Genomic DNA, 115,343 nt, shown 5'->3' on the forward strand with positions numbered 1-115,343 from the left:
AACCAATCAAGTAAAACTTAACAAGCTGTCACATTTTTCATAATTCAGCCATAACTTCCATTAATCGCTAATAACCCAGACTCCAGACATAAAAAAAGCAGCATAAATGCTGCTTTTTGTTGAAAATAGTAAACGGTTATTGCGTGACAGGCTCTGCATCTGGCACAACACGCTCAGAAACCGTAGCCGGAACGACGGGTAAGGCTTCTTGTGCAGCCGCATCCTCTTGCAGTGGTGTCATCGTTGCTTCCACCACCACGGCAGACAATTGCGATTGTAAATCGGCAATCTTGTCATTCTGCTGACGAATCAACGCTTGTAAGCCTTCCAGCTGATCTTGCGTCTGATCTTTTGAACCCAACTTTTTCGTCAATGCGTACTCTTGACGCGCCGCACTCACCTGTTGGCGAATCAAGGTACCTTGCTCTGCCAAAGAACGGTCTCGCAAATCCGTGTCATTCAGGGCTTGTGAAATCGCCAGCATCTGCGCTTCGACATCGAGTAAATAACTTTCGTATTCATCGCGGCTACGATCACGCAACGCTTTAACCGCCGCTGCCATGTGTTCCGCATGGGCTAACTCAAACGTGATCTGCGTGACAACCTGACTGATCGCATCAAACGCACGTGGCGATTGATCAATAAGGGATTTACCCGTATTGATTTCCGCTTCAACTTTGGCATAGCTCAATGGCGCTAAATATCGAACATCCTGACGACGCAGTTCACGCAATGCACGTTCCTGCGGCGCAATATAAATGCGCTTTATCACCCGCACTTCTAAGCTCTGGGCGCGCGATAAGAATTCCACCTGTTCATCTTTGGCTTTACTGACATCCCCTTTCGCGATCGCGCTAAACAAGCTGGCATAAAAGCGGTCCAAACGGGCAAACTCACTGTGGTAATGATCACTCGCATCAATCGACGTGAGGTAATCCATTTGGGTCATGGCCGGTTTCAGCACATCATTGGCCACGCGCTGCAAGTACTCGAGTTCTTGATAGTTGTGATCAACAATCGCAATCTCAGCATTGAAACGGTCTAGGTACGTTTCCGAAGAAAACAGCGAATAGCTTTGTTGTGCGGTCTCCGGTGTCATTTCCATGTCGCGATACAGACTGTCGGCACGTAACCAACTTTCCATCATCGCAACGTATTTATCCGGTGCATAAAGACGAAAGACCTCCGCATTGATCAAGATATCCCGCCAAAAGCGATGAGTGTGTTGCGCCGCTTGTAATACATCTTCCGTATTAAACGTGGTTTCTGCGCTCTGTTGTCCTTCAGGGGTTGTACTGCAGCCCCCGAGCAAAGCCGCTAGCACTAAAAGGCCTGCCGCTTGCTTGCAATAAGTCATATCCGTGTTCCGATTCGGCGCCCTCGCCTGATCCAATGTGACTCAGCGAAGTATTCTTGTCTAATTATTGGCGTTTATTCATTGTATATGACTGACCTTAACAGAAAAAGTTCATACTGTGATTTTCGACACGACGACAACATGATTGCGCCAGAGACAGCATTTCATCGTAAATTACCGCTTATTTGCGACAAAAATGGCCGCTATAACAGAAAAGCGAACAGCACATGACATGCTGTTCGCCCTTCATCAACGCGTTTTCTACTGAGTACTGACGTAAAAAACCTCACGTCATACGGGTCACTGACTACAACTCGGTATCATCCTGCGTTTGTGCCAACTCATCGTTTTGATGACACGTACAGATTTGATTGAGAATACTCAATAAACGTTCTTTATTCAGTGGCAATGGGTTGCCTTTGATCGCATTTGACAATAATGCATCTTCTGCAACCTCTTCAAACATCATGTCACATAATCCATATTCCGAGACCCGAGGCAAATTCAACCGCTTGAGGGTACGCTTCGTCCACTGGATCCCGTCACTGATTTCCGCATTCGTACTGCCCGTCAGAATGCAGGCCAATTGGCGATAGCGGTTAAGTACATCCGCTCGGCCGGCTTCACGGGCAGCAAGCACGTTTTCGTGCATCACGTAAGGAGCCAATTGTGCAGTGATCAAACCGTGTGGCGCATCTAATCGTCCTCCTAACGAGGAAGCCAATCCGTGCGCCGCCCCGAGCTTGGCATTGGCTGACGCCATGCCCCCTAACAAGGCAGCAAACGACATATCAGATCGCGCACGGGGATCATCATCTTCGCACGCAGCGATAATCGCCCCTGATAAACGACGTAACCCTTCTTCACACACCATATCGGTCAGGGGATTCGGGTCCCCACATACATAGGCTTCCATTAGATGGGCGAAGGCATCCATCCCGCAGTAACCTGACATCGTCGGATCCATGCCATAGGTGAGCGTGGGATCTATAATAGACAGATCCGGCAGCATCTCAGGACAACGCAGGCTGACTTTGACATTTTCTTGCGCTGAACGCAGCACGGCATTCTTACTCACTTCTGAACCGGTGCCAGCGGTGGTCGGTACGGCAATATACGGCAGCGGCTTGGCTTGCAATGGCACATTACGCCCCACCACTTCCACATAATCGTAAACGCTACCCTGATTGGGAATTAACGCTGCCAGCGCTTTACCGGTATCCAATACGCTGCCCCCACCAATGCCTAGCACCATATCAGGGCGAAACTTACGTCCCATGGCGGCCATTTCTTCCACCATCGCAATCAAGGGCTCACCGTGAATCGCCACCTGCTGATAACGCATCCCCTGCTGCTTCAAGTAGCTCACGACCGGCTCTGCGCGGGTACCGTCCTTACCTGTAACCAGCAATACGCTATACCCGAACTGGTTTAACGACGACAAGGAATTGATTAGCGCACCTTCACCAAAAATAATTCGTGATGAGGTCATGAACTGGAACATAAGCACTCCGTTACGCAGGTAGATTGAGTTAATTATTAATGAGTGTGCCCCGTTACGAAATCCTGTTTTTGATTCTGAGCAAGCTTTTACCAGTGATATCCATCGCTTACCCCAGAATCAGTCCATTGTCACATTTTGTTGTTATTTGTTGCGTCACAAATATGAAATGATAACGAAACGTTACTATCATTTTAAGGTTCTAGTCTTACCACAGCAAAAAACGGCAATGAAGCCATAAAAAAACACTTGCAGGGGACATAAAATGAAAAAGACAGTTTTGGCATCCACGCTCACCACACTTCTTTTCGCTGGCACGGCAAACGCTGCCATGGTTTATCAGGATGATTCCAGCTCACTCAGTATTGGTGGACGTGCAGAAGCGCGCTTTAACGTTTCTGACAACAATAAAGTGGGTGACAATAGTTCATTCGAAGATATCAGCCGCGCCCGTGTCAACATCAAAGGCAAAACCCAAATCATGGACGGCCTTGGCGCCTTTGGTACCTATGAGCTCGAAGTGGACCCTGGTAAAGATCAAACCATTGATACCCGCTACTTATTCGCCGGTATTGATACCCACTACGGCGCTTTCTCGTACGGCCAACAAGACTCGGCACAGGTCATCCTGACCGACTTCACTGATATTCTGGCCACCTTCGGCGGAGATGCGGCTGACCTTATCAACGGTAACAAAGACAAACGCGAAAACAACTTTGTGTATGCCGGCACCTTTGATGCGCTCACCGTCACCGCCAACTACATAGTGAACGATGAGAAAGATTCAGACAGCTACGGTATTTCATTTGTTTACTCACTGCCTATGGGGCTTGATCTCGGCGTAGGCTATGTTGATGGTCAGGAAAGCGATGAAGATGCTGATCAGATCAACTTAGCGGGTGCCTACACCTACAACGATTTCTACTTTGCTGCGATTTATACCGATGGCTCATTGGGTGATGAAGACTTGAAAGCCTATGAAATTGCAGCGGCGTACAAAATCAACCAACTGACCCTGCAAGGCGTCTACAACTTCCAAGAAGAAGGCAGCACGGATACCGTGGATTACTACGCGCTGGAAGGGGTCTATAAATTTAACGGCAATTTCCGCGCCTATGCCGGTTACCGCTTTGAACAAATCGACGATTTAGATGATCAAGTGCAAGCGGGCGTACGTTACGACTTCTAATAAGCAGCATACTCACAAGCTGCAATGCCCATAACGCTCACACACAACAGTCTTAACATGCATCACGCAACACTGGCGACACCAGAAACCGAGCACGCGCTCGGTTTCTTTTTTCTGCCCAAGCCTACCCCTCACAAGCGCTCATGCATCGGGAAACAGCGAAAAGAATCGGCATCAATCGGTTTTCTCTATCGCACTGAAAGAGAAAACCCGCTTTCTCATCAAGTACAGGCACGCTATAGTAACTGCATCAAATTTAAGGAGAGCTATCATGTTTGTTGTTATTTTTGGTCGCCCAGGCTGCCCATTCTGTGTTCGTGCAAAAGATCTTGCCGACAAACTAAAAGAAGAACGTGAAGACTTTAACTACCGTTATGTCGACATTCATGCAGAAGGGATCAGCAAAGCAGACCTTGAAAAGACCGTCGGTAAACCAGTAGAAACCGTGCCGCAAATCTTCGTCGATCAAGAGCACATCGGTGGTTGCACAGAGTTTGAAGCGTACGCCAAAGAAAACCTGAATCTATTTCAGTAATCGCTATAAAACACACAGTGCGATAACAATTTTATAAAAAGGCTGAAGCATCAGCCTTTTTTCATTTTTAGCTATTAGTAAAACCCACATCTCATAATAGTTTTTTTCTCTCAAAAGCCCGCATTTCCGTTAGGCACCCTCCGGAAAATCAGCTAAAATTTTCGGCACTTTTGTTGTTATCGCCTCTTCTTCGGAAAAATTTGTTGTGAATATCGATGTTGCCGCCCTTCTTCGCCAGAATGATATTCTGTTGCTCTTTGTGGTCTTGGCTGTTGGTCTCTCTGCAGGAAAAATTCGCATTGCGAATATGCAGTTAGGCAACTCTATCGGCGTTTTAATCACCGCCCTGCTGTTCGGTAATGCCGGCTTTACCTTTAATGCGGAAGCCCTCAATATCGGTTTCATGCTCTTCATTTTCTGTGTCGGTATCGAAGCAGGCCCGAACTTCTTCGGGATCTTTTTCCGTGACGGTAAACATTATCTGATGCTCGCTATGGTCGTGGTGGTCTCCGCCGTCGCCATTACGGCGCTCATGAGTAACTACCTCGATTTAGGCCTCGGTATGGCCACCGGTTTAATGGCGGGTTCACTCACCGCCACCCCCGTCTTAGTAGGGGCAAAAGATGCGCTGCTCAGCGGATTAACCGATGTCACCGATCCCACGGCCATTCAGCAAATAGTTGATAGCGTGAGCGTCGGCTACGCCATGTCGTACCTGATTGGCCTTGTCAGCGTGATCATGCTGGCGCGTTTGATGCCCATGCTGCAAAAGCAAAATTTGGCAGAATCCTCACAACAAATTGCTCGCGAACGGGGCATTGGCGAAAGCGCTCAGCGTAAAGTGTATTTGCCTATCATTCGTGCTTACCGTGTCGGCCCTGAGCTGATCAACTGGATTGACGGCCGTAACCTGCGTGAATTGGGTATCTACCGCCAAACCGGCTGTTATATCGAACGTATTCGCCGTAACGGTATTTTGGCTAACCCTGATGGCGACGCTATTTTGCAAGAAGGCGATGAAATTGCCTTGGTGGGCTACCCAGATAGCCACGCCCGTCTTGACCCGAGCTTCCGTAACGGTAAAGAAGTGTTTGACCGCGACTTACTCGACTTGCGTATCGTCGAAGAAGAGATCGTGGTGAAAAACGCCAACATTGCCGGTAAGCGTCTGTCTGAACTTAACTTATCGGAATACGGTTGCTTCCTTAACCGTGTGGTTCGTGCGCAAATCGAAATGCCGATGGACCACAATATTCTGCTGAGCAAAGGGGACATCCTGCAGGTCAGTGGCGAAAAAAGCCGGGTACTTGGCCTTGCTGAGCGTATCGGGTTTATCTCGGTTCACAGCCAAATTGCCGATTTGATTGCCTTCTGCTGCTTCTTTATTCTCGGCTTGCTGGTCGGCTCCATCACCATGACCTTTGGTCATATTGCCTTTGGTTTGGGTAGCGCGGCCGGGTTGTTGATTGCGGGGATTACCTTGGGCTTCCTGCGTGCCAACCACCCAACGTTCGGCTACGTGCCTCAAGGGGCACTGAATATGGCCAAAGATCTCGGCTTAATGGTGTTCATGGTCGGCATTGGCCTGAGCGCGGGTTCTAACCTGTTTGCGTCACTGGAAAACGTCGGGATCATGGTGTTTGTGGTGAGCTTAATGGTCAGCGTAATCCCAGTGGTACTGGCTTACCTGTTTGGGGCTTACGTCCTGAACATGAACCGCGCCCTGTTGTTCGGTGCCATCATCGGTGCCCGTACCTGCGCCCCTGCGATGGACATGATCAACGAACACGCCCGCAGTACGATTCCTGCGCTGGGATATGCCGGTACCTACGCCATTGCTAACGTCTTGTTGACGATCGCCGGCACACTGTTTGTGATCCTCAACTAAGCCGTATCGCAACCAATACAACGCATTGATTTTATCGCCCTCTGATGGACACATCAGGGGGCATTTTTTTGCATGTTATCCTTTTGAGTCAGCCCAGATTCAGTCCCCCTCGACTAAGCTAGTCACAGATAATACCCCGTATAAAGCCCCAAAATTACAACGAATTATTCGCCACCTGTTGCGCTATTCAGTATATTGGATAAATTAAAAACACATTGGTAATCAAAATTATGCGTATCCTTATTGTTGAAGATGACCCCATTTTGAGTCACCACTTAAAATCTCAACTCAGTGAGTTAGGCCACCAAGTGCAGTGCGCAGGCACCGCAGAAGAAGGCTTGTTCTTTGCTCAGGACTACCCCAATGATGTCGCCATTGTCGATATCGGCTTGCCCGATCGTGATGGCATCAGCCTGATTAAAGACATGCGCGATAAAGGCTTACGCTTGCCTATCCTTATTCTAACGGCTCGCTCCAACTGGCAGGACAAAGTCACGGGCCTGGAAGCCGGCGCGGATGATTACTTAGTCAAACCGTTTCAGAAAGAAGAAATGGTGGCACGTTTAAGCGCCCTTGTTCGCCGCAGTGCCGGGTTTGTAAAACCAGAAATGACCGCGGGTGACATTCGTGTTGATCTGCTAGCGAAGCAAGTGTTTATTCACGACACCCAGCTTGAGCTGACGGCCTTTGAATACGATTTACTGGAATATTTAATGCGCCACAGCCGCCAAGTGGTGTCGAAGCAGCGTTTACTCGATGTGCTGTATGAAGATCAAGAAGGTGATCCGAACACCATTGAAGTGATGATCAGTCGCTTACGTAAAAAGTTCACCAGCAACGGGCAAGATAACCCTATCTCCACCATTCGTGGTCAAGGGTATATCTTTGAGTTACAAGCCCAGTGATGAAAAACATTATCCAGCCCAGACTGCGCCGTCGGGTACTCGTCACCTCGGTGGCCATCATTGTATTGATCACCTCCGCCCTTGCCGGTGTGATCAATCAGCTCTACAGCCAAAGCTATATGGCCGCTTACTCATCAGAGCTGGTGGCACAAATGCCTATGGTGGTCGCACAGCTCAACCGCGCGGGTTTGATCAAAGATGTCGATAAATGGATCAACTCTGTTGACCCGTCAAACACGGATTACATGTCGGTGGTCTGCGATAAAAACGATCACACTATCTGGCTGTCAGAAGAAGCGAAAACAGCAACGATTGGCGACATTTGTGGCGAGCTGCCGAATAACATTCCCGTGCCCACGCTGATCGAAACCCTCTCGGGCGACAGTTATATTGCCTACAACATGAGCCAAGAGCGTGAAGGCGGCAAAATCTACCAGCTCGTGGTCTTGCGCTCGGGCGATGCCTACATGTCATCCTTGCAACAACTGCACAAACGCACCACCTTCTATTTGGGTTTGTTTGTACTTATTGCTATCGCCTTTTTGATTGCTGCGTTTCATTGGAGCTTTCAGCCATTACGTAAACTGGCGACCCAGCTGGATCAAATGACGGAAGCCAAACGCGACACGCTCGATGATAACTACCCAATGGAATTGCAAGATGTCACGTTGGCGTTAAACCGCCTGATTGAAATCAGCAATACCCAAAAAGGCCGCTATCGCCAAGCCATGGATGATCTGGCACACAGCCTAAAAACCCGTTTGGCCGCAACGAACGCCTTGCTGGATGACAATGACATTCCACGGGCAGAACTGAATCAACGCATCATGGAGCAAATCAGTCAGATGGATGAATTGGTTCAATACCAGCTCAAGCGCGCCATGATGGGTCAGCAAGGCTTACAGAAAGACAAAACCGACCTCAAGCCCCTGATCGACAGTTTTGGTCGCCTACTTAGCAAGGTGTACGCCGACAAAGACGTTATCTTGAACACCACTTTTGATCCGGCGCTGACGCTACCGGTCAACCGCAGTGATTTGATGGAGCTACTCGGTAATCTGCTGGAAAATGCTTATCGGTTCTGTATTTCTGAAGTGCAGATCAATGCCATTGAAACCCCTGACCATTACCTGATCCGGATTGAAGATGATGGCCCCGGTGTGGCCGAGGCAATGCGGGATGCGATATTCCAACGCGGTGTCAGGGCGGATCAGCGCAACCCAGGGCAAGGTATTGGGCTGTCTGTTTGCCATGAAATTGTGATGAGCTACCGTGGCAGCATTCATGTGGAAGCATCATCCCTTGAAGGTGCCGCTTTTGTCATTGAACTGCCTAAGCGTTAATGGCCGCTCTCTTTCAACCATAAGAAACGCGAATAAAAAAACCGCCTATCAGGCGGTTTTTTTTTTTCGGGCTATTATCGCGAGAGTCTGTCTTCAACCCACGCGATCAGGCGCGATTAGATGTTTTCAACGTCAAATTCAACAGCCGTGTTAACGTCTGCGTCGTAATCTACCGTTGCGATACCAAAGCCAAACAGCTTCAAGAACTCATCTTTGTACTGCTGGTAGTCAGCCACGTCGAACAAATTCTCGTTGGTCACGGTTGGCCATAGCTCACGGCAGTGCTTCTGAATGTCTTCACGCAACTCCCAGTCATCCAAACGTAGGCGGTTTTCGCTGTCTACGTCTGCTACGCTGCCGTCTGTTTTGTACAAACGTTGGGTGAACATGCGGTGAATCTGTTCCATACAGCCTTCGTGAACGCCTTCTTCGCGCATTTTCTTGAAGACCATCGCGATGTAAAGTGGCATCACAGGGATCGCCGAACTGGCTTGTGTCACAACACTTTTCAATACTGCAACGTTGGCAGAACCGCCCGTTACCGCTAACTTGCCGTTAAGCTCAGCCGCTGCACGGTCAAGATCCATCTTCGCTTTACCTAGCGCACCGTGCCAGTAAATTGGCCACGTGATTTCAGTACCGATGTAGCTGTAAGCCACGGTCTTACAACCGTCAGCCAATACACCCGCGTCAGACAGGGTATTGATCCACAATTCCCAATCCTGACCGCCCATCACGGTGACGGTATCTTCAACTTCTTGCGCTGTCGCAGGCTCGATGCTTGCTTCAATCAATACGTCTTTGTTGGTATCAACCGCTGTCGCCGTGTAGGTTTCACCCATCGGTTTTAGCGTTGAACGGATCACTTCGCCGGTGTCTGGCATTTTACGCACAGGAGACGCCAGTGAGTACACCACCATATCAATCTGACCAAGATCGGCTTTGATCAAATCAATCACTTTCTGTTTTGCTTCGTGAGAGAACGCATCACCATTCAAGCTCTTGGAATACAAGCCTTCTGCTTTCGCATGCTTATCGAATGCGGCAGTGTTATACCAGCCTGCTGTACCCGGCTTCTTCTCTGTACCTGGTTTTTCAAAGAAAACACCAATGGTCGCCGCACCGCCACCGAATGCAGCAGCAATGCGTGATGACAGACCGTAACCGCTTGATGAACCCACGACCAGCACGCGCTTTGGTGCATTGGCAATAGGCCCTTGGGCTTTGGTATAAGCAATTTGCTCTTTAACGTTTTCTTCACAACCCACAGGATGCGTCGTTGTACAAATAAATCCACGAATTTTAGGTTTGATGATCATTTTCAACTTCCCTTACACAATTAGCAGTAGGATAAAAGGTAAATGGCAAGTTCGCATTATTTTTATGAGTGAAAACGCTAAATTTGGCAGTGGTTGGAGGTGTTCAACCGTGAACGTGCTGAATTTTGCGCAAAAAAAGTGCCACGCAAAAGCGTGGCACATGGGAGACACCAGGTTATTGTTCTGCGACTTTCGTCTTAGGCAGCCTTTCCCGGTTGCAAACTGCCTTTTTTAAATTTATCTGCAGCAAAATGATCCACTTGAATCGCTTGCTGTCTGAGTTGCTCTGCATTGTGCATCCTATCAACGTCTCCTTCTGTGACGATCCCCGCACTCAAGGCGATGTGTAATTTTTCTGTTAACGAAACCTTGCGCGGGATCTCGCCCGCCCTGATGGCGTTGGCCAATTTTGTCTCAATTTCTTTGACCTCATGCATGGCAATAAACGCCCGTTCGATAATCCCAACCGGATCCGTCGCTTTCTCACCGACATAACATAAGTGGGTTAATCGATCGCGTTGCGCCCCCGGTGTCATTAATACCTTGGCGACTTGTAAGGTCAGGGCATCATTGGGCGCGGCGTAATGCATACCCAGCGGGAACAACAGGCTACGCAATCCTCGTCCCACCCCTTTACGGGGGAAGTTGGCAAACACGCCATCAAACGCTTGCGAACATTGGTGTAAACAATGCTGCACCCCGTAATGTACCAAGGGGAGATCTTCAGCCTTTCGTCCTTCATCTTCATAACGTTTGAGTACTGCCGACGCCAAATACAAATGGCTGAGCACATCCCCAAAACGGGCCGAAATCATTTCATGGCGTTTCAGCTCCCCACCCAAGGTCAACATCGCCACATCCGCGGCCACCGCCAATGCCCGGCTCATACGACCTAACTGGCGATAATGGGTCGCGGTTTCACCACTGACGGGTGAGCGATTAAATCGCGATCGGGTGAACGCATTCAGCAATGATGTAGCGCTATTGCCGAGCGCAAAACGGATGTGTTTGGCTAACAGGCGATCAAAGTCTTCCGCCCCTTTCTGGCTATCGGGATCACTGGCGGCCGCCATTTCTTGTAAGACGTAAGGATGGCAGCGCGTCGCCCCCTGACCAAAGATCATCAAGTTACGAGTAAGAATATTGGCCCCTTCCACGGTGATCGCCACCGGCATCCCAAAATAGTGGTGTCCCAAGTAGTTCATGGGTCCCAACTGAATAGCACGGCCGGCATGCACATCCATCGCGTCATTAAGCAGACTGCGGGCAATTTCCGTCATATGGTATTTCGTTATCGCGGTCACAATGCCAGGGGTTTCCCCCATGTCTAGCGATGTGGTGGTTAGGGTGCGAGCCGCTTCGAGCAAATACGTCATCCCCGCTAAGCGTCCAATGGGTTGCGCGACCCCTTCAAACTGACCAATGGAGAGCCCAAACTGTTTACGTACCGTGGCATACGCACTGGTGGTACGGGCAGACAAATGCCCGACCGCCGCTCCCAGCGCGGGCAATGAGATGCCTCGTCCTGCAGACAAGCATTCCACCAGCATGCGCCAGCCCCGACCGACATAGTCTTGCCCGCCAATCACCCAATCCATCGGAATAAACACGTCTTGTCCACGGGTCGGCCCATTCATAAAGGCTAAGTTCAGCGGGTCATGACGCTCACCCAGCTCAACCCCCTCATGGTCTGCCGGGATCAGTGCACAGGTGATTCCCCGCTCTTCTTCATCCCCGATAAGCCCCTCCGGATCAGACAGTTTAAACGCCAAACCCAGCACGGTCGCCACCGGGGCAAGCGTGATGTAGCGCTTATTCCAACTGACTCGAATACCCAGCACCTCTTTACCTTGATAGTCGCCGTAACACACGACGCCGCGATCAGGGATCCCGCCCGCATCTGAGCCCGCTTCTGGCCCGGTTAATGCGAAACAAGGAATGTCTTTCCCTTGTGCCAAGCGAGGCAACCAATAGTCTTTTTGCGCGTCAGTCCCGTAATGGGTTAACAACTCCCCCGGCCCAAGTGAATTGGGCACCATCACCGAGACTGCGGCACTCAAACTTTTTGTTGCAATGCGCGCCACGATGGTGGAATTGGCGTGTGCCGAAAAATTCAGCCCGCCGTATTCTTCACCGATAATCAGGGAGAAAAATTTCTCGCGACGCAGAAACTCCCACACGGCCGGCGGCAGATCCTTGTCTTCCTGTACGATTTGGTAGTCATCGAGCATATCCAACAGGGTTATTAATTGGGTGTCGATAAAGGCTTGCTCCGACGCGCTTAGGGTCGGTTGTGGGTAGGTCAACAACGTATTCCAATTGGGCGAACCACTAAACAACTCGCCATCCCACCACACACTGCCGGCTTCCATGGCTTCGCGTTCCGTCTCAGACAACGGCGGTAACACTTTCTTAAACAGCTTAAAGGCGGGATCACTGAGGTAGCGCTTTCTTAGGTCGATTAGCATACTCATAGTTCAGGTCCTTTCGTCACGACGTTCGTTATGGGTGTGATGACTCGCAGGTGCTCGGGGTATCTGGGGATTGCTTTTGCGGGCGAAAGCCGCGTTATCCCTCCTTTATTAAGGACAGTGGTGGATCGATAGGTGCCGCTACGCCTGCCGCCAAATACGGCACAAGACGGTCAACCAACGCTTCAGGTGTGACTTGCTGGGAAAAATCGTTATTGGCTATCTCACACAATGCGGTGGATGACGCCATAGTGAACACTGACGCGCCGAGGGTAAAATGCAGTCGCCAAAACAGCGTTTCTTGATCAATAGAAGGATTCGCTCGCCGTATTGCGGTCGTAAATTGTGCCAGTACCCCGTCATAACGCGTCACGATAAACCAACGTAAATGCCCTTGCACATCGGTATATCCACGGCCAATCAACGACATGAACGTCGTCGCGCCCTGCGGACGAAAATCATTGAGCGCCAACAGCGGGGCTTTCAGGCACCGGAAGACGTCTTCCATCGTAAATTCATCTCGGGTTAATAACACCTTCAACTCGGTTTGCAATGCAGGCATGAAGGTTTCTAAATAGCGACTCAGCACGGCCCTCACCAAGGTTTTTTTATCGCCATAGTGATAATTCACCGAAGCCAAATTCACACCCGCTTTACTGGTAATGGTTCTCAGCGAAGTATCATTGAACCCTTGCTCGGCAAAAAGCCGTTCGGCAGCATCCAAGATCCGGGCTTTGGTTTCTCCCTTTCCAGCCATATTCAATCACCTGTATTAAACGGACGTTTAAATTTTACATTTAATTTACAATTTTAACAAGAAGGTTTTCCACAAAGGGGCCTTACCAACCGCTGGGGTCTCCGCTATTTTCTCAGCGGGGTCTCATGACAATGCATTGAGAATGGCAGTCAAAAAAAAGAATGAGAAAAATAGAAAAAAGTGGGAACAAAGGGAAAAAACGCGGGTCATAATTAATGCCACTGCTTTTTCTTAGAAGACATTCTTCGAAGCCCGTCCCCTTATGGAGATGGGTTTTCTTTATTGGGGCGCACACTCCGCGGCCATTATCCGCCGCTTCTCTGCTGTTTTCCGATCGATATCGAGCACGTTACGTCAGCCCCATACGCAGTCACTCCCGCGGCCTAGCAGAATAGGCATTGAAAAAATTAGCTTAAAATCATTAATTTAAAAAAACATCTGCTTTTTTTGAACATTTTTCGGAACCAACGCTGATTTCACGGGTCATAACTAGTGACATTAAGATTAAAGATTTTTGATTTGTTCGCTGGCCGCCAACACGCCTTCTTCTCTTTAGTCCGCTGATGCCACTGCTGCTAAACTCCTAATTGTGTAAATAGAGCTTTGCCCACTGCTTGTCAGTGGGCTTTTTTTTGCCTGCTCTTTTACCAACGTCATATACCCACGCCACACATCCCTTTTTAGAATGCACTGTTTTATAAAATCCCATCGGATACCCCAGTCAAAATCAACCTCCCTTTTTTCTCGGTCAGGAACGACCAATGAAACGTGATATGACACGTAGATATGCAATCAGACTTATAGGTTGGACGAGGATTCGCTTTTTTTACCTTTACCCTCCTTAACCGCCTATTTACTATTCACACAGTGATCAACCATCACGCACAACAATGCTTTATCGGCATGATAAATAAAGTGAATTGTCATCTGCCATCGTTATATTTCCGTTGAGAGAAAGGGATTAAATGGAATATTCAAAAATCTATATGCTTTGTGTCGTTGCCGCCCTAGCCGGATGCTCAACGACGCCAACAACACACATGACCCTTGCCGAAAAAGGCCAATATGTCGCGAATACTGACAACGCGACGGAAGGCAATAACTTGGGCGTCATTTCAAATATCGCGTTTATCGATGAATCCAATATCATCCCAGCGGTAAAAGGCACACGCTTTGGCATGAGTTACGATGTCACCGGTGAAGACACGCAAGTGGTACACAAAATCACGTTCCCGCCGATGAAAGATCCTAAAACCGGCAACATGATTGATTCTGTGAGTTATAACCAAGCCATTACCACGGGCAACACATTCTTTGGTTACTACATTTCAGAAGATTGGGAAGTGGTACCAGGGAAATGGACATTCTCTATCATCCATGATGATGATGTTGTGTTGACAGAAGAATTTACGCTAGAAAAACCGGTTTATTAATCGGCGATCAAACCCAAGCCTCGCTTTATGGGTTTCACTCTACTTGCTTATCTAAACGGCTCTATTTAGGGCCGTTTTCTTTAATTCTTCACCAATACGTCGCCCCAATCCCCCGCTCCTGATCTTCCCTGACACGCATTGAAAAAATAATTTTTTAAAAAAATGCAGTTTGGCGTGAACTTTGTCGAAAAGCCTTGGTCATATTAATAACACTTCAATTTAAAGATGATTATGACGCAGTCACTCTTCTTTAATTATTGATGCCACTGCTGCTAAACTCCTAATTGTGTTTATTTTTCATCCCGCCGCGTTTGCAGCGGGATTTTTTTTATTGGTGCGTTTTCAATGCCTATATTTCTGGCATATAAGCCATCAAGTCAGGGTGCGTCAGCGTCAAGTCCAGTAATTCACACGTCGCCTGTGCATCAATCACTTTACAGCCCCTGGCCTGAACGGCCTCTTCGGTTTCCGGAATAAACTGTGGCAATGGCAAACCGGCTTGTGCTGCCATGTGGCAATAATACCTTGCACGTGAAGGGTGTTCCGGCGCAGCCAAATGCAATACCTGTCCACCCGGCCACTGTTGAATAATGCGTTTAATGGCCTGTATGCAGTCGTGTTGGTGTATCAGGTTTACTCGATCGCCTCCTTGCAGGATACCTTCCCGTCCAGACAAAAAGCGGACAGGATGACGACCCGGGCCAATCAATCCTGCCAACCGTAGCACCACGGCATCCTCTCCCCATTGTTGCAACACGTGCTGTTCCATCTGGGCATGCGCATGGCCAGACGCCGTCTCTGGCTGCACAGGGGTGGATTCAACCACCGTGCCTGTTATCCCACCATACACCGCCGTTGTGCTAATGAAGATAATCCGCTGAGTCCCGTAGTGACGCGCCGCTGCAATGAGTTGCCCCACATTTTTCTGCCAGGCAGGGACAGCCCCGGTTTGGCGCCCAGGCGGCACATTGATCACCAGCACATCGGTAGTAAAGAAGTCAGCAAGACATGAAGAAGAGGCCACATCCAGCGGTAACTGCAACTTGACGCCGTGCACACCCATGGCAGCCAACGCCTCGACGTCTTCTTTTTGTTGTCGACTGCCCCACACCTCGGCCCCTAATGCCACTAATTGCGCCGCCAACGGCGCCCCTAGCCAGCCACAACCACAAATGCTGACTTTCGTATTATTCCATATATCCACCCGTCCTCCCCGTCATAACCAATCAATAAAATGGCGGTAAATAACCACGGCATTTTTTTCAACCTGTAAATTAATTCCCTGCTACTGAAAATAAACAACAAAATAAAGCCAATGTCGCGCACATATCGGTCGTTTTGCATAATTTTCATTTCAATTCTGAAAGGAAAAACTCGATCTTTGTCAAACTATAATAAAAAGACAACGTAATACTCGCCGATTTGCTAGGAGCAGATCTCTGAAAAGTAGTATAGTTTCATCAAAATGGCGCGATAAGAACAACGTAGCCAATAATGAAATTCAGTAACGAGCGGTAACCGCCATGAATACCCTAGAGAAAATTCAAAAGAACCTTGATAATTTCAGCAAATCAGAGCGTAAAGTGGCTGAGGTCATTCTTGCATCACCTCAAACCGCCATTCACTCCAGCATTGCAACTCTGGCGAAAATGGCCGATGTCAGTGAGCCTACCGTCAATCGCTTCTGCCGTCGACTCGATACCAAAGGGTTCCCCGATTTTAAACTGCATCTGGCACAAAGCTTGGCTAACGGTACACCGTATGTGAACCGTAATGTTGAAGAAGACGATGGCCCTGATGCCTATACGTCAAAAATCTTTGAATCAACCATGGCGTGCCTAGACGTCGCCAAAAACAGCCTTGACCCGATGCAGGTAAACCGTGCTGTGGATTTGCTCACTCAAGCAAAGAAAATATCTTTCTTTGGTTTGGGGGCGTCAGCGTCTGTCGCGCACGATGCGCAAAACAAATTCTTCCGCTTTAACATTCCGATTGTTTGCTTTGATGACATCGTGATGCAGCGCATGAGCGTGATTAACTGCTCTGACGGTGATGTCGTTGTGATGATCTCGCACACTGGCCGCACAAAGAGTTTGGTAGAAGTTGCCCGTATGGCCCGTGAAAACGGCGCTACCGTGATCGGTATTACCGCCAAAGACTCGCCGCTGGATCGTGAGTGTTCGCTGTCTATCTGCTTAGATGTGCCGGAAGACACCGACATCTATATGCCAATGGCCAGCCGTGTGGTGCAAATGACCGTGATTGATGTACTGGCAACCGGTTTTACCCTGCGTCGAGGCGCCGGGTTTCGCGAAAACCTTAAACGCGTGAAAGAATCCCTCAAGGATTCACGCTTCACGAAAGAAGGCATTTTATAAAAGAAAAGGCACGGCGCAGGTCGTGCTTTTTTTATGCCGCTACACTTGTCATATCACACCGCACAACCGTCGGTATTACCTCTGTTTTCTACCACTGAGAAAAAGGCTTTATGGTGGCGTGAAAAATCATTTATCAACGGCCATTTGAGGATGCTTTTTCTTACATTTTGTTGATAAAGAACAGCATCTTCTGGCACGTTAGTGTAGTACTATTTCTTGCACATCAATGAAAGTGATGATCATAATGCAATCGTTTTCATTGCACATAATGATACAAATGGAGCTTACAATGTCTGAAAGGCTAAGACGTACTAAAATCGTGACAACTCTGGGTCCTGCAACTGACCGTGATAATAACCTAGAAAAAATTATCGCAGCAGGCGCAAACGTTGTTCGCATGAACTTCTCTCACGGTAGCCCAGAAGATCACATTCAACGTACTAAGACTGTTCGTGAAATTGCAGCCAAACTGGGTAAGCACGTTGCTATCCTCGGCGATCTGCAAGGTCCTAAGATCCGCGTATCAACCTTCAAAGACAACAAAATCCAACTGGCTATCGGTGACGTATTCACCCTTGATAGCGACCTGCCAAAAGGCGAAGGTAATCAGCAATCTGTTGGCCTTGACTATAAAGAGTTACCGAATGACGTGGTCACCGGTGATCTCCTACTACTTGATGACGGTCGCGTACAACTTGAAGTGACGTCTGTAGAGGGCAACAAAGTGCACACTGTTGTGACCGTGGGTGGCCCACTGTCTAACAACAAAGGCATCAATAAAAAAGGTGGCGGCCTGTCTGCAGAAGCACTGACTGAAAAAGACAAAGCTGACATCATTACTGCTGCACAAATGGGCGTTGACTACCTTGCGGTGTCTTTCCCACGTAACGGCGAAGACATGAAGTATGCACGTCGTCTTGCAGTAGAAGCAGGCCTTGACGCTAAGCTTGTCGCAAAAGTAGAGCGCGCAGAAGCCGTTGCAACAACGGAAGCGATGGATGACATCATCATGGCGTCTGACGTTGTCATGGTTGCTCGTGGTGACTTGGGCGTTGAGATTGGCGACCCTGAGCTAGTAGGCGTGCAGAAGAAATTGATCCGTCGTGCGCGTAGCCTAAACCGTACCGTGATCACTGCAACGCAGATGATGGAATCCATGATCACCAGCCCAATGCCAACACGTGCAGAAGTGATGGACGTTGCGAACGCCGTGCTTGATGGTACGGATGCGGTAATGTTATCGGCTGAAACGGCAGCAGGTGACTTCCCTGTTGAGACAGTAACAGCCATGGCTAGCGTGTGTGTGGGGGCAGAGAAAGAGCCTAGCATCAACGTATCTAACCACCGTTTGGCACGTACGTTTGAATCGCCAGAAGAAACCATCGCGATGTCAACCATGTACGCTGCAAACCACATGGAAGGCGTAAAAGCGATGGTCGCAATGACAGAGTCTGGCCGTACACCACTGATGATGTCTCGTATCTCATCGGGTCTGCCAATCTTTGCCATGTCTCGCAATGAAAACACCCTAAACCGCGCATCACTATTCCGCGGTGTGACACCGGTGTTCTTCGACCGTGACAGCGATGCTGGCTTAGAAGCGGCAAAACACGCATTGAGTGTACTTAAAGACAAAGGTTTCCTTGACCAAGGCGATCTTGTGATCATCACTCAGGGTGATGTGATGGATACCGTTGGGTCAACCAACAACATGCGTATTCTGACGGTAGAATAAACCCTACTGCTTTGAGCAAGCATGATCAAAAAAGCGTGAGGCCACTGGCTTTCACGCTTTTTTTTATCGACGGTAATGATCGCTACGGATACGTTTTATCCACCCTGACGCCGTCATAAAAATACAAAATACGTACATCATCACCACGCGAAAAACGCATCGTGTTATCCATATCTTGGATCACATCAATCAAACGCCCATCATCCACCTTGATCAATATTTCGACCAACTGATAATCAACCACATGCTGCGTGGGTTGACGTTCATGAGCGATACCCGCTCCAGCAATCACCCCCACCGCAGTCGCGACTTCCCGTCCGGAGCCATCACCAAATTGGTTGCCGACTAAACCACCAATCACCCCACCTAATAAGGTTTCCCAGCCGTTACGCTGCGAGGTGACGATGTCTTGATAACTGATATACCGCACACTGTCGACGTGACCAAACACCACCTCATTCACCGCGCGCGCCTGATTACGGTTATAGGGCGCGGCCGATATCACCAACGGAAAAATTAGCAATAACAATAACGCTTTTCTCATCATATAATCCCCTTATACCCCGTTGCGTTACCCGTGGCATTGTTCAACAACCTGTATGTAATTATGGCAATCTATCTTCCTGAGCTCGACCCGGTCAACACTGACTTCCCCGCCCCAGAAACCGCACTGGCAGAACCGAATGGCCTGCTCGCATTTGGGGGCGACTTGCGCCCTGCCCGTTTACTGTCTGCGTATCGCCAAGGTATTTTCCCTTGGTTCACAGAAGGCGAACCTCTACTGTGGTGGAGTCCGGCTCCCCGGGCGGTGTTTTTGTCGGCACACTACCGTCCGAGCAAAAGCCTGCGTAAGTTTTACCGCAAATCAGGGTATACCATCACAGTGAACCATGCCTGCAAAAGCGTGATCCAATTATGCGCCGACACGCGGGGGAAAGATGAAACCTGGATCACCCCTGACATGATTCATGCTTACCAGCACATGCATGACCTCGGTTATTGCCATTCTGTTGAAGTGTGGCAGCAGGGTGAACTGGTCGGGGGCTTATATGGGATCAGTATGGGTGGCGTGTTCTGTGGTGAGTCGATGTTTTCAATTGCGGATAACGCTTCTAAAATTGCATTGTGGTCTTTTTGTCAGCATTTCTCCGCGCACGGTGGCCACCTTATCGATTGCCAGATGATGAACGATCACCTGGCGTCATTAGGTGCCGCAGAGATGGATCGCCCACACTTTACACAGGCGCTTCACCAGTTAAGCGATATCACGCTCGACGTGAACTGCTATCAACCTCAGGAGCTAACCCCGGTACTTTCATGAATCCTTTCAATCAGATTTCATTACGGATCGGGCTCACCCCCGAATCTGACTGCAACTACCTGCCAGGGGAAAACGAACAACTGGGCGTGGTGATGGATCATCACTGGTTCACACCCGAAGGCTATAATGTATTAATTGCGTCAGGGTATCGTCGCAGCGGCAGTGCCATTTATCGGCCAATGTGCACACAGTGCCAAGCCTGTACACCATTGCGGGTGGCATGCCAAGCCTTTACGCCAAGCAAAAGTCAGAAGCGCCAGCTCAATCAGATGAAACCGCTGCGTTGGGTGTTCAAGTCGACGTTGGATGAGGAATGGTTTTCACTGTATGAACGCTACATCCACCAGCGCCATCGCAACGGCTCAATGTATCCAGCGAACAAAGATCAGTTCTTTGAATTTTGCACCGCCCCTTGGATGCATACCCAGTTCTTACATGTGTATGATGGCGACACGCTGATCGCGATTGCGGTGACCGATGTGTTTGATGATGCACTCAGTGCGATGTACAGCTTCTTTGATCCGGCCTCCCCGCTGTCGCTGGGAACACTGTGCGTGCTGTACCAAATCCAATACTGCCAACAGACCGGTCGAGATTGGCTGTATCCGGGCTACCAAATTGATGCGTGCCCAGCGATGAATTACAAAATACGCTTCAAGCCCCACCAAAAGCTACGGGATAACCGCTGGCAATCGAGCGACTAACACCGCAAGATGAGAAAGCACCTTGCCAATTTTTCTTTAATGGGCTACGCAAAACCCCGTATTTTAAAGTAACTGAGATGTAGAGCTGCTATTTTCACCGGTAACTGCTTGCAAATTAGATAAAATGCGTTTTAATGCACTACAGTAGCTGACAAAGTACCACGGCAAGGGTAAAATTGCCGCCTGAACTTTACACTCAAACAGATTCAAGGCATTATCCAGCCCGATCAAGACGAATGGCTGGTAGCCTATAGAGGATTCAATGGCAAAAGAAGACGTAATTGAAATGCAAGGCACTGTACTTGATACACTGCCTAACACAATGTTCCGCGTAGAGCTAGAAAACGGTCACGTTGTTACCGCTCACATCTCTGGCAAAATGCGTAAAAACTACATCCGTATTCTTACTGGTGACAAGGTAACTGTGGAACTGACTCCATACGACCTAACCAAAGGCCGCATCGTCTTCCGCGCCCGTTAATCTTACGCAAAGATTACAGAATACAAATAAAACCCGGCGCTTGCCGGGTTTTATTTTTCTCCCTCTTCCTACTTCTCTTTTCATCGTCCCCCTCACGGTTAACACCTGTATATTTACCTGTTTTTTCTCCCGCTAATCACCCACTTTTTGCCTGTTTTTCAATCGTTTTAACCGCGCTATTTACCGGCTTGTTTCGCCTCGAAATTGACAGTGTTGTCATCAAAAAATCTCATTGAAACAAGCAGATTATTTTATTTGCCTCACAAGGATTTCGGTTGTCTAATCGCACAGCACCCAGCTGACATGGTAAGACCATGCAACCGAGGTGTAGACGGGTTCACCCTTGAGCCTCATCTTTCTTCATACCGTGAAATCTGTCTGCAGCACGGCCGTGTAGGAATGACAATGAAACCTCTCGCAATCCATGATGCACTGGTGCAACTTAGCCTAGTGACCGTTTGCGACACCGCAGCCAATCTCTACCCCAAAGACATTACGCTAACGGCAACGAGTCCTCTTGCCCGTCGCAAGAAAAGGATGTCGCTTAGGCGAACCAAAAGAGCACGTTAGCCCATAATCCCTTGGCCTATCGGTTTCACGCAGCCTGCGGAGTGTCTTCTTTCTATCATGACGCTACCCTCCGCATGCTAGATGAGTATTATCAACTTGGTGCTTGCAGTCTTCACGGCTGGGCTTTACCACAGCCGTCTTTAACACCGCTGCCAGCACCCAATCACTGATCGAGGAAAATACATGAGTGATTGGTCTATCAATGATGCACGTGACGTTTACAACACCCCTTACTGGGGTCAGGGCTATTTCGACATTAACTCACAAGGTGAAGTCGTTGTTAAACCTGATAATGTCAATCCGAACCATACTATTCCCCTCTCTCAATTGGCCGATGAGCTGATTGCCAAAGGGGCATCATTACCCGTATTAGTTCGTTTCCCTGATATTTTGCATCATCGGGTGGACAGCCTATGCTCGACCTTTAATCAGGCGATTGAGCATTATGGTTACCAAGGTGAATACCTCGCGGTTTATCCCATTAAAGTCAACCAGCAAGAAGCGGTTGTCAGTGAGATCCTCGCCAGTCAATACGCCAAGCAACAACGTCAGTTGGGCTTAGAAGCCGGCAGTAAGCCTGAGCTGATGGCGGTATTGGCGATGGCACAACAAGCCAGTTCCGTGATCGTCTGTAACGGCTATAAAGATCGCGAGTACATCCGTTTAGCCTTGATCGGTGAAAAGCTCGGCCACGAAGTGTACATCGTGCTTGAGAAGCTCTCTGAGCTGCAGACCGTCATGGAAGAAGCCAACGCGCTGGGTGTGCGCCCTCGCTTGGGCCTGCGGGCGCGTTTATCGTCGCAAGGTAAAGGTAAATGGCAAGCCAGTGGCGGTGAAAAATCCAAATTTGGCCTCTCTGCGTCACAAGTGCTCACCGTCATCAACAAACTGCGTGACAACGATATGCTCGATTGTCTGCAGCTGCTGCATTTCCACTTAGGCTCGCAAATCGCCAACATTCGTGACGTGCGTAATGGCGTGGGCGAAGCCAGCCGTGTTTACGCAGAATTGTGTAAATTGGGTGTCGGCATAACCACGGTTGACGTAGGCGGTGGTTTGGCGGTGGACTATGAAGGTACCCGTAGCCAGAGCAGCTGCTCGATGAACTACAGCTTGCGTGAATACGCAAACAACGTGGTCTACACCCTCGGGGATGTGTGTAAAGAGTATGACATTCACATGCCGCGCATCATCTCTGAATCAGGCCGTAACTTGACTGCACACCACGCCGTGTTGATCACGGATGTGGTCGGGGTAGAAAGCTATCAGGGTGAGTCGGTATATCCGCCAGAAGAAAATGCGCCGCAGATCCTGCATAACATGTGGCACTCTTGGCAGGACTTGAAGGCCCTGACGGATCACCGTTCATTGGTCGAAATTTACCATGACAACCAAAGTGATCTGTCTGAAGTACACACCCAATTTGCCATGGGTATGCTGAATTTCACGGAACGTGCATGGGCTGAGCAAATCAGTCTGCGTCTATGCTATGAATTGGAAAAACGCCTTTCGACGAAGAACCGGGCTCACCGTCCTTTGCTGGACGAGATGCACGAGCGTTTAGCCGACAAGTTCTTCGTGAACTTCTCGCTGTTCCAATCACTGCCTGATGCATGGGGCATTGAACAAGTGTTCCCGGTACTGCCACTGAGCAATTTGGACAAAGCGCCAGAGCGCCGGGCGGTGATCCTGGATATCACCTGTGACTCCGATGGCGCGATTGACCAGTATGTCGAAGGCCAAGGTATAGAGAGTACTCTTGCGGTGCCAGCATGGACCGATGAAGCCCCTTATCGTCTCGGTTTCTTCATGGTCGGCGCATACCAAGAAGTGTTGGGCAATATGCACAACCTGTTTGGGGATACCGATACCGCCACCGTTCGCAGCAAACCAGATGGCAGCTACCACATCGAACAAGTGGATCGCGGTGACAGTGTGGGGGATGTGTTGCGTTATATGCATCTCGATTCAGAGTCATTCCTTCGCCAATACGAAATCATGGTGAAGCAGCACCTGCCAGAAAGCGAACATGCTGACATTCTGGCAGAGCTTGCAGAAGGGCTACAAGGCTATACTTACTTGGAAGATATCCAAGGCAGTCGCTAATTCATTAGAAGATTTATCCCCCTCGCTCACGCCACGCATGAACGAGGTATGAACACGATTTTTGGGAGCTTTATCATGGCAACACTGGCTAACTATCCGGATTATTCACTGTACGCCAATGCGTTCGGTTTCTTGCGTCAACCGCTTGAATTTAACCCAAACGCGTCTGATGCGGATGTGATCATCACGGGCGTACCGTTTGATATGGCGACAACGGGCCGTTCTGGCAGCCGTATGGGCCCAGGGGCTATTCGTCAGATTTCTACAAATTTGGCTTGGGAAGGCAAACGCTGGCCGTGGTCATTCTCACTGGCTGACAAAATCACCATCGCTGACTGTGGCGATTTAGTGTTTGATTGTGGCGATGCCGGTCAAATGTGTGAGCGTCTGGAACAACACGCCACCAGCTTGCTGGCACAAGGTAAAACCCTACTGACATTTGGCGGTGACCACTTCGTCACGCTGCCGCTGCTGCGTGCTCACGCCAAGCAATTCGGCGAAATGGCGCTGATCCACTTCGATGCCCACACTGACACCTATGACATGGGCAGCCAGTACGATCACGGCACCATGTTCTACCATGCGCCGAAAGAAGGCCTGATCGATCCGACACACTCGGTACAGATAGGTATTCGTACAGACTACGACAACACGCTGGGTTTCAATGTGATTGATGCCGGTACCGCCAATGATTGGTCGGTCGATCAGATCGTGGAAAACATCAAGCAAACAGTGGGTGACCGTCCGGTTTACCTGACGTTTGATATCGACTGTTTGGATCCCGCGTTTGCACCAGGTACGGGCACGCCAGTGTGTGGCGGCCTGACGTCAGACAAAGCACTGAAAATCATCCGTGGTTTACAGGGCATTAACCTGATCGGCATGGATGTGGTAGAAGTGGCGCCGGCTTACGATCACGCCGACATGACCGCATTGGCTGCGGCAACGATTGCGACCGATCTGCTTCACCTGTGGGCAAGCCAGCGCTAAGCGCTGAGAATCTCATTTATCAGCAGAATAGCTTGCTGATCTCAAAAAAATAACCGCCTTTCGGCGGTTATTTTATTTCAGCTGTTTTTATCTAAAAGCCGCTATACAGGATCTATGCAGGTTAGTGCGCAGGTTCCATTTCGCTGCTGAATTGGAAATCCAATTCATCATTGACGAGATCGACACGCACCGAACCGCCATTAACAAGGCAACCAAACAACAGTTCATTGGCCATCGGTTTCTTCAAGTTATCTTGAATCACACGCGCCATTGGACGAGCACCCATCGCCTTGTCGTAGCCTTTGTCAGCCATCCATTCGCGAGCAGCCGACGACACTTCCATCGACACGCCACGTGCGTCCAGCTGGGCTTGCAACTCGACAATGAATTTATCAACAACCAGAGAAATCACGTCTTTCTCTAGGTGGTTGAACCAAATAATGCCATCAAGACGGTTACGGAACTCAGGCGCAAACACACGCTTGATTTCCCCCATCGCATCCAAGCTGTGATCCTGCTGGATCAGACCAATCGACTTACGCACGGTTTCCGTCACACCGGCATTGGTGGTCATCACCAAAATCACGTTACGGAAATCGGCTTTACGGCCATTGTTGTCTGTCAGTGTCCCGTTATCCATGACCTGCAGTAGCAGGTTAAAGACATCTGGGTGCGCCTTCTCGATTTCATCAAGCAGTACCACAGAGTGTGGGTTCTTGATCACTGCATCGGTCAGCAAACCACCTTGGTCGTAACCCACGTAACCCGGAGGTGCACCGATCAAACGGCTAACAGTGTGACGCTCCATGTATTCCGACATATCAAAGCGTAACAGCTCAATGCCCAGTGTACGTGCCAGCTGCACGGTCACTTCCGTTTTACCTACCCCTGTCGGGCCAGCAAACAAGAAAGAACCCACGGGTTTGTTATCCGCCCCCAAGCCTGCACGGCTCAGTTTGATCGCTTCTGTCAGTACATCAATCGCCGGATCTTGGCCAAACACCAACATCTTCAGTTTGCTATCGAGCTTCTGCAACACATCACGGTCACTCGACGACACAGACTTCTCTGGAATGCGTGCCATCTTGGCAATCATCGCTTCGATGTCGCTCACGTTCACCGTTTTCTTACGACGACTGGCTGGTGCAAGACGACAACGCGCGCCCGCTTCATCGATCACATCAATCGCCTTATCGGGCAAGTGACGCTCATTGATGTACTTGGCAGAAAGCTCCACCGCCGCACGGATCGCTTTGTTTGTAAAGCGAACCTCGTGGTGCGCTTCATACTTCGGCTTCAAGCCCATCAAGATCTTCGTGGTGTCATCAAGTGATGGTTCAATCACGTCGATTTTCTGGAAACGACGTGCTAGCGCGCGCTCTTTCTCAAAAATATTGCTGTACTCTTGGTACGTGGTTGAACCCATGCAACGCAATTTACCGTTGCTCAGTAGCGGTTTAATCAAATTCGCCGCATCCACCTGACCGCCAGAAGCAGCACCCGCACCAATAATGGTATGGATCTCATCAATGAACAAAATCGCGTGGTCTTCTTTTTCCAGCTGCTTCAAAATGGTTTTGAAACGCTTCTCGAAGTCACCACGGTATTTCGTCCCGGCCAATAGCGAACCAATATCCAGCGAGTAAATCACGCAGTCTTGGATCACCTCCGGCACTTGGCCTTCAACAATACGCCATGCCAGACCTTCAGCAATCGCGGTTTTACCCACGCCCGCCTCACCGACCAGCAACGGGTTGTTCTTACGGCGACGACACAATACCTGCACCGTACGCTCAAGTTCGCTATCGCGGCCAATCAGCGGGTCAACCCCACCGGCACGCGCTAACTGGTTCAGGTTTGTCGCAAAATTTTCCAGCTTATCTTCGCTGTTTTGCTCTGCACGCGGTTCTTCACCGCCCACATCTGGACCATTCAAATCGTCATTGTCGCTGTCTTTCACTGTGCCGTGGGAAATGAAATTCACCACATCCAAACGGCTGATGTCACTCTTCTTGAGCAAATACGCCGCATGCGACTCTTGCTCACTGAAAATAGCCACCAACACATTGGCGCCCGTGACTTCACTGCGACCGGATGATTGCACATGGAAAACGGCACGTTGTAATACACGCTGGAAGCTGAGTGTAGGCTGGGTTTCTCTGCTTTCATCATCGACAGGGATCAGTGGCGTAGTCTGCTCAATGAATGAGTCAAGCTCTTTACGCAACGTCTCTAAATCGGCTCGACAAGCCAATAAGGCTTCTTGAGCTGCCGCGTTTTCTAGCAGCGCCAACAGCAAATGTTCAACCGTCATAAACTCATGGCGCTTTTCTCTTGCCCGTGCGAATGCACCGTTCAAGCTAGCTTCAAGTTCTTTATTTAGCATAAGGCACCTCCCCTAAATACCACTCAATAATGGCGTGCCGAAAAAAGCCTAGGCCTTTTCCATCGTACACAGCAGCGGATGTTCATGCTCTCTCGCATGCATCATCACCTGGGCCACTTTGGTTTCGGCTACTTCAGCAGTGAAGGTTCCACAAACCGCTTTCCCTTCATAATGCACAGCCAGCATTAACTGTGTTGATTTCTCCAAATCCATGGAGAAGAACTTCTGTAACACTTCTATCACAAAATCCATCGGCGTGTAATCGTCATTGTTGAGGATAACCTTATACATCGATGGCGGTTTTACTTGGATCGCCTCTTCTTCCATGACATCGGAATCAGGAATGATCCATTCATATAACTTACTCATAACCTTAACTTACCAGTACAGTAGGAATAGTCCACTAATAAACAATCACTTAACTAAAATTAGTTGTTGAGTGACGAACCTAGTCACAGTTTTCCTACTTCTCTATTCAGACTAATCCACTCATTGTATTCCAGCAAATCAGAGATGACTATGACCTAGCCAGCAATCCGCGCTGATACTAGATGTATCTGCTAATAAAATATGCACTCATAACACAATCCATGAATGAAACGGTGAACTCGCTCTAATCACCACGTAAACCTGCTGTAACACCCTTTTTCCGTCTTATGCATAAAATTCTTTTTAGCAATAGCATTTTATGAAAATGTTATAATATGCACTTGACTGTCTATCTCATTTTACTACAGTGTAACGAGTAGACGGTGTTAACTGCATCAAATTAGCATTACTATGCAAGTCGTGCTAAAAAGGCTGAGCAGCGTAATGCAAAATGGAACTTGAATGCAAAAAAGGATGTAAGCATGGCAACAGGTACAGTTAAATGGTTCAATAACGCAAAAGGTTTTGGTTTTATTTGCCCAGAGGCTGGCGAGGGTGATGTATTCGCACATTATTCCACCATTCAGATGGATGGATACCGTACGCTCAAGGCTGGTCAGCAAGTTAGCTACAGTGTTGAAACGGGACCTAAAGGATTCCATGCGAAGGAAATCGTACCCGTTGTTGATGGCGAAGCGGCAAAATAAGCCCACTTCCCCCCCCTCCTTCTAAAGGCGAGTCTCTGACTCGCCTTTTTCGTCCTGACACCCCAGTGGACTCACCGTATTATCATCCCCTATTCACAAAGTGAATAGTTAATGCATAAACCGCACACATCCCTCGTCGTTGTCTCTATTAACAATACCGTTACCCGCGCTGTCATTCAACTTGCGCCACGGGTATAAAAAAACCCAGCCTAAGCTGGGTCTTGTGACAATACGCTACGTATACACTTACATTTGCTCAATCATGTCATCAGCAAATTCAGAACACTTACGCAAGGTTGCCCCTTCCATCTGGCGTTCAAAGTCATACGTGACGGTCTTATTGCTGATCGCCCCTTCCATCGCGCTGATGATAAGGTCGGCCGCTTCCGTCCAACCCAAATGACGTAACATCATTTCGGCAGACAGGATCAATGAACCTGGGTTCACTTTATCTTGACCAGCGTATTTCGGCGCGGTGCCGTGCGTCGCTTCAAACAGTGCCACACCGTCACCAATGTTGGCACCCGGTGCAATACCGATACCACCGACCTGTGCAGCCAGTGCATCAGACACGTAGTCACCGTTCAAGTTCATGGTCGCAATCACGTCATATTCTGCAGGGCGCAATAGAATTTGCTGCAAGAACGCATCCGCGATGCTGTCCTTAATGATGATCTCTTTGCCCGTGTTTGGGTTTTTCAGCGTCATCCATGGGCCGCCGTCGAGCAGCTGGGCACCAAATTCTTGCGCGGCCACTTCGTAGCCCCAATCTTTGAAGGCACCTTCGGTGAACTTCATGATGTTGCCTTTGTGTACCAACGTCAGTGAATCACGATCGTTATCAATCGTGTACTGAAGGGCTGCGCGGATAAGACGCTTCGTGCCTTCTTCTGATACTGGCTTAATACCAATACCACACTGCTGTGGGAAACGGATCTTTGTCGCGCCCATTTCTTCTTGCAGGAATTTGATCACTTTATCAGCGTCTTCTGTACCGGCTTTAAACTCAACACCGGCGTAGATGTCTTCTGAGTTTTCACGGTAAATGACCATGTCAGTCAGTTCAGGCTGCTTAAGCGGGCTCGGTACGCCATCAAAGTAACGTACTGGTCGAACACAGATATACAGATCAAGCTCTTGACGTAGGGCAACGTTCAGAGAGCGAATACCACCGCCAACAGGCGTGGTCAGTGGGCCTTTGATTGCCACTTTGTATTCACGGATAAAATCGAGGGTTTCTTGCGGTAGCCACGCATCTTCACCGTAGACATGCGTTGATTTCTCACCGGTGTAGATTTCCATCCAAGCGATTTCGCGATCACCGGCATACGCTTTTTTCACCGCCGCATCGACGACTTTGATCATGGCAGGGCTGACATCTACCCCAATACCATCACCTTCGATGTAAGGAATGACAGGGTTGTTAGGAACGACCAGTTTACCTTCAGCGTCCAGAGTGATTTTCTGACCTTCAGCGGGTACAACTACTTTACTATCCATTTAAATCTCCTAGCGTCCATTTGTTATCTTTTTGTAAGATGCGCGCAAATCATACTTGAAATTTTATCGATACGCCACTCACCTGATTTTTCGCGTATAATAGGCGTGTCTATTTCCTATTCCCTTTTACAACACGCTATTTATGAAGCCAAATACCTCTCCACGTCAACCAAAACGTAACAATATTGAGCGCCGACCATCAAGAATGCTCAACAAACCGAAGCGTCCTCGCGGCCCGCAAAAGATCATTTTATTTAACAAACCTTATAACGTTCTGACTCAGTTCACGGGCGAACCGGGCGACCAAACACTGTCTGATTTCATTCCGGTGAAAGATGTGTACCCAGCCGGTCGTCTCGATAAAGACAGTGAAGGATTACTGGTATTAACCAACGATGGGATCTTACAAGCGCGCTTAACCCAGCCGAGTTCTAAGCAACCCAAAACCTATTGGGTGCAGGTTGAAGGCGCACCCAGCGATGCCGACCTTGAGGCACTGCGTCATGGTGTCACGCTAAAAGACGGCCCGACCCTGCCAGCCGGTATCGAGCGTATTGATGCCCCTGATGTCTGGGAACGTACGCCACCGATCCGTGAGCGCAAAAACATTCCGACCACGTGGCTCGCGATTACCCTTAATGAAGGCCGTAACCGTCAGGTACGTCGTATGACGGCTCATATTGGTTTCCCAACGTTGCGTTTAATTCGCTACAAAACGGCAGAATGGACGGTCGCCGATTTGGCGCCCGGAGAATGGCGCGAAGTGACACTAAAATAACCCTCACTGCACCGCACTGACGGCCCATCATTGTTTGACCATACATGATGGGTCGAGTGGTTTAGCGTCCCCCTATTCCTCCTTCCTTTCCGCTTCATATTCACGCCCAGACAGACTCGCCATCACACGTTTTTTTATCATCGGATGACAAAAAGACTACACATTTCGATGTGGCTCCACTATCATAACCATCATGACGCAAACGTTTGCGTCGGTGATGGATAACGTAATTCCTGTTACCAGTGAAATTATTAAAGTGTGATTAGGCTCTCGCTCTGTTTCGGTAAAAAGCTTTCTGTTAGAATTACGCTCTTAACTCCATTATCGACTGAAGAGAAAAATGTCAGATAACAGCCAGAAAAAAGTCATTGTCGGCATGTCCGGCGGCGTTGATTCCTCTGTCTCCGCGTACCTCCTGCTTCAACAGGGCTACCAAGTAGAAGGCCTGTTCATGAAGAACTGGGAAGAGGACGATAACGACGAGTATTGCTCAGCGGCAGAAGATCTAGCTGACGCCCAAGCCGTTTGTGACAAACTGGGTATTACTCTGCACACCATTAACTTTGCAGCGGAATACTGGGACAACGTTTTTGAGTACTTCCTTGCTGAATATAAAGCAGGCCGTACACCTAACCCTGATATTCTTTGTAATAAAGAAATCAAATTCAAAGCCTTCCTCGAATTTGCCGATGAAGTACTGGAAGCCGATTACATTGCCATGGGTCACTACACCCGTCGCAGCTTCCCAACGGCAGAAGGCGACAAGCCAAAAATGCTACGTGGCGTCGATAACAACAAAGATCAGAGCTACTTCCTATACACCCTCAGCCACGAGCAAATTGCCCGTAGCCTATTCCCTGTGGGTGAGCTAGAGAAGCCAGAAGTTCGCCGCATTGCGGAAGAACAAGACCTGATCACGGCAAAGAAGAAAGATTCGACCGGTATCTGCTTTATCGGTGAGCGTAAGTTCACGGAATTTTTGGGCAAATACCTACCGGCACAGCCAGGTAAGATCGAAGTAGCCGATGATGGCACCGTGATCGGTGAGCACCAAGGCTTGATGTACCACACCTTAGGTCAGCGTAAAGGTCTGCATATTGGCGGCCAAAAAGGCGGTAACGGCCACGAAGATGCATGGTACGTGGTTGACAAAGATGTCGAACGCAATGTACTTATCGTAGGTCAAGGTAAAGACCACCCTCGCCTACAATCAGAAGGCCTGATTGCAGCGCAGCTTCACTGGGTGGATCGTCAACCCATCCGTGAACCCCTACAGTGCACGGTGAAAACACGCTACCGCCAACAAGATATCCCTTGCACCATCATTCCGATTAATGATGAGAGCATTAAGGTGATCTTCGACGAGCCGCAAATTGCGGTAACACCGGGTCAATCTGCCGTATTCTATAGCGGTGATATCTGCCTGGGTGGCGGTATTATCGAGAAGCGTATCTAAGGGAGTTAACGCACGTGGCACATTCTGTTTATGACCGTACTATTGCATTCGCTGGTCTCTGCCAGGCGGTAAAACTTGTTCAAAAAGTCGCGAAAGACGGTCACTGCGATCATGACGCACTGGAAACGAGTTTAAACAGCATCATTGTGACGGATTCCGCCAATACGGTAGATATTTTTGGCAGCGAATCACAACTTCGCATGGGCCTAAAAACCCTGACGGAGATTGACGGCAGCCCATCAGGCAACGATATGACCCGTTACCTCATGAGCGTATTGGTGCTAGAGCGTAAACTCGCCAGCCGTCGCGACAGCATGCAACAGCTTGGCGACCGCATTGATACCGCCAAGCGCCAAGTCGGCCATTTTGAATTGATGGACGATCAGATGATCAGCAACCTTGCGAGCATCTACCTCGACATCATCAGCCCGTTAGGGCCACGCATCCAAGTGACGGGCACCCCCGCGCAGCTGCAGCAACAGAATGTGCAACATAAAGTGCGTGCGTTATTACTGGCCGCAATCCGTGCCGCTGTATTGTGGCGTCAGGTGGGTGGCAAGCGCCGTCATCTGATTTTCGGACGTAAACAAATGACTGAGCAGGCGAAGATCCTATTGGCCCGCAGTTAAATCAATATGCCGGCTTAGCCGGCCTATTTTTCAGCCTAGACACCGCTTCGTTCTAGGTACGTAACACCTTTTTTATTATTCTTTAATCAGGAGAGCAACATGGAACTGTCAGCATTGACTGCTGTTTCCCCAGTAGATGGCCGCTACGGAAGCAAAACGAGTGTACTACGCAGCATTTTCAGTGAATTTGGTCTGCTAAAGTACCGTACTATCGTTGAAATCCGCTGGCTACAAAAGCTAGCCGCTACTGATGCTATCGTGGAAGTCCCTGCGTTCAGCGCTGAAGCCAATGCCTTCCTTGATCGCATTGCTGCTGAATTCAGTGAAGAAGATGCGCTACGAATCAAAACGATTGAGCGCACGACAAACCACGACGTTAAAGCTGTTGAATACTTCCTGAAAGAAAAAGTCGCAGAACTCCCTGAACTGCATGCAGTGAATGAGTTCATTCACTTCGCGTGTACATCTGAAGACATTAACAACCTGTCTCACGCTCTGATGCTAACAGAAGCGCGTGAACACGTGATGCTACCAGAAGTACGTAACGTGATTGATGCAATCAAAGGCCTTGCGAACGAATACCGTACCGTGCCGCTACTGACACGTACTCACGGCCAGCCTGCTTCTCCATCAACGATGGGTAAAGAAATGGCGAACGTAGCGTACCGTATGGAGCGTCAATTCAAGCAAATCGAAAACGTGGAAATCTTGGGTAAAATCAACGGTGCAGTCGGTAACTACAACGCCCACATCTCTGCGTACCCAGAGATTGATTGGCACCAGTACAGCGAAGAGTTCGTGACCTCTCTAGGTATCACTTGGAACCCGTACACCACGCAAATCGAACCACACGATTACATCGCTGAATTATTTGATGCGTTCGCACGTTTCAACACCATTCTGTTGGACTTCGACCGTGACGTGTGGGGCTACATCGCACTGGGTCACTTCAAGCAGAAGACTATCGCTGGCGAAATCGGTTCTTCAACCATGCCGCACAAAGTTAACCCAATCGACTTTGAAAACTCAGAAGGTAACCTGGGCCTAGCGAACGCTATCTTCGGCCATTTGGCGCAGAAACTGCCTGTTTCTCGCTGGCAGCGTGACCTAACTGACTCAACGGTACTGCGTAACCTGGGTGTGGGCTGTGGCTACGCGATCATCGCATACACCTCTACGCTAAAAGGCATCAGCAAGCTAGAAGTGAACCAAGCAGCGCTGGAAGCTGAACTGGATCGCAACTGGGAAGTATTGGCAGAGCCTGTACAAACCGTGATGCGTCGTTACGGCATCGAAAAGCCATACGAGAAGCTAAAAGAGCTAACGCGCGGTAAGCGTGTTGATGGCGAAGGCATGCGCCTATTCATCGATGGTCTTGAGCTTCCTGAGCACGAGAAAGCCCGTCTAAAAGAAATGACGCCAGCTAACTACATCGGTGATGCGGTTAACCTGACTGACAAATTGTAATTTATACAATCTGTTAGCGATAAATATTAAGGCCAGCCTCGTGCTGGCCTTTTCTTTATCTGTCGCTGGGCGATGCTTACCCTCATTTTGTACAAAGAAGTAGCACGCCAAACCGCGCACCTTCAGATATAATCGCCTCCCTAAACAGTCAGCAACTAAGCGTATTTTATGTACCAACTTACCTTCTCGTTTGATGAATTCCTCGCCGAATTCTGGCAAAAGAAACCGACCATCCTTAAAGGTGGTTTCAAAAACTTTATCGACCCAATCAGCCCGGATGAACTGGCCGGCTTGGCGATGGAAGAAGAAATCGACTCGCGCTATATTGCCAAGCTCGGCAGTGAGTGGGATGTGCGCCATGGTCCACTGACGTTTGATGACGTACCGGAAGATAACTGGTCGTTCATCGTTCAAGCCGTGAACCATTGGCATGAAGGTGCGGCACGTTTAGTGACCCCTTTCCGTCAACTGCCAAACTGGTTGATGGATGATCTAATGATCAGCTACTCCACGCCAGGTGGTGGCGTGGGTCCGCATATTGACCAATACGATGTATTCATCATTCAAGGTTCCGGTAAGCGCCATTGGCGTGTGGGTCCGAAGAAAGATGACTACGAAGAAGAATTCGGCCACCCAGCACTGCGTCAGATCAAAGGCTTTGATCCGATCATTGATGACATCCTTGAGCCGGGCGACATTCTGTACATCCCGCCAGGTTTCCCGCACGACGGTTACGCGATTGAAACGTCCATGAGCTTCTCTGTGGGCTTCCGTTCACCGAAGAAACAGGAACTGTTGAGCAGCTTTGCCGATTACGTGATCGCCAATGAAATCGGTGATGTGCACTACCACAACCCTGATTTGCCTGCACGTAATACCCCAGGTGCGATTTTGGACGATGAGTTCAACGCGATGGAAAGCATGATGCGTAGCCTGCTGGATCACCCAGAAGCGATGAAAGCGTGGTTAGGTGAGCATCTCAGCAACAGCCGTCACGAACTGGATATCATTGCAGCAGAGCCATCATGGGAAAATGTAGAAGTGCATCAGTTCCTGAAAAGCGGTGAAGCACTGAAGCGTCTGGGTGGCCTGCGTGCCTTCTACTACCCAGAGCAGCCGTCTGTATTGTTCATTAACGGCGAACGTTATGAGCTACCAGAAGAGTGTGGCGCGGCAGCGATTGAACTGTGTGATGCAGAAGCTATCACACAAGCACAAGTGGGTGAGATGATTGACCACCCTGCGTTTATTGACTTAATGACGCAAATGGTTAACCAAGGTTACTGGTTCCCAGCGGAATAATCCTTCGCACGCAAGCATAAAAAAAGCGCGATTTTTAACGCCGCGCTTAAAGCCTGTCACAGGCTTAAATTCATGAGGCTGGCGTATTCGCCAGCCTTTTTTTATTGGTTTTTACTTACATGTCCGTTTCACACAGACCGGTGTGGCATCAACATGATGCCATCAAGCACGACACCGCATGCACTTCATCACCCAGTAATTGCGGCTTGGTCGCGGCACAGCGATCGTTCGCGATAGGGCAGCGGGTTCTGAATACACACCCCGACGGCGGATTCATCGGTGACGGTAACTCCCCTTCCAGCAACTCAATATGCTTGTTGCGCTCCAAATCCGGATCCGGGATCGGCACTGCCGACATCAACGCTTTGGTGTAAGGGTGCTTCGGCGCATCAAACAACGCTTCTGCTTCCCCCATCTCGACCGAATTGCCCAGATACATGACTAACACACGGTCAGAGATATGCTTTACCACCGATAAGTCATGAGCAATAAAAATCAAGCTCAAGCCCATCTCTTTTTGCAGTGATTTTAGTAAATTCACCACCTGCGCCTGAATCGACACGTCCAGTGCAGACACGGGTTCATCACAAATGATCAGCTTCGGCTTCAAAATCAACGCACGTGCGATCCCAATACGTTGACACTGACCACCCGAGAACTCATGCGGATAACGGTTGATCACATTTGGCAGTAAACCTACCTTGGTCATCATCTCACGCACCTGCGCTTTCACGTCTTCCGTTGGCATCTTGGGGAAGTAGGCTTTCAACGGTTCGGCAATGATTTCCCCTACCGTCATACGCGGGTTCAGTGACGCCAGCGGATCCTGAAAAATCATCTGAATGTCTTTACGCTTCTCACGCATCGCCTTGTGATCAAGTGTTGTCAAGTCTTGGCCTAGCCATAACACCTTGCCTTCTGTGGCTGCCACTAGGCCAATCACCGCACGCGCAAAGGTGGATTTACCGCAGCCCGACTCGCCAACCACGCCAAGGGTTTCCCCTTCATACAGACGCACACCGACACCATCCACGGCTTTCAGGGTGATCGGCTTGGTCCATGGCCACGCCGATTTTTGCGCTATGTTGAAGTGCACTTTCAAATCGCTGATATCGAGCAAAAGTTGTTTTTGTACTTCCATTACCACGTCCCCATATCAGAAAAACACGCACGCAAACGGCCTTCGGCAAACGCTTTCAGGGCGGGCGCTTCTTGTGAGCATCGGCTAGTCACACGATGACAACGCTCTTGGTAAGGACACCCAACAGGCAGGCGCAACAAGTTCGGCGGGTTGCCCGGAATGGTCGGTAACTCTTCACTGTCCGTGTCCAAACGTGGGATCGCTTTCAATAAACCTTCGGTGTACGGGTGCGACGGCTGATAGAAAATCTCATTGATTTTGCCGTATTCCATCGTACGCCCCGCATACATCACCAGCACCTTATCACAGCTACCGGCCACCACGCCCAAGTCGTGGGTGATCATAATAATGGCAGTGTTGAAATCGGTTTTCAGATCATTCAACAACTCCATGATCTGCGCCTGTACCGTCACATCCAGTGCTGTCGTCGGTTCATCCGCAATCAACAGTTTCGGACGGCACAACAATGCCATGGCGATCATCACACGCTGGCGCATCCCGCCAGAAAATTCGTGTGGATACATGGTAATGCGCTGGCGGGCTTCCGGAATTTTCACCGCATCCAGCATGCGTACGCTTTCTTCAAACGCTTCTGATTTACTCATGCCTTTGTGCAACATCAACACTTCCATCAGCTGATCACTGACTTTCATGTAGGGATTGAGCGACGTCATCGGATCCTGAAAGATCATCGCGATTTGCTCGGCACGGATACGGTTCAGCTCTTTTTCAGGCAAGTTTAAAATTTCACGGCCTTCAAACTTGGCACTGCCGCCAATCACGCCGTTTTTGGCTAACAAGCCCATAATGGCGAACACGGTCTGGCTCTTACCCGAGCCCGATTCGCCGACGATACCCAGTGTCTCTCCCTGCTGGAGAGAAAAATTCAGATCATTAACCGCGGTGACAATGCCATCTTGTGTTTTAAATTCTACGCGGAGATCTTTGACATCTAATAAACTCATACTACTTCCTTATCATGTCTTCCCATCAGCGTGCTCTCGGCCTTTATTTGACGACCTAAGGCCGGTCTTCGCACGCCCTGTTCCGCCTTGCGGTTATCTGTCTTTTGGATCCAGTGCGTCACGTAAACCGTCACCCACGTAGTTAAAACAGAACAAGGTCACCACCATAAAGGCGGCTGGGAACATTAACTGCCAAATCGCCACTTCCATCGTCTGTGAGCCTTCTTGTAGCAAGGCCCCCCAGCTGGTCATCGGCTCTTGCACACCCAGTCCCAAGAAGCTCAGGAAAGATTCGGTCAGGATCATCGACGGTACCAACAAGGTCGAGTACACCGCCACAATACCCAGTACGTTTGGCACGATATGACGGGTAATGATGCGCCATTGGCTCACCCCTGACACGTGCGCCGCTTCAATGAATTCTTTGTTACGCAGTGACAGGGTTTGCCCCCGCACAATACGCGCCATGTCGAGCCAGGAGATAGCCCCAATAGCGACAAAGATCAGCATGATATTGCGACCAAAAATGGTCACCAATACGATGACAAAGAACATGAACGGAATGGAATACAGGATTTCCAGTATACGCATCATCACACGGTCAGTTCGCCCGCCAATGAAACCGGATGCCGCGCCATACAAGGTGCCGATCACGACAGCAACCAAGGCCCCCATGATCCCGACCATCAAGGAAATACGCCCGCCCACCAATGTACGGGTATAGAGATCGCGCCCCAAGCTATCGGTACCAAAGAGGTGCCCTTCCGCGCCCAAACTGGGTGCGGCATGCAAGGCATACCAGTCAGTATCATCAAAGGCATAACTACTGAACATCGGGCCAAAAATCACCGCGAGTGTGATAAACGTGAGAATGGTTAAGCTGACCATCGCCGCACGGTTGCGCATGAAACGAATGCGGGCATCCTGCCATAAACTGCGGCCTTCGATTTCCAATTGCTCAGAAAACTTCTCTACCGCATCAACGTTTTCTTTTTTCGTTAACATCATGTGATTGGCCCCTTAATAACGGATCTTCGGATCGATATACGCCAACACGATATCGACAATGGCATTGAAGATAATGGTCAATGAACCAATCAAGATGGTGATCCCCAGTACCAACGAGTAATCACGGTTAAACGCGGCATTCACGAACAATTTCCCGATTCCCGGCAGACCAAAGATGGTTTCAATCACCACCGAACCGGTAATGATGCCGACAAATGCAGGGCCCATGTACGACACCACCGGCAACATGGCTGGCTTTAGCGCATGCTTCATGATGATATACGGATAACTCAGGCCTTTCGCTCGGGCAGTACGGATAAAGTTACTGTTTAAGGTTTCAATCATGCTGCCACGGGTGATACGGGCAAAGGTGGCCACGTACAACAAGGACATCCCCATCATCGGTAACAACATGTATTTAATTGACCCATCATGCCAGCCTCCCGCCGGTAACCAGCCCAGATTGATCGAAAAGATGTAGATCAATACCGGTGCTAATATGAAGGAGGGCATGACGACCCCCGCCATGGCGGTCGACATAATGGTGTAATCAATCCAACTGTTCTGTTTCAAGGCGGCAATGGTGCCAACCGTGACCCCCATGATCAGTGCAAATATGAAGGCAAAGACCCCAATCTTGGCCGACACAGGCAACGCTTTACCCACTAATTCATTAACAGTGAAATCTTTGTATTTAAATGAGGGACCAAAATCCCCTTGGACGATATTGCCCAAGTACGTGGTGTATTGTTCAAACACCGGTTTATCGAGGCCGTATTTAGCTTCAATGTTCGCCATCACTTCGGGTGGCAGAGGACGTTCGCTGGAAAACGGGTTTCCGGGAGCGAAACGCATGAGGAAAAAGGAAATTGTGATCAATACCAACAAGGTGGGTATGGCTTCAAAAATCCGTTTTGCGATGAATTTAATCATAAACTACACCGTATTTTATCGTCTGTGACAGTCAATAGCTCACTGGCGTAAAACCAGTAAAAAAGGGCACAGCTCCCATCCTGAGAGCTGCGCTTATAATCATTTTTCTTGCTGTTTATTAATCAGCAATGATGTACAAATCTTTACTAAAGATGTTGTCTTCTGGGTTGTTTACTGGGTAACCGCCCAACTTCGGGTTCACCAAACGCGCATTCACGTAGTGGTAAATCGGCATGATTGGCATGTCTTTCGCCAGTAACGCTTCAGACACTTTATACGCTTGTGCACGCTCAGGGGCTGACGCGGCTAGCAACGCATTATCCAACTGCTGATCGAATTGCTTGTTGGCGTATTTCGGGTAGTTCTGTGAGTGGCCATCACGCATGATACCTAAGAAGGTTGACGCTTCATTGTAGTCACCACACCAACCAGCACGTGATACATCGAAGTTACCCTGACGCTTGCTGTCGAGGTAGCTCTTCCATTCTTGGTTTTCCAGTGTCGCCGTTACACCCAGTGCTTTTTTCCACATAGAGGCAATCGCCACGGCGATTTTCTTGTGGTTTTCACTGGTGTTGTACAACAAATCAAACTGTAGGGGTTTGTCTTTGCCGTAACCCGCCGCTTCCAGCAAGGCTTGTGCTTTCGCCACACGCTCTTTCTGTGACAACTTGGCGTAATCCGGCATTTCTACGTCTAGGCCATTGGTGGCCAACGGCGTGAAATTATAGGCCGGCGTTTCACCTTTACCTACGATGAACTTGGCAATCACGTCACGGTCAATGGCGTAAGACAATGCCTGACGCACACGCTCATCGTTAAATGGCGCTTTGGCTGTATTGAATTCGTAGTAGTAAGAACACAAGTACGGCGTCACTTTTACGGACTCAGCATGCTGCTTCACCAAACGCTTAAAGTGTTCGTTTGGCATTTCATACGTCATGTCGATTTCGCCCGCCAAGAAACGGTTCATGGCCGCCACTTGGTTTTCAATCGGCAAGAAGGAGACTTGAGTCAGTACGGTTTTTTCGTTATCCCAGTAATGGGTGTTTGGCTTCAGTACGATACGCTCGTTCACCACCCACTTGTCGAGTTGGAACGCACCGTTGCCTACGTAAGTTGCAGGGCTTGTCCACTTGTCACCGTACTTTTCAACCACTTTCTGGTTAACGGGTTTCATCGAGGTGTGAACGGTCATTGCATCAAAGTAAGGCAATGGTTTTTCCAGTTCCACTTTCAACGTATGGTTATCAACCGCGATAACACCCAGAGAGTCAGGCGCTTGTTTACCCAGAATGATATCACCCGCGTTTTTCATGGTGGTCATTTCAAGGTAAGAAGCATAAGGCGAGCCGGTTTTCGGATCGGCAAGACGACGCCATGTATAAACGAAATCGCTGGCTAATACAGGATCGCCATTTGACCATTTCGCGTCTTCACGCAGGTGGAAGATCCACGTTTTGTTGTCTTTGCTTTCCCATGATTTCGCGACGCCACCAATCAGGTTACCGTCACCGTCTTGGTTAACCAGGCCTTCTAGCAAATCACGAATAACGTTAGATTCGGGTACACCAGACACTTTCTGTGGATCCAGTGATTCCACTTCCGTGCCGTTACCACGCACTAATTCTTGCGTCGTTGCTAACGTTACGCCGTCGGGAACAGTTGCAGCAAAAGAGGGAGACGCCGTGGCTGCCATCGCTATGCCGAGTAGCACAGCCTGAGATACTTTATTCTTATACATGCATTCACTCCAACACATCATTTTATTACGTCCTTGAAACTCTTCCGTCGGCGCTCAATAGCAGCAATATGCATATTCTTTATCCTAAACAACACACATCAAACCGAAGATTAGCCCGAAACAGTATCAGCCATCGAAGTAATTTGCCACATTTTGGTTACAAAAACAGACATAATCCTTAATAAGAGCCCTATATGAAGCGGAAGTCTCCATTTGAACAACGGCCACTAGAGGGATCTATTGCAAAACCCATGCTAAGAAGAAATATCCGCCATTTCATCCACGATCAAACCCTTTTTCGCATGATTTATCGCCTTTAAAAATCATTCCTCAGCATAAAAAACCACGTCATTTCACACCAAAACAAACCCACTGCAACATACACGCAAAGCTACAGTCACAAAAAAAGCGCCTCTCGGCGCCCTCTTAGTTACTGTTAGATTACTTATTTTCACTGTCGAGATTAATATTGGGAGGCACTTCATGCCCATCGTTAGCGGCGTTCTCATTCAGTGATTGGCTGTTACCCTCTGATAGCGCTTCGTCAAACAAACCATCATGATTAATGTCTTCCATCATCTGCTTGATACGGCGATTCGTTACTCTTTTATGCTTCATAAGCCCTCCGCGGTTAACCACAGTTAAGATTAATAATCAGCAAAACAGGGGTTTGCTAAGTGTGATCTGGTCGCTTCTTCCTGAAGATGGCATCCCACCTAGTGAGAATTTTTTATGATCAGCTACCAGCGTCTATAAAATATGGCACATAACTTGGCCTTTTGCCGTTATGCCCTCGCAACCGTTCTCATTTTTAATAACAAAAGTGTATATAAAAAACAGCACATAGATTAACTTCTCACATAGTGAGATTTTCATTCGCAATACGTTTCTATAACAGAGCAATAACGCTACTATCATCTTGTTGGCGTATACACCTAATAATAATAGGTTTATCGCTGTATCCGTTTTCGTTCCGTTCCATGTTGAGAGTATGACATCCATGAGACCAGCAGGTTGCGTTTCACGTCCAAGCCCCTCCCGTCACCGCCCCGGCTATGTACCGTCATCGTACAAAACCAAAGATGTTGTTAACGGTGCTAAGTGATACTTTCTAGCCCCTCTCTCAGAGGGGCTAATTTCTTTCTCACCTCCCGTTTTTCCCTGTAACACACCCCCTTCCCTGCTTACCCCTTGTTATTTCAACAGCGCTATGAAATCATTTCTGATGGTCAGGGAATGGCCGCTCGACACTGCATCAATGCCCGTCAGGGGCGCTGGCACCCCATGCAGTGAGACACGCAATACAGTTACGACGAAGGGATGACGGATGCAAACCACCACCACACGCCGCAACGATACCTATTCAATCTCGCAATTGGCTGACGAATTTTCAGTGACCTTGCGCAGCATTCGCTTTTATGAAGATCAAGGCCTGCTTAGCCCAACACGCCAAGGGCACCATCGGATTTTTTCGAGCCGTGATCGCGCCAGACTCAAGTTGATTTTGCGAGGGAAACGGCTGGGATTCAGCCTGTTAGACATTCAAGAATTGTTCAATTTGCACGATGCCGATGTGCGCTCAAAAGGCCAGTTGCAAGCCATGCTCAATACCATTCAGCAACGGCAACAAAAGCTACAGCAGCAGCAAACGGACATTAATTTGATCATGATGGAGCTGAACGCCGCAGAGCGTCAATGCTATAAACAGTTGGGAAAAATGACAAGTAAGCGAGTAAGCGAGTAACTCATCCAGCAAGCACTCGACAAAAAATGTACAAAAAAAGACCGGCCATCGGGCCGGTCTTTCAAGTGATCTTTCAACGCGAATCAACGCAAGAATTATTTCTCTGACCAACGGTCAGCGGCAGACGTATCCGTTTCGCGGGCATCAACCCAGCGGGATTCATCTGGTGTTTGTTCTTTTTTCCAGAACGGTGCGCGGGTTTTCAGGTAGTCCATGATGAACTCACACGCTTGGAACGCCGCGCCACGGTGTGCACTGGTCACGCCGACAAACACGATTTGATCGCCCAACGCTAAGTCACCCACACGGTGGATCACGCGCACTTGCAGTAACGGCCAGCGCGTTTTCGATTCTTCAACAATAGCTTCCAACGATTTTTCTGTCATGCCAGGGTAATGCTCAAGCGATAACCCCGTCACGCTGTCACCTTGGTTAAAGTCGCGCACTTTACCGATAAACGTCACTACCGCACCGGCTTCAGTCCCTTGCGATAAAGCCGCATACTCGTCGGCAACAGAAAAGTCGTCAAACTGAACGGAGATCATACTTAGCCCCCCGTCACAGGCGGGAAGAAGGCCACTTCATCACCGTCTTTGATTTCGCTGTCCAATGCACAAATGGTTTGGTTAATCGCCACCAGCAATTTGCCCGGCTCCAACGCCAATGACCACTTGTCACCTTGTGTGACTAGGTGCTGACGCAATGCTTCCGCCGTGATGAACTCAGCCGCCACTTCCAGACGATCCACACCCACAAGCTCTTTTACTTGTGCAAAGAAAAGAACGTTAATCATGCTTCCACCTTAAAATGACCGGATTTACCGCCTGTTTTTTCTAGCAGACGCACGTGGCTAATCACCATGTCTTTTTGCACGGCTTTACACATGTCATAAATGGTCAATGCCGCGACAGAGGCCGCCGTCAGGGCTTCCATTTCAACGCCCGTTTTACCCGCCAGCTTACAGCATGATTCGATGCGGACTTTATTTTCTGCTTCAATCGCTTCTAACTGCACTTCCACTTTTGACAACAACAGTGGGTGGCACAGCGGGATCAAATCCCACGTTTTTTTCGCGGCTTGAATACCGGCAATACGTGCTGTCGCGAACACGTCACCTTTATGGTGCTGGCCAGAGACAATCAGTTGTAGCGTCTCAGGTGCCATGTGGACGAAAGCTTCTGCGCGCGCCTCTCGTACCGTTTCAGCTTTTGCAGAAACGTCCACCATGTTTGCTTCACCCGAAGCATTAATATGCGTAAATTGGTTCATCCGTTTTTGTTCCAACAGAAAATGAGATAGGAAAGGGCGGCTTAGCCGCCAATAGAAGCTAAATTCGGTGTCATACCGGTATTGCCTTGATCAAGAAAGTGGCTGACCGCCTTCTCGTCCAGACCCGCCTGAATGCGCGAGATCAACGCATCACGCTGATCATCTTGCTGCAGCAAATCGCGCAGATCAATACCGTGATCGCCAAACAGACACAGGTGCAACTTGCCCAACGCCGACACACGTAAGCGGTTACAGCTTTTACAAAAGTCTTTTTCGTAAGGCATGATCAGACCGATTTCGCCCTGATAATCAGGGTGACAGAATACCTGAGCCGGACCGTCATTGTTACTCTTGATCTTCAACAACCAGCCATTAGCGATCAGGTGGTTACGGATACTGGTTCCTGATACATGGTGATTGGTGAACAAAGTGTCCATTTCACCGGTTTGCATCAGCTCAATGAAACGCAACTGAATCGGGCGGGTTTTGATCCAATCAAGAAACTGCGGTAATTGCTGGGCATTCAGATCTTTGAGGAGGACGGTGTTCACCTTCACTTGTTCAAAACCAGCATCAAACGCCGCATCGATCCCGTCCATCACTTTATGGAACATGTTCTCACCGGTAATTTGGTGGAACATTTTTGGGTCAAGGCTATCCACACTCACATTAATGTGTGTCAGACCTGCGTCACGCCATTCCGCCACGTGTTTCGCCATGCGGTAACCGTTCGTGGTGGTCGCCACTTTACGGATCCCCGGCTGCTCAGCCACGGTACGGATGATGTCGGTAAAGTCACGGCGCAAACTTGGCTCGCCGCCAGTGATACGTACCTTGGTTGTGCCGCATTGGGCAAACGCCCCCGTTACCCGCTGGATCTCATCCAGTGACAGGAACGACGGTTTCTTTTTCTCGCCTGGGTGGTACCCGTCAGGCAAGCAATAGGTACATTTAAAGTTACAAACGTCAGTAACAGAGAGGCGCAAGTAATAAAACTTGCGATGATAATTATCTTCAAATGGTTTCGCCACGGAACACCTTTCCAAGTATGGGAGGCCGATGCATTTCTAGATCGACCCTGGTGACAGTATCGTCACTGGCTTTACACGCATATCTCCTCTTGGCGACTTAGCGGATAAAGCTCGGAGCTATGGCAGCTGCACAGTCGGTGTGAACCAAACGGCGTACAACAGCGTAATAGTTATAAAGTATCAGATGATTTGCCAAACAGGCAAACCACAGCAAAAAAATCGTGCTGCATTCTACCGTTCAGTGGTTTTCACGACAATACTACTAAAGGGAATACTGTCAGTTTTTCTTACGACTTGTGAGGATATTATGTCCAACATTATCGAATCTGCGACTATTGATGATATTGCGCTCTATCTGCAACGCGAAGAAGGGCTTAATGCGGCAACGGCCCATGAGCAAGCCAAAATCGTGGTGGATGGATTTACCGACATGCAAACAAAAGGGTTAATCAAAGGCTGGTACTTTGACGAACAGAGCCATTTAGAGCTGCTACCGAGTGATAATGCACTGAGAATTATCGCAAACCAAAAATGATTCGCATTTTGCATCACGCTAACGGTTATTCGTTGCAGATTGCTAATCAAAACCAAGCTAACAATGACCATATAAATAGACAAGGGTTACGCATACAGGTTTTAGGTATTTTTTTATCGGTATCGTTTTTAGGCATTACATTTGCAACTCCCTTACATAGACAACGTAAGGAGATAGCAATGAAACAAACGATACCGCTACTTTTTCAAAAACGTCACATTCTTCCCGGCGGTCGCATTCCTATCCGCGTCGCGCCTGGCATGCAAATGGAAGCATTTAAAGCCGCCCTCAAACAAGGTGACAGCTTCGGCATCTGCATGTTTGATAAAGATGATACCGGACATCACTTTTTCAGTGTAGGTACGCGTGTCACTGTCGAAAATTTTGACACTTCCCTCCATGATGGCACCTTGATTGTCACCGTGGCCGGCCATGAAGCTTTCCAGATTGATAATCTGGAAGAAGACGATTACGGCTTTTTCACCGCAGATTGCGACACATTGCCGCAGTGGCCTGAGACCGCCGTTCGACAAGATCAAGAAATCCTCGCTGATAAACTCAAGCAGATGTTCCAAAAGCACCCTGAATTAGATGATCTGCACGAAGATAAACAATTCCATAATTTAAGCTGGCTTTGTCAGCGCTGGCTCGAACTGCTGCCCGTGCCTCCCAGCGAAAAACAAATGCTGATCCAATCACCCAGCTGCCAAGACACCTACGACTACTTGATGAGTATCATGCAAAAACCCCACTGATCGGTTTTCTGTACGCTTTCGATTTTCTTGCTACCGCTGTTGTCTTTTCACCCTCTCCCCACCTTGGGATGAGGGTGTTTTTTGTATCGTCCTTCCGACCGCTATCAATTTTGATGAAAAAGCATTCAATAAAAGCATACCAAACGTGATTAATATACCAGCATGCCGACGGGGGACTGTATTCAGGGCAAGCAAAGCAGTAGACTGCAGATTCTTTTATATTGATCACACCATTTGATGAATCATGTCTAACTCAACAGGGAAAAATCCAACTCAGACCAAAATCGTAGCGATCGGTGGCGGTCATGGACTTGGGCGTATTTTATCGGCATTGTCCGATTACGGGAGCAATGTCACTGGGATTGTGACCACGACCGACAATGGCGGCTCGACGGGTCGTATTCGTGCATGCCAAGGCGGTATTGCATGGGGTGATACGCGTAACTGTATTAACCAGTTAATCACTGAACCTTCCGTCGGTTCGATGATTTTTGAATACCGCTTTCGTGGTAATGGTGAGCTCAATGGGCATAACCTTGGCAACCTGATGCTAAAAGCACTGGATAATTTGTCGATCCGCCCCCTTGAGGCGATCAACTTAATCCGTGACATGCTCAAAGTGGAACCCCATATTCTGCCTATGTCGGAGCATCCTGCGGATCTGTCAGCCATGACTCCTGAGGGGGATATTATCTGCGGGGAAACCAGTGTGGATGAATTGCTGGCCGTGCCACAACGCTTATACGTTGAGCCTGCGGTACCGGCAACGAAAGAAGCGGTAAGCAGTATTCAAGACGCCGATATTATTTTGCTTGGCCCCGGCAGCTTCCTGACCAGCGTGATGCCGCCGTTGCTGCTGGAAGAAATGAAGATTGCGTTGCGTAATTGTCGTGGCAACATCGTCTTTGTGACTAATCTGGACAAAGAAAAAGGGCCAGCGGGCATGATGAGTCTGCAGCAGATGCTGCATTGGTGTGAGCGTGCGATGGGTGGGCGTGCCGTCGACTCCGTACTGACGGACAAACAGCAGGATATTGATGCAAAGTACCACCAACACATTACGGTACTTGCATCATCCAATCATGAATGGCGTCATGATCGCGAGAAACTACGACAAGCAGTTGATCGGATTATCATGGCTCGCTAACTGTCTATATTCCGTTGCCACCTGCTCTACCATCTGCCGATACGTCGGTAGATGGTCTTCCATCCATTGCTCTTGCCCCTGTTTCACGCGAAATTCACATTCCTGCGCCATCATCGACAACTCATCAGCACCAAAACTTGCAGCACTGCTCTTGATTGAGTGGCTAATATCCCTCACCTGAGCCAAAGAGGGTTGTGCTGATAACTGTTGAAAGAACTGATCCAACTCATCACTGAACATATTCAACAAGAGCAATAAGGTATCCTGACCCACTTCATCCGCCATACGCTTAATTGTGTCAGCATTCATTGTTGTTGCCATGCAATCCTCTCCCTACAGTTAACCTTGCGCTTCCTGCCAGGTTTGTAATTTACGGTAAATCGTTGATGGACTGACTTCCAAAAGTCCGGCGGCACGTGGAATATTGCCATCACACGCATCAATCGCCGCCTGAATGGCCCGTTTTTCTACGACCCAAAGTGGCTCTACCTGTGACTTATCCACGCTGTAAGGCATCATCGGTGACTCAATGCTCGGCATATCACTCGATTTATCCCGATGAGCAACAAAAGACGATGCAAGTTTAACGCCACCATTATTAATCGGCGGCGGAACCATCGGCAATGTCACTTCTTCGCCACTATTGAGCACCACAATATTACGGATGACGTTTTGCAATTCCCGTACATTCCCCTGCCAGTGATACTGCTTAAACAAGGCAAGTACCTCTGAGGAGAACCGGCTGAAGTTTTTCCCTTCTTCCAGTGACATCAATGCTAGCAAAGCGTGAGCAATTTCCAGCACATCCTCACCCCGCTCACGCAATGGCGGTAACGTCACCGGGATCACATGCAGGCGATAGTATAAATCTTCACGGAAGCGGCCTTCTTGCACTTCCAGCCACGGATTGCGGTTAGTCGCACAAACAAATCGAACATCGACGGTATGGGTTTTGGAGGCACCGACTTTCTGGTAAGTCCCGGTTTGAATAAAACGCAGCAATTTGCTTTGCAAATCCAAATCCATTTCGCAAAGTTCATCCAGAAACAGGGTGCCTTGATTGGCGAGCTCAACGGCCCCTTGGCGCTCTGTCGACGCCCCGGTGAACGCCCCTTTGACGTGACCAAACAATTCACTTTCAATCAATTCTTTCGGTATCGCCGCACAGTTTAAGGCAACAAACGGTTTGTCATTACGCGGACTGGCAGCATGCACCGCTTCCGCACACACCTCTTTACCGGTCCCACTTTCCCCCGTAATGAAAACCGTGGCTTTACTGGACGCGGCCGATTCAATCACACGGTACACGGCCTGCATCGGCAAACTGTTACCAATGAAACCTTGGTATTGTGCCCCGCCTTGTTTAGAGGATGACGGTGATCCGGTGTCTTTTTGATCGTCTTCTTTCAGCGCATTATTCACGGTGACACGTAAGCGGTCGGCTTCGCATGGCTTGATCAGGAAATCTTTCGCGCCATAACGCATCGCTTCCACCGCCACATCAATCGACCCATGCGCCGTCATGATCACCACGGGAATATCACCATACTCCCGCTTCACCGCTTCAAGCACTTCCATGCCCGTCATGTCCGGTAAACGCAGATCCAAAAGGATCAAATCCGGCGTGGTCTCCTTCACAAATGCCAGGGCGTCAGAGCCTGAACCTACGATTGTGACGGCCACGCCCAATGGATTAAGGTACGATTTATACAGTGCCGCAACAGACACCGTATCTTCCACCATTAACACTTGCCGCTGCCTCGGTTTGCTCTCCATTGCCCCCTCCCAATCCTATTGCTCTTTACTAATTGTAATCAAAAGAAAAAAATGAGTATCACTTTTTTGTCCTGCTCGCCATGTTAGGGTCATGGTCGCTTTTTCATAATGAATCGCATAATGATTCGCATAATGCAAATACACAGTGATTTTTTACACCCGCAAAATGAAAATGTTTGCGCCAAGCCAATAAAAAAGTGCAATTAAATCGGAATAGAAAAGTTGGCACGTAGTCTGCATTACTTATTATGACTCTTCCTAGAGTCAACCTAGCCAACTGACGTTGTTTGTGGATTTTTTCACTAAAACAATGACGCCAACCGAACTGTTTATCGGTTGGCTTTTTTTTGCCTGAAATTTGGTTCGTGCACACGGCAGAAAAGAGGCTCAAAGGCTGGAAGCACCCAGAACAAGCGCCCTAAGTGCTGTATTGTCGACAAGTTAACTGTTGGCGATAAACTGCTCTCGCAGGGTATGGATCTTGTCACGCAACTCTGCGGCTTGCTCAAACTCCAAGTTCTGCGCCGCGTCATACATGGCCTTTTCTAACTGCAAGATTTCCGTTTCAAGCTGCTGTGGTGTCAAGGTGGTATACGTTGCTTTTTGCTCTGCCACTTTATGTAGCTGCGCCGCACGGTTCACTTTTTTGCCTTTCCCTGTCCCGCCCAATTCCATAATGTCTGACACTTTTTTGTTCAAGGCTTTCGGGACAAAACCGTGCTTTTCGTTATAAGCGATTTGTTTGTCGCGACGACGATTTGTTTCACTGATGGCGCGCTCCATCGACCCCGTGATCCGGTCGCCGTATAGAATGGCGCGCCCTTCTAAGTGACGGGCCGCACGACCAATGGTCTGAATCAATGAACGCTCAGAACGCAAGAAGCCTTCTTTGTCTGCATCCAGAATCGCCACCAGAGAGACTTCCGGCATATCCAGGCCCTCACGCAGCAAGTTAATCCCCACCAATACGTCAAAGACCCCCAAGCGCAAATCACGAATGATTTCGACACGCTCAACCGTATCAATATCAGAGTGAAGGTAACGCACTTTCACGTCATGCTCAGCCAAATACTCGGTTAAGTCTTCCGCCATGCGTTTGGTTAAGGTCGTCACCAATACCCGCTCACCTTTCGCTTCTCGAATACGGATTTCAGACAATAAGTCATCCACCTGTGTCGTAACCGGACGCACTTCGATTTGCGGATCCAGCAACCCCGTAGGGCGGATCACCTGCTCAGCAATATCCTCACCGGATTTTTCGATTTCGTATTTGCCCGGCGTCGCAGAGATATACAAGGTTTGCGGCGCCAGTGCCTCAAACTCTTCAAACTTCAACGGACGGTTATCCAAAGCAGACGGCAAGCGGAATCCGTACTCCACCAAGTTTTCTTTACGGGAACGGTCACCACGGAACATGGCGCCAATTTGTGACACCGTTACATGCGACTCATCAATGATGAGCAAGCCATCTGCCGGCAGGTAATCAAACAAGGTCGGTGGCGGCTCACCCTCGGTGCGCCCACTGAGGTAACGGGAGTAGTTCTCAATCCCTGAACAGAAACCCAATTCGTTCATCATTTCGATATCAAATTGCGTACGCTGTGAAATCCGCTGCTCTTCCACCAGCTTATTGTTGGCCAGCAGCTGGGCTTTACGTTGTTCAAGCTCCACTTTGATCCCTTCAACGGCCTCCAACACTTTTTCACGCGGGGTCACGTAGTGGGTTTTCGGATAAATAGTGCAACGCGGCATATCCCGCTGCAAAATCGAACCGGTAAGCGGGTCAAACTGGCTGATGCAGTCTACTTCATCGTCAAACAGCTCAATACGCACCGCTTCTTTTTCCGATTCTGCCGGAAAAATATCAATCACTTCCCCACGCACACGGAACGTACCGCGCTCAAAAGCCATGTCATTGCGGGTGTATTGCAGCTCAGCCAGTCGACGCAGAATATCGCGCTGATCCAGCACGTCGCCGCGTCGAACGTGCAGCATCATCTTTAAATACGAATCCGGATCACCCAAACCATAAATGGCCGATACCGAGGCAATAATGATGACATCACGCCGCTCCATTAAGGCTTTTGTCGCTGACAGGCGCATTTGCTCGATGTGTGCGTTTACCGACGCATCCTTTTCAATAAAAGTATCGGTTGTCGGCACATACGCTTCCGGCTGGTAGTAGTCATAATAAGAGACGAAGTACTCGACAGCATTGTCCGGGAAAAACTCTCGCATTTCGCCATAAAGCTGCGCCGCCAAGGTTTTATTGGGCGCTAAGATCAATGTCGGCCTATCGACGGTCGCAATCACATTGGCGACGGTAAAGGTTTTCCCCGTACCGGTCGCACCCAGCAACGTTTGATGCGCTAAACCTGCATCTAACCCTTTCAGTAACTGGTCGATCGCCGTGGGCTGGTCACCGGATGGCGAATAGGGTGATGAAAGTTTGAACGACTTACTGGCAGGCTTTTCCATAACGGTACCGAACTGGTTGGATAAACAGTGTATCTATTCAAACTACCTCAATATCTGCCTTTGAGCGAGAATTTCTTGATTCAGTACAAACGAAGGCAAAGCAACAAATAAAAAGGCGATTAATGCTTGAATGGTTTTTCATCAAGGCGTATTATCAGCGCCCGCAACATAGCCAATCCCCATCAAATTTGTGCAAAATACACGCATTTATACCCCTTAAAAATACCGTTATACCCTTTTTGCCCACAAGTTATTCAAGGCTTGATATAAATCAATTCACAAGCAAACGATATCCTTTTTTTCCTTTCTGCTATTCTTAAACCTCATTTTTTTGTCTGTAGAAGTATCCCAAGATCCCCCCAATTACAGCGTTTTATTCCTTATTGCTCATTTGTTTGTTTTTTGAACAACTTGCAAGAAGCACGCGCATTTACCCTTGTTCCTCAGTATCCATTAACACACTTATCCACAGTTTCCGTGGATAAGTATGCTAACTCCTTGTGTTATCAGGGCTGGGGAAAAGCAAGCTCTTTGTATGATAAAATTTCTTGTTCTTTATGAGTGATTTTATTTATGGAAATTACTGCCCGCCCGTCTTCTTTTTCCCTTGACCGTATTGTTCAAGCCTCGCTCAACGCTATACACAAAAAGGGATCGCGATATTGAATGTTTACACCGACATTCCGCTCAAACACAATCCATATCATGACTGAAATCTATTGTTGATTTCATCATTTTCTCCGCCATTTGGCTGCCGGGAATGGCCGTTAATGGCAAAAACCCTGCTCCGAGGGAGTTGTTAATGGGGGCACAAAGGAAGATAATGTAAGGATCTTTTGCAAACAGTATTTTGATGGTATGACTGAATACCTACTCCTCCTTGTCGGTACCGTGTTGGTTAACAACTTTGTACTCGTAAAATTTTTAGGCTTATGCCCCTTCATGGGCGTCTCCAAGAAACTGGAAACCGCGATTGGTATGGGGTTAGCCACCACGTTCGTACTGACCTTGGCGTCTGTGTGTGCGTATCTGGTTGAAACCTATATCTTGGTTCCGCTTGGGATCCAATACCTGCGCACCCTGAGCTTCATCTTGGTGATCGCGGTGGTCGTGCAATTTACCGAAATGGTCGTGCACAAAACCAGCCCGACCCTGTACCGCCTGTTAGGGATCTTCTTGCCGTTGATCACCACCAACTGTGCCGTATTGGGTGTTGCCCTACTGAACATCAATGAACGTCATAACTTCATTGAATCCGTGATTTACGGCTTCGGTGCTGCCGTCGGTTTCTCCCTTGTCTTGGTCCTGTTTGCTTCCATGCGCGAACGCATTGCAGCGGCTGATGTACCGGAACCGTTTAAAGGGGCGTCCATTGCGATGGTCACCGCTGGCCTGATGTCGCTGGCGTTCATGGGCTTTACTGGATTGGTGAAATTGTAAGATGAGCGGATTACTTATCGCGGTGATTGCCATTGCAGCACTTGCCGCTATCTTTGGTCTCCTGCTGGGCTTTGCGTCTATTCGCTTTAAAGTCGAGGCTGACCCTATTGTTGAGCAAATCGATGCGATCTTGCCGCAAACCCAATGTGGCCAGTGTGGTTACCCGGGGTGTCGCCCGTATGCCGAAGCCATCGCCAATGGCGATGCCATCAACAAATGTCCGCCGGGCGGTCAACAAGCCATTGAAAAACTCGCTGATCTCATGGGCGTTGAAGTGCAAGATTCTGCCCATGACGCAGAAAAAAGCCTCAAGAAAGTCGCTTTTATTCACGAAGATATGTGCATTGGTTGCACCAAATGTATTCAAGCCTGTCCGGTCGATGCCATTGTCGGCGGCACCAAGGCCCTGCATACCGTGATAAAAGACGAATGCACCGGTTGTGATTTGTGTGTGGCACCTTGCCCGACGGATTGTATTGAGATGATCCCTGTTGAAACCACGCCTGATAACTGGAAGTGGGATTTAAACCAGATCCCAGTGGTGAACCTGCCTGTTGACAATAAAGAAAGCGCGGTGAAGTAAACATGCTGTCAATTATCGAACAAATTAAACAAGGTCAGCTGTGGGACTTCCCGGGCGGTATCCACCCGCCTGAAAACAAAACCTTGTCCAACCATACACCGATTATTCACGCGGGCATTCCTGACGAATTAGTGCTGCCACTGAAGCAGCACATTGGTACCAAGGGCGACATTTTGGTTGCCGTCGGCGATCAGATACTAAAAGGCCAACCGCTGACCCAAAGTGACATGAGCATGTGTGTGCCTATTCACGCGCCGACCTCAGGCACGGTTACCGCGATTGAACCCCGTACTACCGCGCACCCATCCGGTTTGACGGATCTATGTATCGTGATCAAAAGCGATGGTCACGACACGTGGGCACCCCAACAAAAAATCACCGATTACACGGCCATGGCGCCGGGTGATCTGATCGATATTATCCGCTTTAGCGGCATTGCAGGTTTAGGCGGTGCAGGCTTCCCCACTGGGCGTAAGCTACAAGGCAGCTTGGGCTTGACAGACATCATGATCATCAATGCGGCCGAGTGTGAGCCTTACATCACTGCCGATGACCGTTTGATGCAAGATTACGCGCAAGAAGTCATCGAAGGTATTCGTATTCTGCGTCACGTCGTCAGCCCTAAACTGACCTTGATCGGTATCGAAGATAATAAGCCGGCAGCGATCAAAGCGCTTGAGCAGTGTGTCTCGCCAGAAGACAACATTCTGATCCGCGTGATCCCCACCAAATACCCGTCAGGCAGCTCCAAACAGCTGGTGAAATTGCTGACGGGCCGTGAAGTCCCATCCGGTGGCCGCTCTTCAGCGGTTGGCGTAGTTGTGCAAAACGTGGGAACCGCCTTTGCGGTAAAACGCGCGGTGATCGATGGCGAGCCTTTGATTGAACGTGTCGTCACCTTAACAGGTGAAGCCTTTAAAAACCGTGGCAATGTGTTTGCCCGCTTGGGCACGCCCGTGTCCTACCTGCTCGACACCTACGGCTACCAACCAGATAAGAAATACCCACGCGTGATCATTGGGGGATCCTTGATGGGCTTTACCCTCCCCCATGCCAATGTGCCCATCACGAAAATCACCAACTGCATTCTGACCCCTAAGCGCCGTGAACTGCCGCTGCATAATCACGAAATGGCCTGTATTCGCTGTAGTGCCTGTGCCGATGCCTGTCCAAGCTCTCTGTTGCCTCAACAGCTGCAGTGGTACGCCAAAGACCAAGACTACGCCAAGTGCGAAGAGTACAACCTGTTCGACTGCATTGAATGCGGTGCCTGTGCTTACGTGTGCCCAAGCGAAATTCCACTGGTGAATTACTATCGCCAAGCCAAGGCGGAAATCTACGCACGTCGTCAAGATGAAGCCAACGCTGAGCGTGCGAAACAACGCTTTGAAGCCAAGCAAGCCCGCTTTGAACGCGAAAAATCCGCCCGTGAAAACCGCTTCAAGAAAGCCGCTGAAGATCGCCGTAAAGACATGGCTGCCACCGGCGGTGATGATGCCGTGGCTGCAGCGATTGCTCGCGTAAAAGCCAAACAAGCGGCTGCTGCATCAGGCGAAGACAACGATAAGAAACCGGCGGTGGCCGCGGCGATTGCCCGCGCTAAAGCCAAACAAGAACAAGCGGCACAAACCGCCACAACCACATCGGCGCAACCCGATAATGCTGAAATGGCGAAGCTGCGTGAACAACGCAAGCGTGAAGCCCGCGAACGTAAAGCCGCGAAATTCGCTGCCGACCAAGCATTAGCCGCAGAACACGCCGACTCGGGTAAAACCAAAGACGCCGTCGAACCTACGGATCCGAAGAAAGATGCTGTGGCGGCGGCCGTTGCCCGAGCCAAAGCCCGCAAGGCCGCACAAGCAGCTGAATCGCAAACCGAGCCGTCAGCAGAAGCCAAACCGGTTGAAGCAAAAACATCGGCTGATGCGGATCCGAAAAAAGCCGCTGTCACCGCTGCCGTTGCTCGTGCTAAAGCCCGCAAGGCTGCGCAAGCTGCTGAATCGCAAAACAAGCCGTCAGCAGAAGCCAAACCGGTTGAAGCAAAAACATCGGCTGATGTGGATCCGAAGAAAGCGGCTGTGGCGGCGGCCGTTGCCCGAGCCAAAGCCCGCAAGGCCGCGCAAACAGCTGAATCGCAAAACGAGCCGTCAGCAGAAGCCAAACCGGTTGAAGCAAAAACATCGGCTGATGCGGATCCGAAAAAAGCTGCTGTGGCGGCGGCCGTTGCCCGTGCTAAAGCCCGCAAGGCCGCACAAGCCGCTGAGTCGCAAACCGAGCAACCTGCTGAAGCAGAAACATCCGTTGATATGGATCCGAAAAAAGCCGCTGTGGTAGCTGCCGTTGCCCGCGCTAAAGCCCGCAAGGCCGCGCAAGCAGCAGAATCACACACAGAGCTATCAGCGGAAACCAAGCCTGCTAACGTGAAACCCGCTGAAACCGACGCACCCGCTGCTTCGGATCCGAAAAAAGCCGCTGTGGCTGCTGCCGTTGCCCGTGCCAAAGCACGTAAGGCCGCGCAAGCCGCTAAAGCCGCACAAGAAAACAATGAGGAAAACTAACGGTGGCGTTTAATATTACCAGCTCACCCCATGCCCATAACCGCCGCAGCACCAGCAGTTTAATGCGTACGGTCATCCTTTGCACCTCACTGGGCGTTGCTGCCCAGTGGTATTTCTTTGGTTGGGGGGTATTAATCCAAGTGGCTCTGTCAGCCTTGCTGGCCGTGGTTGCTGAAGCGGCCGTTTTGTTGCTGCGTCGTCGCCCATTAGTGCCGTATTTACGTGATAATACCGCCCTGTTAACCGGTGTATTGATCGGCTTGGCTATCCCTCCGTTAGCCCCTTGGTGGATCAGCGTCATTGGTGTGCTTTCTGCCATCATCATTGCCAAACACCTGTACGGCGGATTAGGGCAAAACCTCTTCAACCCCGCTATGGTGGCTTACGTGGTCTTGCTTATCTCCTTCCCACTGCAAATGACAACCTGGCTGCCGCCATCATCCCTGAGTGCCGAGCCCGTCAGCTTTATTGATAGCTTGTCAGCCATCATGACAGGCTTCACGCAAGACGGTTTCAGTGTCTACCAGCTGCGAATGTCAGTAGACGGCGTCACCATGGCTACCCCATTGGATACGCTAAAAACCTCACTGACCACCGGCCACACCACCACAGAGATTCTGGCCGGCCCCGTCTTCGGCACATTGGCCGGTATTGGTTGGGAATGGGTCAACATCGGCTTTTTGATCGGTGGCCTGATCCTGCTAAAAATGCGTGTGATCCAGTGGCACATCCCCGTCGGTATGCTCGGTGCTCTGTTTGTGATGAGCACACTGGCATTTTTGATCAGCCCTGATACCGCCGGTTCTCCTCTGTTCCATTTGTTCTCCGGCGCCACCATGCTCGGTGCGTTCTTTATTGCCACCGATCCGGTGACGGCATCGACCACGGTAAAAGGCCGCTTGGTCTTCGGTGCTCTCATCGGTGTATTAGTATATTTGATCCGTACCTTCGGCGGTTTCCCCGATGGCGTCGCGTTTGGCGTTCTGCTGGCCAATATGTGTGTCCCGATGATCGATTACTACACTCGCCCACGCACCTTTGGCCACTAGAGGAACTACCATGCTGAATGCAATGAGAAAAAACGGTGGCGTATTGGCAATTTTTGCCCTGCTATCGACCAGTTTGGTTGCGGTCACTCACTTAATGACGGCCGATAAAATTGAAGAACAGCAGCAAAAGCAACTGCTGACAATATTGAACCAGGTGATCCCTGCTGCTAATCACGACAACGAGTTATACAAAAGCTGTACCTTGTTGACCGATGAAGCCGCACTGGGTACCACCGTGCCCATGCCCGCTTACATCGCTGAAAAGCAGGGGCAAAAAAGTGGAATGGCGATTGAAGCCATTGCACCAGACGGCTACAGCGGTGCGATTAAACTGATTGTCGGGTTAGACCAACAAGGTGTGGTCACGGGTGTGCGCATTCTCAGCCACAGCGAAACGCCGGGGTTGGGTGACAAAATTGAAACCCGCATCAGCAATTGGATCGACAGCTTCACCGGTAAAAAAGTGAACGGGACGGATGATGCACGCTGGGCTGTACGTAAAGACGGCGGCGACTTTGACCAGTTTACGGGCGCAACCATCACGCCGCGTGCGGTTGTCGGTGCCGTGAAGCGCGTGTCGCTGTACTACCAAGCCAACCAAGATCGTCTTTTCGCACAACCACTGAACTGCCAGGGGGAATGAGTGCCATGAATACTGAATTAATGAAAAACGGGTTATGGAACAATAACCCGGCCATCGTCCAGCTATTGGGCCTGTGTCCCCTACTGGCGGTTTCCGCGACCGTCACGAACGCCTTAGGCCTCGGACTGGCGACCACGGCAGTATTGGTCGGCTCTAACTTGATAGTGTCATTGGTCCGCCAATGGGTGCCGTCTGAAGTGCGTATTCCTGTGTTTGTGATGATCATCGCCGCACTGGTGACCTGCGTCCAGTTACTGATGAATGCCTACACCTTTGGGTTGTACCAGTCCCTCGGCATTTTCATTCCATTGATTGTGACCAACTGTATCATCATCGGCCGCGCGGAAGCCTTTGCATCGAAGAACAGTCCTATTCCGGCAGTGCTTGATGGCCTGTGGATGGGATTGGGCATGACTGCCGCCTTAGTCGTACTGGGGGCATTACGTGAAGTGTTGGGGAACGGTACCCTATTTGACGGCGCTGATCGTCTGCTCGGTGACTGGGCTTCATCACTGCGTATTGAGATCTTTACCTTTGATAGCAGCTTCTTACTGGCCATCTTGCCACCCGGTGCCTTTATTGGTGTTGGCTTTATGATCGCGCTAAAAAATGTTATTGATAAGAAACGCGCGCAAAAAGCGACTCACTCACAAACGAAGCCAGTGATTGAACGTGCCCGCGTAAGCCCGACCGATTAATGCCATGATGACGCTTCAACGATTGAGCGCGAATCATTGATCGGCATGCCGTGGCTGATGGACTAGCCACGGCACCTGACACCACAAGGTGCAGGTAACTATAACAATAATGGCTTGACTGGAAGTATCTATGAACAATGAAAAGCGCGTTCAGATCCTTGAACGTTTACGCGCAGAAAATCCCCATCCGGAAACGGAACTGCACTGGAGCAGCCCCTTTGAGTTACTCATTGCGGTTCTCTTGTCGGCGCAAGCCACGGATGTCAGCGTCAATAAAGCCACTGACAAACTGTATCCGGTCGCGAACACCCCACAAGCTCTCTTTGATTTGGGTGTTGACGGGGTAAAATCGTACATCAAGACGATTGGCCTGTTTAATTCTAAAGCCGAAAACGTCATCAAAACCTGCCAAATTTTGCTCGAAAAACACGGCGGTGAAGTGCCAGAAGATCGTGAAGCCCTTGAAGCCCTACCGGGCGTAGGCCGTAAAACGGCAAACGTGGTGCTCAATACCGCGTTTGGTTGGCCGACCATTGCCGTCGATACCCATATTTTCCGCGTGTCGAACCGTACCAAGTTTGCGGTGGGCAAAAATGTCGATCAGGTTGAGCAGAAACTGCTGAAAGTGGTGCCGAAAGAATTCAAAGTGGATGTGCATCATTGGCTGATTTTGCACGGTCGCTACACCTGCATCGCGCGTAAACCCCGTTGCGGCAGCTGTACCATCGAAGACCTTTGCGAGTACAAAGACAAGGTCGATCCTGTCGACTAATCACCGATACCCCGCTTAATTCCTTCACACTAAGACACGCCGCCCCCTCGGGTACGGCGTGTTTTTTTATGGAAATCGGGAACAGGTCTTATTTACGGGGATCACATGCACGGTATCGTGTCACGCGGCGGACTTATTCTGCGTCCACTTTCCCGAAGTACTCCGTCACCATGGCACGATAAGCATTATCGTCACTGGTTGGGTCATTATATTCAAGGGAGTAATACGGCATGATGCTTTCCTTTAGCTTTTCGGCAATTTGCAGCTCCAAATTTTCCACGCTAACGGTGCTCGTCACTTCATAGGTTTCAGCACGATTGAGCCCCATTTCTTTCGCTTGATCGACCGTGATTTTCTTGGCCTTCACTTGTGCCGCCAGCTCAGTCTCCACTTTTGTGACATCACTGTTAAGCACAACATCATCACCCGCCACTGCCGCGCCCATCCCGACGCCGACACTGACACCGATCCCCACCAGACTCCAGAGTAATCGCTTCATATTCCACCGCCTCTCTTTTTGTATAGTCATTGTTATGCCACTGTGTACTTACAAACCAACACAAAATAACTGTAGTGCGATCTCTTACCCACGCCGTTGCAAAAATAAGAAAGGCAACTGAAATCACAGCACTATCAGGCATAAAAAAAGAGGCCAATGGCCTCTTTCTCATGCAGTAATGTATACCGTCATCCCACGGCATAAAGACGACATCAGGACTACATCAGGGTACGCCCCAGCGAAATCACGACACGGCGGTTTTTATTACGCCCAATCGGAGTCGCGTTATCAGCCACCGGACGGCGCTTGCCATAAGCTTCAACCTGAATACGGTTTTTCGGTAGCCCCATCGCCATAAAGTATTGCTCCAACTTAGTGGCGCGGCGTTCAGATAAGGCTTGGTTCACCTGTTTCCCGCCTTGTGAATCGGTATAGGTCGCCACCAGCACCAAATCCACGTCATCGCTGTAACGCACAAAATCGGCAATTTGCGCCAAACGTTGCTGCGAGGCTTTATTGAGCTCTTCGCTGTCTTGGGCATAGTGCAACACGGTAAACGCAATGTCTTCAAAACTGTAAGGCAACAAATTTTCCAAGCAGACACTGAACTGGTTATACGCCGTCTGGAATGCCACGGCAGACAATGACACCTCAATACGCTTATTACGGTGCTGCCAGTCTTGATAGCTAAAGGTCGGGTAACGCCCCGTTTCTAACTCCGCCAACATCGCCCACGCCATTTGACCACCAATGTAGCCATCGAACTGCTTAAAAAAGGTCAGCGTGGTAATGGATTCCGCCGCTTCACCCGGCATCCAGCGAGGAGGCATCGAGACCAGATTGACATTGCGGGTTTCCCCCATCGGACGCCGCATCTTCAATTCAAAGTCCAAATTGATTTTTTTACTGGCACGAGACGTAAACTGCGCTTCGCCATAATGAGGGATCGCATGCAGCATACGGCACTCCAGCGGCGTATCGACCGCCACTTTCCATGACGACTGCGCTGGCTCTGCCACGTAAAGCTGCCGCGCAACAACGCCACAGCTCAATACCAAACTAATTGCGGCTATACCGCATGCGGTCAATGATGTTTTCGCCATTCTCTTGCCGGCCGAAGCCATTCTTAGGGTCGCGGCCGAAGCGGGCGACGTACTTTGTGGGGGTATTATTGTATCGGAAGTGACAGAAAAATCTTTAGCTAATCGTTATCAGCTAAAGGTTTAGCTCTGCCGTCGAATCTGACATAATGTCCCCTTCACTTTTTTTGCCCGCAGTGCTATGAGCCAAGATAACGAACTAAATACGCTGAAAAGTCGCTTTCGCGGCTACTTCCCTGTCGTCATTGATGTTGAAACTGCCGGTTTCAATGCCAACACCGACGCCTTGCTGGAAATCTGTGCGGTAACGTTACAGATGGATGAAGACGGTTGGTTAAAACCGGCCACGACGTTGCATTACCATGTCACGCCATTTGAAGGCGCCGTCATCCATAAAGAAGCCTTAGAATTTAACGGTATTCGTGACCCGTTCAGCCCATTGCGTGGCGCCGTGTCTGAAGAAGCCGCCCTGAAAGACATTTATAAGCAGATCCGCAAAGAGCAAAAAGCCACAGGCTGCTCCCGTGCGATCATGGTGGCGCACAATGCCAACTTTGATCACAGCTTTGTCATGGCGGCCTCTGAGCGTGCGAAGCTCAAACGCAACCCGTTCCATCCGTTTGCTACCTTTGATACGGCCGCCCTCAGCGGATTGGCATTTGGTCAAACGGTATTGGCCAAAGCGTGCGCAACGGCAGAGATCCCGTTTGATAACAAAGAAGCCCACTCAGCACTGTATGACACCGAGCGTACCGCTGAGTTATTCTGCAAAATTGTCAACAAGTGGAAAGCCTTAGGTGGCTGGCCATTAGTGGCGCCTCAAACAGAAGAGGCTGATGTCGCGTCATAATTCAAACACGACGGTTCCACGCAGTCACACACAAGCCCTGTTATGCAGGGCTTGTGTGCATTTGGACTGAAACACACAAGACAATATCACAGCATGTTTTAAACACCCCTCTCCCCCTTTCCGTCCCTTTCTAGCCGCAACACTTCAAAAAACAAACCGTTACACATGGTTAACATTTCACCTTTCTGCCTCTATACTGTCTGAGCGACTTGGCATATTCCACGCAAATACAAGGCATTAGCGTTTCATTGTCTCCCTTTACCCAATGCTCTGCGATTTGTGCCGCAATACGCCCTCTCAGCGAAACTCACTGGTTTCCATTCAAGGATCGGATCTGCACGGTCACCGTTAAAGAGGCGAACAGAATAATGAAAAATACGCGTACTTACATTGCACTCTCGGCAGCTCTCATGGTTATCACAGGCAGTGGTAGCGTCTATGCCGCGGGGTTTCAAGTGAATGAGCACTCCGCCTCAGGCCTTGGCCGTGCCTTTGCGGGGGATGCCGCCATCGCTGATAACGCGGCCGTTTTAGCCCGAAACCCAGCAGCAATGGCCTTGTTTGATACGATGCAACTGTCGGGCAGCCTGTCTGTCATTGAGCCGTCAATTGATGTGTCTACCGTCGGTTCCTCCCCCGCACAAACCTATAATGATATTGCGCCCGCAGCCGTGGTACCAGCCGGCTATTTCATTCAGCCTCTCAGTGATCGCGTCGCATGGGGGATCGGCCTTTTCTCCAACTACGGCTTTTCCACCGACTACCCAACCGATGCCAATTTTGGTGCACTCGCAGGGAAAACCGACCTTCTCACTCTGAACATTAATCCCAGTGTGTCATGGCGTATCAACCCACAATTGAGCGTGGGTGCCGGTGTGTCATTGGTCTATGCCGATGCCGAACTCAACCGTCACTTTGGCGGATTGGGCACGGCCTTCGGTATTCCACCGAGCCAGACGCTGCTGAACTTACAAGGGGACACATGGGAATGGGGCTGGAATATTGGGGCCTTATGGGAACTCAATGATGACCATCGCTTTGGTCTGAGCTACCGCTCGCAAGTGGATCTCGAGTTTGACGGCAAGTTCACCGACTACCAAGGCAGCGGTGTCGCCGGTGCGACCCCGAGTAACCCGATCACGGTCGATGGCGCGTTAAGCGTTCCCCTGCCTGCTATTGTCGAATTTGGCGGTTTCCACCAAGTGACATCACAGTGGGCGGTGCATTACGGCATTCAATGGACGCAATGGAGTGAATTCAAAGAACTGCGGGCCACCAGCGAATCGTGCAATAACAACACCTGCTTCCTTAAAGAAGAAGAATACGATGACAACGTCCGCTACTCTCTGGGTGCGACGTATAACCTCAACCCGGATTGGGTTGTGCGCGCGGGTTTTGCGTTTGATGAACAAGCCGGGCTCGCCACCCTCAGCATTCCAGATACCGATCGTTACTGGTATTCCGCCGGTGCCACCTACACCTATCACCGCCACTTAACGGTCGATATCGGGCTGACCTATCTCTATGGGAAAAGCAGCACCTTCACCGAAGAATATGTGGATGGCCTCGACTACACCTTTAGCGGCAAAAACCACGCATGGCTTGGCGCCATCCAGCTCAATTACTTGTTTTAAGCGCACCGGCACACCACTGGAGCAACACGCAAACCATAAAGGATTATTGGTATGAACAAAACGTTACTCGCCCTCGCGATTTCTGCGACCGTGACATTGACCGCCTGCGGGGATGACGCCAGCTTGTCCGGCGATCCCACTGTCGATGCCACGATAACGGACAGCTTAAACGCTGAGACACAAATCGCCTTTGACTTGCTGTCAGATCCGAGTAACCCCGTGCTCATCACGCCGTCTTATTTAGTGGTCGATGCCGTTGATGGCACCCTCAAAAGCGACGGGGAGGTGAATAGCGCCGCGTATGCGACCGATCTGTCAGATCCCGCTGTTGCGTTAGGGAAAACCGATGGCTGGAGCCTCAACCAACCCATTACTATCGCGTTTACCGGGGTCGATCTGGATCCCGCGACGGCTGAAGACGGCTTTTTCCTATTGGAAACCGGCGATCCACAGGCGGATGATTACGCTAACACCACACCGATACCGTTAACAGCCGCCAATGGCGATTTCCGCGTGACCGTCAGTGAAACCACCTTGACCATCGTACCGCTTAAACCGTTCAACGCAGCGAGCCACTATCAATTTGCCGTCACGTCTGCGCTGAAAGACAACAAGGGTAATCCGGTCGGCATGAGCCCCTCTTACGCGGTACTGAAATCCACTAACCCAACACCGAATGTGGCTCTAGCGCCCGCACAACAACTGGCTCAACGTAGTGAAGCCACGTTTGCCGCCACGGGTGTCGACAAAGACAGTATTATTTTCACCAACTGGTTTACCACAGCCTCCGTTGGCAGCGTCCTCAGCACCACCAAAGCCGTGATTGCTCACACCTTCGACGTCGTCCGGCAAGGCGGTACGGCCAACCAAATTTGGAAAGGCAGTGCTAACCCGAACAATGTGGATCTCTCCACCCTGTACCACATCACCCTTTCGCCCGTCGAAGACATTGCCACTTTCTTCAACAATAACGCCCAACTCAACAGGTTGGTCGGGCAAGATCAAACCACCCTCAATGGCCTGACGGCGGCGTATACCGCGCTGGGGGCAACCTTGTACACTGGCACCATTGATCTGCCTTATTTCTTGCAGACCGACACGGCAGATAACGCATGGCAAACCACCCCATGGCAAAGTGCCACACCGAGCCTGGCCAAGATCCGTCATGTCATGACAAACGGTACAGACGCAGACAAAGCAGCCGTACAAACGTCACTCAATGGGATTGATATTGCCAAGCTGTTAACTGGCGATACAACGGAATTCATCAAACTGATTGGCTCCTCGGTGACCCTCGCCGATGGCAGCCCACTGGATAACGAGCGCGTGATGACCCAATTCAGCCCCGTGCCGCAAATTCAGTCGATTCAGCGCGTACCGCTGCTGCTGATTGTCCCCAATCAGCCATCATCGGGTGTCGTGGTGTATCAGCATGGCTTGGCCTATACGAAAGAAACCGCTTACCTGTTCGGGGCTAACCACCTCAGCAGCACCCTGGGCAAGGGGAATGCGATTATTGCCATTGACCACCCGCTGCATGGGGCGCGTGCATTGGCTGATGGGACGGTCACAACGGAAAGCCACGCCGATGTGTACATGAACCTTGCCTACCTGAATGTCGCACGAGACAACCTTCGCCAAAGCATGATCGATACACTCGGTGTACGTGCTTCACTCGCGCTGATGCAAGTGGCCAATGCGCCGGTATTTACCGAACTTGATCTCAACAAAACGGGGATCTTTGGCCATTCACTCGGCGCCATCACAGGGTTAGGTGCGTATCACTTAGGGACAACGTCATTAGGCCAACCCACTGCCGATGCCCTGTTTAATTTCAATGCCGGTGCATTCGCCAACCCGGGCGGTGGCATTGCCTCGTTACTGTTAGAATCGGAGACGTTTGGCCCCACGATCAAACACACTCTACTGCTTGGCGCAGATAATGCCGCCTATCAAGCCATCTGTGGTAGCGCTCCCGATGGCGGCGCCTGTTATTCTGCCTTCTTTGCCAGTGTAGATGCTGCCAGCCAAGCCGCGATCAATCACACCGTTGGCACTTTTACCTATGGAGCCCAAACGGTACTCGATACCGTCGACCCGTATAACTTTGCTCGAGATATTAACGGGCCGGTGTATGTGATGCAGGCAGAGAATGACCCCATTATTCCTAACCAAACCACGCAGTTTAGTCTCATGGGTGGCACCGAGCCGCTGGTGGCAGAGCTTGGGCTCAGCCCATTAACGCAAACCCTGTCTGGCGAAGCCGTTAAGCATGTAGCCCGCTTTGATGCGATCACCTCACAGGTTCAACACAGCTCCGTGATCGCCCCTGCGCAAGTGGATAAGCAAGGCAATGTCATTGATCCCGCCGTTGCCCTCGCGACCAGCGCTGAAGCACAATTACAGGTCGCCAGTTATTTAGCCGCGCAAGGGCAAGGGATCGCGGTGGGTGATGCCACGCTGCTAAAAGCAAATCACGAATAATCTCCGTTATCACTCCCCACCCTTCAACCACCGCCGCCACGCGATATTGGCGGCGGTGGTCGTTCGTTAGCATGTTCCTCTTTTCTGCTTCCCGCTTTGACTGATAATTCAGTACGTTGCCCTCTAACACCCCGATCGATAAGGAATATAATTCCCATTTCGTATGATTTTTTCCTCGACATGTTGTCATTTTTAAGCAAACTGAATGTTTTTGAGCAAAACCGCCAAAATAAATTAAAAAGAATTACACATTTAGTGTAAAAATCATGCAAATTATATCGACATAACACAACGGACGGATCTTAGTTTATGAACCCTGTAGTAATATCGGTATGCGTCATGCTTTTACTCGCGTTGTTGCGGGTAAATGTTGTTGTTGCGCTTACCTTCAGTGCCATTGTCGGTGGCCTGTTCGGCGGCCTGTCCTTAACAGAGACTGTGGCATCCTTTGAAAGTGGCTTGGGTGGTGGTGCGACCACTGCATTGAGTTATGCGATGCTTGGTACGTTCGCGGTCGCGATTTCGCGCTCGGGTATTACCGATGTGTTGGCACAAAAAGTGATTAAACGTCTTAGCGGCACAGAGAACGCAGCAGCGGCAACAGGCGTAAAGTATTCTGTTATCACCATTCTTGCGCTACTGGCTATTTCTTCTCAAAACGTCATTCCGGTACACATCGCGTTTATCCCGATTGTGATCCCGCCGCTACTGCATGTTTTTGCCAAGCTAAAACTGGATCGCCGTCTGATTGCCTGTGTACTGACATTTGGTCTCGTTACCCCATACATGCTCTTACCCATCGGTTTTGGTGGTATCTTCCTAAATAACATTCTGCTGAAAAACCTGCATGACAATGGGCTGGATGTCACCGCGGCACAAGTGCCCTACGCGATGATGATCCCCGCCATGGGCATGCTGTTTGGTTTGCTGATGGCTGTCTTTTTCACTTACCGTAAACCACGCGAATACTCAGTCGAAAAAATTCTGGCCAATGAACCAGAGCACAAAAAAATCAACATGCGTCACGTCTACATCGCCATGCTGGCAATCGTGTCGGCATTGGGTGCACAGATTTACAGTGGTTCGATGATCATTGGTGGTTTGATGGGCTTCATGGTGTTTACGTTTGGTGGCGTGATCAAGTGGAAAGAAACCCACGATGTCTTCACCAAAGGCGTACACATGATGGCGATGATCGGTTTCATCATGATCGCCGCAGCCGGTTTTGCGTCGGTAATGAAAGCGACCGGTGGTGTCGAAACACTGGTTAGCTCGCTGGCGGATGTGATTGGCAACAACAAGCCACTGGCCGCACTATTGATGCTTGTCGTGGGTTTGTTGGTCACCATGGGGATCGGTTCATCGTTCTCGACCATTCCAATCCTGGCAACAATTTATGTGCCTTTATGTATCACGTTCGGCTTCTCCCCGATGGCAACCATTGCCCTTGTGGGTACCGCTGCCGCACTGGGTGATGCCGGTTCACCGGCTTCTGATTCCACCTTGGGGCCAACGTCTGGCTTGAATGCGGATGGTCAGCATGAGCACATTTGGGAAACCGTGGTGCCGACATTCATTCACTACAACCTGCCGTTGATTGCCTTCGGCTGGTTAGCGTCGATGGTGCTGTAACTCGTCATCAGTAACGGCAACAACTATAAACATAAAAAGACCGCTTCGGCGGTCTTTTTTGATCTCGACACAAGACATCATCGCCAGCCAGCGCCAACAGACAGGCAAAAAAATACCCTAACCAAGGTCAGGGTATTTTTCACACGGTGTGCACACCGCCAACAGCAGCATGAACACGGCAATGACGATTACTCAGCCGGTGTCGCGCGCTCAATCGCTTCTTTCACCAATGGCTGCAATTCACCTTTCTGGAACATCTCAATGATGATGTCACAACCGCCGATCAACTCACCTTCAATCCATAGCTGAGGGAACGTTGGCCACTGTGCGTAAGCCGGTAGTTCAGCACGAATGTCTGGGTTTTGAAGGATATCGACATAGGCAAATTTCTCACCACATGCCATCAGCGCTTGTGCAGCCTGAGATGAAAAACCACAGCTTGGTAGTTTTGGGGAGCCTTTCATGTACAACAGAATGGTATTTTCTTCGATCTGTTGCTTAATTTTGTCGATAGTTTCCATAGCTTCCTCTTTACGACTTTACTTATAAGTTGGATCTTACAGGCATCATTCTACTGTTTCCCGCAGCGGAAAAAAATGCCTAATCGTTTTAGGGGTATTCTTTCGGCTGCACACTAAGCAGATAGCCACGTTATCATGCCGCGCCCCGCATTTCGCCTATCTTTTTTTACGCTAGCTCTTTTAATAAAGAAAAAACTTGCTAAAATGGTTTCACCGTCACAAATTCATCATCTTACACAGGTATCGTGGCAGAGATGAGAAGACGAGTCAGTTTCAAATAATAAGTTAGCTAAAGCTAACTGGAAGCAATGTTGAGGGGCACTCCCCCAAACCAACCCGGAGAATCGAGCAATGGCTTTTGAATTACCCGCTCTACCATACGCAATCAACGCACTTGAGCCACACATTTCTCAAGAAACCCTTGAGTACCACCACGGTAAGCACCACAACACGTACGTTGTTAAGCTAAACGGCCTTGTTGAAGGCACTGAGCTTGCTGAGAAATCTCTAGAAGAGATCATCAAAACATCGACGGGTGGCGTATTTAACAATGCGGCTCAAATCTGGAACCACACGTTCTACTGGCACTGCCTAAGCCCAAATGCTGGCGGCGAGCCAACAGGTGCGGTTGCTGACGCGATTGTTGCTTCATTCGGTTCTTTCGACGCATTCAAAGCACAATTCACTGATTCTGCAATCAACAACTTCGGTTCTTCTTGGACGTGGTTGGTAAAAAATGCAGACGGCTCTCTTGCTATCGTGAACACGTCTAACGCAGGCACACCACTTACAGAAGAAGGCGTTACACCGCTTCTAACTGTTGACCTGTGGGAACACGCTTACTACATCGATTTCCGCAACGTACGTCCAGATTACATGGGCGCGTTCTGGGCATTGGTAAACTGGGAATTCGTTGCACAGAACCTAGCGGCGTAATCGCCTCTACATCTGGCAATTCTGCCCATAAAAAAACGCCTGCATTGCTGCAGGCGTTTTTGTTTGTGTTTTTCTTGGTGTTAATGTCAGTCTAGCCCGTCACTTTCCAGCTACGGGCTATCTTTCATTTTATCCTGCGTATTTTTCTGACAGGATAATGCGCAGTGTACGACGTAGTGGCTCTGCAGCCCCCCACAGTAGCTGATCACCCACGGTGAAGGCATTGAGGTATTCCTCACCCATTGCCAGCTTACGCAAACGACCCACTGGCACTGACAAAGTCCCCGTCACTTTCGTTGGGGTAAGTTCTTGTGCCGTGATATCACGGTCATTCGGGATCACTTTCACCCAGTCATTGTGTGACGCGATGATCGCTTCCACTTCATCCAGCGGAACGTTCTTCTTCAGTTTCAACGTCAACGCCTGACTGTGACAGCGCATTGCACCGATACGTACACACGTGCCATCGATTGGGATTGGGTTATTGTCGAGACCAAGGATCTTGTTCGTCTCAACCGAGGCTTTCCACTCTTCTTTGCTCTGGCCGTTTTCACGCTTCACATCAATCCATGGGATCAATGAACCGGCAAGCGGTGCACCGAACTCTTGTGATGGGAAATCAGCAGAACGCATTGCATCTGCAACTTTACGATCGATATCCAAAATAGAGGTCGCAGGGTTAGCCAACTCGCTAGAAACCGCGTCGTTGATCACGCCCATCTGGCTGATCAATTCACGCATGTTCTTCGCACCCGCCCCTGATGCGGCCTGATACGTTTGAGAGGTCATCCACTCAACAAGACCCGCTTTATACAGACCCCCTACGGCCATCAGCATCAAGCTAACCGTACAGTTACCGCCTGCAAACGTTGATACACCACGGTGGATGCCTTGTTGCATTTGGTCAAAGTTAACCGGATCCAATGCGATGATCGTGTCATCTTTCATGCGCAACGTCGATGCGGCATCAATCCAGTACCCTTTCCAGCCCGCTTGGCGCAGCGCAGGGTAGACTTGTTCTGTGTAGCTGCCACCTTGACAGGTAATAATGGCGTCGAGCTTTTTCAGGCTCTCGATATCAAAGGCATCCTGAAGCATGCCTGCGTCTTTCCCCAAATTGGGCGCGGGGATGCCAATTTGAGATGTCGAAAAGAAAACAGGCTCAATGACATTGAAATCGCCTTCTTCAACCATACGCTGCATGAGGACAGAGCCCACCATGCCACGCCAACCCACTAAACCTACTTTCATCATGTGCACAACACTCCCTGATCATTATCTATCGGTATAACTATTGGCAATGCATCCCATGCCCCCTTTGGATCACAGGTCTTGCCGATAGTTATAACGACAGGCCGCCTTACTTAGCGTCAGTCCAGCATACAAACATAAGGATAATATGCAATAAATCTGAAAAAAAAGTCATCAAAACACAAACGAAACGTGTAAAAAAAGCACGTTCACATCAAGAAGGCAACCCACTTTATTCACTCAGGCACACAGCAAACACGCGCAAAATCCGTACAACAAAGCAGATAAGCGGCGCAATTACCCCCATAAAAATCCGACAACATTAGCAATAAAATAGCGGTTACCCATAAACAACCTCAAATAGGCAAAAATTTATACCTTCAATTTTTTGATCATTTATCCACATATTGATAACCTAGCCACCTTTCAAAAAAAGCAAAATATTATACTGCTTAAATCAGGATTATATGGAGTAAAAATCCAAACAATATCACTTGTTTATAAATGGACACATTTAAAGCCAACAGACACAACACAACAAAAACACAACGCATGAACGTAAATTTAACAAAAACCCAAATTATAACTATGGTTTTTACGCGTTCCGTAATGATGATTGAATGAAGTCACAGAAATAAACATTATCTATCGCTGCTCTGACCACATTCGGCTAGATTAGCTCCGACTAGCATATGTTTTGGTTTCATTCATTAGCCTCGCACGGATTGCGTGTGAAGGCTTGTTCTCTATAACAGGCTCGAACTGACAAGGTTAGAAGTATGAACACACAGACTGTAAAACTGCCGTCGATCACCCAGGTCGTGATTGCACTGGGTATTTTTCTTGCGCTGGCATTCTCTTTCACCGCACAACTGAATTTGCCGATCCAATTAGCGTTGTACATTGGCTGGTTTATCATCATGGCGCTGGGTATCAAACTCGGTCATGACTATAAATCGTTAGAAAAAGCGGCCACAACCGGGATTGCAAACGGCTTAGGCGCAGTATTGATCCTATTGGCTGTCGGCGCATTGGTCGGCACGTGGATTGCCGGCGGCATTGTTCCCACTATCATTTACTACGGTCTACAAGCCATCCACCCTTCTATCTTCCTTTTGGCGACCATGTTGATCTGTTCAATGACAGCACTGGCAACCGGTACCTCTTGGGGTGCAGCCGGTACAGCAGGCATTGCGATGATGGGGATCGGTCAAGGATTGGGTATCCCAGCGCCAATGACGGCGGGTGCCGTACTATCAGGCTGTTACTTCGGTGATAAAATGTCACCACTGTCTGATTCTGTGATCTTGGCGTCTTCTATGTCTAACGTTGAAATCGTTGAGCACATTAAAGGCATGTTGCCTATCGCCCTGATCAGCTACGTGATCACCGGTATTCTGTTCACCGCCGTAGGCTTCCACTACGCCGGTAACGTTGACATGTCACAGGTTGAATCTGTGATTGTGGCAATGGACCAGCAATTTGTGATTTCACCGTTCTCATTTGTTCCAGTGATCATCGTACTGGCACTGTTGGCCATGCGTCTGCCTTCATTCCCTGTGATCTCATTGGGTTCACTGCTGGGTATTATCTGGGCCGTGATGGTTCAGGACATGGATCCACTACAAGCGTTCAACACCGCGTGGGCACCGTTCTCCATTAACTCTGGCGTTGATTTCATTGATGCCATTCTTAACCGTGGCGGCATGTCGTCCATGCTAAGTTCTGTGGCCGTGATCATCTTTGGTCTGGGCTTTGGTGGCTTGCTGGATAAAGTCGGCGTACTGCAAACCGTCGCACAATTGTTTGAAAAGCGTGTGAACTCAGCAGGTAGCCTGTCTGTTTCCACCATTGCAACGGCGTTTTTAGGCAACGTCTTTGGCTCAGCGATGTATGTATCACTGATCCTGACCCCTAAAATCTGTGCGAAGAACTATGACCGCTTGGGCTACCAGCGTAAGAACCTGTCCCGTAACGCCGAATTTGGTGGTACGTTGACATCCGGTATGGTGCCGTGGAGTGATAACGGTATCTACATGGCAAGTATCCTTGGCGTGGCGACCTTCTCGTACGCACCTTTCATGTGGTTAAGCTTCGTGTGTATTCTGGTGACCATTGTCACCTCTTACATGGGTTGGTTCGTTGACCGCTGCCCACCGGTTGCAGAAGCCGCTGAAACCGAAGAAGCCGCAACAGCCCAAGTGGCCACGCAGCAGCAAACCGCATAAGGTTTCCTTTCTTCCCCTTTCTGACATCAAGAGCACCTTTCGAGGTGCTCTTTTTTTATGCGTGTTCTCCGCCTTATACTTTTCATCTTATTCTCTGCTCACGCTGTGTGGCACCATAAAAAAGTCCTTAAATAGCGACTTACCGAAATCACAACGCAATAACACATAAAGATAGTCACTTACATGCATAAAAACAAAGCTTATACGTCATTCCATTACTGAAAACATTGTTTTTACCAAAGCAAACCATTTAATTAATAAAGAAAAAACAACTACTCATGTATTTTTATTCCGCTTTTTCATGTTAATGGTTGTGAATGAGATATTAATGTAGATCGTGATCACAATTTTGCGTCTATCTGTCCTTTATAGGACTTTTCAGTGGCACATATTGACCCCGATCAAATTTTTCTCTTACTAATAAGCGAAAATACGCGTGTTTTCTTATTTTCTGCAACATTTTACGTCTTACACGATATGAAAGATTGTGAATTGCTGCCGATGGCCAGTTTGGCGTTTTTGATTCCTAAGAGGTTACATATGAGCAATCCCGCAGAGCAGGGTCGCAAAGTTACGATAGGCAGTTACATTGCCCTCGCCTTTGCTATCATCTTTTTCTCAGGCGCACTACAGTCCAATCAGTGGTACGGTGTGTTTGACTTTACAACCCTAAACGGTTCATTCGGTAGCCTTGTGCATTCCGTGAATGAAACGGCTGATGGCGTACAAACAGCCAGCACCAGCATGCGTGGTAAAGGCGGTAGCGGTGCACGTGACGGTTTCATGTTTGCCCTAACCCTTATCCCTACGGTGATGTTCGCTCTAGGTATGATCAACGTACTTGAGCACTACGGTGCACTTGACGCGGCGCGTAAACTTCTTACTCCTCTTCTGCGTCCGCTAATGGGTATTCCAGGCAGCACAGGTCTTGCATTGATCGCATCACTACAAAGTACCGATGCCGGCGCCGCGATGACCCGCCAGCTCAAAGATGAAGGCCACCTCACCAAGCGTGAAGCGGATGTCTTCACTATGTTCCAGTTCTCTGCCGGTGCCACCATTGTTAACTTCTTCTCTTCAGGTGCTGTGCTATTTACCCTTTCCAACATGGACGGTACCCCTGCGGTAACGGCATCAATTGGTATGGCGGTTATCGTGATGTTCGCGTTCAAATTCGTGGGTGCAAACCTGTTCCGCGTTTACCTGAACATGACCGAAGGTAAAGCAGACAAAAACGAAGACGCACTGCAGACGGAGAAAGCATAATGAGCGCAGCTAAAAAACCAATGGTAACGGACATTTTCGTAGAAGGCGCTAAGAAAGGCTGGACCATCGCGACCATGTCTACCGTGCCTAACGTTCTGATGGCTTTCGTTATCATCAAAGCACTACAAATCACCGGTGCACTTGACCTGATGGGCAGCGTGTTCTCACCTATCATGGCGGTATTCGGTCTGCCAGGCGAAGCGGCAGCCGTACTTATCGGCGCATGGATGTCGATGGGCGGCGCGGTGGGCGTTGTGATCACTTTGTTTGACGCCGGCATTCTTAACGGTAGCCACATCGCTATCTTGGCACCCGCTATCTACCTAATGGGCTCTCAGGTGCAGTACCTAGGCCGTATTTTGGGTCCTATCGGTACAGAAGGCCGTTACATCCCAATCATGATCGCGATTTCAGTGATCAACGCCTTCGGCTCGATGCTGGTGATGAACCTGTTCGTTTAATCTTTTTCAAAAGGAGGCCTCGCCTCCTTTTTTTCCTGTCGCTATTCACACCCCAAAAGGGTTTTCAGGAGCAATTATGAATTTCTCACTACCAGATTACTTGGAAGAACTACGCCCACTGATCAACGTAGACTGCGGTACGCTAACGAAAGACGGTATCGAAGTTATTGCGAATCAAATGGAGCAGAAGTACCTAGACCTTGGTTGGCACGTAAAACGCGTTGACTGCGGTATTGCAGGAACCGGCCTTGAAGTCCGTAACAAGCCTGAAGCAGAAAACATTGATGTGATGCTGATCGGCCACATGGACACCGTGTTCCCAGTGGGTACCGTGGCAGCACGTCCAATGACGTTTGACGAAAAACGTGCCTACGGCCCGGGCGTGTCAGACATGAAATCTGGCCTGCTAAACATCGTCTACATGCTACGTGAAATGGACAAAGCGACACTGGACAAATTGTCTATCTGTGTGTGCATGAACCCAGACGAAGAAATCGGCTCGCTACACTCAGAAGAGTGGCTAAAGAGCGTGGCAGTGAACGCGAAAAACGTATTGGTTGCAGAAGCAGCCCGTGCTGACGGTTCATTGGTTAAAGCACGTAAAGGCATGGCTCGCTACCGCCTGACGTTTGCTGGTAAAGCCGCTCACGCCGGTAACGATCCACAAAATGGCCGCAGTGCAATCACTGAAATGGCGAACTGGATCCTAGCCGTTAACGCACTGACTAACTTTGAAACCGGCACCACACTGAACGTGGGCGTGGTGAAAGGCGGTGCTGGCGCGAACATCGTACCGGATCACGCAGAAGCCGTTGTCGATGTACGTTTCTGGGATAACGACGAATACGCAGCAGCTGACGCAACATTGCGTGCACTGACTGAAACGCCATTCGTGGAAGGCGTGCAGATCACCGTTGACCGTGAAGCACACAAACCTTCTATGGTACCGTCTGAGAAAACACACGCCCTAATGGCGTTGGTGGAAGAAGCGGGCCGCGAAGAAGGCATCGACATCACATGGCAAGAAGTGGGTGGCGGCTCTGACGCAAACCTGACGGCTGTGATGGGCATTCCTACGCTAGATGGCCTAGGTCCTGTTGGTGCTGGTTTCCACAGCGCAGATGAATACCTAGATCTAGAAAGCATTGCACCACGCATTCAACTTCTGAAGCGTGTAATGACAAAGCTAGCAAACTGAGTCCTTGCGTGCTCACAAGCCCATACGGCTGAGCACATAACGACGGCAGACTAAGGGCGCTTCTGGCGCCCTTTTTTCGTCTTTGCATCACTTCTCCGTTTCACCACCTCTTCACCTTTCCCTTTTTCACCTTCACTTTATCCTCTCACTCCCTGTTTCATTCTCCCCCTTTTTTGTGCATATACTTTCCCTCTGCCACAGACCGCAGGTTCTGCTGATTTTTCAGCCTCTTTTCCCCTCGGCGTATCACGTTTACGGTAAAACACGTACCTCACCCTATAAAGTGTCATTTGAAATACATGTTATTTTCGTAAATTGACCCAGATCAATGAATCACGGCCGATGTCGCCGTATTCTTACCGTATAAGTTGCAAAACAAATATACCTTTAAAAAAGGATGCAGTAATGTCGAATCTAGCAATGTTCTGTCACCAGTGTTCAATGGCCCAATCTGGCGGTTGTGGTAGCAGCGGTAAAACCCAAGGTACTTGCGGCAAAGATGAAAACCTCTCTCGCCTGCAAGATATTATGATTTTTGGTCTAAAAGGCCTGTCAGCGTACCGCACACACGCCAACGATTTAGGTGCTGATACCAAGTCTGTCGATGACGTCATTGCAGAAACCCTGTACTTCACTCTTACCAATGTAAACTTCAGCTTTGATCAACACATTGCCCAGCTCATGAAAATTGGCGGCGCGGGCAGTGAAATGATGGCGCGTTTGGGCGAAGCGCACCACAACCGTCTAGGTGTGCCTACCCCGGTTTGCGTGCCGCAAAACAACGCCGAAGGCAAAGGTATTTTGGTTACAGGCCACGACCTTGACCTGCTAGAGCGTCTGCTGATTGCCACTGAAGGCACGGGCATCAATGTGTACACCCACTCAGAAATGCTGCCAGCACACGGTTACCCTGAACTGCGCAAATTCAGCCACCTGAAAGGTAACGTGGGTAAAGCGTGGTTTGATCAGAAGAAACTATTCCAACAGTGGAACGGCACCATCATTGTGACCACCAACTGTATCGTTCCACCGACAGGCCGTGCGGATTACGCCGACCGCCTGTACAGCTACGGCATCGTCGGTATCGACAACTGCCGTCAGCTTGAAAACGATTTTTCACCGATCATTGAGCACACGCTAAGCCTGCCAGACATCGAAGGCTTCGACAGCGAAGAAACCTTGATGACAGGTCACAACTACAAAACGATTTTGGGCTTGGCTCCACAGATCTTAGACGCGGTAAACGAAGGCAAAATCAAGCAGTTCTTCGTGGTTGCTGGTTGTGACAAGCCGGGCAAACAAAATGATTACTTCCGTGACTTGGCGCTGTCCATTCCTGAAGATTGCATCATCCTGACCTCATCATGCGGTAAGTTCCGTTTCAACGATCATGATTTTGGCACCATCCCAGGCACAGAGATCCCACGTTACCTTGACCTTGGCCAATGTAACGACAGCTACGGCGCCGTGATGATTGCACTTGCACTAAGTGATGCGATGGGCGTGCCAGTGAACGACCTGCCAGTAAACATTGTGCTGTCTTGGATGGAACAAAAAGCGGTATTGATTCTATTGGCGCTGTTCAATCTGGGGATCCAGAACATTTACTTGGGTCCAAACCCACCTGAGTTCGTAAACGAAGCGATCTTCACCTTCCTGCAGCAGCAATTTAATTTGCAGCTGACCGGCGATGCACACGCCGATCTTGAAAAGATGCTGAACCCACAACCTCAGCTAACGGTGGTTGAGGTGTAATCACCGCACCCCCGAGGGGCACGCCTGTCATACCGTGACAACGTGCCCCTGCTCTTCCTGAGAGTCATCCCTCTCACTCAATCCCTCTGAGGTTTCTTCGTCGTCATTACAGTGCCCGTTCGCTGGAGTTCACTATGTCTGTACATTCTCAATCAACACAGGATCGCTCCCTGTTCACCCCGTCTCACTTTGCCACCCTGGACGGCAATGATGCGGCCGCCTCTATCGCTTATCGCTGCAATGAAGTGATTGGCATCTACCCCATTACACCGTCTTCCCCGATGTCGGAAGCCTGTGAAGTGTGGGAATCGCAAGGTAAAACCAATCTATGGGGACAGGTTCCCCGCGTGATTGAAATGCAATCGGAAGGCGGTGCGGCTGGTGCGGTACACGGGGCGTTAATGGCTGGCGCCATGGCTACCACGTTCACCTCCTCACAGGGTTTGCTGCTGAAAATTCCCAACATGTACAAAATTGCCGGTGAACTGACGCCGTTTGTCATGCATGTCGCGGCGCGTACGCTCGCCACCCACGCGCTCTCCATTTTCGGTGATCACTCCGATGTCATGGCCGTGCGCCAAACTGGTTTTGCCCTGCTCGCCGCAGGCAGCGTACAACAAGCTCACGATTTTGCCTTGATCAGTCAAGTGGCCACCTTGGCCAGTCGCATTCCGTTTGTGCACTTCTTTGATGGTTTCCGTACGTCGCACGAAATCAACAAAATCGCCCTGATTGACGATGCGACTCTCACCGCGATGATCGACCAAGAACAGGTGGATGCCTTCCACCAGCGTGCCCTCACACCAGATGCCCCCAGCATTCGCGGCACCGCACAAAACCCAGATACATTTTTCCAAGCCCGAGAAGCAGCCAACCGTTACTACCAAGCCTGCCCACACATTGTGGCCGAGACCATGGCACGCTTTGCGACCTTAACCGGCCGTGACTACAAACCGTTTGACTATTATGGTCACCCTGACGCCACCGATATGATTATCGTCATGGGTTCCGCCAGCGCGACCGTACAACAAGCGGTCGATCACCGCATCGCTCTGGGCCAACGTGTCGGCATGATCTGTGTGAACCTGTACCGTCCGTTTTCGCTCGACCATCTGCTGGCCGTGATGCCGCACAGCATCCAACGCATTGCCGTGTTGGATCGCACCAAAGAGCCCGGCGCCACAGGCGAACCGTTATACCTTGATGTAATGGCGGCGCTGCAACAAGCCGTACACCGTGGCGAACGTACACACTGTCCTATCATCATGGGGGGGCGTTATGGGCTATCGTCGAAAGAATTTACCCCTGCCGATGCAGTCAGCATTTTTACCGCCATGGCGACAGACACACTGCACCATGACTTCACCGTGGGTATCACGGACGACATCACCCATTTGTCGTTACCGGCTGCCACACCGCTCGACATCGAACCGTCTTCACGTTTGCGGGCTTTGTTCTATGGCCTGGGTGCCGATGGGACGGTCAGTGCCAACAAAAACACCATCAAAATTTTGGGTGAAAACACCCCATTGCATGCGCAGGGTTACTTCGTTTATGACTCGAAAAAGTCAGGCGGTATCACCACCTCGCACCTGCGTATCGACACCGATGCGATTGAAGCACCGTATTTGATCCAGCAAGCCGACTTCATTGCGTGTCACCAATTCCCGTTCCTCAACAAACTGGAGATGGTCGAAAAAGCCGCCAACGGGGCGACCTTGCTGTTGAACGCACCGTATGCAGCAGATGCCGTGTGGGATCACCTGCCACAAGAAGTACAGCAAGCCATCATTGATAAGCAACTGTCCCTCTACGTGATTGATGCCGTTGCATTGGCACGCGAACTCGGGCTCAAAAACCGCATTAACACCATTATGCAGACGGGCTTCTTTGCCCTGAGCCAACTCATGCCGCTGGATGAAGCTATCGCGAAACTCAAGCTCGCGATTGAGAAAAGCTACAGCAAGCGAGGCCCTGCCATCGTGGCCGCTAACCATGCCGCCGTCGATGCCACCGTGGCACGCTTAGAGGCAGTGACAATCCCCGAGCGTGCCACCAGCCTGTTCCGTCGCCCCCCAGTGGTCAGTGAACGAGCGCCGGATCTGGTTAAACGCGTCAGCGCCATGATGATGGCCGACAAAGGTGACCAACTGCCCGTCAGCGCCTTCCCCGTCGATGGCTGCTGGCCAACCGGCACCACACAATGGGAAAAACGCAACATTGCGCAAGAAATCCCAGTGTGGGAAGAAGACTTATGTACCCAATGTAATATTTGTACCTTGGTGTGCCCGCATGCGGCAATCCGTGCCAAAGCGGTATCGCCTGACGCATTAACCGATGCGCCAGAAGGCTTTAAGCACACCGATTACAAACAGCGGGATTTCAAAGGCCAAGCATACACCCTGCAAGTGTCACCGATGGACTGTACCGGTTGTAACCTGTGCACCACCGCGTGTCCGGCCAGCGACAAAAACGATCCATCACGTAAAGCCATCAATCTGGCACCGAAGCAACCGCAGTTAACTGAACAGCAAACCCACTACGACTACTTCTTGGATCTGCCTGAGGTTGAACGCATTGACATCAAACGCATTGATGCGCGCACCAGCCAGTTATTACAGCCGCTGTTTGAATATTCCGGCGCCTGCTCTGGCTGTGGTGAAACCTCTTACGTGAAACTGCTGACCCAACTGTTTGGCGACCGCCTGCTGATTGCCAACGCCACAGGGTGCTCGTCCATCTATGGCGGGAATTTACCGACCACGCCATATACCGTCGACAAACACGGCCGCGGCCCAGCATGGGCAAACTCCTTGTTTGAAGATAATGCGGAATTTGGTTTAGGCATGCGCTTAGCGCTCGATAGTAAACGCAATACTGCCCTGACATTGCTCGACACCGCGGCTGATTTCATCCCGCAAGAACAACTCGCTCAAATGAAAGCCGATGCCTTTGACAGCAGCGAAGTGGCGGTGGTACGACAGCGTGAAAACATTGCGCATTTACGCGCACAGTTGCCGTATTCGCACCGTCAGCTCGATCAAAAATCCGATGACTTGGTGGCGAAAAGCAACTGGATTGTCGGCGGCGATGGCTGGGCGTATGACATTGGCTTTGGTGGCCTAGATCATGTGCTGGCTGGCGGCGATAACGTCAATGTACTGGTGATGGATACCCAAGGCTACTCCAATACCGGTGGTCAGCAATCTAAAGCGACGCCAACGGGCGCGGTCGCTAAATTTGCCACCCAAGGTAAAACCAGCAACGGCAAAGACTTGGCGCTGAACATGATGATGCACGGCAACGTATACGTGGCCAAAATTGCCCTTGGCGCCAACATGAACCAGACCATCAAAGCACTACAAGAAGCCGAAGCGTATCCGGGACCATCATTGGTCATCGCCTACTCACCGTGCATCACCCATGGCTTTGATATGGCAGAAGGCGTGGAGCACCAACAACTGCTGGTGGAGTCTGGCCTATGGCCGCTGTTCCGCTTTGATCCGCGTCGCTTGGAAAAAGGGCGCGCAGCGTTGCAGATGGATTCCAAACCGCCGAAGAAAGACGTCGACGCCCTCATCAGCCGCGAAGCACGCTTTACCCAAATTGCCCGTCGGGATCCGCAACGTTACCAAGCGAACCTCGACCGATTACGCGAACAAGTGGCCCATAAGCACCGCCTGCTTGAGCAGTTAGCGCAATGGACACCAGAACCGCAGAACGCCTAGTACCTTGTACTTAGCGCATAACACATAACATTTTTAACTGATTGAGGCCGCGACACATCGTCCGGCCTCACCCAAGACATACGGGAGATACCATGGCGACTATTGGCATTTTTTTCGGTAGCGATACCGGCAACACAGAAAACGTCGCAGCAAAGATCGCGGCACACCTTGATCTTGAAATACAAGATATTGCAGGCTGCGACAACGCCATTTTTGATGACTATGATTTTTTGATTTTGGGTACGCCAACGGCCAACTACGGCGAAATGCAGCCGGATTGGGATTACTTTGTGCCGGAATTGGAAGACGCAGATTTGAATGGTAAAACGGTGGCGCTATTTGGCTTAGGCGATCAAGTGGACTACCCAGACAGCTACTTGGATGCCATGGGCGATTTAGCGGAACTGATTGAACAAGCGGGCGGTAAACTGGCGGGCGAATGGCCAACCGACGGCTATACATTCAATGATTCACGCGCAGTCAGAGACGGCCAGTTTGTCGGCCTTGCATTGGATGAAGACCGTCAACCGGAGCTCACAGACAGCCGTATTACGACTTGGCTGAAGCAACTGGGACTTGTTGCATAGTCATACCCATCGCTTAAAACCAAACGTCAAAAAAATAGAAACAACAAGGGCAGCTCGTAGCTGCCCTTTTGGTGTTTGTTTCACTGACGCATGGGTTCACAGACTGTATAACGCGTGCCTTACGGCTCGATGGACGTAGATGTATCGACGTTTTCACCTCGCCGCAAACAATCTAGCTTAAACTTCAGTGCTTGAACCGGATTACGCCAAGAAAATTTAGGCATCGTCCAGCGAATGACGTGCGCCAACTCCAGCCGCTTTGCGGGTTGATAGCAATGGCACTGGCATTGGGAGCAGTTTGGTTTCTCATTGCCCAACCGGCAGTTTTCTATCCGGTTTTCCACGTACTCAATGAGAACCTCACAATCAGGACACACTATCGCGCCCCGGTGCAGCGTTTTACAGTAAAGTCGAATCATCGCTTTAGCCGTATCCAGTTCACGCTGCTGACGAACTGGACGATTAGTTTGTACGTTCATAGTGGCGATATTATCCACCGCGCGCTTACCTTGCCTCTGATCTAGATCAAGATTGCTTGATGAACCACCCCACTAACGAAAGGATTTTTTACAATGCGAGAGATCGCGCTGAGAATATCCCTCGAACCACCTATCCCAAATCACGCGTTTTGTGAATAAAATGCGCAAAAAACACGGTAAAAATGAACCTATGACACCGTCTCCTCATTTTCTTCTACCGCATCAGTGCGACGTCTTTCTCGCTGCACAAACACCGCGGGATCAGGCGCGTGATATTCTTCAATTTCCACTGCGGTGTTAGCCTGCTCGATATGCTCACGCACCCCCTGCATATAAGTATTCAGCGCCTGCTCTAACGCCATGATGGCTCGTCCTAACCATGCCCTCTCTACTGACGCTAGGGTCTGTTCTGTTTTCACCTGTTTTTCCAAATATTCGCTAACCGCATGAAGCTGTGCGGCCCCGACACTGCCTGCGACCCCTTTTAACGTGTGTGCAATGCGGTGGGCGCTATCGTTACTCCCCTCATCCAACGCCTGTGAAAAACGCACGGCATCTTGACCGTGATCTTCCACAAAGAGTTCGAGCAACATCAGCACCGACTCGTGACAGCCATCCATACTATTGAGCAAGAAATCCGAGTCAAACACCGATAAATCAGACCATCCATGAGGGTCATCCGGTGCAATGGGCTCACTTGGCGCGACGATCGCAGACGCTTCAACGTTTCCTTCATCATTCGCCCCCATTTTATCAGCAACCCAAGCATCCATATGGGCGCAATCCGTCATCACCTCAGTGCCTGATGCCGCAGCCTGAGTCGTTACTGCTGATACTGTTGATGCCGGGCACTCCACATCAAGATCGTCCTCACTGGTCACTTGCGCACTCGCCATCACACTGTTCTTCATGTATCGATTCACCGCTAAGCCCGTACCAACCACTACGACCATCACAGCGAAAGCGATCCCCCAATAGCCCCATAAACTGGGGGCTGTCATGCTGAATAATACACCCGCAAGGATCGTACAAATTGACAGTCCCCCCAGCACCAATAAGGTAAAATGAAAGCGAGAAAGCGTATGACGTGATTTCATATCAGCTCCTGTCAATGTGAAAAACACCTAGATGTGAAAAGCACTTAGCTGTTAAAAGCACTTAGGGAAGAATCCATCTGCCGGCATAAAACCCGTCACAAATGAACAAAAACACATACAAATAAAGGTAGACAAAAAAACAGGAAGGCGACAAATGAAAAAACGGGCAACACGGTGATCCGCATTGCCCGTTTCGGGTCTAGCTTACAAAAAACAAGCCGATAAAAGAATCAATTATCGCTGTTCAAACGGCGTAACAATTGATCTTTTAGGTTTGGCGGTACCCCTTTCAATGTCAGGGTATCGGTTTCTGCATCATAGAAAATACGCTCGCCCAGCAGCATGCTGTCAAAGTTGATGGTCACACCACCACCAGAACCCACAAACTTGGTCAGTTTGCGCATCGCCGTGCGATCGGCAGGGAAACTCTCTTCCAACTCATAACCCTGCTTAGAGGTGAATTGGTAGAAATCCGTGCCATCTTCCGATTCCGGCAATTCTGCCGCCAGCTCTTTGATGGTCACTTCATCGCCAGATTGCAATTGACCGTTGCAGTAGTCATACACCTGCTTGCGGTATTGCTGCTTTTCTTCTTTGTCTAAGCGCGAATCAGCACAAAAATCTTCCACCGCCTGCATCAGCACTTGGTTTTGTACTTTTACATCCAAACCCACTTCGGCTTGCAAGAAATCCAAGAAGAAATCCGCGATCTTGCGGCCAACACGCCCTTTGATGTACGTCAGGTAACGGTTTGATTCAGCATCCGTTTCCCAAGAAGACAAGTCAATACGGGCCACAATATCCATCTTTGCGACATCCAAGTAATCGGTCGCGCTGATATCCAGTTGCTCGGTCACTTTCATGCTATGGCACGTTGGCAGCAAACCAATAAACAGATAATCCGTCGCCAGTGACTGGTATTCCGCAATGACAAGGGTGCCCACATCGGCAAACGGGTATTTCGCCAATTCTGCCTGCAAACGCTGCGCAGATTGATTAGAAAAGGTCAGAAAATCCATTTCTCCACGGCGAACTTGTTTCAACCAATGGCTAAACTCACTGTCATCAGCGAAATGACCGAAGCCCTTCGCGCCTTTACTGCTGTAAACGCGATGCAATTCAGCGACTAAATCTTCTGTGGATGTATCGTTCTCAAGTGTTTGTTTTCGTAGATGAACTTCCAGTTCATCGTTGCCATTCTTAATCAATTGATGAAGGATGACATTGGAAAGGTTCAGACTCATAATGGAAAAGTTTCAGTAAATCTAAAGTGTAGGTTATTATAAGTCGCTTTCTTTAACATTAAACAAGATTAAACAAGACTTCCTATGCCAATTACTTCAAAATACACCAATAAAAAAGTTGAACAAATCATTGATGACGTGTTCGATGTACTAGAAAAGCACGACGCTACTGCAGAGCTAGCTCTAATGGTGGTCGGTAACATCGCGACAAACATCATGAACGCTGACGTACCTGCATCGCAAAGGAAAGCTATCGCAGAGAAATTTGCACTCGCTCTGCAATCTTCAATCAAAGAAGACTAATCTTGTTAGCTTGCGTTACAGCAATCGTTAAGACTGGGAAATTCTGACATTTATGGTCGCCAGCGGTAACAACTACAAAGAGAAAGTCTCTCAGCTGATCAGCTGGGGGCACTGGTTCAGTTTCTTCAATATCATCGCCGCAATCCTTCTGGGTACGCGATATATCGTGGCTTCTGAATGGCCAGACACACTTCTTGGGCAGCTCTACTTGGCATTAAGCTGGGTGGGGCATTTTAGCTTTTTGGTGTTTGGCTTCTATATTCTGATCCTTTTTCCAGCCAGCTTCCTGATCCCCTCTCAGCGCTTAATGCGTTTGTTTGCGGTATTGGTCGGCACCGCAGGGCTTACCGCCTTGTTGCTGGATACACACGCCTATGAGTCACTCGATCTTCACCTCAGTCCGCTGGTGTGGGATTTGCTACTCAGTGGTGAAGGGTCAGAACTCAATACCCGCTGGCAGTACCTGTTTGTCACTGTTCCTGTCATATTCCTGCTGCAAATGGTGCTGTCGGAATGGCTGTGGCGCAAGCTAAGAAAACTCACCCGTAAACACGTTGGCGTCCCTATTGCCACAGTGTTTGGGATCTGCTTTATCAGCAGTCACCTGCTGTATATCTGGGCCGATGCGAACTTGTATCGTCCGATCACCGCTCAGCGTTCAAACTTCCCCTTGTCCTACCCAATGACGGCCAAGTCGTTCATGGAAAAGCATGGGTTGCTGGATCGCCAAGAGTACACCGAGCGCCTCAATGCCCAAGGGATTGAGAGCAGCCAACAAATTCGTTATCCCTTAGAACCACTGACCTTCAATGATCCTGGCACTGGCCAAAATTTATTGATCATCGTTGTCGATGGCTTGCGCAGTGATATTGTTGAAGCAGAAACCATGCCTTATCTGTCGGCGTTTGCTCGTCAGAATGTCAACTTCAGCAATCACTACAGCAGCAGTAACGACAATACGTCAGGGATCTTTGGTTTGTTTTACGGCTTGCCAAGCAGCTACATCAATAGCGTTCGCTCGGCAGAGACCTCTCCATTGCTGATCAGCACACTGGAAAAACGCGGTTATGATATCGGCGTATTCAGTGGTAATGACCTCAATGATGACCCGATTTACGCGGAAACCGTGTTCCATGGCCTTACCCTGCCTGACAACGATCAACCGCACAGTGATACCACCGCGATCAGCGAGTGGACAACGTGGCTGAACGCACAGACAGATGACACCCCGTGGTTTGGTTACCTTGAACTGGCCTCGCTGGAAAGTTTTGAGGAAGGGGGCGATTACTTACCCAAGTTCACGCCTTCGCTGGGTTCAGACAACATTGCGGGTCAAGATGCCAACGTGCTGATGAAAAACAGCTACCGTAACGCGGCGTATCACCTTGATGAACAACTGATCACCATCTTTGATCAGTTAGTGGCGAAAGGCGTGATGGACAATACCATCATCCTGATCACCGCGAACCACGGCACCGAGTTCAATGAAACCGGCACCAACAGTTGGGGCGCTAATACCAACTACAGCCAATATCAGCTTAAAGTGCCGATGATCATTCACTGGCCGGGTAGCATTGCGTCTGACACCGATCGCCTCACTAGCCATCTGGACGTGGTGCCAACACTGATGGAGTCTATGCTCAGTGCCACGACGCCGACATCAACGTACAGCAGTGGCACCAGCCTGTTCAACAATGCGCCAAAGCGCCGTTGGATTTTGGCCGGTAACGAAGACGACATCGTGATGATCCAGCCCAAGTTGACCACCGTGATAGATAAATACGGCAATTACCGTGTCTATAATCAGGATTACAAGAAGCAAGACAGCGCGAAGCCAAAACTGTCGACGCTCATGCAAGCCATGCATGAAATGAAACGCTTCAACCAAGCGGAGTAAACCTGAGAATACCCTCGAAAAATGCAGCCCATCTGGCTGCATTTTTTATTTCTGCCGCTATCTTTATACCCAAGTGACCTCAATACGCAGGAACTCGGTATGACCACGGACAAACACGTTCTGATTACCGGTGCCAACCGCGGCATCGGCCTCGCCCTCACGCAGCGTTATCTCAAGTCCGGTTGGCATGTGCTTGCCTGTTGCCGTGACATCAACAACGCAGACGCCCTGACCCAATTACAAGCTTTGTACAGCCACCTCAGCCTGATTGAGCTAGAGGTGACCGACTACGCGGCGGTTGATGCGCTCAGTCACTCTTTGGCTCACCAACCGCTGAATTTGCTGATCAATAATGCGGGGGCATATGGCCCGACAAACACATCATTTGGTGATACCGATGTGGCAGCCTGGCGTGCGGTGCTCGAGGTCAATACCATCGCCCCGCTTAAACTGGTTGAAGCCTTTTATCCGCAACTCAAAAGCGCCTCCCAACCGGGACAGCCTAGCGTGGTGGCCTGCCTGTCATCCAAAGTCGGCAGCATGTCAGAAAACACCCGTGGCGGCGGGTACATCTATCGCTCCTCCAAAGCGGCATTAAACTCGGTGGTTAAAAGCCTCTCTAATGATTTTCAGCCTGACGGCATCATTGCTGTGGCACTGCATCCCGGGTGGGTACAAACCCAGATGGGCGGGCCAAATGCCCTCATTGACACCGCCACCGCTGCCCAAGGATTAAGGCAGGTCATCAATAATCTCACCCCGAGCGACTCGGGATTATTCATTGATTACCAAGGTAATTATCTACCGTGGTAAGAAAAAGAGTCACTTTCACCCCGTATTAAAATGTGATCTGGATTTTACCTTACACGACAATTGCACATAATTGTGTACAACCTCTCGTTTTTGTATCTTTTGCGCTGAAAATTAAAAACTTTGCGGCCGTGGTACCCAATTCATGATGAAAAATTCGTAACAATACATGACTGACCTTAGTTGTAATCGATGGATCCGATCTTTTGGCCCAGCACGCACCAATCACACGCTTTTATCATCATCTCTTCTCTCAATGGGGAAAAGCGCAGGGTTTACATACCATTAGCGAACTGATTTGCCGCCGTTTAGCGGTCGATTTTGCCGTTGAGAAAACGGCACTTATCGTTGCTTATAAATCACATTGGAAGATGCTTTTTTCGATGCAAGCCGACGATCTTTCGCATCACTTTCCGCCCATCGAGATCCCAGATCATATTGACATCCCTTTCTATCAAATCACCAAAGCCATACGTCGTGCAGAACCGTATATGGATGACATTGGTGAGACACGGCGCTTATGGCTACCGTTAGAGCGCCGTGCTGTGATCGTGGGATGCTTGGTGATTGATTTACCCAAAGTGGTGCAAAATGCCCCCATTACCAGTGATCACTTCAAAAAATTAGCGACCTTATTGGCCGCGGAGCTTGATGCCTCTTTAGTGAATGAAACGATTCAAGATGAGCATGCCGGTCGACGTACCGCAGAGCGAGAGCTGCAAATTCGTTTAGATGAACAGCACAGCCTGTTCTTGCAACTGCAAGCCCTGCACGACATCTCGTTTAAATTGTGGCGTGCAACGTCGATGGACAACATGTTTTTCACCGCTGTTGATGAAGCTAAACGGGTCTTGTGTATCGACCGTTTAGCCATTTTTCTGTTCAAAGAACAGGGCAGGATGCAGGGCACGTACGGGACCGATCTGGAAGGCAATACGGTCGATGAGCGCTACTTTGAATCCGCCATTCCGGATATGTGGTTTGCAAACCACACCGTTGAAAACAAAGAATATCTCGTCGTAGAAAAAAACACGCAGATCATTCATGACTTGAAACCACTGGGTATCTTGGGCTGGAGCGCGTATTTATCCCTGTGGGATGAAGATACCCCTATCGGCTGGATTGCTTGCGATAACTTACTGACAGGCGCCCCGATTCACGATTACCAGAAACATGTGTTGAAACAGTTTGGCTTTATCGTATCGCAACACTTTGTCCGCCGTCAGGCCGAAGAGAAACTGATTTCACTCAATGCCGAGTTAGAACAGCGTGTTGCGGAACGCACCGAGGCGTTACAGTGTGCCAATGAACAGTTAGAAATCATGTCGCGCCTGGATCCGCTGACCAATGTGGCCAACCGACGGGTCTTTGATGCGCGGTTCATTGAAGAATGGCGGCGTGCCGAACGCCACCAGTTACCGTTATCGCTGCTGGTGATCGATGTCGATCATTTCAAGCACTATAACGATCACTACGGCCATGCCGCGGGTGATGACTGCTTGCGTGAAATTGCCCATGCGCTGTCGTCACTGGAACGGCGTGCAGGTGCCTTATTCGCCCGTTACGGCGGGGAAGAATTTGTATTATTACTGCCAGGGCAAGACCAATGTGCGGCGCGTTATACCGCTAAACGGGCTGTAGATACCATCTACCGCTTACAGCTGCCTCGCAAACAAGGCGCTGACAGTGCACCGAATGTGGTCACCATCAGTGTGGGTGGCTGTACCGTGATCCCGTCCAGCCACATCTCGCCAACCCAATTTTTTGAGCGCACGGATGGGGCGTTATACGACGCGAAATCGAAAGGCCGTAATCAGTTCGTCATCGCATAGCCAAAACACACAAGGCCGTGAGTTTTTCACGGCCTTGTCCATTTGTCAGGGTTAATCCGTCTTGTATCCGCTGTATTAGTCCGCAGAGCGTGGCTTACGAGTGCGCTTAGTCGTGCCTGTCTTCGCCGCAGTTTTGCGCCCCGTACCGGAAGATTTAGCACTCCCACCTTTCTTGCTGTATCGCCCTTTTTTACCTTTGAACGGCTCCGGCGACGTTAAGGACAGTAAGCTGCGCGGGACCTCGCTGGTTTGCACCTGTGTCATCAACCGATGCACCTGTGCTTCCAATGCTGCCATGAAGGGCTGATAGGCACACTTCTTATCGGCCATATCTTGCAACTGGTGTTCCCAGTGGGCCGTCATGTCGGGATAGGTCGCTTCATCCGGCAACGCATAAATCAGCCCTCGCCCCGCGTCAGTGGCATGAATACTTTTACCTTGTCGCAATAACAGCTGACGCTTGAACAGGATATCGAGGATCCCCGCTCGGGTGGCTTCGGTGCCCAATCCGTCGGTATCGCGCAAGATTTTTTTCAAGGATTGATCCGAGACAAAACGCGCAATCCCCGTCATCGCCTGTAACAAAGTCGCTTCCGTAAACGCCTTCGGTGGCTCGGTCATCTTGTCTTTGATTTCGCCATCCTGACAGAGCAACACCGTGCCTTTGTCTAACGGCGGCACTTTATCAGCCAAATCACTGTCAGCCTCTTTGCTGTCATCACGCCCCAGCAGTTGACGCCATCCCAGTGACATTAATTGACGCCCACGGGCAATAAACAATCCACCCGCAATGGTAAATTCGAGCTTGGCTTCACTGTACACGGCGGCGGGATAGAACTGCATCAGATACTGACGGGCGATCTGCTGATAAATCTTTTGCTCATTCGCACTGAGGCTCGCCGGATTCACCGCTTTCGGTGTGGGAATGATCGCATGGTGCGCATCCACTTTTTTATCGTTCCATGCCTTGGATTTCAGGCTCAAATTCGCGCCTGTGACCGCTGACGCGAGCTTAGGATCGGTATTGGCAATGGCCTGCGATACCTCACCCGCTTGACGGTAATGATCCACCGGCAAATAACGGCTGTCGGAACGCGGGTACGTGATCACTTTGTGCTTTTCATACAACGACTGACACGTTGCCAACACATCAGCCGCACTCATGCCGTAACGCTTGGCGGCATCAATCTGTAACGCTGACAGTGAGTACGGCAACGGAGGCGCTTGGCGGGTTTCTTTGCGCTCAGCCGTCGTAACCTCAGCAGGCTGTCCTTTAATCCGGTTGATCACGTTTTCACACAGCTTTCGATTCAGAACGCGGCCATCTTCGTCTTGCCAAGGCAGGCACGCCTCACTCGGTTGCCATTTGGCACGGATCACCATGTCCTGATACGGGATCAAGGCAAACAGTTCATAAAACGGTTTAGGTATGAAATTCGCGATTTCATCATCACGACGTGTCACCAAACCCAATATCGGTGTCTGTACCCGTCCGACAGACAGTACGCCGCGGTAACCGCCCTTCTGCCCTAACAAGGTGTAGGCTCGAGTCATGTTCATGCCGTACAGCCAATCGGCCCGCGAACGCGCCAACGCTGATACCGACAGCGGTATAAAATCACGGTTGCTGCGTAACTGCCCCAACGCACGTTTCACCGCTGCGGGGTTAAGGTCGGAAATGAGTAAGCGCTGCATGGCCGATTTTTTAGCCTGTGACAACTTCACGTAGTCGATCACTTCGTCCACCAGCAACTGGCCTTCGCGATCTGGGTCTCCCGCATGCACCACGTCTGTTGCTTGCTTGCACAGTTTTTTGACCACGGCCAATTGCTGTTTGGCCGATTTACGCGGGCTAAGTTGCCACTGCTGCGGCACAATCGGCAAATCCGCCATGTTCCACTTTTTGTACTTCGCATCATAGGCATCCGGCTCAACTTGCTCGAGCAGGTGGCCAATACACCAGGTCACAATATCGCCGTTGCCCACTTCAATGTAACCCGTATTGTTTTTGTGGGGACGGGGTAACACCGCGGCAATCGCGCGGCCGAGACTTGGCTTTTCAGCAATGTACAAACGAGTCATTTACAGTTTCACTTGGTAGCAGTAATAGCGAGACTGTACCGAAAATGGCGAAAAGCGGCAACTGTTATACTGGATATAAAACCAGTTAACCCCCGTTAAAATCCGCCATAAATACCAAATAAGAATGCTTGATAGCCTAAAAAGATAGGCGTAATGTACAGGTCTTATTTCGGGTGTGTCTTTAAGGGACTAACCATTATGACCAAAGTTTCCACCGTTGGCGTGATCACTCTCGCCGCCGCGGTCAGTTTGACGGCTATCCATGCCATTAAGGTACGAGCCGAACAAACCCTACCGCACTCTGTACCAACACACAGCCACGTTGTCGCTAACCAGAACAAACCTAACTTTGCCGCCATGGGCAATGTCGCAGAAAAGAAAACCGCTTTTTTCGCTTATCTGCAACCCATGATTGAGCAGGCTAATCACGCCATTGCACAAGACCGCGCGGCCTTGCAGATGCAGTTTGCACAATCCACCGCACCCACCACCACACCTTTCTTGCAAAAGATAGCCACGCAGTACCGTTTGCCGATTCCGGCCACGGGCGTTGATAGCACTTGGCAACAGGCTTTGTTAGCACGTGTTGATACCTTGCCCGCCGCTTTGGTCATGAGCCAAGCGGCGATTGAATCGGGCTGGGGCACATCGCGCTTTGCGGTTGAGGCAAACAATTACTTCGGTCAGTGGTGCTACACCCAAGGGTGCGGTTTGTTCCCGCACCAAGAAACCGGCGGCAATTTCCATGAGGTGCAACGGTTTAGCAGCACACAAGCCGCCATTGATGCGTACTTTACCAATGTAAACACTAACCCGGCCTATCAAGCCTTGCGTGAGATCCGTTTGCAGCAGCACGCCGCCCATAAAGGCATCACCGATGATGCGATGGCCGATGCCTTGGCTGAAGGCTTGCTCCATTACTCACAAATCGGCGAGAAATACGTGCAAGAGATTCAGGCGATGATCCGCGATGATCGCCAATACATGCCCCCTGTCAACGCCGTCTGATTGGACACGTTAGACATAAAAAAACACCCCGCGCTGTTCGTTTAAACAACGCGGGGTGTTTTTCTTTAGCGTCTAGCATCTAGCGGTTAGCGTGTCGCCAACCACTCGCGCACCGTCGCGTAATCACCACGGAATACAATGCGATCGGCTTTTTTGCTCAACTGATAGGTATACATCGGATCGTAATAATCCGTCAGCAACGGCGTTAACCAGCCTTCGTGTCCAGCCAATGAACCTGTCGCTTGCATCGCTTGAATGGCGGCTTGCTGTGTCGCCAGTAAGTCGTCATAACGCTCAATGCCTAAACGCTTACGGATACCAAACATGCCACGGGCTAAATAGTCCGCAAACTGCTGCCAACCGTCTTCTTCGCCGTACGTTGCACAGAAGTCACGCTGCATACGCACCACGTAATCATCCAACAAACGGCCTAATCGTACATCCAACGGATCCTCAACAATCGCAATCTGCGCTTGCTCCATCCCACGGTGAATAGACAATGGCGTACTGACTGAACCGATGATTTTGCCTTCATCTTCAAAGACGAAACTCGATGCGCCTGCGGCTTGTTTTTTCAACATTTCCACCGCCAGCACATTTTCAAAATCAATCTGCGTACGCTGCGCCGTCACATAGCGACCAAATGAGGAGCCACGGTGATTCGCGGCGCCTTCCAAATCAATGCCATTGTTCAACTCATGCAGCATCAAGGTTTTACCGCTGCCGGTATTCCCGCCAATCAGCGTCATCGGCTGCTCAGCCACCGCATCAATGGTATCAATCAGAAAACGGCGCAGGGCTTTATAACCCCCGACGATCATCGGGTAATCAATGCCCGCTTCTTTCAGCCATTGCTGAGTAATGCGTGAACGCAAACCGCCACGGAAACAGTACAGGTAACCGTTCGGGTTCGCCTCACAAAATGCTTTCCACTGTGCGACACGTTCCGCTTTCGTTTCACCGTTCACCAATGCGTGACCCAGTGTGATGGCCGACTCTTGCCCTTTCTCTTTGTAACAGGTGCCGACTGCTTTGCGCTCGTCGTCTGTCATCAGTGGACGGTTGTCTGAGGTCGGGAACGCGCCTTGTTCAAATTCAATCGGCGCGCGCATATCCATTAACGGGGTATCGTTAAGGAACAGCTGTTTAAAATCTTCACAGTTAGGACGAGACATTAGCAGATCTCAATCAAAACAGTGTCGCTATCCGTCGCGTCAAATAACTCACCAATGGCATTTAAGGTAATACCGTGTTGCTGAGCCGCAGCTTGTACTTCGGCTTCTGCTTCCGGTGTCACCGCTAGCAGCAAGCCGCCAGAGGTTTGTGGATCGCAAAGCAGGGCTTTTTGCTCATCGGTCATGGCACCCAAACGGTGGCCGTAGCTGTCAAAGTTACGGGTCGTGCCGCCCGGTACGCTGCCTTGTGCAATGTAGTCAAACACGCCAGGTAGGTGCGGGATTTGATCGAACTGAATCGTCGCCTTCAGGCCACTGCCTTCACAAATTTCGTTCAGGTGACCCATCAGGCCAAAACCGGTCACGTCTGTCATGGCTTTTACACCCGCGATATCAGCAAAGGTTTCGCCCGGCTTGTTCAGTTTGCACATCCAGTCACGCGCCAAACCTTGGTGCTCTTCTTTTAGCAGCGATTTTTTCTCGGCCGTCGTCAATACGCCAATGCCCAATGGCTTGGTCAGGTACAACTTACACCCCGCTTCGGCTTGGTTATTACGCTTCACGCGATCGGTCTCCACAATACCGGTCACAGCCAAACCGAAAATCGGCTCAGGGGCATCAATAGAGTGACCGCCCGCCAGTGAAATACCCGCTTCACGGCACACAGCACGACCCCCTTCAATCACTTTTTGTGCAATTTCTGGCGGCAGCACGTTGACTGGCCAACCTAAAATCGCAATCGCCATAATTGGCTTACCGCCCATGGCATAGATGTCGCTGATCGCATTGGTTGCCGCAATTCGGCCAAAATCATACGGATCATCGACGATCGGCATAAAGAAATCGGTAGTGCTGATCACTGCGGTGCCGTTGCCAAGATCATACACAGCAGCGTCATCTTTACTTTCGTTACCCACCAGCAGGTTAGGGTCAGCGAACGGAGCGATCTGGGTTTTAAGAATAGTATCAAGCACTTGAGGTGAGATTTTACAACCACATCCTGCACCGTGGCTGTATTGAGTTAGGCGAACATTGTCCATGACGCGCTCCGATATAATAACAAGAAGCGGAGGATTCTACTCCTGCCACCAGATCCTGTCATCCATCAGGATCAAAAAGGGAAGCCAAAAAGGCTTCCCTTTGCGCCACATCAAGCGGATTTGTTGGCAAATAAATCCCTCAGGAAAGATATTCAACAAATTGTGCTAAATCCCGTACGGGGGCTTTCACGTCACGACAGCCAGCCGTACCCACATACAAAAAGCCGACAATCATATCGTCACCCGTGACGCCCAGTGCCTCACGCACGGCCTCATGATAGGCCCATTTCCCGGTGCGCCAGAAGGCGGCAAAACCCTGTGCAACGGCGGCCATTTGCATGGCTTGGGCCGCGCACCCCGCCGATAAATATTGTTCAATGACCGGCACCTTTTCATGCTCGGTCACCTTGGCCACCACGGTGATCACCATGGGCGCACGGAACGGGGCTTTGCTGACTTGCTCAACCGTGGCGGCATCTGCTCCCTCCGCTTGCGCCGCTGCGGCCAATATACCCGACAAGGTGTGCAAGCCTTCCCCCTGCGACACAATAAACCGCCACGGCGTCAATCCGGCATGGTCGGGCGCGCGCAAACCGGCGCGGAAAATCATTTCCAGCGCCTCGCCATCCGGTGCGGGAGCGGTCATCTTCGGTAACGACCGACGGTTCAACAATAAAGCCAGTGCATCCATAATCCCTCACTATTACACGTTTTATGACACTCTTTATGACACTCTTCACAACAGAGGCTATCACACGCTTTTCTGTCATCAATAACGGTGACACGTTGTAGGATCTACCCTATCACACCCTGCTCGCCATAAAACCCTTCATATAAAATGGGTATATACTCCTCTCATATCACCGCCCTCTGAATCGTGACGGTTATCGCTTGACCGTAGCTTGGCCGTTACAACTTGGCCGCCAATTCCACCCCTTGGCGGATCACGCGCTTAGCATCCACCTCTCCGGCAACCTCGGCACCGCCAATCACATGCACGTTCACCTGCTTCGCACGCAACGTGGCCGACAAGGTATCCACTGAGGTCTGTCCAGCACAAATCACGATATTGTCCACCGCCAGCACACGTTGTTGTCCTTCTACTGTAATGTGCAGCCCTTGGTCGTCAATGTGGTCATAATGCACCCCACCCAGTAGCTCGACCCCGCGTTTTTCCAGCACTTTTCGATGGATCCAACCGGTGGTTTTCCCCGGCCCTTTGCCTACTCGTCCAGATTTACGTTGCAGTAACCAGACCTGACGCGGGCTGACGTACGAAGCAAACGGGTACAAGCCGCCTGCGTGTTCCACCGTTTTATCAATGCCCCACTCTTTGAGCCAATCATCCAAACGCTGCTCCGTAGGTTCCGTCAGCATAGTGGCCACATCCACCCCAATCCCGCCGGCGCCAATCACTGCCACGTTCGCCCCCAATACCCGCCGTTCACGGATCACCGTTTGGTAATCCACTACTTTAGGATGTTCAATCCCAGAAATCGCCGGCATACGCGGTTGTACGCCAGTGGCCACCACCACCTCATCAAAGCCAGATAACGTATCGGCATCGGCCGCGTGTTCAAGCCGCACCGTCACGCCCGTTTGTTCTAGGCGACGGGTAAAATAACGAATGGTTTCTTTGAATTCTTCTTTCCCCGGAATTTGCATCGCGAGGTTAAATTGCCCGCCCAGCTCCACATTTTTCTCAAATAAGGTGACGGTAAAGCCCCGCTCTGCCGCCGCCACCGCCGTCGCCATACCTGCCGGACCGCCGCCCACCACGGCGATGGTGCGCGAGGTCGCAACCGGTGTCAGTTGCAACTCGGTCTCATAACAGGCTTGCGGGTTCACTAAGCACGTCGCACGCTGGCCGACAAACACATGATCCAAACAGGCCTGATTACAACCAATACAGGTATTGATATCTGCCGCGCGGTTCTCGCTGGCCTTGTGCACAAAATACGGATCAGCCAAAAACGGCCGCGCCATCGACACCATGTCCGCTTGCCCCCCCGCCAAAATGTCTTCAGCCACCTGTGGGGTGTTGATACGGTTACAGGTGATCAATGGGATAGACACCGCATGCTTAAGTTGTGCTGTCACCCAGGCAAAAGCCGCACGGGGCACTTGCGTCGAAATGGTCGGGATCCGCGCTTCATGCCAGCCAATGCCGGTATTTAATAAGGTGACGCCCACTTGCTCTAACTGTTTGGCCAAGTACAGCACTTCGTCATGGGTACTGCCTTGCTCGACTAAATCGAGCATCGACAAACGGAAAATCACGATAAAGTCCCGCCCGACCCGCGCCCTGACCGCTTTCACGAGTTCAAGCGGGAAACGGATACGGTTCTCATAACTGCCCCCCCATTCGTCATACCGGTGATTCGTCCGCTGACAAATGAACTGGTTAATGAGGTAACCTTCTGAGCCCATCAGTTCGATGCCGTCATAACCAGCCTCTCTGGCCAATTCAGCACTGCGGGCAAAATCATCAATGGTTTTACGGATCTGCCGGGGGGGCATTTCACAGGGGGTAAATTTGGATATCGGGGATTGGATCGCCGACGCACTCACCGCAAACGGGTGCAAGGCGTAGCGCCCGGCATGCAGTAGCTGAAGGGCAATTTTGCCGCCTTCATGATGAACGGCATCAGTGATCACACGGTGGGCACGCGCAGCGCGGGCTGAGCTGAACTCGGCACTCAACGGATGTAAACGGCCACGCAGATTGGGCGAGAAGCCTCCGGTGACAATCAGGCCGACACCACCGCGTGCGCGCTCGGCATAGAAAGCCGCCAATTTACGAAAGCCATCTCGCGATTCTTCCAATCCCGTATGCATTGACCCCATGAGGACACGGTTACGCAATTGCGTGAACCCTAAGGACAACGGCGCTAATAAATGCGGGTAAGCTTGCTCATCCATGGCGGTCACACCTTTTATGATATGGTCTGACCAGTATACGAAGGAGTGATACTTTTATCAAAAATTTGTTTACATATCAGTAACGCCACATTTTCATCTCATGCATCACACGCCGAGAAGACAGCATGACACTTTACGGCCAGATTTCATGCTAACCGCTTACCCTACAGGGAATTCTTACTGAAATTGCTTGTCTACTCGGTTAGGATAGATATCCAAGCATCCCCAATATGCTTAGGGACTCATAATAATTAGGAATTTCAATGAAAGTGATCTTCAGAGGAATAGGAAAACTGTTTGGTTGGATAGGTAAAGGCATCAATATCCTTCGCCAAGTCCTCACAAACTTGCTCTTTTTCGTCGTCATTGGTGCATGGCTATTCATCTTCAATGAAAGCTCGAAAGAGCCTGAACTCCCAGAGAAAGCGGCGCTTGTCCTCGACATTGCCGGGCCGATTGTCGAACAACGTTCGCCCGTGAATACGTTTGATACCCTCGCAGGCAATGCGCTCGGTCAGCCACCAGTGCAAGAAACCGTGTTGTTTGACGTCGTTGAAACCCTGCGTACAGCAGCGACCGATGACCGCATTACCGGTCTGGTACTGAACCTGAAAAACATGCAGGAAACCAGCCTGACCAAAATGCGCTATATCGCCAAAGCCATTGAGGAATTCAAGCAAACCGGCAAGCCGGTTGTCGCTATTGGTGAACACTACAAGCAAAGCCAGTACTACCTTTCAAGCTATGCCGATACCGTTTTCATGGCACCCGACGGTGGCGTGATGCTGCAGGGTTATGGCACCTACAGTTTGTACTACAAGACGTTGCTCGAAAAGCTGAACGTCAATACCCATGTCTTCCGCGTGGGTACGTACAAGTCATTTGTTGAACCGTACACCTTAGACGGCATGTCAGACGCCGCGCGTGAAGCCAACGGTGTGTGGCTGAACCAACTGTGGGACGCGTACACCAGCGATGTGGCCAACAATCGCCAGATCGAGACATCTGTCATGACGCCAGAGCTGGATCAACTCATCGAACAATTTAAAGCCGTGGATGGCGATTGGGCGCAACTCAATCTTAGCCAGGGCATGGTTGATGAACTGCTCAGCCGCCCGGCATTGCGTCAGCGTCTGATCGACTTGTTCGGTGACAATAACGAACACAGCTTTAATCAGATCAGTTACTACGACTACCAGCCAACGCTGAACGATCCAATGACGTCGCAAGACGGTGATGCACTTGATCCAGAAGCAGAAATCCAGCATATCGCAGTGGTTGTGGCCAGTGGCGCCATCATGGATGGTCCGCAAAAGCAAGGCAATGTCGGTGGCGATACCACCGCGGCATTGCTGCGTAATGCCCGTTATGACGACAGCGTAAAAGCAGTGGTACTGCGCGTGGACAGCCCGGGCGGCAGTGCCTTTGCCTCAGAAGTGATCCGCAATGAAGTCGTGGCACTCAAAGAAGCGGGGAAACCTGTGGTTGTCTCGATGTCGAGCGTGGCAGCATCTGGCGGTTACTGGATTGCCGCCAGTGCGGATAAGATCATGGCACAACCGACCACGATCACTGGCTCTATCGGTATTTTCGCCATCATGACCACCTTTGAAAAAGGCTTGGAAAAAATGGGCGTGTACAGCGATGGCGTGGGCACGACCCCGTTCGCTGGCGTGGGCGTGACCCGTGAATTGCCAGAAGGCGTGGCCGAACTGTTCCAGATCAGCATCGAAAATGGCTACCAGCGTTTTATCAACTTGGTTAGTCAAAGCCGTGATATGACCTTGGCGCAAACCGATAAGGTAGCACAAGGCCGCGTATGGACCGGACAAGATGCCCTAAAACTGGGCTTGGTGGATGCTCTGGGTGACTTTGATGACGCTGTCGCCAGCGCCGTTGAACTGGCCAATATCGGTGATAACTACCAACTTGAGTGGATGGCGCAACCGCTAACACCGTTTGAATTGTTCATGAAAGACATTTCGGGACAAGCCAAATTGTGGGTAACGGAAGCCATGTGGGGCAGCGTGCCAACGGCACTGCAACCGGTCTCCCAACAGGTTGTAACAGACCTCACCACCCTTGGTAACTTCAACGATCCAAAAGGGCAATATGCGTTCTGTATAAACTGCCTCAATATTGAAAAGTGAGATCAGCCCGGCGTTGCCGGGCTTTTTTTACGCGCTGTTCACCGTATAATGCGGGCCACCATCCGATAATTCTGTGCCTTAGATATGGAAAGAAAAAACATTTACATCGCCTATACAGGCGGCACCATTGGTATGCAGAAATCAGACCATGGGTATATCCCGGTTGCTGGCTTCATGGAAAAGCAACTGGAAAGCATGCCAGAATTCCATCGAGCAGAGATGCCTACGTTCACAACCCACGAATACGAGCCTCTGATCGATTCGTCGGATATGACGCCAACGGATTGGCAGCGCATTGCTGATGATATTAAAGCGAACTACGACGACTACGACGGTTTTGTGATTTTGCATGGTACGGATACCATGGCGTATACCGCGTCGGCGTTGTCTTTCATGTTTGAAAACCTCGACAAGCCAGTGATTGTGACAGGCTCACAGATCCCACTGGCAGAACTGCGTTCTGATGGGCAAAGTAACTTGCTCAATGCATTGCACATTGCGGCGAACTACCCGATCAATGAAGTCACGGTCTTTTTCAACAATAAATTGATCCGTGGCAACCGCAGTACCAAAGCACATGCAGACGGGTTTGGTGCCTTTATTTCACCGAATCTACCCCCACTACTTGAAGCGGGGATCAACATCCAACTGAACAATGTTGAATTGGATAAAAAACCAGACGGTCCTTTCCGTGTACACAACATCACCCCACAACCGATTGGCGTGATCACCATGTACCCGGGCATATCACCGGAAGTGATCCGCAATACGTTGCGTCAGCCTGTGAATGCGATGATCCTGCTGACCTTTGGCGTCGGTAACGCACCACAAAACCCCGAGTTACTCGCTCAATTGACGGAAGCGACAAGCCGAGGCGTGATCGTGATGAACCTGACACAGTGCCTATCCGGTAAAGTGAACATGGGCGGTTACGCGACAGGATGTGCACTGGCAGATGCCGGCGTCTTGAGCGGTTACGACATGACGCCTGAAGCAGCATTGGCAAAACTGCATTACTTGCTGAGCCAAGATCTACCGATTGAATCGGTACGCAGTTTGATGCAACAAGACCTGCGCGGTGAATTGACACACTAAGTCATCACGGTGCTTGTCCATCTTACGGGTGTCTTCGCGACGCCCGTTTTTTTATCCACGATGCAATGCTTCACGCCCGTACCTCCCCCCATCACGGCCAACTCAGCTACACTTTCACTATTCTAATATCGTGAAGGCCAAGCACTGATTATGATCCTCCATGGCGCCTCTATCTCACCGTTTGTCAGGAAAATCATGCTCGCTCTTGCGTACAAGGGCATCACGTATGAGCTGCAACCGCTGAACCCTTACATGGAAAAAGAACTCGCACAAAAACGCCATCCGATGGGCAAGGTGCCGATTCTGGAACACGACGGGTTAACCATCATCGACTCCACGGTGATCGCACATTATCTCGATGACCAATACCCGGTACCGCCCCTCTACCCCGGCACAGCACGTGAACGGGCACAGATCCGCTGGTTAGAAGTGTATGCCGATACACGACTCACATCATTGGTGGGTGGGGTGTTGTTTTATCAGAAAATATTACGCGCCAAAATGCTCAACAAAGATGTCGATCACGATGCGATCGAACAATGCATTGAACACCATTTACCGCTGGCACTGACGTATTTAGAAGAACAAATGCCGGAGAAAGGCTTTGTGGGGAACCACTTTTCCATGGCAGAGATCAGCCTATGGAGTGTCTTACGCAGTGGTTGGATGGCCGGTTTGCGCTTTACTCATTACCCACGCCTCAACCATTATCTTGGCACCATTGAGCAAGAGCCATGGGTCGCAAATATGATCAGCGAAGAAGATCATGAACTCGCCAGTTTCTACTGCGAGCCAATCATTGTGGGAACGGTGACTCGCTAAAAGACAGAATTGGGGATCCACATAGAGGCACAGGGCACATCATGGCTAACGTGCCCATTGCCAGCCATCACGTTTTTTGACGGACAGCGCTTAAAAACTGTCACCCTTAAAGCGTGCAATGGTGGGCGCTATAGTGAGCGCATCATCATGATCGTCTGTCGGCACAAATTCCCGCGTCAACTCGGCCTTGGATTTAAACACCATATCGCCCCCCTGAGCGACAGACATATGGGCCGCCTCTTGGTTATGGCGTGATTGATATAACATCACCGCTTGCAGCGTTGCATCACGTTGTTCGCCTGTCAGGGGGGTACCATCCGGCCACTTGCCGATCTCTACCGCCGTACACAGTCGCGTATACACATCTGGGGTCATTGCTTTAAGCAGCGTTTCTACATCCATGTTATTTCCTCATAATGCACGGGGCCGCCCTTGGCGACGATCGCGTTTTATTGCTATCACTCACGCAGTAATAACAGTTTCAGCTAAAGGTCGCTAAGAATACGTCGATAAAATGCTTAGGGGATCACACCCTGTCCTTGACTGTTTATTCATCCCGCGTGAGAACATGGCTGTTATGACTCGAGTATTACGTCGCCTTATCCAAACCACGGTACTGCTGGTGAGCCTTGTGCCGCTGACAGGTTGCTTTGAACGCCACCGCACCACGGATCAACTGTGTGAGGCCTACCCCGAACTGTGCGCCGACACCAACCTTAATGACGGACAGTGCCGTATACAGCGGGCAAACGTGATCTGGCAACGTTATGACGTGATGCAAACACCGACCGATCAAGAAAAATTCAAAGAACTGAAGTTCACATCGGTGTATCAGCACTGCTTGGAATATGCTGCGCGTATTGAACCCACCGAACTCAAAGAGCGCAAAACCCACCGAAACCGGGCGCTACTCAATACCTATACATCGATAAAACGCTTGAATGATGAACTGGCGACATCCACCGATCCTGAGATCATTTACTACCGATGGAGCCAAGGCGATCAAGATGCCCTGCGTCAATTTCTGCGCCTTGAAGGGACACCCGCTTTAGAGACGCCAGACTTACAATTGGCACTCGCGACGTTTTATATCGCCAAAGATCGCACGAAGACCCAGACGTTACTGCTGCGGGCGCTGTCGCTCTATGACGCCAACCAGACCGTGAAGCCCGAAATTATTCAAACGCTGGCGACCCTGTCTCATCAACAAGGTAGTCCACACCATGCCTATCTTTGGTCAATGACAGGGATTGCGCTCAACATGCCAATTGCGAGCCAAGAAAAATTGGCGTTCCTTTACCCCATGGACGAAGCGCAACGGGCCGCACTCACCGCACAAGCGATACGCATTGCAGAAATGATCCGGCAGGGTGAGTTTGATCCCGCGCAGCTGACGCCATAAGCAACCAATACCATAAGCAACTGACGCCGTCAGTGATTCAGGCAACCTACGCCTAACAGCATATGGCCTACGCAGGATAAAAGAACAGGATGGTCACGGCGCGGCCTCAATGCTCGTCGGATTCAGACACAGGATCTGACGGTGACTGGAAAATCAGCGACACGGAGTTAACGCAGTAACGCTCGCCAGTGGTCGGCGGACCATCCGGAAACACGTGCCCGAGGTGGCTGTCACACTGAGCACAACGGATCTCAACGCGCCGCATGCCGTGACTGACATCTTCCAAGAAACGGATCGCCTCTTTGTTGACTGGCGCATCAAAGCTCGGCCAACCGCAACCCGAATCGAATTTATGCTCTGAATGGAACAACGGCGCATCACAACAGGTGCAGGTATACATCCCCGTTTCCCTGTTATGTAGCAACGTACCGGAAAATGGCGCCTCCGTCCCTTGTTCGCGACACACGCGATATTGTTCAGGAGAGAGCTTCTCACGCCAATAAGCATCTAATTTATTTGACATACGTTATCCTTACTATCCGTCTTCCTCTCGCCATCGCCGAAAAGGTGTTGCCAACAGGGTACGCCGTGGCACATACTTTCTGCCGAAAGGATTTTACATCTTCACTGCCCATTTAAGCATATTTCGATGTGGTGAGTGTTGATATTAAAAGTTAATAACGGTAATGGTGGATATTCATACAATTGCTGTTCATTTTTGCAGCGTTGTAGTGGGAATGTAAAAAGAATCCGAACTTTTTTTTGACCTCAAGCAATTTAAGTACGTTTTTAGCTTGCAGCGTCACGTTAGATTCTGTAATTTTACTACCAGTTATCTTTCATTAGAAATTAAGTTGTGGAGCAACTGTAATGACTATCAAAGTAGGTATTAACGGTTTTGGCCGTATTGGACGTTTTGTTTTCCGTGCTTCTGTAGAGCGTAACGACATCGAAGTTGTTGGTATCAACGACCTTATCGACGTTGAATACATGGCATACATGCTTAAGTACGACTCAACTCACGGCCGTTTCAACGGTACTGTTGAAGTTGTAGACGGAAACCTAGTAGTTAACGGTAAAACTGTTCGCGTAACAGCTGAGCGTAACCCAGAAGATCTTAAGTGGGATGCAATCGGTGTTGACGTTGTTGCTGAAGCAACTGGTCTATTCCTAGACGACGCGACTGCTCGTAAGCACATCACTGCTGGCGCAAAGAAAGTGGTTCTAACTGGCCCTTCTAAAGACGCTACTCCAATGTTCGTAATGGGCGTTAACCACGCTTCTTACGCTGGCCAAGACATCGTTTCTAACGCATCTTGCACAACTAACTGTCTAGCTCCAGTAGCTAAAGTTCTTAACGACAAGTTCGGTATCGAATCTGGTCTTATGACGACAGTTCACGCAACGACTGCAACTCAGAAAACTGTTGATGGTCCTTCTGCTAAAGACTGGCGTGGTGGTCGTGGTGCTTCTCAGAACATCATCCCATCTTCAACTGGTGCTGCTAAAGCAGTAGGCGTTGTTCTTCCAGAACTAAACGGCCTTCTAACGGGTATGGCTTTCCGCGTACCAACTGCAAACGTTTCTGTTGTTGACCTAACTGTTAACCTAAAAACTGCTGCAACTTACGAAGCAATCTGTGCTGCTATGAAAGAAGCATCAGAAGGCGAGCTTAAGGGCGTACTAGGTTACACTGAAGACCAAGTTGTATCTCAGGACTTCATTGGCGAAACTCAGACTTCAGTATTCGATGCTAAAGCGGGTGTTGCTCTAACTGACAAATTCGTTAAAGTTGTATCTTGGTACGACAACGAAATCGGTTACTCAAACAAAGTTCTTGACCTAATCGCTCACATTTCTAAGTAATGTAAGCTTTTAGCAAGAAATAAGGCGACGCTACGGTGTCGCCTTTTTTGTATCTGTCATTCCATAACCCCCATCCATTACGCCACAAAGGTGATCTAGCTCACAAAAGCAGTCACAAATTTAACAAATAACTTTTATTATTTTCCTTTAATTTTTAAACAAAAATAAGTGTTTCAATCCATGAAATATGCCACAAATAGCGCTCTATTTCAGCGATTGACACATTGCCCAATGAAAGGATTGTTCGATGAAACTTCAAGACTTACCAACGATTGCCGTGTTATCAGATGCTGTCACTGTCTGCGAATACCAAGGTTTGAAAATGGTACGTGTCCTTCACGACACGGCTGAAGCTGGCATTACGTTGCACGGCGGCCATTTAGTCTGCTTCAAACCGGCCGGGGACGAAGATGTCATTTGGCTCAGTGAAAATGCAGATTTTGATCCGACAAAAGCGATTCGCGGCGGCATCCCGATCTGTTGGCCATGGTTCGGCAAGGCAGGTACCCCTTCACACGGCTTTGCACGTACCAGTGAATGGACGTTGCTAGAACATCGTGAGAACGAAAATGGCGTGATTGTTGCGCTCGAACTTGAAGACAGCGAAGCTACCCACGCGATTTGGCCCCACAAGTTCCGTAACGTACTGACATTTGAAATCGGTCACTCATTAAAAGTGACACTGACATCGACCAATACTGACACGCAACCTTGGCAGTATTCCGGTGCGCTGCACACCTACTTTGCCATTGATGATATTCACCACGTCGCTATCAATGGTATGGGTGATACCTACTTGGATAGCACCCAAGCAGGCAAAACTTGTACGGGGGGTGACAGCCTGAGATTCCATGGTGAAGTTGACCGAGTGTACACGCAACCTGCTCGCACCATTACTGTGGCAGACGGCAGCCCACGCCAACTGCATATCACCAACGAAGGCCATACTGCCGCGGTAATTTGGAACCCATGGCAAGCGCTGTCTGTTAGCATGGCTGACATGGCAGACAACAGTTTTGAAACCATGGTGTGTGTAGAATCCACCATCCACGGTGACAGCGCCGTCACCCTTGAGCCGGGTGAATCACACGCATTGGTAACCACCGTGGCCATTAGCCGCTAACCGTCACGGGCTAATGCAAACAGGGGAGCAGCCATCGGCCACTCCCCTGCTTACACCAAATAATGATTAACACTACGATTAAAATGACCTTAAGCCAGCATCTGCGAATGTGCTTCAATCAACACCCAACCATTCCCATCCGGATCGGCAAATGTCGCAAAACGCCCACCAATAATGGTCACGATTTCGGATAACGGCACCCCTCGACGAGACAACTCGCCATGCGTGGTATGGATATCATCTGTTTGTACAACCAACCCCTGTACCGAGCCGGCTTCCATTCCGCCAAATGGCATCACTAAGCTGATCGTGGTTTCCGCCCCTTTCGGCGCTAACTGAATCCACCGCTTATGGTTATCTGCCAAATGATCACGTATCAGCTCAAACCCCAAGGCATCACGATAAAATGTCAATGCTTGCCCCTGATCAGAAACCGGAATTGAAACGGTATCAACACGTGAAATACTCATCAATCAAGCTCTCCCCAACTATGCGCACATTTTTAGCTTAATCTAGAGTTTTTGATTTCGCTCGCAAAAAAACACCTTGTCGCAATCATAAAACAGTCCCCCTTTGTACCAAGCCGTAGACCAAAATCCGCCCACTCTCGTTTTTTTTGCAAGAGTCGCTGCCGAAAGCATCTGTTTTCGCAAAAAACCGTAAAACCCTTGTATTCGACCTGCCTTTATCACTATTCCATGGCTAAAAGCCCTTATTTTCAGACGATATAACCATATAAAAAATAAAACTCACAACAATCCACCTAAAAATAAAATCCGCCATCGCCACATCACAAACGCATCAATTCGTTAACCATTTTCAAACATATTCCCTTGCAGTACGTGGTTTATAGGAGGATAGTGAGGTTATGCGCAAAGGGAATTCCTCTTTGCGATGAAATGTAAAATGGAAATTTTGGTTTATAAACCAACAACTCAGTGACGCAATTTAATCAGTTAGGTCTAGGCTTAGTTAGTGAGGGATGTGAAAGTATTTCGTTTTCGTCCTTTCTAATTGATTGAAGAACGATTCAGGGGGCATACCATGAGTATTTTTGACCACTATCGTCAGCGCTATGAAGAAGCCAAGGATGAAGAACTTTCATTGCAAGAATTCCTTGATATCTGTCGTAACGATCGCAGCGCCTATGTAAACGCAGCAGAGCGTTTACTCATGGCCATTGGCGAACCAGAAATGATCGACACCGCGCAAGACCCACGCATGAGCCGACTATTCTCTAACCGCGTGATCTCGCGTTACAAAACATTTGAAGATTTCTACGGCATGGAGGAAGCGATCGAGCAAATCGTGTCTTACCTCAAGCATGCTGCGCAAGGCCTGGAAGAACGTAAGCAGATCCTCTACCTGTTAGGGCCCGTGGGTGGCGGTAAGTCCTCATTAGCCGAAAAGCTCAAAAGTTTGATGCAAAAAGTACCTGTATATGTGCTAACCGCCAACGGGGAGCGCAGTCCGGTCAACGATCACCCTTTCTGCTTGTTTGATAAGAACGAAGACGGAGGCTTGCTCAACAGCGAGTACGGCATTCCTGAGCGTTACCTCAACAACATCATGTCACCTTGGGCTGCAAAACGTCTGCATGAATTTGGTGGCGACATCACCCAATTCAAAGTCGTAAAAGTGCGCCCATCGATTCTCGACCAAGTGGGTATCGCCAAAACCGAACCGGGTGATGAAAACAACCAGGATATTTCTTCGCTTGTGGGTAAAGTCGACATTCGTCAGCTTGAACACTTCTCACAAGACGATCCGGATGCGTACAGCTATTCCGGCGCACTCTGTAAGGCCAACCAAGGCTTGATGGAATTCGTCGAAATGTTTAAGGCGCCGTTGAAAGTGTTGCACCCGTTGCTCACCGCGACACAGGAAGGCAACTACAACGGGACCGAGGGGCTCTCTGCCCTGCCGTTTGACGGGATCATTCTCGCGCACTCAAACGAATCAGAATGGCAAACGTTCCGTAATAACAAGAACAATGAGGCCTTCCTCGATCGTGTTTATATCGTAAAAGTCCCTTACTGTTTACGCGTCTCGGAAGAGATGAGAATTTACGAGAAACTGCTGCAAAACAGTGAACTGTCTGCCGCACCGTGCTCACCAAGTACACTCGAAATTTTAGCGCGATTCACCGTGCTATCACGCTTAAAAGAGCCTGAAAACTCTAGCATTTACTCGAAAGTGCGTGTGTATGACGGTGAAACCCTGAAAGACACCGACCCTAAAGCCAAGTCATACCAAGAATACCGTGACTATGCCGGTGTCGATGAGGGGATGTCCGGCCTTTCTACCCGATTTGCGTTTAAGATCCTGTCTCGTGTGTTCAACTTCGATCACTCCGAAGTGGCAGCAAACCCGGTTCATCTGTTCTACGTGTTAGAACAACAAATTGAACGCGAGCAGTTCCCGCAAGAGATTGCTGAGAAATACCTCGAACACCTCAAAGGGTACATCACACCTAAATACGTCGAATTCATCGGCAAAGAAATTCAAACCGCCTATCTCGAGTCTTACTCTGAGTACGGCCAGAATATCTTTGACCGCTACGTCAGCTATGCCGACTTCTGGATTCAAGACCAAGAGTACCGCGATCCAGAAACTGGGCAGCTGTTTGACCGTGCGGCACTGAACAATGAACTCGAGAAAATTGAGAAGCCTGCAGGGATCAGCAATCCGAAGGATTTCCGAAATGAAATCGTCAACTTCGTACTGCGTGCCCGCGCCAGTAACGCGGGGAAAAACCCGAACTGGACGAGCTACGAGAAACTGCGCACCGTGATTGAGAAGAAAATGTTCTCCAACACGGAAGAGCTGCTTCCCGTGATTTCATTCAATGCCAAAACCTCCACCGACGAGCAGAAGAAACACGATGATTTCGTGGCACGTATGATGGAGAAAGGCTATACCCGTAAGCAGGTTCGCTTGTTGTCTGAGTGGTACCTCCGCGTACGTAAGTCTTCATAACCCATTGGATGGAATGAATAAGGGGAGAGCTTATGGCGCATTTTATAGACCGCAGGCTCAACGGTAAAAATAAAAGCACGGTGAATCGCCAGCGCTTTTTACGCCGACATAAACAGCAAATTAAAGAGTCTATTGCTGATGCGGTAAATAAGCGTTCGATCACTGATGTGGATAGCGGCGAAGACATTACAATCCCTTCGCGTGATATTCGTGAGCCAAGCTTTCACCAAGGCCGTGGTGGACAACGTGAAGTTGTCCACCCGGGCAATGACCAGTTCTCACCCGGTGACCGTATTGAACGCCCCCAAGGAGGGGGCGGGCAAGGTGGCGCGGGCGAAGGACAGGCCAGCCAAGATGGTGAAGGTCAAGACGAATTCGTGTTCCAAATCTCGAAAGATGAATACCTCGATCTGCTATTTGAAGATCTGGAGTTGCCGAATCTCGAGAAAAATCAGTTAAATAAAATTATCGAATGGAAAACCTTCCGTTCAGGCTACAAGTCATCCGGTGTACCGGCCAATATTGCCATTGTGAAATCATTGCAAAATTCGCTGGCACGACGCACGGCCATGACCGCCGCAAAACGTCGTAACCTCAGAGAGCTCGAAGCAGCCCTTGATAGGCTGATGAATACAGAGCCCGCACAGCCGTTTGAAGAAGAACGTGTGAAAACAGAGATCCTGTCTTTACGCGAAAAGATAAACCGTGTGCCGTTTATCGACACGTTTGATTTACGCTACAAAAACTATGAACGCCGCCCACTGCCCACCAGCCAAGCCGTGATGTTCTGCTTGATGGATGTGTCCGGTTCGATGGATCAGGCCACCAAAGATATCGCAAAGCGTTTCTATATTTTGCTGTACCTGTTCCTCAACCGTACCTACAAAAACGTGGACGTGGTGTTTATCCGCCACCATACCCAAGCGAAAGAAGTGGATGAACACGAGTTCTTCTATTCGCAAGAAACAGGGGGCACCATTGTCTCCAGTGCCTTGCGATTAATGGATGAAATCGTGAAGAAACGTTACTCGCCAGCGGAATGGAATATCTATGCAGCCCAAGCGTCTGATGGGGATAACTGGGCGGATGATTCACCGGGGTGCCGAGAATTGCTCAACAAGCAAATTCTCCCCGTCACCCGCTACTACTCATATATTGAGATCACGCGACGGGCACACCAAACCTTATGGCGGGAATATGAAGCACTCCAAGCAAGTCACCACAATTTTGCGATGCAAAACATAAGGAGCGTGGAAGACATTTTCCCTGTATTCCGGGAGCTATTTAAGAAGCAAGTCAGTTAAGACGCTTTAGGGGGAGTGTGCTATGGAGACAAGCATTAAAACAAAAACACTCAATGATGGTCCTGATTGGACATTCGATCTATTGGAACAGTATCACCAAGAAATTAAGCGTGTCGCCAGCCATTACCGGCTCGACACCTACCCCAATCAGATTGAAGTGATCACGGCAGAACAAATGATGGATGCTTATTCCAGCATTGGGATGCCGATCAACTACCATCATTGGTCGTTCGGTAAACGCTTCATTGAAACTGAACGCGGTTATAAACACGGCCAAATGGGGCTAGCGTATGAGATCGTCATTAACTCCGATCCTTGTATTGCTTACCTCATGGAAGAGAACACCATTACCATGCAGGCATTGGTCATGGCCCATGCCTGCTACGGCCATAATTCGTTTTTTAAAAGCAATTACTTATTCAAGACCTGGACGGATGCCAGCTCCATTGTCGACTACCTACTCTTTGCCCGTAAATACATCACGGAATGCGAAGAGAAATATGGCGTCAATGATGTTGAGAAACTGCTCGATTCCTGTCACGCCTTGATGAACTACGGGGTAGACCGTTACAAGCGACCACAAAAAATCTCGATGGTAGAAGAGAAAGCGCGGCAAAAAGCGCGCGAAGATTACCTGCAAACTCAAGTCAATTCTCTGTGGCGAACCATTCCTGTCCAGCAGGAGAAAGAAACCGTGGCAGAAGAAGTGCGCTATCCGGCTGAGCCACAGGAAAACATTCTCTATTTCATCGAGAAACATGCCCCACTGCTTGAACCTTGGCAACGGGAAATTGTGCGCATTGTCCGTAAGGTCAGCCAATATTTTTACCCGCAAAAACAAACGCAAGTCATGAATGAAGGTTGGGCGACCTACTGGCATTACACGATTTTGAACCACCTCTATGATGACGGCTTGGTGAGTGAGCGTTTCATTATGGAGTTTCTCCACAGTCACACCAACGTGGTGGCACAGCCTGAATATAACAGCCCCTATTACAGCGGGATCAACCCGTATGCCCTAGGGTTTGCGATGTTTCAGGATATCCGTCGGATCTGTGAATCCCCCACTGAGGAAGACAAACATTGGTTCCCTGATATTGCGGGGACAAACTGGCTAGATACCTTGCACTTTGCCATGGAGAACTTTAAGGATGAAAGCTTTATCAGCCAATTCCTGTCGCCGAAAGTGATCCGGGACTTCAAGCTGTTTGCGGTGAACGACGATGACCGACACAACTATGTGGAAGTCAGTGCCATTCACAATGAAGAAGGGTATCGAGCGATTCGTGAAAAACTGTCATCACAATACAACCTGAGCAACAACGAACCGAATATCCAAGTGTGGAATGTCGCATTAAAAGGGGATCGCTCACTGACCCTGCGCTATGTACCGCACAATCGGGTACCACTGGCAGACGGGCATCAAGAAGTCTTGAAGCACTTACACCGCTTGTGGGGGTTTGAAGTGACGATGGAAGAAGAACTCGCCGATGGACGATCGCAAATCTTAGCGACTTGCCCTTCACGTACCCAGTACAACACGGATATTTAGACAACCGCAAAAATAACGGTGACTTAATACTGCATACCTTCATAATAAAAAAGAGATGCCTTAGCATCTCTTTTTTTTGTTCGCAGTAATCAATCGCGCTTATTGTTCTTCTTCAAACAAATAGCGTGCAATCTCAATGCGGTTGGCGTACCAAATAGACCCACTCTCGCGGCCGTATTTGCGGATACGGTCAGCAACAAGCTCAGGCTGATGGTTGCCACAGAACTGCTTCATGTCGCGGTAGAAGTCCAATGCCAACTGGCATGCTTCTTTTGACATAAAGTAATAACCACCGACACGGGTATAGATCTTACGCAAACCGTTAATGGTCAACACGTACAACGTGTTACCCGATTTCGTCGCCATACCTTGGAACATACGGTAGTCATAGTAGTTAAACGCACGTGCACGGCAGATCGCTTCACACAGCTCAGGATCTTCTTTGCCATACTTATCGACGATTTTCTTCACTTCTTGCGTCAGTACCACTTTGTCTTCACTGTTTTCAATGAAGTCAGCAAAGCTCTCTGCCGCAATCAGTCGCTCACACGATTCGATCACTTGATCGATCAATGCCGCTGACTCGTCTGCATTGCCTTTCACGGCATAACGCATATAGACGCAACTAATATCGGTACGTGCTGAAAGCAAATCCTCCAATACGCCCTGAACATCCTGTCCATCTAAGGTAATCAGTGTATCAAGAATGCTTAATCCTGACGTGTCCATGTAATTATTTACACGGGTCGGTTTACCGTGTTGAATGGTTAACCAACCGTCACGCGCCAAACGTTGCAACACTTCACGAAGCGTTGTACGTGTTACCCCAATAAGTTCAGACAACTCTCGTTCTGCGGGAAGGATTGAGCCCTGCGGGAAGTGATTATTCCAGATACTCTCAATGATGTATTTCTCAGCAAATGTTGCTGGGCTATCCGCCTTTATTACCATCTGATTAATTTTCCAGTTGCTTCTTGCTCTATTTTTATTAACTCATCATACCACCAGTGTTCACCGATTGCCTACCCAAATGCCAAAAGATGCCGCAGGTCTGACAGTAAACTGACGTCCATTCATATGCATACCGTTGGCCAACAATAGGCGTATTGCCTATTCACGGTGATCGAAACACAAGTTTGATAAAGCTCAACGTAATTTGAAATGTGTAAGCATATATTTCAAAACCTGCCTGAAATCTTGTATGTAGCCCGTATTTTTTGATGAAGTTTAACAATCTTAAATAAGTTCATCGCTAAGCACTTGACTGATCTCGATCTCAAGGTAGAGTTAGCACGTTTTATCATTGGGAGCTGAAAGGATGCTGCTGCCTACTTTAAGTTAAATGCCATTGCACCGCAGGGTGTTTAGCTTAAAGAGTCTCTAAGAACATTTAACCAGAATAATAACAAAATGGTTACCTTGCTCTTTGAAGACAAGGCAATACTGCGCTCAGCCCTATCTATCCATTGCGTATTTAAGAGACTCAAACACATGGCAATTTCGCTAGGGAACGCCTTTATTAAAAACTTTTTGGGCAAAGCGCCTGATTGGTATAAAGTCGCGATCATCGCCTTTCTGATCATTAACCCCATCGTATTCTTCTTGGTCGATCCGTTTGTAGCAGGCTGGCTACTGGTGATTGAATTCATCTTCACATTGGCAATGGCACTAAAGTGCTACCCATTGCAACCAGGTGGTTTATTAGCCATTGAGGCGGTCGCCATTGGCATGACCAGCCCCGATATGGTCAAACACGAAATTGTCGCAAACATTGAAGTGCTTTTGCTATTGATCTTCATGGTCGCTGGTATTTACTTCATGAAGCAGCTTCTGCTCTTCATCTTTACCAAGATCTTGATCGGCATTCGTTCAAAAGTCCTGCTGTCACTGGCATTCTGTGTGATGGCGGCCTTCCTGTCAGCCTTCCTTGATGCATTAACCGTTATCGCGGTTGTGATCAGCGTAACGGTTGGCTTCTACAGCATCTACCACAAAGTAGCATCAGGCCAAGAGCCGCATGCCGCACACGACCACACGTCAGATGGCGACATCCAAGAAGTGAGCCGTGACGACCTTGAAAACTACCGTGCATTCCTACGTAGCCTGCTCATGCATGCGGGTGTGGGTACTGCGCTAGGTGGTGTAATGACCATGGTCGGTGAGCCACAAAACTTGATCATCGCAGACCGTGCCGGTTGGCAGTTCGCTGAATTCATCATCCGTATGGCACCAGTAACCTTCCCTGTGTTCTTGTGTGGTATCGCAACCTGTATGCTGGTTGAGAAATTCAAGATCTGCGGTTACGGTACAGAATTACCAGAAAACGTACGTCACATTCTGGTTGCTTTCGATAAAGAAGAAAGCAAAACGCGTACTAACTTGGATTACGCCAAGCTGATCATCCAGTCTATCATTGCGGTATGGCTGATTGTCGCGCTGGCTATGCACCTTGCAGCAGTGGGTTTGATCGGCCTAACCGTGATTATCTTTGCGACCTCGTTCACCGGTATCACCGAAGAACATGCCCTAGGTAAAGCGTTTGAAGAAGCCCTGCCGTTTACTGCGCTATTGGCCGTATTCTTCTCTATCGTTGCCGTGATTATTGACCAGAAACTGTTCACCCCTGTTATTCAGATGGTGTTGCAGCTGGAAGGTAACGCCCAGATGACCATGTTCTACTTGGCGAACGGCTTGCTATCAATGGTATCGGACAACGTGTTCGTGGGCACGGTCTACATCAACGAAGTGAAAGCAGCATTGACTAGCGGCATGATCACGCGTGAGCAGTTCGACATGCTAGCTGTTGCGATCAACACTGGTACGAACCTGCCATCTGTTGCAACACCAAACGGTCAGGCGGCATTCTTGTTTGCCCTAACGTCAGCGCTGGCACCGCTTATCCGCTTGTCTTACGGCCGCATGGTTTACATGGCACTGCCATACACCATCGTGCTGTCACTGGTCGGTCTAGCGTGTATCGAATTTACCCTTGTGCCGATGACACAGTGGTTCTACGACATGGGTTGGCTAGAAGCGGCGAAAACCGTTGTGGAAGCCAGTTCACAAGCTGTCGGTCACTGATTGAATTATTCGTCAATTTGATTGACTAATATTCTGTCGTTCTAAAAACAAAGCCCTGACCTATCAGGGCTTTGTACTTTTAGGGGCGAAACAACTTTTGTCAT

General features: G+C 49.7%; 97 protein-coding genes and 1 riboswitch. Of the genes, 58 read left to right on the forward strand and 39 right to left on the reverse strand.

Annotated features, from left to right (window positions below):
- Window positions 1-136: 136 nt before the first annotated feature.
- Window positions 137-1,357, reverse strand: a complete 1,221-nt coding sequence (locus L4C36_RS05705) for a hypothetical protein (protein ID WP_428476831.1) — start codon at window positions 1,355-1,357, stop codon at window positions 137-139.
- Window positions 1,358-1,664: 307 nt separating this feature from the next.
- A complete protein-coding gene (locus tag L4C36_RS05710; RefSeq protein ID WP_428476832.1) occupies window positions 1,665-2,861 on the reverse strand; it encodes an iron-containing alcohol dehydrogenase in 1,197 nt (398 codons plus the stop codon).
- Window positions 2,862-3,123: 262 nt separating this feature from the next.
- Here L4C36_RS05710 and L4C36_RS05715 point away from each other — a divergent pair, with 262 nt between their 5' ends.
- The 5 genes from L4C36_RS05715 (at window position 3,124) to L4C36_RS05735 (ending at window position 8,718) form a co-directional block, all read left to right on the forward strand.
- Window positions 3,124-4,047: a porin gene (locus tag L4C36_RS05715; protein WP_428476833.1), complete on the forward strand. Its 924-nt coding sequence runs from the start codon at window positions 3,124-3,126 to the stop codon at window positions 4,045-4,047.
- A gap of 271 nt (window positions 4,048-4,318) precedes the next feature.
- Window positions 4,319-4,582, forward strand: coding sequence for a GrxA family glutaredoxin (locus L4C36_RS05720; protein WP_428476834.1), 264 nt, complete (start codon window positions 4,319-4,321; stop codon window positions 4,580-4,582).
- A 205-nt stretch (window positions 4,583-4,787) separates the two neighbouring features.
- Window positions 4,788-6,470 (forward strand): aspartate:alanine antiporter, encoded by a 1,683-nt coding sequence (locus L4C36_RS05725; protein ID WP_428476835.1) that lies wholly within the window; start codon window positions 4,788-4,790, stop codon window positions 6,468-6,470.
- A gap of 230 nt (window positions 6,471-6,700) precedes the next feature.
- Window positions 6,701-7,375: a response regulator gene (locus tag L4C36_RS05730; protein WP_428476836.1), complete on the forward strand. Its 675-nt coding sequence runs from the start codon at window positions 6,701-6,703 to the stop codon at window positions 7,373-7,375.
- Window positions 7,375-8,718, forward strand: coding sequence for an ATP-binding protein (locus L4C36_RS05735; RefSeq protein ID WP_428476837.1), 1,344 nt, complete (start codon window positions 7,375-7,377; stop codon window positions 8,716-8,718). Before L4C36_RS05730 ends, L4C36_RS05735 begins: the two co-directional genes overlap by 1 nt.
- Window positions 8,719-8,834: 116 nt before the next feature.
- Here the strand turns inward: L4C36_RS05735 and fabV are convergent, their stop codons facing one another.
- From fabV to psrA, 3 genes are all read right to left on the reverse strand, one after another.
- Window positions 8,835-10,037 carry an enoyl-ACP reductase FabV gene (gene fabV, locus L4C36_RS05740; protein ID WP_428476838.1) on the reverse strand — a complete coding sequence of 401 codons (1,203 nt, stop codon included), beginning with the start codon at window positions 10,035-10,037 and terminating at the stop codon, window positions 8,835-8,837.
- A 197-nt stretch (window positions 10,038-10,234) separates the two neighbouring features.
- Window positions 10,235-12,511 carry an acyl-CoA dehydrogenase gene (locus tag L4C36_RS05745; protein WP_428476839.1) on the reverse strand — a complete coding sequence of 759 codons (2,277 nt, stop codon included), beginning with the start codon at window positions 12,509-12,511 and terminating at the stop codon, window positions 10,235-10,237.
- 94 nt (window positions 12,512-12,605) lie between these two features.
- Window positions 12,606-13,265 carry a TetR family transcriptional repressor PsrA gene (gene psrA / locus L4C36_RS05750; protein ID WP_428476840.1) on the reverse strand — a complete coding sequence of 220 codons (660 nt, stop codon included), beginning with the start codon at window positions 13,263-13,265 and terminating at the stop codon, window positions 12,606-12,608.
- Window positions 13,266-14,230: 965 nt separating this feature from the next.
- Between psrA and L4C36_RS05755 the strand changes: the two genes are divergently transcribed.
- On the forward strand, window positions 14,231-14,698 hold the full coding sequence (locus L4C36_RS05755; RefSeq protein ID WP_428476841.1) for a DUF3859 domain-containing protein: 468 nt from the start codon (window positions 14,231-14,233) through the stop codon (window positions 14,696-14,698).
- Between the two features lie 349 nt (window positions 14,699-15,047).
- Here L4C36_RS05755 and L4C36_RS05760 read toward each other — a convergent pair whose 3' ends face one another.
- Window positions 15,048-15,902 carry an NAD-dependent epimerase/dehydratase family protein gene (locus L4C36_RS05760; protein ID WP_428476842.1) on the reverse strand — a complete coding sequence of 285 codons (855 nt, stop codon included), beginning with the start codon at window positions 15,900-15,902 and terminating at the stop codon, window positions 15,048-15,050.
- Window positions 15,903-16,221: 319 nt separating this feature from the next.
- Between L4C36_RS05760 and L4C36_RS05765 the strand changes: the two genes are divergently transcribed.
- The gene (locus L4C36_RS05765) at window positions 16,222-17,076 is read left to right on the forward strand and encodes a MurR/RpiR family transcriptional regulator (protein ID WP_047874222.1); all 855 of its coding nucleotides are present in this window, start codon (window positions 16,222-16,224) and stop codon (window positions 17,074-17,076) included.
- A 289-nt stretch (window positions 17,077-17,365) separates the two neighbouring features.
- Window positions 17,366-18,811 carry a pyruvate kinase gene (gene pyk, locus L4C36_RS05770; RefSeq protein ID WP_428476843.1) on the forward strand — a complete coding sequence of 482 codons (1,446 nt, stop codon included), beginning with the start codon at window positions 17,366-17,368 and terminating at the stop codon, window positions 18,809-18,811.
- A gap of 82 nt (window positions 18,812-18,893) precedes the next feature.
- Here the strand turns inward: pyk and L4C36_RS05775 are convergent, their stop codons facing one another.
- A complete protein-coding gene (locus tag L4C36_RS05775) occupies window positions 18,894-19,355 on the reverse strand; it encodes an outer membrane lipoprotein (RefSeq protein ID WP_428476939.1) in 462 nt (153 codons plus the stop codon).
- Between the two features lie 63 nt (window positions 19,356-19,418).
- On the opposite strand from L4C36_RS05775, the gene aat reads away from it, so the two are divergent.
- From aat to speB, 5 genes are all read left to right on the forward strand, one after another.
- Window positions 19,419-20,132 carry a leucyl/phenylalanyl-tRNA--protein transferase gene (gene aat / locus L4C36_RS05780; RefSeq protein WP_428476844.1) on the forward strand — a complete coding sequence of 238 codons (714 nt, stop codon included), beginning with the start codon at window positions 19,419-19,421 and terminating at the stop codon, window positions 20,130-20,132.
- Window positions 20,129-20,836: an arginyltransferase gene (locus L4C36_RS05785; protein WP_428476845.1), complete on the forward strand. Its 708-nt coding sequence runs from the start codon at window positions 20,129-20,131 to the stop codon at window positions 20,834-20,836. The genes aat and L4C36_RS05785 overlap by 4 nt, the downstream gene beginning before the upstream one ends.
- A 262-nt stretch (window positions 20,837-21,098) precedes the next feature.
- Window positions 21,099-21,317: a translation initiation factor IF-1 gene (infA, locus tag L4C36_RS05790; RefSeq protein ID WP_005298441.1), complete on the forward strand. Its 219-nt coding sequence runs from the start codon at window positions 21,099-21,101 to the stop codon at window positions 21,315-21,317.
- Between the two features lie 753 nt (window positions 21,318-22,070).
- The gene (speA, locus tag L4C36_RS05795) at window positions 22,071-23,993 is read left to right on the forward strand and encodes a biosynthetic arginine decarboxylase (RefSeq protein WP_428476846.1); all 1,923 of its coding nucleotides are present in this window, start codon (window positions 22,071-22,073) and stop codon (window positions 23,991-23,993) included.
- A 75-nt stretch (window positions 23,994-24,068) separates the two neighbouring features.
- Entirely contained in the window at window positions 24,069-24,983 is a 915-nt protein-coding gene (gene speB, locus L4C36_RS05800) for an agmatinase (RefSeq protein ID WP_428476940.1), read from the forward strand.
- A 121-nt stretch (window positions 24,984-25,104) separates the two neighbouring features.
- Here speB and clpA read toward each other — a convergent pair whose 3' ends face one another.
- Window positions 25,105-27,369: an ATP-dependent Clp protease ATP-binding subunit ClpA gene (clpA, locus tag L4C36_RS05805; protein ID WP_428476847.1), complete on the reverse strand. Its 2,265-nt coding sequence runs from the start codon at window positions 27,367-27,369 to the stop codon at window positions 25,105-25,107.
- Between the two features lie 48 nt (window positions 27,370-27,417).
- Entirely contained in the window at window positions 27,418-27,738 is a 321-nt protein-coding gene (gene clpS, locus L4C36_RS05810) for an ATP-dependent Clp protease adapter ClpS (RefSeq protein ID WP_428476848.1), read from the reverse strand.
- A 482-nt stretch (window positions 27,739-28,220) separates the two neighbouring features.
- On the opposite strand from clpS, the gene cspD reads away from it, so the two are divergent.
- Complete coding sequence (gene cspD / locus L4C36_RS05815; protein WP_428476849.1) at window positions 28,221-28,445, forward strand: cold shock domain-containing protein CspD; 225 nt, start codon at window positions 28,221-28,223, stop codon at window positions 28,443-28,445.
- 246 nt (window positions 28,446-28,691) lie between these two features.
- Here the strand turns inward: cspD and icd are convergent, their stop codons facing one another.
- Window positions 28,692-29,945, reverse strand: coding sequence for an NADP-dependent isocitrate dehydrogenase (icd, locus tag L4C36_RS05820; RefSeq protein ID WP_428476850.1), 1,254 nt, complete (start codon window positions 29,943-29,945; stop codon window positions 28,692-28,694).
- Between the two features lie 142 nt (window positions 29,946-30,087).
- Between icd and L4C36_RS05825 the strand changes: the two genes are divergently transcribed.
- From L4C36_RS05825 to L4C36_RS05845, 5 genes are all read left to right on the forward strand, one after another.
- Complete coding sequence (locus L4C36_RS05825; RefSeq protein WP_428476851.1) at window positions 30,088-30,723, forward strand: pseudouridine synthase; 636 nt, start codon at window positions 30,088-30,090, stop codon at window positions 30,721-30,723.
- A 340-nt stretch (window positions 30,724-31,063) separates the two neighbouring features.
- A complete protein-coding gene (gene mnmA / locus L4C36_RS05830; RefSeq protein WP_428476852.1) occupies window positions 31,064-32,179 on the forward strand; it encodes a tRNA 2-thiouridine(34) synthase MnmA in 1,116 nt (371 codons plus the stop codon).
- Window positions 32,180-32,193: 14 nt separating this feature from the next.
- Window positions 32,194-32,808 (forward strand): high frequency lysogenization protein HflD, encoded by a 615-nt coding sequence (gene hflD, locus L4C36_RS05835; RefSeq protein ID WP_428476853.1) that lies wholly within the window; start codon window positions 32,194-32,196, stop codon window positions 32,806-32,808.
- A gap of 99 nt (window positions 32,809-32,907) precedes the next feature.
- Window positions 32,908-34,275, forward strand: a complete 1,368-nt coding sequence (purB, locus tag L4C36_RS05840) for an adenylosuccinate lyase (protein WP_428476854.1) — start codon at window positions 32,908-32,910, stop codon at window positions 34,273-34,275.
- Between the two features lie 168 nt (window positions 34,276-34,443).
- On the forward strand, window positions 34,444-35,577 hold the full coding sequence (locus L4C36_RS05845) for a ribosomal protein uL16 3-hydroxylase (protein ID WP_428476855.1): 1,134 nt from the start codon (window positions 34,444-34,446) through the stop codon (window positions 35,575-35,577).
- A gap of 148 nt (window positions 35,578-35,725) precedes the next feature.
- Here L4C36_RS05845 and oppF read toward each other — a convergent pair whose 3' ends face one another.
- The 6 genes from oppF to L4C36_RS05875 form a co-directional block, all read right to left on the reverse strand.
- Window positions 35,726-36,718, reverse strand: coding sequence for a murein tripeptide/oligopeptide ABC transporter ATP binding protein OppF (gene oppF / locus L4C36_RS05850; protein WP_428476856.1), 993 nt, complete (start codon window positions 36,716-36,718; stop codon window positions 35,726-35,728).
- A complete protein-coding gene (locus L4C36_RS05855; protein ID WP_428476857.1) occupies window positions 36,718-37,683 on the reverse strand; it encodes an ABC transporter ATP-binding protein in 966 nt (321 codons plus the stop codon). The genes oppF and L4C36_RS05855 overlap by 1 nt, the downstream gene beginning before the upstream one ends.
- A gap of 93 nt (window positions 37,684-37,776) precedes the next feature.
- On the reverse strand, window positions 37,777-38,688 hold the full coding sequence (gene oppC, locus L4C36_RS05860; RefSeq protein WP_428476941.1) for an oligopeptide ABC transporter permease OppC: 912 nt from the start codon (window positions 38,686-38,688) through the stop codon (window positions 37,777-37,779).
- A 15-nt stretch (window positions 38,689-38,703) separates the two neighbouring features.
- Window positions 38,704-39,624, reverse strand: a complete 921-nt coding sequence (oppB, locus tag L4C36_RS05865) for an oligopeptide ABC transporter permease OppB (RefSeq protein WP_428476858.1) — start codon at window positions 39,622-39,624, stop codon at window positions 38,704-38,706.
- 118 nt (window positions 39,625-39,742) lie between these two features.
- A complete protein-coding gene (locus L4C36_RS05870; protein ID WP_428476859.1) occupies window positions 39,743-41,368 on the reverse strand; it encodes an ABC transporter substrate-binding protein in 1,626 nt (541 codons plus the stop codon).
- Between the two features lie 441 nt (window positions 41,369-41,809).
- Window positions 41,810-41,986, reverse strand: a complete 177-nt coding sequence (locus tag L4C36_RS05875; protein ID WP_428476860.1) for a hypothetical protein — start codon at window positions 41,984-41,986, stop codon at window positions 41,810-41,812.
- A 709-nt stretch (window positions 41,987-42,695) separates the two neighbouring features.
- On the opposite strand from L4C36_RS05875, the gene L4C36_RS05880 reads away from it, so the two are divergent.
- Complete coding sequence (locus tag L4C36_RS05880) at window positions 42,696-43,112, forward strand: MerR family transcriptional regulator (protein ID WP_428476861.1); 417 nt, start codon at window positions 42,696-42,698, stop codon at window positions 43,110-43,112.
- A gap of 95 nt (window positions 43,113-43,207) precedes the next feature.
- Here the strand turns inward: L4C36_RS05880 and moaE are convergent, their stop codons facing one another.
- The 4 genes from moaE to moaA all read right to left on the reverse strand — a co-directional run bounded on the left by moaE (window position 43,208) and on the right by moaA (window position 45,412).
- Window positions 43,208-43,657 (reverse strand): molybdopterin synthase catalytic subunit MoaE, encoded by a 450-nt coding sequence (moaE, locus tag L4C36_RS05885; RefSeq protein ID WP_428476862.1) that lies wholly within the window; start codon window positions 43,655-43,657, stop codon window positions 43,208-43,210.
- Window positions 43,658-43,659: 2 nt separating this feature from the next.
- On the reverse strand, window positions 43,660-43,905 hold the full coding sequence (moaD, locus tag L4C36_RS05890) for a molybdopterin synthase sulfur carrier subunit (RefSeq protein WP_428476863.1): 246 nt from the start codon (window positions 43,903-43,905) through the stop codon (window positions 43,660-43,662).
- Entirely contained in the window at window positions 43,902-44,381 is a 480-nt protein-coding gene (moaC, locus tag L4C36_RS05895; protein ID WP_428476864.1) for a cyclic pyranopterin monophosphate synthase MoaC, read from the reverse strand. The genes moaD and moaC overlap by 4 nt, the downstream gene beginning before the upstream one ends.
- A gap of 41 nt (window positions 44,382-44,422) precedes the next feature.
- On the reverse strand, window positions 44,423-45,412 hold the full coding sequence (gene moaA, locus L4C36_RS05900) for a GTP 3',8-cyclase MoaA (protein ID WP_428476865.1): 990 nt from the start codon (window positions 45,410-45,412) through the stop codon (window positions 44,423-44,425).
- A riboswitch (molybdenum cofactor riboswitch) is annotated at window positions 45,402-45,541 on the reverse strand. It overlaps the preceding gene by 11 nt.
- A 178-nt stretch (window positions 45,542-45,719) precedes the next feature.
- On the opposite strand from moaA, the gene L4C36_RS05905 reads away from it, so the two are divergent.
- From L4C36_RS05905 to yvcK, 3 genes are all read left to right on the forward strand, one after another.
- Entirely contained in the window at window positions 45,720-45,947 is a 228-nt protein-coding gene (locus L4C36_RS05905; protein WP_428476866.1) for a hypothetical protein, read from the forward strand.
- 179 nt (window positions 45,948-46,126) lie between these two features.
- The gene (locus tag L4C36_RS05910) at window positions 46,127-46,702 is read left to right on the forward strand and encodes an LON peptidase substrate-binding domain-containing protein (RefSeq protein WP_428476867.1); all 576 of its coding nucleotides are present in this window, start codon (window positions 46,127-46,129) and stop codon (window positions 46,700-46,702) included.
- Between the two features lie 244 nt (window positions 46,703-46,946).
- Window positions 46,947-47,849 (forward strand): uridine diphosphate-N-acetylglucosamine-binding protein YvcK, encoded by a 903-nt coding sequence (gene yvcK, locus L4C36_RS05915; RefSeq protein ID WP_428476868.1) that lies wholly within the window; start codon window positions 46,947-46,949, stop codon window positions 47,847-47,849.
- On the opposite strand, the gene L4C36_RS05920 is transcribed toward yvcK, so the two are convergent.
- The 3 genes from L4C36_RS05920 to uvrB form a co-directional block, all read right to left on the reverse strand.
- Complete coding sequence (locus L4C36_RS05920) at window positions 47,811-48,170, reverse strand: Hpt domain-containing protein (protein WP_428476869.1); 360 nt, start codon at window positions 48,168-48,170, stop codon at window positions 47,811-47,813. The genes yvcK and L4C36_RS05920 overlap by 39 nt on opposite strands.
- Window positions 48,171-48,188: 18 nt before the next feature.
- A complete protein-coding gene (gene luxO, locus L4C36_RS05925) occupies window positions 48,189-49,625 on the reverse strand; it encodes a quorum-sensing sigma-54 dependent transcriptional regulator LuxO (protein WP_428476870.1) in 1,437 nt (478 codons plus the stop codon).
- Window positions 49,626-50,066: 441 nt separating this feature from the next.
- Complete coding sequence (gene uvrB / locus L4C36_RS05930; RefSeq protein ID WP_428476871.1) at window positions 50,067-52,103, reverse strand: excinuclease ABC subunit UvrB; 2,037 nt, start codon at window positions 52,101-52,103, stop codon at window positions 50,067-50,069.
- 858 nt (window positions 52,104-52,961) lie between these two features.
- Here uvrB and rsxA point away from each other — a divergent pair.
- The 7 genes from rsxA to nth all read left to right on the forward strand — a co-directional run bounded on the left by rsxA (window position 52,962) and on the right by nth (window position 59,846).
- The gene (rsxA, locus tag L4C36_RS05935) at window positions 52,962-53,543 is read left to right on the forward strand and encodes an electron transport complex subunit RsxA (protein ID WP_428476872.1); all 582 of its coding nucleotides are present in this window, start codon (window positions 52,962-52,964) and stop codon (window positions 53,541-53,543) included.
- Between the two features lies 1 nt (window position 53,544).
- On the forward strand, window positions 53,545-54,126 hold the full coding sequence (gene rsxB / locus L4C36_RS05940; protein ID WP_428476873.1) for an electron transport complex subunit RsxB: 582 nt from the start codon (window positions 53,545-53,547) through the stop codon (window positions 54,124-54,126).
- Between the two features lie 2 nt (window positions 54,127-54,128).
- On the forward strand, window positions 54,129-56,684 hold the full coding sequence (gene rsxC / locus L4C36_RS05945; protein ID WP_428476874.1) for an electron transport complex subunit RsxC: 2,556 nt from the start codon (window positions 54,129-54,131) through the stop codon (window positions 56,682-56,684).
- A 2-nt stretch (window positions 56,685-56,686) separates the two neighbouring features.
- Window positions 56,687-57,733, forward strand: a complete 1,047-nt coding sequence (gene rsxD, locus L4C36_RS05950) for an electron transport complex subunit RsxD (RefSeq protein ID WP_428476875.1) — start codon at window positions 56,687-56,689, stop codon at window positions 57,731-57,733.
- A gap of 10 nt (window positions 57,734-57,743) precedes the next feature.
- Complete coding sequence (rsxG, locus tag L4C36_RS05955; protein ID WP_428476876.1) at window positions 57,744-58,376, forward strand: electron transport complex subunit RsxG; 633 nt, start codon at window positions 57,744-57,746, stop codon at window positions 58,374-58,376.
- The gene (locus L4C36_RS05960) at window positions 58,373-59,074 is read left to right on the forward strand and encodes an electron transport complex subunit E (protein WP_428476877.1); all 702 of its coding nucleotides are present in this window, start codon (window positions 58,373-58,375) and stop codon (window positions 59,072-59,074) included. Before rsxG ends, L4C36_RS05960 begins: the two co-directional genes overlap by 4 nt.
- 130 nt (window positions 59,075-59,204) lie before the next feature.
- On the forward strand, window positions 59,205-59,846 hold the full coding sequence (gene nth, locus L4C36_RS05965) for an endonuclease III (RefSeq protein WP_428476878.1): 642 nt from the start codon (window positions 59,205-59,207) through the stop codon (window positions 59,844-59,846).
- Between the two features lie 133 nt (window positions 59,847-59,979).
- Here the strand turns inward: nth and L4C36_RS05970 are convergent, their stop codons facing one another.
- Complete coding sequence (locus L4C36_RS05970; RefSeq protein WP_428476879.1) at window positions 59,980-60,345, reverse strand: hypothetical protein; 366 nt, start codon at window positions 60,343-60,345, stop codon at window positions 59,980-59,982.
- Window positions 60,346-60,563: 218 nt separating this feature from the next.
- Entirely contained in the window at window positions 60,564-61,448 is an 885-nt protein-coding gene (motY, locus tag L4C36_RS05975) for a flagellar protein MotY (RefSeq protein WP_428476880.1), read from the reverse strand.
- 178 nt (window positions 61,449-61,626) lie between these two features.
- Here motY and rnt point away from each other — a divergent pair, with 178 nt between their 5' ends.
- The 4 genes from rnt (at window position 61,627) to L4C36_RS05995 (ending at window position 68,045) form a co-directional block, all read left to right on the forward strand.
- Window positions 61,627-62,295, forward strand: a complete 669-nt coding sequence (rnt, locus tag L4C36_RS05980; protein WP_428476881.1) for a ribonuclease T — start codon at window positions 61,627-61,629, stop codon at window positions 62,293-62,295.
- Between the two features lie 410 nt (window positions 62,296-62,705).
- Window positions 62,706-63,929 carry an outer membrane protein transport protein gene (locus L4C36_RS05985; protein ID WP_428476942.1) on the forward strand — a complete coding sequence of 408 codons (1,224 nt, stop codon included), beginning with the start codon at window positions 62,706-62,708 and terminating at the stop codon, window positions 63,927-63,929.
- A gap of 51 nt (window positions 63,930-63,980) precedes the next feature.
- Window positions 63,981-66,413 carry a VolA/Pla-1 family phospholipase gene (locus L4C36_RS05990; RefSeq protein WP_428476882.1) on the forward strand — a complete coding sequence of 811 codons (2,433 nt, stop codon included), beginning with the start codon at window positions 63,981-63,983 and terminating at the stop codon, window positions 66,411-66,413.
- 309 nt (window positions 66,414-66,722) lie between these two features.
- Window positions 66,723-68,045: a Na+/H+ antiporter family protein gene (locus L4C36_RS05995; RefSeq protein ID WP_428476883.1), complete on the forward strand. Its 1,323-nt coding sequence runs from the start codon at window positions 66,723-66,725 to the stop codon at window positions 68,043-68,045.
- Window positions 68,046-68,233: 188 nt separating this feature from the next.
- Here L4C36_RS05995 and grxD read toward each other — a convergent pair whose 3' ends face one another.
- Window positions 68,234-68,566 (reverse strand): Grx4 family monothiol glutaredoxin, encoded by a 333-nt coding sequence (grxD, locus tag L4C36_RS06000; RefSeq protein ID WP_428476884.1) that lies wholly within the window; start codon window positions 68,564-68,566, stop codon window positions 68,234-68,236.
- Between the two features lie 351 nt (window positions 68,567-68,917).
- Here grxD and sodB point away from each other — a divergent pair, with 351 nt between their 5' ends.
- The gene (gene sodB / locus L4C36_RS06005) at window positions 68,918-69,502 is read left to right on the forward strand and encodes a superoxide dismutase [Fe] (RefSeq protein ID WP_428476885.1); all 585 of its coding nucleotides are present in this window, start codon (window positions 68,918-68,920) and stop codon (window positions 69,500-69,502) included.
- Between the two features lie 129 nt (window positions 69,503-69,631).
- On the opposite strand, the gene asd is transcribed toward sodB, so the two are convergent.
- Window positions 69,632-70,753 carry an aspartate-semialdehyde dehydrogenase gene (asd, locus tag L4C36_RS06010; RefSeq protein ID WP_428476943.1) on the reverse strand — a complete coding sequence of 374 codons (1,122 nt, stop codon included), beginning with the start codon at window positions 70,751-70,753 and terminating at the stop codon, window positions 69,632-69,634.
- Between the two features lie 779 nt (window positions 70,754-71,532).
- On the opposite strand from asd, the gene nhaC reads away from it, so the two are divergent.
- The 7 genes from nhaC to fldA all read left to right on the forward strand — a co-directional run bounded on the left by nhaC (window position 71,533) and on the right by fldA (window position 81,976).
- Window positions 71,533-72,981, forward strand: a complete 1,449-nt coding sequence (gene nhaC, locus L4C36_RS06015) for a Na+/H+ antiporter NhaC (RefSeq protein WP_428476886.1) — start codon at window positions 71,533-71,535, stop codon at window positions 72,979-72,981.
- Between the two features lie 540 nt (window positions 72,982-73,521).
- A complete protein-coding gene (locus tag L4C36_RS06020) occupies window positions 73,522-74,247 on the forward strand; it encodes a nucleoside recognition domain-containing protein (protein ID WP_428476887.1) in 726 nt (241 codons plus the stop codon).
- A complete protein-coding gene (locus tag L4C36_RS06025) occupies window positions 74,247-74,708 on the forward strand; it encodes a YjiG family protein (protein ID WP_428476888.1) in 462 nt (153 codons plus the stop codon). The genes L4C36_RS06020 and L4C36_RS06025 overlap by 1 nt, the downstream gene beginning before the upstream one ends.
- Before the next feature lie 76 nt (window positions 74,709-74,784).
- Window positions 74,785-75,906: a M20 family metallopeptidase gene (locus L4C36_RS06030; RefSeq protein WP_428476889.1), complete on the forward strand. Its 1,122-nt coding sequence runs from the start codon at window positions 74,785-74,787 to the stop codon at window positions 75,904-75,906.
- 405 nt (window positions 75,907-76,311) lie between these two features.
- Complete coding sequence (hcp, locus tag L4C36_RS06035) at window positions 76,312-77,661, forward strand: hydroxylamine reductase (protein ID WP_428476890.1); 1,350 nt, start codon at window positions 76,312-76,314, stop codon at window positions 77,659-77,661.
- A 134-nt stretch (window positions 77,662-77,795) separates the two neighbouring features.
- Window positions 77,796-81,389, forward strand: a complete 3,594-nt coding sequence (nifJ, locus tag L4C36_RS06040; protein WP_428476891.1) for a pyruvate:ferredoxin (flavodoxin) oxidoreductase — start codon at window positions 77,796-77,798, stop codon at window positions 81,387-81,389.
- A 92-nt stretch (window positions 81,390-81,481) separates the two neighbouring features.
- The gene (gene fldA / locus L4C36_RS06045) at window positions 81,482-81,976 is read left to right on the forward strand and encodes a flavodoxin FldA (RefSeq protein WP_428476892.1); all 495 of its coding nucleotides are present in this window, start codon (window positions 81,482-81,484) and stop codon (window positions 81,974-81,976) included.
- A 119-nt stretch (window positions 81,977-82,095) separates the two neighbouring features.
- On the opposite strand, the gene L4C36_RS06050 is transcribed toward fldA, so the two are convergent.
- Window positions 82,096-82,371, reverse strand: coding sequence for a nitrous oxide-stimulated promoter family protein (locus L4C36_RS06050; RefSeq protein WP_428476944.1), 276 nt, complete (start codon window positions 82,369-82,371; stop codon window positions 82,096-82,098).
- Here L4C36_RS06050 and L4C36_RS06055 point away from each other — a divergent pair.
- Window positions 82,252-82,500: a hypothetical protein gene (locus tag L4C36_RS06055; protein WP_428476946.1), complete on the forward strand. Its 249-nt coding sequence runs from the start codon at window positions 82,252-82,254 to the stop codon at window positions 82,498-82,500. The genes L4C36_RS06050 and L4C36_RS06055 overlap by 120 nt on opposite strands.
- 143 nt (window positions 82,501-82,643) lie before the next feature.
- Here L4C36_RS06055 and L4C36_RS06060 read toward each other — a convergent pair whose 3' ends face one another.
- Together L4C36_RS06060 and yejK are read right to left on the reverse strand one after the other, a co-directional pair.
- Window positions 82,644-83,552, reverse strand: a complete 909-nt coding sequence (locus tag L4C36_RS06060) for an Hpt domain-containing protein (RefSeq protein WP_428476893.1) — start codon at window positions 83,550-83,552, stop codon at window positions 82,644-82,646.
- Window positions 83,553-83,782: 230 nt separating this feature from the next.
- A complete protein-coding gene (gene yejK, locus L4C36_RS06065) occupies window positions 83,783-84,796 on the reverse strand; it encodes a nucleoid-associated protein YejK (RefSeq protein WP_428476894.1) in 1,014 nt (337 codons plus the stop codon).
- An 84-nt stretch (window positions 84,797-84,880) separates the two neighbouring features.
- On the opposite strand from yejK, the gene L4C36_RS06070 reads away from it, so the two are divergent.
- From L4C36_RS06070 to L4C36_RS06085, 4 genes are all read left to right on the forward strand, one after another.
- Window positions 84,881-85,099 carry a YejL family protein gene (locus L4C36_RS06070; RefSeq protein WP_428476895.1) on the forward strand — a complete coding sequence of 73 codons (219 nt, stop codon included), beginning with the start codon at window positions 84,881-84,883 and terminating at the stop codon, window positions 85,097-85,099.
- A 52-nt stretch (window positions 85,100-85,151) separates the two neighbouring features.
- Window positions 85,152-86,996: a DUF3413 domain-containing protein gene (locus L4C36_RS06075; RefSeq protein ID WP_428476896.1), complete on the forward strand. Its 1,845-nt coding sequence runs from the start codon at window positions 85,152-85,154 to the stop codon at window positions 86,994-86,996.
- Window positions 86,997-87,095: 99 nt separating this feature from the next.
- A complete protein-coding gene (locus L4C36_RS06080) occupies window positions 87,096-87,809 on the forward strand; it encodes an SDR family oxidoreductase (protein ID WP_428476897.1) in 714 nt (237 codons plus the stop codon).
- 203 nt (window positions 87,810-88,012) lie between these two features.
- The gene (locus L4C36_RS06085; protein WP_428476898.1) at window positions 88,013-89,638 is read left to right on the forward strand and encodes a sensor domain-containing diguanylate cyclase; all 1,626 of its coding nucleotides are present in this window, start codon (window positions 88,013-88,015) and stop codon (window positions 89,636-89,638) included.
- A 75-nt stretch (window positions 89,639-89,713) separates the two neighbouring features.
- Here L4C36_RS06085 and L4C36_RS06090 read toward each other — a convergent pair whose 3' ends face one another.
- Complete coding sequence (locus L4C36_RS06090) at window positions 89,714-91,720, reverse strand: DNA topoisomerase III (RefSeq protein WP_428476899.1); 2,007 nt, start codon at window positions 91,718-91,720, stop codon at window positions 89,714-89,716.
- A gap of 198 nt (window positions 91,721-91,918) precedes the next feature.
- On the opposite strand from L4C36_RS06090, the gene L4C36_RS06095 reads away from it, so the two are divergent.
- Window positions 91,919-92,728, forward strand: coding sequence for a glucosaminidase domain-containing protein (locus L4C36_RS06095; protein WP_428476900.1), 810 nt, complete (start codon window positions 91,919-91,921; stop codon window positions 92,726-92,728).
- Between the two features lie 86 nt (window positions 92,729-92,814).
- Here the strand turns inward: L4C36_RS06095 and mnmH are convergent, their stop codons facing one another.
- The 4 genes from mnmH to L4C36_RS06115 all read right to left on the reverse strand — a co-directional run bounded on the left by mnmH (window position 92,815) and on the right by L4C36_RS06115 (window position 97,865).
- Window positions 92,815-93,903, reverse strand: coding sequence for a tRNA 2-selenouridine(34) synthase MnmH (mnmH, locus tag L4C36_RS06100; protein ID WP_428476901.1), 1,089 nt, complete (start codon window positions 93,901-93,903; stop codon window positions 92,815-92,817).
- Entirely contained in the window at window positions 93,903-94,943 is a 1,041-nt protein-coding gene (gene selD / locus L4C36_RS06105; RefSeq protein WP_428476902.1) for a selenide, water dikinase SelD, read from the reverse strand. Before selD ends, mnmH begins: the two co-directional genes overlap by 1 nt.
- 139 nt (window positions 94,944-95,082) lie before the next feature.
- Complete coding sequence (locus L4C36_RS06110) at window positions 95,083-95,634, reverse strand: NAD(P)H nitroreductase (protein ID WP_428476903.1); 552 nt, start codon at window positions 95,632-95,634, stop codon at window positions 95,083-95,085.
- A 218-nt stretch (window positions 95,635-95,852) separates the two neighbouring features.
- Window positions 95,853-97,865, reverse strand: coding sequence for an oxidoreductase (locus tag L4C36_RS06115; RefSeq protein WP_428476904.1), 2,013 nt, complete (start codon window positions 97,863-97,865; stop codon window positions 95,853-95,855).
- 263 nt (window positions 97,866-98,128) lie between these two features.
- Between L4C36_RS06115 and sppA the strand changes: the two genes are divergently transcribed.
- From sppA to L4C36_RS06130, 3 genes are all read left to right on the forward strand, one after another.
- Window positions 98,129-100,015: a signal peptide peptidase SppA gene (sppA, locus tag L4C36_RS06120; RefSeq protein ID WP_428476905.1), complete on the forward strand. Its 1,887-nt coding sequence runs from the start codon at window positions 98,129-98,131 to the stop codon at window positions 100,013-100,015.
- A gap of 84 nt (window positions 100,016-100,099) precedes the next feature.
- Window positions 100,100-101,110, forward strand: a complete 1,011-nt coding sequence (gene ansA / locus L4C36_RS06125) for an asparaginase (RefSeq protein ID WP_428476906.1) — start codon at window positions 100,100-100,102, stop codon at window positions 101,108-101,110.
- 150 nt (window positions 101,111-101,260) lie between these two features.
- Window positions 101,261-101,932, forward strand: coding sequence for a glutathione S-transferase family protein (locus L4C36_RS06130; protein WP_428476907.1), 672 nt, complete (start codon window positions 101,261-101,263; stop codon window positions 101,930-101,932).
- Window positions 101,933-102,022: 90 nt separating this feature from the next.
- Here L4C36_RS06130 and L4C36_RS06135 read toward each other — a convergent pair whose 3' ends face one another.
- Window positions 102,023-102,334, reverse strand: coding sequence for a YeaC family protein (locus L4C36_RS06135; RefSeq protein ID WP_428476908.1), 312 nt, complete (start codon window positions 102,332-102,334; stop codon window positions 102,023-102,025).
- 175 nt (window positions 102,335-102,509) lie between these two features.
- Here L4C36_RS06135 and L4C36_RS06140 point away from each other — a divergent pair, with 175 nt between their 5' ends.
- Complete coding sequence (locus tag L4C36_RS06140) at window positions 102,510-103,334, forward strand: DUF2989 domain-containing protein (protein ID WP_428476909.1); 825 nt, start codon at window positions 102,510-102,512, stop codon at window positions 103,332-103,334.
- Window positions 103,335-103,440: 106 nt separating this feature from the next.
- On the opposite strand, the gene msrB is transcribed toward L4C36_RS06140, so the two are convergent.
- On the reverse strand, window positions 103,441-103,857 hold the full coding sequence (gene msrB, locus L4C36_RS06145; RefSeq protein ID WP_428476910.1) for a peptide-methionine (R)-S-oxide reductase MsrB: 417 nt from the start codon (window positions 103,855-103,857) through the stop codon (window positions 103,441-103,443).
- Between the two features lie 347 nt (window positions 103,858-104,204).
- On the opposite strand from msrB, the gene gap reads away from it, so the two are divergent.
- On the forward strand, window positions 104,205-105,200 hold the full coding sequence (gene gap / locus L4C36_RS06150) for a type I glyceraldehyde-3-phosphate dehydrogenase (protein ID WP_428476911.1): 996 nt from the start codon (window positions 104,205-104,207) through the stop codon (window positions 105,198-105,200).
- Between the two features lie 247 nt (window positions 105,201-105,447).
- Entirely contained in the window at window positions 105,448-106,323 is an 876-nt protein-coding gene (locus tag L4C36_RS06155) for a D-hexose-6-phosphate mutarotase (RefSeq protein WP_428476912.1), read from the forward strand.
- Window positions 106,324-106,412: 89 nt separating this feature from the next.
- On the opposite strand, the gene L4C36_RS06160 is transcribed toward L4C36_RS06155, so the two are convergent.
- Complete coding sequence (locus L4C36_RS06160) at window positions 106,413-106,793, reverse strand: VOC family protein (protein ID WP_428476913.1); 381 nt, start codon at window positions 106,791-106,793, stop codon at window positions 106,413-106,415.
- A 574-nt stretch (window positions 106,794-107,367) separates the two neighbouring features.
- Here L4C36_RS06160 and L4C36_RS06165 point away from each other — a divergent pair.
- From L4C36_RS06165 to L4C36_RS06175, 3 genes are read left to right on the forward strand one after another with little or no spacing between them, the layout of a single operon-like run.
- Window positions 107,368-109,302 (forward strand): PrkA family serine protein kinase, encoded by a 1,935-nt coding sequence (locus L4C36_RS06165; RefSeq protein ID WP_428476914.1) that lies wholly within the window; start codon window positions 107,368-107,370, stop codon window positions 109,300-109,302.
- Between the two features lie 32 nt (window positions 109,303-109,334).
- Window positions 109,335-110,606, forward strand: a complete 1,272-nt coding sequence (locus L4C36_RS06170) for a YeaH/YhbH family protein (protein WP_428476915.1) — start codon at window positions 109,335-109,337, stop codon at window positions 110,604-110,606.
- A gap of 22 nt (window positions 110,607-110,628) precedes the next feature.
- Window positions 110,629-112,158 (forward strand): SpoVR family protein, encoded by a 1,530-nt coding sequence (locus tag L4C36_RS06175; protein WP_428476916.1) that lies wholly within the window; start codon window positions 110,629-110,631, stop codon window positions 112,156-112,158.
- 99 nt (window positions 112,159-112,257) lie between these two features.
- On the opposite strand, the gene fadR is transcribed toward L4C36_RS06175, so the two are convergent.
- Entirely contained in the window at window positions 112,258-113,109 is an 852-nt protein-coding gene (fadR, locus tag L4C36_RS06180) for a fatty acid metabolism transcriptional regulator FadR (protein ID WP_428476917.1), read from the reverse strand.
- 540 nt (window positions 113,110-113,649) lie between these two features.
- On the opposite strand from fadR, the gene nhaB reads away from it, so the two are divergent.
- Window positions 113,650-115,239, forward strand: a complete 1,590-nt coding sequence (nhaB, locus tag L4C36_RS06185; protein ID WP_428476918.1) for a Na(+)/H(+) antiporter NhaB — start codon at window positions 113,650-113,652, stop codon at window positions 115,237-115,239.
- The last annotated feature ends 104 nt before the right edge of the window (window positions 115,240-115,343 follow it).

This window comes from Photobacterium japonica (assembly GCF_050337005.1).
Classification (GTDB): Bacteria; Pseudomonadota; Gammaproteobacteria; order Enterobacterales; family Vibrionaceae; genus Photobacterium; species Photobacterium japonica.

What these genes read in the sequence shown, in the direction of transcription:
- L4C36_RS05705 (WP_428476831.1), bottom strand. Translation starts at nt 1,357, where the DNA reads ATGACTTATTGCAAGCAAGCGGCAGGCCTTTTAGTGCTAGCGGCTTTG.
- L4C36_RS05710 (WP_428476832.1), bottom strand. Translation starts at nt 2,861, where the DNA reads ATGTTCCAGTTCATGACCTCATCACGAATTATTTTTGGTGAAGGTGCG.
- L4C36_RS05715 (WP_428476833.1), top strand. Translation starts at nt 3,124, where the DNA reads ATGAAAAAGACAGTTTTGGCATCCACGCTCACCACACTTCTTTTCGCT.
- L4C36_RS05720 (WP_428476834.1), top strand. Translation starts at nt 4,319, where the DNA reads ATGTTTGTTGTTATTTTTGGTCGCCCAGGCTGCCCATTCTGTGTTCGT.
- L4C36_RS05730 (WP_428476836.1), top strand. Translation starts at nt 6,701, where the DNA reads ATGCGTATCCTTATTGTTGAAGATGACCCCATTTTGAGTCACCACTTA.
- L4C36_RS05735 (WP_428476837.1), top strand. Translation starts at nt 7,375, where the DNA reads ATGAAAAACATTATCCAGCCCAGACTGCGCCGTCGGGTACTCGTCACC.
- fabV (WP_428476838.1), bottom strand. Translation starts at nt 10,037, where the DNA reads ATGATCATCAAACCTAAAATTCGTGGATTTATTTGTACAACGACGCAT.
- L4C36_RS05745 (WP_428476839.1), bottom strand. Translation starts at nt 12,511, where the DNA reads ATGAGTATGCTAATCGACCTAAGAAAGCGCTACCTCAGTGATCCCGCC.
- psrA (WP_428476840.1), bottom strand. Translation starts at nt 13,265, where the DNA reads ATGGCTGGAAAGGGAGAAACCAAAGCCCGGATCTTGGATGCTGCCGAA.
- L4C36_RS05755 (WP_428476841.1), top strand. Translation starts at nt 14,231, where the DNA reads ATGGAATATTCAAAAATCTATATGCTTTGTGTCGTTGCCGCCCTAGCC.
- L4C36_RS05765 (WP_047874222.1), top strand. Translation starts at nt 16,222, where the DNA reads ATGAATACCCTAGAGAAAATTCAAAAGAACCTTGATAATTTCAGCAAA.
- pyk (WP_428476843.1), top strand. Translation starts at nt 17,366, where the DNA reads ATGTCTGAAAGGCTAAGACGTACTAAAATCGTGACAACTCTGGGTCCT.
- L4C36_RS05775 (WP_428476939.1), bottom strand. Translation starts at nt 19,355, where the DNA reads ATGAGAAAAGCGTTATTGTTATTGCTAATTTTTCCGTTGGTGATATCG.
- aat (WP_428476844.1), top strand. Translation starts at nt 19,419, where the DNA reads ATGGCAATCTATCTTCCTGAGCTCGACCCGGTCAACACTGACTTCCCC.
- L4C36_RS05785 (WP_428476845.1), top strand. Translation starts at nt 20,129, where the DNA reads ATGAATCCTTTCAATCAGATTTCATTACGGATCGGGCTCACCCCCGAA.
- infA (WP_005298441.1), top strand. Translation starts at nt 21,099, where the DNA reads ATGGCAAAAGAAGACGTAATTGAAATGCAAGGCACTGTACTTGATACA.
- speA (WP_428476846.1), top strand. Translation starts at nt 22,071, where the DNA reads ATGAGTGATTGGTCTATCAATGATGCACGTGACGTTTACAACACCCCT.
- speB (WP_428476940.1), top strand. Translation starts at nt 24,069, where the DNA reads ATGGCAACACTGGCTAACTATCCGGATTATTCACTGTACGCCAATGCG.
- clpA (WP_428476847.1), bottom strand. Translation starts at nt 27,369, where the DNA reads ATGCTAAATAAAGAACTTGAAGCTAGCTTGAACGGTGCATTCGCACGG.
- clpS (WP_428476848.1), bottom strand. Translation starts at nt 27,738, where the DNA reads ATGAGTAAGTTATATGAATGGATCATTCCTGATTCCGATGTCATGGAA.
- cspD (WP_428476849.1), top strand. Translation starts at nt 28,221, where the DNA reads ATGGCAACAGGTACAGTTAAATGGTTCAATAACGCAAAAGGTTTTGGT.
- icd (WP_428476850.1), bottom strand. Translation starts at nt 29,945, where the DNA reads ATGGATAGTAAAGTAGTTGTACCCGCTGAAGGTCAGAAAATCACTCTG.
- L4C36_RS05825 (WP_428476851.1), top strand. Translation starts at nt 30,088, where the DNA reads ATGAAGCCAAATACCTCTCCACGTCAACCAAAACGTAACAATATTGAG.
- mnmA (WP_428476852.1), top strand. Translation starts at nt 31,064, where the DNA reads ATGTCAGATAACAGCCAGAAAAAAGTCATTGTCGGCATGTCCGGCGGC.
- purB (WP_428476854.1), top strand. Translation starts at nt 32,908, where the DNA reads ATGGAACTGTCAGCATTGACTGCTGTTTCCCCAGTAGATGGCCGCTAC.
- L4C36_RS05845 (WP_428476855.1), top strand. Translation starts at nt 34,444, where the DNA reads ATGTACCAACTTACCTTCTCGTTTGATGAATTCCTCGCCGAATTCTGG.
- oppF (WP_428476856.1), bottom strand. Translation starts at nt 36,718, where the DNA reads ATGGAAGTACAAAAACAACTTTTGCTCGATATCAGCGATTTGAAAGTG.
- L4C36_RS05855 (WP_428476857.1), bottom strand. Translation starts at nt 37,683, where the DNA reads ATGAGTTTATTAGATGTCAAAGATCTCCGCGTAGAATTTAAAACACAA.
- oppC (WP_428476941.1), bottom strand. Translation starts at nt 38,688, where the DNA reads ATGTTAACGAAAAAAGAAAACGTTGATGCGGTAGAGAAGTTTTCTGAG.
- oppB (WP_428476858.1), bottom strand. Translation starts at nt 39,624, where the DNA reads ATGATTAAATTCATCGCAAAACGGATTTTTGAAGCCATACCCACCTTG.
- L4C36_RS05870 (WP_428476859.1), bottom strand. Translation starts at nt 41,368, where the DNA reads ATGTATAAGAATAAAGTATCTCAGGCTGTGCTACTCGGCATAGCGATG.
- L4C36_RS05875 (WP_428476860.1), bottom strand. Translation starts at nt 41,986, where the DNA reads ATGAAGCATAAAAGAGTAACGAATCGCCGTATCAAGCAGATGATGGAA.
- L4C36_RS05880 (WP_428476861.1), top strand. Translation starts at nt 42,696, where the DNA reads ATGCAAACCACCACCACACGCCGCAACGATACCTATTCAATCTCGCAA.
- moaE (WP_428476862.1), bottom strand. Translation starts at nt 43,657, where the DNA reads ATGATCTCCGTTCAGTTTGACGACTTTTCTGTTGCCGACGAGTATGCG.
- moaD (WP_428476863.1), bottom strand. Translation starts at nt 43,905, where the DNA reads ATGATTAACGTTCTTTTCTTTGCACAAGTAAAAGAGCTTGTGGGTGTG.
- moaC (WP_428476864.1), bottom strand. Translation starts at nt 44,381, where the DNA reads ATGAACCAATTTACGCATATTAATGCTTCGGGTGAAGCAAACATGGTG.
- L4C36_RS05905 (WP_428476866.1), top strand. Translation starts at nt 45,720, where the DNA reads ATGTCCAACATTATCGAATCTGCGACTATTGATGATATTGCGCTCTAT.
- L4C36_RS05910 (WP_428476867.1), top strand. Translation starts at nt 46,127, where the DNA reads ATGAAACAAACGATACCGCTACTTTTTCAAAAACGTCACATTCTTCCC.
- yvcK (WP_428476868.1), top strand. Translation starts at nt 46,947, where the DNA reads ATGTCTAACTCAACAGGGAAAAATCCAACTCAGACCAAAATCGTAGCG.
- L4C36_RS05920 (WP_428476869.1), bottom strand. Translation starts at nt 48,170, where the DNA reads ATGGCAACAACAATGAATGCTGACACAATTAAGCGTATGGCGGATGAA.
- luxO (WP_428476870.1), bottom strand. Translation starts at nt 49,625, where the DNA reads ATGGAGAGCAAACCGAGGCAGCGGCAAGTGTTAATGGTGGAAGATACG.
- uvrB (WP_428476871.1), bottom strand. Translation starts at nt 52,103, where the DNA reads ATGGAAAAGCCTGCCAGTAAGTCGTTCAAACTTTCATCACCCTATTCG.
- rsxA (WP_428476872.1), top strand. Translation starts at nt 52,962, where the DNA reads ATGACTGAATACCTACTCCTCCTTGTCGGTACCGTGTTGGTTAACAAC.
- rsxB (WP_428476873.1), top strand. Translation starts at nt 53,545, where the DNA reads ATGAGCGGATTACTTATCGCGGTGATTGCCATTGCAGCACTTGCCGCT.
- rsxC (WP_428476874.1), top strand. Translation starts at nt 54,129, where the DNA reads ATGCTGTCAATTATCGAACAAATTAAACAAGGTCAGCTGTGGGACTTC.
- rsxG (WP_428476876.1), top strand. Translation starts at nt 57,744, where the DNA reads ATGCTGAATGCAATGAGAAAAAACGGTGGCGTATTGGCAATTTTTGCC.
- L4C36_RS05960 (WP_428476877.1), top strand. Translation starts at nt 58,373, where the DNA reads ATGAGTGCCATGAATACTGAATTAATGAAAAACGGGTTATGGAACAAT.
- nth (WP_428476878.1), top strand. Translation starts at nt 59,205, where the DNA reads ATGAACAATGAAAAGCGCGTTCAGATCCTTGAACGTTTACGCGCAGAA.
- L4C36_RS05970 (WP_428476879.1), bottom strand. Translation starts at nt 60,345, where the DNA reads ATGAAGCGATTACTCTGGAGTCTGGTGGGGATCGGTGTCAGTGTCGGC.
- motY (WP_428476880.1), bottom strand. Translation starts at nt 61,448, where the DNA reads ATGGCGAAAACATCATTGACCGCATGCGGTATAGCCGCAATTAGTTTG.
- rnt (WP_428476881.1), top strand. Translation starts at nt 61,627, where the DNA reads ATGAGCCAAGATAACGAACTAAATACGCTGAAAAGTCGCTTTCGCGGC.
- L4C36_RS05985 (WP_428476942.1), top strand. Translation starts at nt 62,706, where the DNA reads ATGGTTATCACAGGCAGTGGTAGCGTCTATGCCGCGGGGTTTCAAGTG.
- L4C36_RS05990 (WP_428476882.1), top strand. Translation starts at nt 63,981, where the DNA reads ATGAACAAAACGTTACTCGCCCTCGCGATTTCTGCGACCGTGACATTG.
- L4C36_RS05995 (WP_428476883.1), top strand. Translation starts at nt 66,723, where the DNA reads ATGAACCCTGTAGTAATATCGGTATGCGTCATGCTTTTACTCGCGTTG.
- grxD (WP_428476884.1), bottom strand. Translation starts at nt 68,566, where the DNA reads ATGGAAACTATCGACAAAATTAAGCAACAGATCGAAGAAAATACCATT.
- sodB (WP_428476885.1), top strand. Translation starts at nt 68,918, where the DNA reads ATGGCTTTTGAATTACCCGCTCTACCATACGCAATCAACGCACTTGAG.
- asd (WP_428476943.1), bottom strand. Translation starts at nt 70,753, where the DNA reads ATGAAAGTAGGTTTAGTGGGTTGGCGTGGCATGGTGGGCTCTGTCCTC.
- nhaC (WP_428476886.1), top strand. Translation starts at nt 71,533, where the DNA reads ATGAACACACAGACTGTAAAACTGCCGTCGATCACCCAGGTCGTGATT.
- L4C36_RS06020 (WP_428476887.1), top strand. Translation starts at nt 73,522, where the DNA reads ATGAGCAATCCCGCAGAGCAGGGTCGCAAAGTTACGATAGGCAGTTAC.
- L4C36_RS06025 (WP_428476888.1), top strand. Translation starts at nt 74,247, where the DNA reads ATGAGCGCAGCTAAAAAACCAATGGTAACGGACATTTTCGTAGAAGGC.
- L4C36_RS06030 (WP_428476889.1), top strand. Translation starts at nt 74,785, where the DNA reads ATGAATTTCTCACTACCAGATTACTTGGAAGAACTACGCCCACTGATC.
- hcp (WP_428476890.1), top strand. Translation starts at nt 76,312, where the DNA reads ATGTCGAATCTAGCAATGTTCTGTCACCAGTGTTCAATGGCCCAATCT.
- nifJ (WP_428476891.1), top strand. Translation starts at nt 77,796, where the DNA reads ATGTCTGTACATTCTCAATCAACACAGGATCGCTCCCTGTTCACCCCG.
- fldA (WP_428476892.1), top strand. Translation starts at nt 81,482, where the DNA reads ATGGCGACTATTGGCATTTTTTTCGGTAGCGATACCGGCAACACAGAA.
- L4C36_RS06055 (WP_428476946.1), top strand. Translation starts at nt 82,252, where the DNA reads ATGGCACTGGCATTGGGAGCAGTTTGGTTTCTCATTGCCCAACCGGCA.
- L4C36_RS06060 (WP_428476893.1), bottom strand. Translation starts at nt 83,552, where the DNA reads ATGAAATCACGTCATACGCTTTCTCGCTTTCATTTTACCTTATTGGTG.
- yejK (WP_428476894.1), bottom strand. Translation starts at nt 84,796, where the DNA reads ATGAGTCTGAACCTTTCCAATGTCATCCTTCATCAATTGATTAAGAAT.
- L4C36_RS06070 (WP_428476895.1), top strand. Translation starts at nt 84,881, where the DNA reads ATGCCAATTACTTCAAAATACACCAATAAAAAAGTTGAACAAATCATT.
- L4C36_RS06075 (WP_428476896.1), top strand. Translation starts at nt 85,152, where the DNA reads ATGGTCGCCAGCGGTAACAACTACAAAGAGAAAGTCTCTCAGCTGATC.
- L4C36_RS06080 (WP_428476897.1), top strand. Translation starts at nt 87,096, where the DNA reads ATGACCACGGACAAACACGTTCTGATTACCGGTGCCAACCGCGGCATC.
- L4C36_RS06090 (WP_428476899.1), bottom strand. Translation starts at nt 91,720, where the DNA reads ATGACTCGTTTGTACATTGCTGAAAAGCCAAGTCTCGGCCGCGCGATT.
- L4C36_RS06095 (WP_428476900.1), top strand. Translation starts at nt 91,919, where the DNA reads ATGACCAAAGTTTCCACCGTTGGCGTGATCACTCTCGCCGCCGCGGTC.
- mnmH (WP_428476901.1), bottom strand. Translation starts at nt 93,903, where the DNA reads ATGTCTCGTCCTAACTGTGAAGATTTTAAACAGCTGTTCCTTAACGAT.
- selD (WP_428476902.1), bottom strand. Translation starts at nt 94,943, where the DNA reads ATGGACAATGTTCGCCTAACTCAATACAGCCACGGTGCAGGATGTGGT.
- L4C36_RS06110 (WP_428476903.1), bottom strand. Translation starts at nt 95,634, where the DNA reads ATGGATGCACTGGCTTTATTGTTGAACCGTCGGTCGTTACCGAAGATG.
- L4C36_RS06115 (WP_428476904.1), bottom strand. Translation starts at nt 97,865, where the DNA reads ATGGATGAGCAAGCTTACCCGCATTTATTAGCGCCGTTGTCCTTAGGG.
- sppA (WP_428476905.1), top strand. Translation starts at nt 98,129, where the DNA reads ATGAAAGTGATCTTCAGAGGAATAGGAAAACTGTTTGGTTGGATAGGT.
- ansA (WP_428476906.1), top strand. Translation starts at nt 100,100, where the DNA reads ATGGAAAGAAAAAACATTTACATCGCCTATACAGGCGGCACCATTGGT.
- L4C36_RS06130 (WP_428476907.1), top strand. Translation starts at nt 101,261, where the DNA reads ATGATCCTCCATGGCGCCTCTATCTCACCGTTTGTCAGGAAAATCATG.
- L4C36_RS06135 (WP_428476908.1), bottom strand. Translation starts at nt 102,334, where the DNA reads ATGGATGTAGAAACGCTGCTTAAAGCAATGACCCCAGATGTGTATACG.
- L4C36_RS06140 (WP_428476909.1), top strand. Translation starts at nt 102,510, where the DNA reads ATGACTCGAGTATTACGTCGCCTTATCCAAACCACGGTACTGCTGGTG.
- msrB (WP_428476910.1), bottom strand. Translation starts at nt 103,857, where the DNA reads ATGTCAAATAAATTAGATGCTTATTGGCGTGAGAAGCTCTCTCCTGAA.
- gap (WP_428476911.1), top strand. Translation starts at nt 104,205, where the DNA reads ATGACTATCAAAGTAGGTATTAACGGTTTTGGCCGTATTGGACGTTTT.
- L4C36_RS06155 (WP_428476912.1), top strand. Translation starts at nt 105,448, where the DNA reads ATGAAACTTCAAGACTTACCAACGATTGCCGTGTTATCAGATGCTGTC.
- L4C36_RS06160 (WP_428476913.1), bottom strand. Translation starts at nt 106,793, where the DNA reads ATGAGTATTTCACGTGTTGATACCGTTTCAATTCCGGTTTCTGATCAG.
- L4C36_RS06165 (WP_428476914.1), top strand. Translation starts at nt 107,368, where the DNA reads ATGAGTATTTTTGACCACTATCGTCAGCGCTATGAAGAAGCCAAGGAT.
- L4C36_RS06170 (WP_428476915.1), top strand. Translation starts at nt 109,335, where the DNA reads ATGGCGCATTTTATAGACCGCAGGCTCAACGGTAAAAATAAAAGCACG.
- L4C36_RS06175 (WP_428476916.1), top strand. Translation starts at nt 110,629, where the DNA reads ATGGAGACAAGCATTAAAACAAAAACACTCAATGATGGTCCTGATTGG.
- fadR (WP_428476917.1), bottom strand. Translation starts at nt 113,109, where the DNA reads ATGGTAATAAAGGCGGATAGCCCAGCAACATTTGCTGAGAAATACATC.
- nhaB (WP_428476918.1), top strand. Translation starts at nt 113,650, where the DNA reads ATGGCAATTTCGCTAGGGAACGCCTTTATTAAAAACTTTTTGGGCAAA.